Raw genomic sequence first — 113521 nt, forward strand, 5'->3', positions numbered from 1 at the left:
CAAGAACGACCAACACGTTAATTTTAAAGGAGCAGTGCATGTCTGCCATGGATTTATCCAATCTACTTTTCGCTCATGACGCACCTGATTGCCCACTTCTGGTATATCAGCGAGTCACCAATATTAACTCCAGACGCTGATTTTTCACATTACCTACGGCTCTACTTAAAACCCACACTAAACTTCATGTTTACATAAAATCGTATTAACAGATACAATACCCCCCTATAGTATCAGGAGGGCGTATGCCGCATTCACCCGAAGATAAAAAACGTATTCTGACCCGCGTCCGCCGCATTCGGGGCCAGGTTGATGCCCTTGAACGCGCCCTGGAATCGGGCGATCCCTGTCTCGCCATTTTGCAGCAAATTGCCGCCGTGCGCGGCGCTGCCAATGGCCTGATGGGTGAAATGGTCGAAATTCACCTCAAAGATGAGCTGGTGACGGGGGAGACCACCCCGGATCAGCGGGCAGTGCGGATGGCGGAAGTCGGCCATTTACTGCGCTCTTATCTAAAATAAACCCACACACCTCACAACAAGGGAAAGACATCATGAAATCTCGCGCAGCTGTCGCGTTCGGCCCAGGCCAGCCGCTGAAAATCGTTGAAATTGATGTTGCTCCGCCGAAGAAAGGCGAAGTGCTGATCAAAATTACCCACACCGGCGTTTGCCATACCGATGCGTTTACCCTGTCTGGTGACGATCCGGAAGGCGTATTCCCGGCGGTGCTCGGCCACGAAGGGGGCGGTGTGGTGGTGGAAGTGGGTGAAGGCGTCACCAGCCTGAAGCCCGGCGACCATGTGATCCCGCTCTACACCGCAGAGTGCGGCGAGTGTAAGTTCTGCAAATCCGGCAAAACTAACCTCTGCCAGGCCGTGCGCGCCACGCAGGGCAAAGGACTTATGCCGGACGGCACCACCCGTTTCTCCTATAACGGCGAGCCCATTTATCACTACATGGGTACCAGCACCTTCAGCGAATACACGGTGTGCGCCGAGATCTCACTGGCGAAAGTGAATCCGCAGGCCCCGCTGGATAAAGTCTGTCTGCTCGGCTGCGGTGTCACCACCGGTATCGGCGCGGTGCATAACACGGCGAAAGTGAAAGAGGGGGACACCGTGGCGGTGTTCGGCCTGGGCGGGATCGGTCTGGCGGTTATCCAGGGCGCGGTACAGGCGAAAGCTGGGCGTATCATTGCTGTGGATACCAACCCGGAGAAATTTAAGCTCGCAGGTGAGATGGGGGCGACCGACTTTATCAACCCGAAAGACTACGACAAACCGGTTCAGGACGTGATCGTTGAGCTGACCGACGGCGGCGTGGACTTTAGCTTCGAATGTATCGGCAACGTCAACGTAATGCGCTCAGCGCTGGAGTGCTGCCACAAAGGCTGGGGCGAGAGCATCATTATCGGTGTGGCCGGCGCGGGTCAGGAGATCAAAACCCGTCCCTTCCAGCTGGTGACAGGGCGCGTATGGCGCGGGTCAGCATTTGGCGGCGTGAAAGGCCGTACTCAGCTGCCGGGCATGGTTGAAGATGCGATGGTCGGTAAAATTCAGCTTGATCCGTTCATTACGCACCGCCTGCCGCTGGAGCAGATCAACGAAGCCTTCGATCTGATGCACGAAGGAAAATCCATTCGCACTGTTATCCATTTCGGCGACAACTGATTATTCTGCCAGCGGTTTTTTCCGCTGGCATTTCTTCCCTGATCTTCTCTAAAGTGTGACCTGTCCGGCGCTTTTAGACGTAATTTAATTCCCTGGCGTGCCGATGACTCTTTTACAGGCGTGTTATTACGCATCTTACCTATAAGAGAGTCGACGGTCATGGACAACACAACATCGATGCAGGCGCAGCCTAAGCTGAGTTTCTTGCATCACATCCGGCTGGTTCCGCTGTTTTCCTCCATTCTCGGTGGCATTATTCTCCTGTTTGCATTGAGCTCAGGTCTGGCAGGCTATTTCCTGCTCCAGGCCGATAACGATCAGCAGGATGTCACGGCAGAAATCCAGGTGCGCACCGGTCTGTCAAACAGTTCCAACCATTTACGCACCGCCCGTATCAACATGATCCACGCGGGTGCGGCCAGCCGTATCGCGGAGATGGAGGCGATGAAACAAAACATCGCTGAGGCTGAGATCCGCATCAGGCAGTCGCAGGATGGATTTGCCGCCTATATGAAGCGCACCGTTCGTACCCCGGCTGATGAAGCGCTGGATGGCGATCTGAAAGCCCGCTATGACGCCTACATCGCCGGTATGCAGCCGATGCTGAAATATGCCAAAAATGGCATGTTTGAAGCCATTATTAACCACGAAAATGAGACCGCGCGTCCGCTGGACGATGCCTATAACGCGGTGCTGCTGAAGGCGATAAAAATCCGCACCGAACGCGCCAACGCGCTGACGGCACAGGCTCACACCCGCACCCGGCTGGGGCTGATGTTTATGTTCGGCGCGTTTGGCCTGGCGCTGGCGCTGGCGGTGATCACCTTTGTGGTGCTGCGCCGTACGGTGATAAACCCGCTCCAGCGAGCCGCTACGCGTATCGAAAATATCGCAAAAGGCGATTTGACCATGCCGGACGAACCGACCGGACGCAGCGAAATTGGCCGCCTGACGCGCGATCTGCAAACGATGCAGCACGCGCTGGTGACAACCGTGGGCACCGTGCGGCAAGGGGCGGAGGAGATCTACCGTGGAACCAGCGAGATCTCCGCGGGTAACACCGATCTCTCTTCCCGTACCGAGCAGCAGGCGGCGGCGATTGAACAGACGGCGGCCAGCATGGAGCAGCTCACCGCGACGGTGAAACAGAACGCCGATAACGCGCATCATGCGAGTAAACTGGCAGAAGATGCCTCCGGTAAGGCCAGCCGCGGGGGGCAGATGGTCTCCGGCGTGGTTAAAACCATGGGTAATATTTCCACCAGCTCGAAGAAGATCTCTGAAATTACCGCCGTGATTAACAGTATCGCGTTCCAGACCAATATTCTGGCGCTCAACGCGGCGGTCGAGGCGGCGCGTGCGGGTGAACAGGGACGCGGCTTTGCGGTCGTGGCGAGTGAAGTCCGCACCCTGGCAAGCCGCAGCGCGAATGCGGCGAAAGAGATTGAAAGCCTGATTAATGAATCTGTGTCGCTTATCGATCAGGGTTCCGGGGAAGTGGTTGCGGCGGGCAATACCATGAATGAGATCGTCGAGGCGGTTAAACGCGTCACCGATATTATGCTGGAGATTGCAGCGGCGTCCGATGAGCAGAGCCGCGGCATTGTTCAGGTGAGCCAGGCGATTTCCGAGATGGACAAGGTGACGCAGCAGAATGCCTCGCTGGTGGAAGAAGCTTCTGCGGCGGCGGCCTCGCTGGAAGAGCAGGGCGCACGTCTGACGGAGGCCGTTGGCGCGTTTCGTCTCAACGGGGCGCGCGCAGGACGGACTACAGCCGCTGCAACCGCAGCGAAACCCGCGCCTTTAACCCCGGCGGCGGCCGTCTCAGGTGATAACTGGGAAACGTTCTGAGTAAGACAGACCCGCCCTCGCGGCGGGTTCTGCGTTTAGGATTAGAGAGGCATTGATTTACGAATGGCGCTTAACAGCGTTTGGGCGCCTTCAGAGAGCGGGGCATCTACCCGCGTCAGGATCCCAATCGGTTCTCCCGCGCCGGGCGATGTTACCGGCAGCGCCGTAAGCACGCCGCGTCGCAGATCGTCCTTCACCGCGCCGGACGGCACAAACCACACGTAGTCGTAATCCACCGTAAGCTGGCGCGACAGCGACGCCGAGAGCGTTTCAATACACCCGGAAGGCAGCGTGCAGCCCTGCATTTGCAGCAACGCTTCCGCATTCTGACGCGGAACGGTTCCTTTTGGTGAGACCACCACCGGCCACTCCATCACGCGGCTCAGGGTCACGGTGTCCTGCAACAGGGGATGATTCGGACGCACGACCAGCTTCAGCGATTCCAGGAACAGCAGCTCGTAATTCAGGCCGCTCATCAGTTCCGGATCGGACATCCGCCCAATGCCCAGATCCAGCTCGCCTGACTTCAGGCCCGCCAGCAGCATGGTGTTATTCATGGTCGCGACCTGAAGCGTGGCGTGCTTTTGCTGACGGTGGAACTGGCCGATCGCCGCAGGCAGTATACCCAGCGCCGCCGTTGGCAGCGCGCCCACGCGCACGATGTCGCTGGCCGACTCCTCTTTGCGGTTGAGCGCCTGACCGGCGGTATTGAGGGCATCGAGAACTTTAACGGCATGCGTCAGGAACTGTTCACCCACGAGAGTAAGCTGAGCGCCCAGACGGCCGCGATCGAACAGGCGGGTTCCGGTAAGCTGTTCCAGTTCGTTCAGCGTTTTGGATAGTGCAGGCTGACTGAGGTTAAGGGTTTCAGCCGCTCGCCCCAGCGTTCCCTGTTGAGCGACGGCCACAAAAGTATGCAAATGGCGCAAGCGTATGCGCTGACTGAACAGACCATTTTTTTCCATAGGCGATGTTAAAAACAGAGCGACGCGGGTGACAAGTTAAGATGTTTGAATTTGATAACCTGATAGCAAAATATTTTTAACATTTGATCTGTTTGAGTTACAACCGTTTTTCGAAAATGCCCACGCTTTGACCACTGGTCTGCCTGGATCACAATTCGTAAATTCTTCCCAACGAAAGGAACGGGCTTCTCTACACTCCAGGTAGTATTCACTGGAGGCATGACATCATGGCGAACACCATCACGGCTGATGATATTCGGGAACACTTTTCGCAGGCTATGTCGGCGATGTACCAGCAGGAAGTTCCGCAGTACGGCACCTTGCTGGAACTGGTGGCGGACGTTAACCTGGCGGTTCTGGAAAATAATCCACTTTTACATGAACAACTGGCAAACGCAGACGAACTGGCGCGCCTGAATGTTGAACGTCACGGTGCGATCCGCGTTGGCACCGCGCAGGAGCTTTCCACCCTGCGCCGGATCTTCGCCATTATGGGCATGTACCCGGTCAGCTATTACGATCTCTCCCAGGCGGGCGTGCCCGTCCACTCGACGGCGTTTCGTCCGACAGACGATGCGGCGCTCTGCCGTAATCCGTTTCGCATTTTTACCTCGCTGCTGCGCCTGGAGCTGATTGAAAACGTTGCGCTGCGCGAAAGGGCGGCGGAGATCCTCTCCCGGCGCAACATCTTTACGCCGCGCTGCCTGGAACTGATCGACCTGCATGATGCGCAGGGACACTTTACTGAGGCACAGGCGCGCGAATTTGTGCAGGAAGCCCTGGAAACCTTCCGCTGGCATCGCCATGCGACGGTCGATCAGGAAACCTATCTGGCGCTGAGCAACGAACATCGCCTGATTGCCGACGTGGTCTGTTTCCCGGGGTGCCATATAAACCATCTCACGCCGCGCACGCTGGATATCGACCGGGTGCAGGAGCTAATGCCGAAGTACGGCATTGAGCCGAAAATTCTGATTGAAGGCCCGCCGCGCCGCGAGGTGCCGATCCTCCTGCGCCAGACCAGCTTTAAGGCGCTGGAGGAGCCGGTGCTTTTCGCGGGAGAACACAAGGGCACCCATACCGCGCGTTTCGGTGAGATTGAGCAGCGCGGCGTGGCCCTTACGCCGAAAGGGCGCGAGCTGTACGACAGTCTGTTAAATCAGGCCGGGACCGGCAAAGACAACCTGACCCACCAGCTTCACCTGCGCGAGATCTTCAGCGCCTTCCCGGACAGCGAAATGTTCCTGCGCCGTCAGCGGCTGGCTTATTTCCGCTACCGTCTGACCCCGACAGGTGAGGCGCATCGCCACGCATTTCGTCCCGGCGACGATCCGCAGCCGCTGATCGAACGGGGCTGGGTTGTGGCACAGCCCATCACCTACGAGGATTTTCTGCCCGTCAGTGCGGCGGGGATCTTCCAGTCGAATCTTGGCAATGAAACGCAGGCGCGCAGCCACGGCAATGCCAGCCGCAATGCCTTCGAAGCCGCGCTCGGCTGTGCGGTGTACGACGAGTTTTCGCTTTACGAGGAGGCGGACGCGCGCAGCAAACAGCGTTGCGGTTTGCTCTGAAACCGTTACTCTGCAAGGGTGTGATGGAAAAAGAAGGTTGGTATGGAAAATCCCTCCGCCCCTGTGGTTGAAACGCGCCAGGGCGCATTGATTGGTTTTACTGAAGGCGATACTCATGTGTGGTGCGGCATTCCCTATGCGGCACCGCCCGTAGGCCAGTGGCGGTGGCGCTCCCCGCGTCCTCCCGCGCGCTGGGATGGCGTACGTCCGGCGACGGCGTTCTCCGCCTCCAGCTGGCAGAGCAGCGAAAGCTGTCAGGAGCTGGGTGGCGGCGATCCCGGCCAGTTCTCTGAAGACTGCCTGTACCTTAACGTCTGGTCGCCAGTCGCACGCGCCGATCCGCTTCCGGTGATGGTCTGGCTGCACGGCGGAGGATTTACCCTCGGCGCTGGCGGGCTGCCTCCGTATAACGGCAGGGCGCTGGCGAAGCGCGGCACGGTGGTGGTGACGATCAATTACCGTCTCGGACACCTCGGCTTTTTTGCCCATCCGGCGCTGGAGGGGGAAGAAGAGCGCGTGGTGCATAACTTTGCGCTGCTCGATCAGATCCAGGCCCTGGAATGGGTGCGCGATAACATCGCCGCGTTCGGCGGCGATCCTGAGAACATCACCGTATTTGGCGAGTCGGCCGGCGCGCGCAGCGTGCTGTCGCTGATGGCCTCTCCGCTAGCGCGAGGACTGTTCCATAAAGCCATTGTGCAAAGCGGGTACACGCTGCCCGACACCCCACGCGGGCAGGCCATGCATAAAGGCGAAGCGATTGCCGCCCATTTCGGCCTGCACAATGCCACCGCGGAACAGCTTCGCGCGATCCCGCCTGAGGCGTTCTGGCCGCTGACCTCGCCGCTGAATATCGCCCCTGCGCCCATCGTGGGGGATTGCGTTTTGCCTGAGGCCATGCTCGACATTTTCTTCTCGGCCCGCCAGCATCCTGTACCGGTGATGATTGGGTCGAACAGCGACGAAGCCAGCGTGATGTCGGTATTCGGGGTCGATCTGGCCGGGCAGATCCAGAAGCTTCGCCGCGAGCGGCGCTTTGGCCTGGGGCTGATTAAGCTGCTTTATCCTGGCGTGAAGGGCGATGAGGAACTTGGCAGGCAGGTATGCCGCGACATGGCCTTCACCACTATGGGATACGTGGTGATGCAGGCGCAGCAGCGGGCGGGCGGCCTGTGCTGGCGATACTGGTTTGATTATGTGGCCGAAGCGGAGCACGCGACGTACATCAACGGTGCCTGGCACGGCAACGAAGTGCCCTACGTGTTCGATACCCTTGGACAGGTGGAACCCTCGCGGCAGTATGTAAATGAACGCGATCTGGCCTTCGCCGCTCAGGTGGCGGACTACTGGGTGAGCTTCGCCCGGGATGCGGGGGCACGCGATAGCCTGACAGGGCCCACGCGCTGGCCCGCCTGCCGGAAAGGGCGGGACGTGCTGTTACGTATCGGTGTGAATAAACATGCAGGTTTTCGGCTTGAAAACCGCTTCATGCGTGCCCGTATGAGCCTCTTCAAACGGGTGATGAAACACCACGTCAGCCTCGACTGAGCAGACAGGCGCGAAACGCATCCAGTCCGTTTTCCGGGCCGGGTGCGTCGCGTAATACCAGCCGGTAGCTCGCCCCCGTCTTTATGCTTGTGTCAAAAGGCCGCATCAGCCGTCCGGCGCGCACGTCCTCCTCCACCAGCGTTTCATCCGCGATGGCGATGCCCAGCCCCTGAATGGCGGCGGTAATGGCCAGATCCATGGTTTCGAAGTGTTGATTTTTGAGCATAGCTGGCGGCGGACCCGGCTGTTTCGCCAGCCACAGCGTCCAGTCCGTTTTGTCCCGCGTGGGGTGAAGGAAGGTGAGAGTTTCCAGCGCAGAACCGGCCCGTACCGGGCTCATCACCGGGGTTAAGGCCTCTTCGAACAGCAGATCGCCGGCGCTCATGTGTGTCCCAAACACAATCGCCGCGTCACAGGATTCGGTTTTGAAATTGACGTTATGATCGGTGGTGGTGGTCAGCGCAATCTGGAGTTCCGGCTGTTCGCGCTCCACCTGTAGCAGCCGCGGCACCAGCCAGCGCATCGCGCAGGTAGGCGCTTTCAGACGAATAACGGTCTGGTGCGTTCGTGCCTGTTCAGCAACGTTCAGCAGGTGCTCAAACGCAGATTGCAGCTCCGGCAGCAGGGCGCTTCCCTGAGATGAGAGACGCAGGCCGCGCGCATGGCGCTCGAACAGCGGGAAGCCGAACCAGCTTTCCAGCGAAGCGATTTTGCGGCTTACCGCCCCCTGCGTCAGACAAAGCTCCTTCGCGGCATGGGTTAGATTCAGGTGACGCGCGGTCACGATAAATGTCTCTACGGCATTGAGCGGAAATGATCGACGCGACATATCTCACCTTAGCTATGCGTTTTTGTCATGGCTATTATGACAACAATTCGATTGTCCCGGCAATGAAGTTGTTGTTTGAATAGTTATGCATTCACCACGAGAAGGGACAGAGGATGACTTTGAAAACGCCGGTGCAGACACGATCCAAATTGCCCGATGTGGGAACCACCATTTTTACCGTTATCGGCCAGCTTTCAGCCCGGCATAACGCCATCAACCTTTCTCAGGGTGCGCCGAATTTTTCCTGCGACCCAAAACTTATCACCGGCGTGACCCGCGCCATGGAGGCAGGGCATAACCAGTACGCCTCCATGACCGGGCTGCAACCGCTCAGGGAGCGCATTGCGGACAAAATTGCCACGCTCTATGGCACACGCTATGACCCGGCGAGTGAGGTGCTGGTGACCGCCAGCGCCAGCGAAGGGCTTTACTCAGCCATCAGCGGGCTGGTTCATCCTGGGGATGAGGTGATCTATTTCGAGCCCTCCTTTGACAGCTATGCGCCGATTGTGCGTCTGCAAGGGGCGACGCCGATTGCCATTAAGCTGACGGTACCGGATTTTGCCGTGAACTGGGATGAAGTACGGGCGGCTATTACCCCGCGCACGCGGATGATCATCGTCAATACGCCGCACAACCCGAGCGGACAGGTGTTTTCAGCCGCCGATCTGCACCAGCTGGCAGCGCTGACGCGCCACACCGACATCATCATTTTGTCTGACGAAGTGTACGAGCACGTCGTTTTTGATGGCGAACCGCACCACGGAATGGCGACGCACCCGCAGCTGGCGGAGCGCAGCGTGATTATTTCTTCTTTCGGAAAAACCTATCACGTCACCGGCTGGCGCGTGGGTTATTGTGTGGCACCCGCGGAGCTGATGGATGAGATATGTAAAGTCCATCAATTTTTAATGTTCTCGGCCGATACGCCGATGCAGTACGCGTTTGCCGAACACATGACCGATCCGCAAACCTGGCTGTCGCTTGCGGCGTTTTATCAGCGCAAGCGCGATCTGCTGCAAAGTTTGCTCGCCGACTCACCGTTCAGGCTGCTACCAAGTGCCGGTTCGTTCTTCCTGCTGGCGGATTACAGCGGCTTTAGCGACGAGCGCGACAGCGAGATGGTGAAAAGGCTGATTGTCGAGTACGGGGTTGCCACCATTCCGCTGTCGGCGTTTTATGCCGATGGTACGGACAATAAGTTAATCCGTCTCTCTTTTGCGAAAGATGAGGCGACGTTACGGGCAGGTGCCCAGGCCCTTTGTCGGGTTACACCACGTTAAGGAATTTGAGATGAAATTACGCGCGTTAGTTGTCGGCATGGGACTGTTGTGTTCATTCTCGTCGTTTGCCGCTACCGAGTTGCGATACGGGCTGGAGGCGGAATATCCGCCGTTTGAAAGCCGCAATGCGTCAGGGGAGCTGGAAGGGTTTGACGTAGAGCTGGGAAATGCCATCTGTAAAGCCGCCGCGCTGAAGTGCAGCTGGGTTGAAACCTCGTTTGATGCGTTGATCCCCGGTCTGGTGGCGAAAAAGTTCGACGCCATAAACTCGGCGATGAACATCACCGAACAGCGTCGCAAAAGCATTGATTTCACCCAGCCCATCTATCGCATTCCCTCCCAGCTGGTGGGCAAAGCCGGTTCTGCGGTAGAGGCTACCCCCGAAGGGCTGAAGGGCAAAACCATCGGCGTTCTTCAGGGTTCAATTCAGGAAACTTACGCCAAAGAGCACTGGGAAAAGCACGGTGTCACCGTGGTGTCTTATAAAGATCAGAATATGGCCTGGGGAGATCTGCTGAATGGCCGCATCGATGCCTCGCTGGTCATGTCAGCGGCCGGGCAGGCAGGTTTCCTCAGTAAGCCGCAGGGTAAAGGGTTTGGCTTTATCGGCAAACCGGTGTCGGACGACACCATCCTCGGCAGTGGGATCGGCTTTGGGCTGCGTAAGGGGGATGAGGCCACCAAAAAGCAGCTTGATGCCGCAATTGATAAAGTACGTGCCGACGGCACGATCGCTAAACTGGCTGATAAGTACTTCCCGGGTATCGATGTCAGCGTAAAATAACCGCCTCGTTGGTCCCGGCTGTCGATGTCCAGCCGGGACACTTTTATACATAACTTTACCCCTTTTTCAGGCCGTTCTGGTCGACAGAAAATATTTCTCGGTTTGTTCAGATAATCACCCGCCAACAATTGGATTCTTAACCGTTTTTGTTTAGGCTGTGCGTTCTTTCTTGCCGTCATTTCGCTGCGCGCGAAACTCATTCACACGACCATAAGGACGTTTTCTCAGGCATGAATCGCAGACGTTTTCTCAAAGGTTCCCTGGCAATGGCTGCCCTGAGCGGCACTTCTGGCCTTGCTTCTCTGTTTTCCCAGGCGGCGTATGCTGCTGACTCCGACATTGCCGACGGTCAGAGCCGTCGCTTTGACTTCTCTGTTCTGCAATCCATGGCGCACGATCTGGCGAAAACCGCGTGGGGCGGTGCGCCGCGTCCGCTGCCGGAAACGCTGGCCACCATGACGCCGCAGGCGTACAACGCCATCCGTTACGATGAGAAACAGTCGTTGTGGAACAACATTGAAGGCCGTCAGCTGGACGCCCAGTTCTTCCATATGGGGATGGGGTTCCGCCGCCGCGTGCGCATGTTCTCGCTGGATCAAACCACCTCTCAGGCGCGTGAGATCCACTTCCGGCCTGAGCTGTTCAGCTACGGCGATACGGGCGTGGATACCCGCCAGCTTGAAGGGCAGAGCGACCTCGGCTTCGCCGGATTCCGCGTCTTTAAAGCGCCGGAGCTGGCGCGACGCGATATCGTTTCGTTCCTGGGCGCGAGCTACTTCCGCGCGGTGGATGATACCTACCAGTACGGCCTCTCTGCGCGTGGTCTGGCGGTGGATACCTTTACCGACACCCCGGAAGAGTTCCCGGATTTCACCTCCTTCTGGTTTGAAACCGTGAAGCCGGGTGATACCACCTTTACCGTCTATGCGCTGCTGGACAGCCCGAGCATTACCGGTGCCTATAAGTTTGTGATCCACTGTGAGAAGAGCCAGGTGATCATGGACGTCGAAAACCATCTCTATGCGCGCAAAGACATCAAGCAGCTCGGCATCTCGCCAATGACCAGCATGTTTAGCTGCGGCAACAACGAACGCCGCATGTGCGACACCATTCATCCGCAGATCCACGATTCAGACCGCCTGGCGATGTGGCGCGGTAACGGGGAGTGGATCTGCCGGCCGCTGAACAACCCGCAAAAGCTGCAATTTAACGCCTACCTGGATAAAAACCCGAAGGGCTTTGGTTTGTTGCAGCTTGACCGTGACTTCTCTCATTACCAGGACGTCATGGGCTGGTATAACAAGCGACCAAGCCTGTGGGTCGAGCCGCGCAACAACTGGGGGAAAGGTTCCATTGCCCTGATGGAGATCCCGACAACCGGCGAGACGCTCGATAACGTGGTCTGCTTCTGGCAGCCAGAGAAACCGGTGCAGGCGGGTGATGAGCTGGACTTCAAATACCGTCTCTACTGGAGCGCGCAGCCGCCGGTGCGTTCCCCGCTGGCAAACGTCTACGCCACCCGTACCGGTATGGGAGGCTTCCCGGAGGGCTGGGCGCCGGGTGAAAATTACCCGAAAGTGTGGGCCCGTCGCTTTGCCATTGATTTCGTCGGGGGCGATCTGAAGGCCGCCGCACCGAAGGGCATTGAGCCGGTGATCACCCTGTCCAGCGGTGAAGCGAAGCAGGTGGAGATCCTCTACGTCGAGCCGTTCGACGGATATCGCATTCTGTTTGACTGGTATCCAACCTCTGACTCCACCGAGCCGGTGGATATGCGCCTGTTCCTGCGCTGTCAGGGCGATGCCATCAGCGAGACCTGGCTGTACCAGTACTTCCCGCCCGCGCCGGACAAACGTAACTACGTTGACGACCGGATCATGCGCTAGTCCTAATGGGTTTGTGCCGGGTGGCGACCCGGCCTGCTCTGGACGCATTTGTAGGCCGGGTAAGCGTTAGCGCCACCCGGCAATTAAGAGGCACCATGTCTTCAGAAATCATCCCCGTTAACCAGGAAATCGAGCTTCGCGCCGTCGAAGAGCGCTATACCACCGATCTGCATAACCTCGTAATCAAAAACAAAACCTGGCTGCAAACCGCCTTTGACTGGGCGCAGCATGTCGGCAGCGAAGAGGACACGCGCCGCAACGTGCAGAGCAACCAGATGTTGCACCAGCGCGGTTACGCCAAAATGTTCCTGATTTTTATGAATGACGAATTGGTGGGCGTGCTCTCCTTCAACGCGATCGAGCCTGCGAATAAGGCCGGGTATATCGGCTACTGGCTTGACGAGGCGCATCAGGGGCAGGGTATTCTTTCTCAGGCGCTCCAGGCGTTTATGCGCTATTACGTTGAGCGCGGCGAGATCCGCCGTTTTGTGATCAAGTGTCGCGTGGATAACCAGAGCAGTAACCGGGTGGCGCAGCGCAACGGTTTCACGCTGGAAGGTTGTTTGCGGGAAGCGGAAATGCTCAACGGTCGTTACGATGACGTGAACCTGTACGCCAGAATCTTCCCGCTATAGCGCCCCCAGCAGCGGCGTCCGGGTGATCCGCGTGTCGCCGTTGATCACTTTGGCTCCCCGGACGTGAATGCTTTCACCCTCCAGCGCCTCGATAACCGCATCGTCCGTTATTTCCACCTGATGCTCAATCAGGACATCGCCGCTGATACGCGCCCGCCCCTGAATGACCACTTTGTCATCAATCAGGATCGGCCCGCCGCGTAACCACGCCTCGCCGCCTATTAATACGTGGTGTTTAATGACGCAGTTGCCTTCGACGAGGGCGTTTTCCGCGACCTGTGAACTGTACCGCACGGTCGGGATGGCATCATCCTCCAGACCGGCCAGCAGACGGGCGTTGCCGTACACTTTGGCGCAGTCGCACACCCAGACGTTATTCAGCGCGTTGCCCTCAATAATGGCGCGATCGAACACCTCGGCGCGGTGCTCAACAAAGGCCCAGGTCACCATGGCATCGCCGTAGATTTGCGCCTGATGCACAATACGCGACTGGCTGACCGTGGCTCTGTCATAGATTTGCAGGATCTGCTCACGGTCGGGTGTCAGCCCTTTGGCTGCAATCACCAGGCTGTTATGCAGCACCCGCGCGTCACCCGCGATACGGCATTCCCCGCGTACGGTGGAGTGCTGAATGGTGACGTTGTCACTTATTACCGCCCCGTGACTCACCTCTGCCGCGTCAAGCCAGCCGTTGCCGCCAACGTGTGCGCGGTGGCTTACGATGCAGGGTTGGGTGAGGCGGGCGTTACCGGATATCCTGGCCCCGGCAAACACCACGCTGTTTTCATCGTAAACCCAGCAATCCCCGTCCTGGGCGAGCGCGTGTTCATCCTCAACCCAACCGCCTTTAGTCCCGCTGGTCACATCGTTAAAATCCTTCACGGCAATAATTTGTCTGAGAGGCGTTGTGCACGGCGTTGATCCGTCCTGCCAGCGCCAGAGACGCGTTTCATTGCTAAGCCGATATTTTGTCATCGTGTTATCCCTGAAAAGCCTTTCAATAAACGTAGCAAAGTTTAGGTTTTTCGAAGTGCTGGCGTCCGCTCAGGAAACCCCTTAAAATGGCATTTAAAATACATTTTAAACTTTAAAAAAAATGCATAACCAAAACCAACGTGTTCTTAACTTGCCCGCCGGGTATTTCGGTATGGTCCTCGGGACCATAGGCATGGGGTTCGCCTGGCGTTACGCCGGCACCATCTGGCCGGTGACGCGCTGGCCGGGCGAGATCCTGGTGGCGCTGGCGGTGGCGATCTGGTTCCTTCTGAGCGTGGCGTTTCTTACCCGTGCGGTACGGTTTCCACATAGCGTGCTGGCCGAGATGCGGCATCCGGTAATGAGCAGTTTTGTCAGCCTGTTTCCTGCCACAACGCTGCTGGTGGCCATCGGCTTTGTGCCGTGGTATCGCCCGCTGGCGCTGGGGTTGTTTAGCGTGGGCGTGGTGATCCAGCTTGCGTATGCCGCCTGGCAAAGCGCCGGGCTGTGGCGCGGCAAGCATCCGGAAGAAGCCACGACGCCGGGACTGTATCTGCCGACGGTAGCGAACAATTTTATCAGCGCGATGGCCTGCGGTGCGCTAGGCTTCCACGACGCGGGGCTGGTGTTCCTTGGTGCCGGGGTCTTTTCCTGGCTGAGCCTGGAGCCGGTCATTTTGCAACGCCTGCGCAGCGCGGGCGAACTGCCCGCTGCCCTTCGTACCTCGCTCGGGATCCAGCTTGCGCCTGCCCTGGTGGCCTGTAGCGCCTGGTTTAGCGTCAACGGCGGCGAAGCGGACACCTTCGCCAAAATGCTTTTCGGCTATGGCCTGTTGCAACTCCTGTTTATGCTGCGTCTGATACCGTGGTATCTGTCGCAGCCGTTCAACGCGTCGTTCTGGAGCTTCTCGTTCGGGGTGTCGGCGCTGGCGACCACCGGTTTACATCTGGGGCAGAGCAGTCCGTCAGGGTTCTTTCATGCCCTCGCGGTTCCCCTGTTTATTTTCACCAACGTCATCATCGCGATGCTGCTGGTCCGTACTTTTATCTTGCTGATGCAGGGCAAACTTCTGGTGCGCGCTGATAAGGCACTGCTTATGCAATCTGAGGAAAAATAATGACTGTCGATGAAAACTACTTTACTGAGAAATATGGGCTGACCCGCACGCACTCAGAGGTGCTGCTCAGCGCGGACATTGTTAAGCCGGGTAAAACGCTCGATCTGGGTTGCGGAAATGGCCGCAACAGCCTCTACCTCGCGGCCAACGGCTATGACGTGACGGCGTGGGATAAAAACCCGATGAGCATCGATAACATCGAGCGCATTAAGGCGGCGGAAGGGATCGCGAATCTGGAAACGGCGATTAAGGATCTGAACAACCTGACCTTTGACGGCGAATACGACTTTATTCTTTCCACCGTCGTGTTGATGTTCCTCGAAGCGAATACCATCCCTGGTCTTATCGCCAATATGCAGCGTTGCACCAGACCAGGCGGCTATAACCTGATCGTTGCTGCCATGGATACGGAGGATTATCCGTGCACAGTCGGCTTCCCGTTTGCCTTCAAAACCGGTGAACTGAGCAACTACTACGAAGGCTGGGAGCTGATCAAGTACAACGAAGAGGTAGGGGAACTCCACCGTACCGATGCCAACGGGAACCGTATCAAGCTGCGCTTCGCTACCATGCTCGCACGCAAGCCCGCTTAACGCGCGGCCAGCAGACAGAGTTGCAGGGCCGTGCGACAGGAGGCCTCGAACGACGACAGCGGTAAAAACTCAAACTTCGAGTGGAAGTTATGGGCGCCGGTGAAGAAGTTCGGGGTGAGCAGGCCTTTGGCTGACAGGGCCGCTCCATCCGTGCCACCGCGCATGGGGATCGGTTTTGGGGTGATGCCGAGCGACTCCATCGCCTCGAACATCAGGTCGATCGCGCGGCGGTCTTCGCCAATCGCATTGCTGATATTGCTGTAGGTATCCTCAATGCGGTATTCCACGTTTGCCGTGGGATGCTGCGCGGCTATTTGCGCCGCCACATCGGCAATGTGCTGCTTGCGGGCGGCGAAACCATCTTTGTCAAAATCACGAATATTGGCTTTCAGTATCGCTTCGTTCTGCCCGGCCTGGATGCCGTTAAACCAGATATAACCTTCGCGCCCCTCGGTGCATTCCGGGGTTTGCCGGCGATCGAAATGGCTGATGAAATCCGTTGCCATCAGCAGCGGATTGACCAGCACCCCTTTGGCGGACATCGGGTGAGCCGTGACGCCGGTAAAGCGAATTTCAGCCGCCGCCGCGTTAAAGTTCTCGTAAACAATCTCCCCCAGCTCGCAGCAGTCGATGGTCCAGGCAAAATCGACGTCGAAGCGCTTCAAATCCAGCGCTTTCGCGCCACACAGGCCAATCTCTTCATCGGGCACAAACGCCACCACAATATCGCCATGCTTATGTTCAGCGGTGAGGTTTTCCAGCACCGTCATGACCACGGTGACGGCCGCTTTATTATCTGCGCCTAATACGCTGGTTCCGTCGCTGAAAATAATCTCCTCATCAGGATAAGCCAGAATTTCCGGGTGCTCATTTACGCGCAGCCAAATATCTTTCTCTTTATTCAGGCAGAGATCATCCCCCGTAAACGTTAATATTTGTGGATGAATATCCGGGGATAAACCGACGTCGACGGTGTCGATATGGGTAATAAAACCAATCCGCGGCGCGCCGGGAACATTGCCTTTTTTCACGGCGGTAACGGTGGCGAACTCATCAATCACAATATCGTCTAACCCCAGCATTTCCAGCTCCTTCGCCAGCTCCCGCGCCATGTCGTGCTGACCCGGGGTGGAGGGCAGGGTTTTGACTTTCGGGTCGCTCTGGCTGGTGATGGCGAGATAGCGGAAAAAGCGTTGGGTTAATTGTCTGGAGAGTTCTGAGCCCATAGTGTTTCCTTCTGTATTTATTTTTCATGTGTTTGCGCCATCACTTTAATGTTATTTATGAAATGGCAAAAGAAGTAATTAGCCGTCGAATTAAAAAGACAGGAATAAATGATGAAAAGCACATTCACAATGATAACGCTGGCGCTTGCTGCGCTGACGGTCAGTTCCACCGTCGCGGCAAAAACGCTGGTGTATTGCTCCGAAGGATCGCCGGAAAATTTCAATCCTCAGCTCTATACGTCGGGGACCAGCGTGGACGCCAGCGCCGTACCGGTTTATAACCGTCTGGTCGATTTCAAACCGGGCACTACCGAACTGGTGCCGAGCCTGGCGGAAAGCTGGGAGGTAAGCGAGGATGGCAAGATCTACACCTTCCACCTGCGCAAAGGGGTGAAATTCCACAGTAATAAGCTGTTCACGCCGACGCGCGACTTCAACGCGGACGACGTGATTTTTTCGTTTATGCGCCAGAAGGATGTGAATCATCCCTACCATAACGTCTCCAACGGCAGTTATTCCAACTTTGAAAGTCTGGAGTTCGGCAGTCTGATTACCGCCATTGATAAAGTTGACGATCGCACCGTGCGCTTCACCCTGGCGCATCCGGAAGCGCCGTTTGTCGCTGACCTGGCGTGGTACTTTGCCTCCATTCTGTCGGCGGAGTATGCCGATGCCATGCTGAAAGCGGGCACGCCAGAAAAGGTCGATATGCAGCCGATTGGCACCGGGCCGTTTAAGCTGGCGCAATATCAGAAGGATTCCCGCATTCTCTTCACCGCTTTCCCTGACTACTGGCAGGGAAAATCGAAGCTGGATCGTCTGGTGTTCACCATCACGCCGGACGCCTCGGTGCGTTTTGCCAAAGTCGAGAAGAATGAGTGCCAGGTGATGCCGTTCCCGAACCCGGCGGACCTGCCGCGTATGAAGGCTAACAAAGACATCAACCTGATGAGCAAGGCCGGTCTGAATACCGGTTTCCTGGCGTTTAACACGCAAAAGCCACCGCTGGATAACGTAAAAGTGCGTCAGGCGCTGGCGATGGCGATTAACAAACCCGCCATCATTGAGGCGGTGTTCCACGGCACCGGCACGGCGGCGAAAAACCTGCTGCCGCCTGGCGTCTGGAGTGCCGACAGCGAGCTGAAAGACTATGATTACGATCCAGAAAAAGCGAAAGCGCTGTTAAAGGAGGCGGGATTTGCCAACGGCGTAAGCATCGATCTGTGGGCTATGCCCGTGCAGCGGCCGTATAACCCGAACGCGAAGCGTATGGCGGAGATGATCCAGGCGGACTGGGCGAAAGTGGGCGTGCAGACCAAAATCGTGACCTACGAATGGGGCGAATACCTGAAGCGCGTGAAGGGCGGGGAGCATCAGGCCGCACTGATGGGCTGGACAACGGCGACGGGCGATCCGGATAACTTCTTCGGCCCGCTGTTTACCTGTACGTCCGCCAACGGCGGGTCGAACTCGGCCAAATGGTGCTATAAGCCGTTTGATAACCTGATTGCCGAAGCTAAATCGATAACCGATCGCGAAAAACGCGTGGCGCTGTACAAGCAGGCGCAGCAGATGATGCACGATCAAATGCCGGCGGTAATGATTGCCCACTCGACGATTTTTGAGCCAGTCCGTAAAGAGGTCACGGGCTATGAAATCGATCCCTTCGGCAAGCACCTGTTCTGGCAAGTGGACCTTAAGGAGTAATTTTTCACTGCCCGGTTTCGTTCGGGCAGTTTTTTCGCTATTTGTGCTGTCTTCGTCATTTTTTGCCACAACACATCGCCCGGTTTTTTGTTATAACTTCAAGTGCATACTTGCAGATAACATGGAATACCATCATGCGTACTCACACTTTTTTTAAAGTTGCAGTGCTTTCTGGTCTGTTGGCCCTTTCCGGCTGTGCGTCAAAAGTCGCAGCCCCCGATCAATATTCAGGCTTTTTAAAAGATTACTCCGGCTTGCAGGAGATGAAATCTGCAACCGGGAAGCCAACCCTGCGTTGGGTTGACCCGTCCTATAATGAGGCGAATTACGACAGCATTATCTGGACGCCGATAACCTATTATCCGACGCCAAAACCGACCACTCAGCTTGGGCAAAAAACGCTTGATGAGTTGTTGAATTATACCAATACCAAACTGAAAACCGCGATTGGCCAGCGTAAGCCGATTGTGACGACGCCGGGCAAACATAGCCTGATCTTCCGCGGCGCCATCACGGGTGTGAGCTCAGACAAAGAAGGTTTGCAGTTCTATGAAGTGGTGCCTGTGGCGCTGCTGGTTGCGGGTACGCAGATGGCAACGGGCCATCGTACCATGGATACGCATCTGTTCTTCGAAGGTGAGTTAATCGATGCGGCCACGAACAAACCAGTGATTAAGGTTGTTCGTAAGGGTGAAGGGAAAGAGCTGGCGAACGAGAATACGCCAATGGGCTTCGGCACCCTGAAGCAGGTTGTGGATGACATGGCGACAGATGCCACCATGTTTGATGTTCATCAGACAGCAAATTAATAAAAAATGGCCTGCATTTTCGCAGGCCGTTTTTTTATGCCGTCCGCAGGCGGCGGAACCAGGTTTCCGGCTTCGTAAACATCACCATATTCCCCCCCAGTATCAACAGCAGGCCGACGATCCCGTTGAGATGCCACACGTAACCCTCGTACACCGTTGAAATCGACAGCGCCACCAGCGGGAACAGCAGGGTGCTGTACGCGGCTTTACCGGGACCAATGCGGCCTACCAGCGTAAAGTAGGCGCCGAAGGCAATCACCGAGCCAAACAGCGCAAGATAGAGCAGCGCCCCCATATAGCTCACCGTCCATTCCGGCATAAAGCTATCGCCCCTGAAGAGCGCGATAAGGCCCATCACGACGGTGCCGTACAGCATCGCCCAGGCGTTGGTGGTCATAGTTTCCAGCCCGTTTCGCTGATGACGCATGCTGATCATATTCCCCAGCGAGAAGCCGTAGGTGCCGAGGGCGGAAAGCCCGATGCCCGTAAGCAACGACGCGCTCCAGCCGCTGGCGAGCAGATCGTTCCAGAAAAGGGTAATGATCCCGATAAGCCCTAGCGCTGCCGCCGTCCAGAAGCGTGCGGGTGGGCGCTGGCCGAAGAAGATAAAGCTGTTGATGGCGTTATACAGCACGGCCATCGAGAAAATCACCGACTCAAGGCCGGTATTGATATGGGCGGCGGCGGTGTAAAAGCACCAGAAGTTGAAACAGAAAACGCAGCAGCCCTGAAGCATGCAGTAGAGATGATCCCGCAGCGCCAGCCTGCGCAGACGGCGAAGGGCGACCAGGACGATCATCATCGTGGCGCTGGCCACGGCGAAGCGCCAGAAAATGGAGACCGGCGCTGCAACCGGCCCCTGTTGTAAAAAAATGGCGATCCAGGTCGTGCCCCAGATCACAACGACCAGCCCATAGAGTAATGCGTTCATGGTGTCTCTCTTCTCATACCGCGAAAAACAACAGTGTGGCGAAAGAAGGGGGGGCCGGCTTTCATCGTCTTGCGCCGGACTTGCAAATTCTTGCGCTTTTTTCTCGCACAATGGCTGGTAACAGGCTGCAACACTTCTTAGACTGACAGTCTGATTAATCACCTGTTTACGGCCATGTCTCTCGTTTACGACACCTTTGAAACGTTACGCCAACAAAATGCAGTGCTGCGGGAAACCGTCGCGCTCAATACTGGCATTCAACTGGCGGCGTGGTACAACAAGCACGACACGATCACGGTGAAAAGCAACCATCACACCCTTAGCCTGTACGTGGCGGATGGCTATGAAAGCTATCAAAAAACGCCGGGTGGCTGGAAAAATGGCGGCGGGCCGGACCGTTTTTGTCTGATGCCGGAAGAGAGCGAATCCACATGGGATATTCGTGACGACCTGTCGTTCGTGCACCTTTACTGCACCGATGAACACCTGCGGGATGTGGGGGAGAAAATCTGGGATAAACGACCGCTATCGCTGACGCTGGAGGAAAAAATCTTCGGCAGCGATCCGAAAATCACTGCTCTTTATCGCCATTTTTTGCTCGGCTGCGACTGGCAGCAAAACGCCAATCAGCTCACCCTGAGCACCGCGTCGACCTTATTGCTGACGCATTTGGTCCAGCACTATTCCAGCGTACAGTGGAAGCTGCCGGTGGTGACCGGCGGGTTATCGCCGTTTGTACTGCGCAACGTGCTGGCCTTTATCGAGGAAAACCTGGCGCAACCCTTAACGCTGGCGGAACTGGCGGGCCAGGCCGCACTCAGTGAGTATCACTTTGCGCGGATGTTCCGCCAGTCGATGGGGCTGGCGCCGCATCAGTACGTTATGCAGCGCCGCATGGAGAAGGCCAAAGCGCTGGTGCAGCACACGACCACGCCGCTCACCGACATCGCGCTGGCCTGCGGATTTAACTCCGCCAGCCATTTCAGTAACCGTTTTCGCAGCATGACCGGCATTACGCCGTCACAGTTACGCGCGGCGAAGGCGTGAGAAGACGGCGTAACAGATCCCTCCCAGCACCAGCCCCCAGAAGGCGGAGCCAATTCCCAGGAGCGTGACGCCGCTGGCGGTCATCAGGAAGGTAACGATCGCCGCGTCGCGTTCTGCTTCATGGTTCAGTGCCTGATACAAACTCCCGCTGATAGTGCCGAGCAGGGCCAGCCCGGCCAGCGTCTGGATGCCGCTCAGCGGCAGGGCGGCCATCAGCCCGGAAATCGACCCGCCGAACACCCCCGCCAGCAGATAAAACCCGCCTGCCGCCGCCGCGGCCAGCCAGCGTTTACTGGCATCCGGATGGGCGTCCGGGCTCTGGCAGATGGCGGCAGTGATGGCGGCGATGCATATAGAATAAACGCCGAAGGGGGACAACAGCAGTGCCAGCCCGCCGGTGGCAACGATCAGCGGTGAGACCGCCAGCGGATAGCCCGATGCCTGCATGGTGGCGAAGCCGGGCGCATTCTGCGACGCCATGGTCACCAGGAAGAAGGGTAAGCCGATACTGATCAGGCTGGTGAAGGTGAACGCAGGGGCAATGAATTCCGGCATGATGACTGATAACGTCATCCTGTTCGTGACAACGTCACCTCCGGCCCATGCCACGAACACGCCCACCAGCAGCGTGGCGACAATGGCGTACCGGGGCGCTACGGCTTTGGTCACCAGCCAGGCGGCCAGCATACTGCCGCAAAGAAAAATGTGTCCCTCAAGATTGCTGAATGCCTTCAGGCCAAACTGTAACAGCACGCCCGCCAGCATAGCGGCGGCAAGCGAGTGCGGGATTAGTTTCATCAACCGGGCAAACAGGCCGGTGACGCCGCACAGCAGAATCAGCGCATTCGCGAATATAAATACCCCGACGGTTTCCGCCAGCGTCACGCCTTGCAGGCTGGTGGCGAGCAGCGCCGCGCCGGGAGTCGACCAGGCGGTCAGCACGGGGGCTTTATACCACCACGACAATGCCAGCGTGCTGATCCCCATCCCGAGCCCCAGCGCGGTCATCCATCCGGCAATTTGCTGTGTACTGGCGCCAGCCGCAGCAGCCGCCTGCCAGATAATGGCGGCAGAGCTGGCATAGCCCACCAGAACGGCAACAAAACCGGCCAGCACGGCAGGAAAGAGAGAGGCAGTCGATCGCATGGATACTCCGTTGTGCGTTATAACGTCCGGGATAAGGTATCACTGTGCGCTATAGCGTACAAGTGGTATGCTTTGCCGCAACGGGAGGAACTATGGATATCACTCAACACCTGGCAACCACACTGAAAGCGCTGCGTCAGGCGCGGGGCTGGAGCCTGTCGAAACTGGCGAAAGAGACGGGCGTGTCGAAAGCGATGCTTGGGCAAATCGAACGCAATGAGTCCAGCCCGACGGTCTCTACTTTGTGGAAAATCGCCACCGGGCTGAACGTACCTTTTTCGGCGTTTATCACTCCAGAAAGCGAACCGCAGGCGGTGTTCGATCCGCAGCAGCAGGCGATGGTGGTGAAACCGCTTTTCCCCTGGGATGAACAGCTTAAGTTCGACCATTTCTCCATCACCCTGTCGCCCGGCGCGCTGAGTGAGTCCACGCCGCACGAAGCCGGGGTGATCGAGCACGTGGTGGTGATAAGCGGTGAGCTGGACATGCAGATTGACGGTGTCTGGCGCACGCTATACGCTGATTCCGGCGTGCGTTTTGCCGGCGATAAACCGCACGCGTACCGCAACAGCAGCGCCCGGACGGTGCATTTTCACTCTCTGATCCATTATCCCCGCTAAAGCGTCGCAAAACGGTTTCACTGGCACAGACTTCTGACTACAATAGCCGCCATTTTGACCATAACGGATAACGACGAAGTATGCGCCTGCACTCCCATCATCTTGAACTGCTAAGCCCGGCCCGCGACGCCGCCATTGCCCGTGAAGCCATTCTTCACGGAGCAGATGCCGTCTACATTGGCGGCCCTGGCTTCGGTGCCCGTCATAACGCCAGCAACAGCCTGCGCGACATTGCCGAGCTGGTCCCGTTCGCCCACCGTTTCGGGGCGAAGGTGTTCGTGACCCTGAACACCATTCTTCATGATGATGAACTGGAGCCCGCGCAGCGTCTTATTACCGATCTCTACCAGACCGGCGTTGACGCCCTGATCGTTCAGGATATGGGCGTTCTGGAACTGGATATCCCGCCGATTGAGCTGCATGCCAGCACCCAGTGCGATATCCGCACCGTTGAGAAGGCGAAGTTTCTTTCGGACGTCGGGTTTACGCAGATTGTTCTGGCGCGCGAGCTGAACCTGAACCAGATCCGCGATATCCACCAGGCGACCGACGCGACCATTGAATTCTTTATCCACGGTGCGCTGTGTGTGGCGTATTCCGGGCAGTGTAATATCTCTCACGCCCAGACGGGGCGCAGCGCTAACCGGGGCGACTGCTCTCAGGCCTGCCGTCTGCCTTATACCCTGAAAGACGATCAGGGCCGCGTGGTGGCATTCGAAAAACACCTGCTGTCGATGAAAGATAACGATCAGACGGCCAACCTCGGCGCGCTGATCGATGCCGGTGTACGCTCCTTCAAAATTGAAGGGCGCTACAAGGACATGAGCTACGTGAAAAATATCACCGCCCATTATCGTCAGATGCTGGATGCCATCATCGACGATCGCGGTGACCTGGCGCGCGCGTCCGCCGGTCGTACAGAGCATTTCTTTATTCCGTCGACGGACAAGACCTTCCACCGCGGCAGCACGGACTATTTCGTGAATGCCCGTAAAGGGGATATTGGCGCGTTCGATTCACCGAAGTTTATCGGCCTGCCGGTGGGTGAAGTGCTGAAAGTGGCGAAAGATCATCTTGACGTTCAGGTTACAGAGCCGCTGGCGAACGGCGATGGTCTCAACGTGATGATCAAACGTGAAGTAGTGGGTTTCCGCGCCAATACGGTGGAGAAAACCGGCGAAAATCGCTATCGCGTCTGGCCGAACGAAATGCCTGCCGATCTCTACAAAGCCCGTCCTAATGCAGCGCTTAACCGTAACCTGGATCACAACTGGCAGCAGGCCTTGCTCAAGACCTCCAGCGAGCGCCGCATTGCGGTGGATATCGCGCTGGGGGGCTGGGAAGAGCAGCTGATCCTGACCATGACCTGCGAAGACGGTATCAGCGTGACGCATACGCTCGACGGCCTGTTCGAGGTGGCGAACAATGCGGAGAAAGCGCTTAGCAACCTCAAGGATGGCGTGGCGAAGCTGGGGCAGACCATTTATTACGCGCGCAATATTGAGGTGAATCTGCCGGACGCGCTGTTCGTGCCGAACAGCCTGCTGAACCAGTTCCGCCGTGAAACGGCAGAGATGCTGGATGAAGCACGGCTGGCAAACTATCCGCGCGGCAGCCGTAAGGCCGAAACGGTGCCTGCGCCGGTCTACCCGGACACGCATCTCTCGTTCCTCGCGAACGTTTACAACCACAAAGCGCGTGCGTTTTACCATCGTCACGGCGTGCAGCTGATTGACGCCGCGTATGAAGCGCATGAAGAGAAGGGCGATGTGCCGGTGATGATCACCAAACACTGCCTGCGGTTTGCCTTTAACCTTTGTCCGAAACAGGCGAAAGGCAATATTAAAAGCTGGAAAGCGACGCCGATGCAGCTGGTGAATGGCGATGAAGTGCTGACGCTGAAGTTTGACTGCCGTCCGTGTGAAATGCACGTTATCGGCAAGATGAAGAATCACATCTTCAAAATGCCGCCTCCGGGAAGCATTGTGGCCTCCGTCAGCCCTGACGATTTGATGAAGACCCTGCCGAAGCGTAAAGGCAGCTAACCCGCAGAGTGGGTATCCGGTTTGCGCGATTTCTGCCAGGCATGGTGCTCGCGCAACCCCTCCGCAGACTCCTCAGCCGCGCTGCGTAACTCGTCGCTGTCAGCTTCATGACGAAGCTGATGGTCGGCGTTTTTCACATACACAAATTCATGCCCTTTGTGCTCCGCCATAATCTGCCCTGAGAACAGGGCGCTAATCACCAGCAGTAGCGAAAATTCTTTTCTGAACATCCTTTATCCCCTGAAAATACGCTACGGTCATCGTAGGGATAATTTCATAGAGTAATTATTCGACTGTTTAAATTTGAGAAAATAGACTGTCAAAAATTGTGGTCGCAATAAAACTCACTTAAGACTATTCTTAAAAGCAATATCGCCGTTGTAAACTCCCATTTCTGGTATGCAAAGAGAAGCTAGATTTATTGGGAAATCATTTACAATAAGATTTTTCTGGCTAAGGATTGGATCGAATAAATGAAAAAAATAATCGTGCTATCACTTCTGGGCGTAGTGGTTGCGGTGGGTGCTGCGGCCAGCATCTATTCAAATGAAGAACCAGAATATATTCAGTCAGCAAAAAGCCGTGTCGGATCGTATTTAACCAGCGATTACGGACGTGTCGAATGTAATAGCACCCAGGTAAGTGAAGATCGCTGGGAGCTGGGCTGTACCAATAAGGCGAGGGGCAAAACCTTCCAGTTCGCCGTTTACCCATCCGAGCAGGCGCCGTATGGGGTCTCTCGTGCGTTTTATCTCGAAGCGATTAATGATGATGCCCGCCAGAGTGCAGAGCAGGGGCTGATGCGTTATCTGCAAATTAATACCAAAGCGGGTTAATCGATTCGTTTATGCTTCGTTGAGGCTCACAGTGGTAGATTGCAGATGATCCACATCCCGGTATGGAATACCGGAGCGTAGATACCAAAATACAAATCTATCCATGCAAGCATTTACCGCCAGATTATGGCGGTTTTTTTTTGCCCGTTTATCGTACCGGCTGTGAAAATTGTTTGCGATATTGCGCGGGCGAAAGCGCAAATTGCTGCCGGAAATGGTGGCGCAGCGTGCCGCTTTGTCCAAAACCGGTTTGTTCCGCAATATTGTCGATGCTGAGCCGACTGTTTTCGAGGTAATCTTTTGCCCGCTGCAATCGTGCAGTTAATAACCAGCGCGCGGGCGTTGTTCCGGTCGCGTCCTGGAAACGGCGCAGAAAGGTGCGCTGACTCATACCCACCCGCAGGGCCAGCGATTCGACGGTATGGGAAACGGCCAGATGCTGGTGAAGATAATCAAACAGCTGGCCCAGGCGCTGGCTCTCCCGCAACTGAGCCACCGGTCGGCTAAGCTGCTGGGTTTGCGAGCCGTCCCGATGGGGCGGGATCACCAGCCGACGCGCCACGCGGTTTGCCGCTTCAATACCGTAATTCCGGCGCACCACGTGCAGGCACAGATCAATCCCCGCGGCGCTGCCTGCGGAAGTGAGAATATCGCCTTCGTCCTGGTACAGCACATCCTCAACCACGGTGATAGCGGGATAGCGTGCTTTCAGAGCTTGCGTGTAGCGCCAGTGGGTGGTTGCCTTCCGCCCGTCAAGCAGGCCTGAGGCTGCCAGAACGAAAACGCCAGAACAGATTGAGAGTAGCTGGCAGCCGCGGGCATGCGCCGCGCGGAGCGCCTGGCAGAGCGCGTCGGGTACGGGTTCGTCCAGCCCTCGCCAGCCGGGTACGACAACCAGATCCGCCGTCTCCAGCAGACGCAGATCGCCATCGGCCAGAATACGGATCCCGCCCGTTGCCCGGAGCTCGCCGTCATCCACGCTCGCCACGGCGAACTGATACCAGTCCTCGCCCATCTCCGGGCGCGGCAAGCCAAAGATCTCTACCGCCACGCCAAACTCAAAGGTACATAAACCGTCATATGCCAGCACGACCGCGCGCGGCGAGGAATGTCTTAAGTTTGTCATCTTTTTGCTGTTTTCTGGCATAGGCGGACGCATTCATGGGCTGAATTAAGGGATAGAGTAGTGTTAACACAAACACCACAAATGAGGAAGATTCATGAGCTATGTTACTGAATTTCCGGCTGCTGAGCCGCAGGAAGCCGTGGGGCATTTTCGGCGTCGTCTGAGCGTCGAGACGGACTGCGCCGATGTCCATCACGCGGTATCCAGCGGTGAGCAGGACTTTGTTCTGCTGCACGTTGTCGGAAAACCTGAACATTTTGCCCGGCGGCATCTGCCCGGCGCGCTGCATTTACCCTGGAGCCAGATCACCGCCGAGCGGATGAAAGCGTGGCCAGAGGGCACGCTGTTTGTCGTCTATTGTGCAGGCCCGCACTGCAACGGGGCGGACAGGGCGGCGCTGAAGCTGGCGCGTCTGGGTCTGCCGGTCAAGATTATGCTCGGGGGCATCACCGGCTGGGAAGATGAGCGGTTCGCGTTTGCAGGATCTTCATCACCCGCCCTGTGAACATGAATTTATTTCAACACAGATGAAATTTTCTCGTTTGTCGGCGGCGAGCCGGTATGACATCTTTTCAGGACGTTTAGACATCCAGAAGTCTAAAGATTCAAGAGATGAATTATCACTGTGGGCAATTAACGCCGACAGACAGAGGAGATTTCCATGCAGCGACACCACGCCCCGTACCGCGCCGATGTAGTCGGCAGTTTTTTACGCCCGGATTCTGTTAAACAGGCCCGTCTGCAATTTGCCAGCGGTGAGATCGATGCCGGTCAGCTTCGCGCGGTTGAGGACGAGGCCATTCGCCATGTTGTCGAGCAGCAGTGCGCCTGCGGTCTGCATGTGGTAACGGACGGTGAATTCCGCCGCGCCTGGTGGCACTTTGACTTCTTTGACGGGCTACAGGGCGTAGAGCGTTATGATTCGCAGCAGGGCATTCAGTTCAACGGGGTGCAGACCAAAGCCCATGGCGTGCGCGTAACGGGCAAACTGGGCTTCGGCGATCATCCTATGCTGGAAGATTTCCGCTACCTCAAAAGCATCAGCGGTAACGCACAGCCGAAGATGACTATTCCGAGCCCGAGCGTGCTGCACTTCCGCGGTGGCCGCAAGGATATTGATGCCACGGTCTACCCGGATCTGAAAGATTACTTTGACGATCTGGCGACCACCTGGCGCGATGCCATTCGGGCCTTTTACGATGCAGGCTGCCGCTATCTGCAACTGGATGACACCGTCTGGGCCTACCTTTGTTCAGAAGACCAGCGCCGGCAGATCCGCGAGCGCGGTGATGATGCAGACGAACTTGCCCGAACCTATGCCCGGGTGCTGAATAAGGCGCTGGAGGGCAAACCGGACGATCTGACCATTGGGCTACACGTTTGCCGCGGCAACTTCCGCTCAACCTGGATTTCCGAAGGCGGCTATGAGCCGGTGGCGGAGGTGCTGTTCGGTACGGTGAACGTCGACGCGTTCTTCCTGGAGTACGACAACGACCGTAGCGGCGACTTTGCGCCACTGCGTTTTGTGCGCCCGGGTAAACAGCAGGTGGTTCTGGGGCTAATCACCACCAAGCACGGTGAACTGGAGAACCCGGAAGGGGTGAAAGCGCGTCTGGAAGAGGCCGCGCGCTACGTGGCGAAAGAGCAGATTTGCCTCAGCCCACAGTGCGGATTTGCCTCCACGGAAGAGGGTAACAGCCTGAGCGAAGCCCAGCAGTGGGATAAAGTTCGCCTGGTGACGCAAATCGCCAGCGACGTCTGGTAACATCGTTCACAGCGCTGCATTATTACAGTGCAGCGCTGTACCATTCTGAGTCGTTTCCCGTAGATCCTCTCTTCGAACCCGTTTAAATCCTGCCTCTGCAACCTGGCACCCTTTTTGCTCTCCTGAAACTGACGTTACTTTTTCTGCGTCCGGGCGGTAACGGACGTCTTCGCACAGCTTTCTTTTTCAGGAGTGAAAATATGCACCGTCGTACCTTTATAAAAGCGTTCGCCTTGTCCGCCTCCGTGGTCGCCATGGGGGTCAGTTTTGGCGTCCAGGCCGCAGAGACCATTAAAGTCGGGATCATGCACTCACTCTCCGGCACGATGGCCATTTCAGAAACGCCCCTGAAAGATGTCGCCCTGATGACCATCGACGAAATCAACGCCAAAGGCGGCGTGCTCGGGAAAAAGCTGGAGCCGGTGGTGGTTGACCCGGCATCCAACTGGCCGCTGTTTGCCGAAAAGGCCCGCCAGCTTCTGAGCCAGGATAAGGTCGCCGTGGTGTTTGGCTGCTGGACCTCCGTATCGCGTAAATCAGTTCTGCCGGTTTTTGAAGAGCTGAACGGTTTGCTGTTCTATCCGGTGCAGTACGAAGGCGAAGAGATGTCACCTAACGTCTTCTATACCGGCGCGGCGCCTAACCAGCAGGCGATCCCGGCGGTGGAGTACCTGATGAGCGAGGACGGCGGCAGCGCGAAACGCTTCTTCCTGCTGGGTACGGACTACGTTTACCCGCGCACCACGAACAAGATCCTGCGCGCCTTCCTGCACTCGAAAGGCGTGGAAGATAAAGATATTGAAGAGGTCTACACCCCGTTTGGTCATAGCGATTACCAGACCATTGTCGCCAGTATCAAGAAATTCTCCGCGGGCCGTAAAACGGCGGTGGTCTCAACCATCAACGGTGATTCCAACGTGCCTTTCTATAAAGAGCTGGCGAACCAGGGGCTGAAAGCCACGGACGTGCCGGTGGTGGCGTTCTCGGTGGGCGAGGAAGAACTGCGCGGCATTGATACCAAACCGCTGGTGGGTAACCTGGCGGCGTGGAACTACTTTGAATCCGTCGATAACCCGACCAACCAGACTTTTGTCGCGGCCTACAAAGCCTACGCGAAAGCCCATAAGCTGCCGAATGCCGATACCGTCGTCACCAACGATCCGATGGAAGCGACCTATGTCGGCCTGCATATGTGGGCGCAGGCGGTTGAAAAAGCGGGGACAACCGACGTGGACAAAGTGCGCGCGGCAATGGCGAGCCAGTCGTTCAACGCGCCGTCCGGCTTTACGCTGACCATGGATGCCACCAACCACCACCTGCATAAGCCCGTCATGATTGGTGAAATCGAAGGCAACGGCCAGTTCAATGTCGTCTGGCAAACCGAACAGCCGGTACGCGCTCAGCCGTGGAGCCCGTTTATCGCCGGGAATGACAAAAAACCTGACCAGCCGATGAAAACCGCCAGCAACTAAGCCACCACCAGGGAGAGACGTCATGAACGCCATGCGCATAATTATTGCGATTGTGTGGCTTACCGGACTGCTGCCAGGGATGGTGCAGGCATCGGATGCAGATGATTTCGTTGCCGCTAGCCGCAGCCAGCAGACCGCCATGCTGACCCGCTGGGCAGCCACGCCGGAACCTGCACGTTTGCCGCTGCTTAAAGCGCTGCAACAGGAGAACCTCTACACCGACAGCCAGAAGAAGGCTTTTACCCGCATCGACGGCGAAACGGTTGCCCTGGGCGCGGCAAAGAGCGCCGAAGGAACGACCAAAGCCGTGCGGCTGACCAACCGGCTGCGCGTGTTAACCGTCACGGCGCTGGCGACGCATCAGCTTGTCAGTGACAGTGTCACCGAAAGGCGTCATGCCGCGCGGCAACTTCAGCGTGACGCCCAGCCGGATATGCTCGGGTTTCTGCAACAGCGGGCTAATCGCGAAACGGACGACGTCACCCGACAGTCGCTGAGGCTGGCGCTGGCAAATCTTCAGCTGGCGAGTCCGCAGGCGGAAACGCGCCTCAACGCGGTTGAACTGTTGGGACAGTCTGACGATCCGGACGTTCAGGCCACGCTGACGCCGTTCACCCGGGCGCAAACCGAGCCGGACGCACGGGTACGTGCCGCCGCCGCTGAGAGCCTGGACCGTATTCAGCACCGGCTGATGTGGGGCGAACTGCTGGGGCAGGCCTTCATGGGCTTGTCGTTGGGATCGGTACTCTTGCTGGCCGCGCTCGGGCTGGCTATCACCTATGGTCTGCTGGGGGTGATTAACATGGCCCACGGCGAAATGCTGATGCTCGGGGCGTATGCCACCTGGATGGTGCAGCAGGTTATGGCGCAGTGGATGCCTCAGTGGCTGGCGCTTTATCCGGTGGTGGCGCTGCCGGTGGCGTTTTGCCTGACGGCAGGTATCGGGATGGTGCTGGAGCGCACGGTGATCCGCCATCTGTATGGCCGCCCGCTGGAAACCCTGCTCGCCACCTGGGGGATCAGCCTGATGCTTATCCAGCTGGTGCGCATGACCTTTGGCGCTCAGAACCTTGAGGTCGCAAACCCGGCCTGGCTGTCCGGCGGGGTGCAGGTTTTCGCCAACCTGACGCTGCCGTGGAACCGCATTGTGGTGCTCGGGTTTGTGCTGATGGTGCTGTTCTTCACCTGGCTCATTCTGAATAAAACGCGTCTGGGGCTGAACGTGCGGGCGGTGACGCAAAACCGCAGCATGGCGGCCTGCTGCGGCGTCCCCACCGGACGGGTAGATATGCTGGCGTTTGGCCTCGGGTCCGGCATTGCCGGGCTGGGCGGCGTGGCATTGTCCCAACTGGGGAACGTGGGACCGGAGCTGGGCCAGGGATACATCATTGATTCGTTCCTGGTGGTGGTGCTCGGCGGCGTCGGCCAGCTGGCCGGTAGCGTCGCGGCGGCCTTTAGTCTGGGGATCTTCAATAAAATTCTTGAACCGCAGATGGGCGCCGTGCTGGGCAAAATCCTGATTCTGGTGGCGATCATTCTGTTTATTCAGAAACGTCCGCAGGGGTTATTCGCACTTAAAGGGAGGGTGACAGACTGATGAGCCAGCCATTGACCTTAACACTGGCGCGCAGGGCACCGCGCTCCACGCAAATCTTCGGCAGTCTGCTGGTTGCGGCGCTGCTGGTGCTGCCTTTTCTCGCGCTGTTGCCCGCAACGCATCCGCTGGCCGTTTCTACATGGATGTTGACGCTCATCGGCAAGATCCTCTGCTACGCAGTTGTCGCCGTGGCCCTCGATCTGGTCTGGGGCTATGCCGGTATGCTCTCACTGGGGCACGGCATATTCTTCGCCCTGGGCGGCTATGCGATGGGCATGTACCTGATGCGCCAGGCGGCCGGGGACGGGCTGCCCGCGTTTATGTCGTTTCTCTCGTGGAGCGAGCTGCCCTGGTTCTGGTGGGGAACGCAGCATTTTGCCTGGGCTCTGGTGTTAATTGTGACGATCCCCGGTCTGCTGGCGCTGGTCTTCGGCTGGTTTGCTTTTCGCTCGAAGATCAAAGGGGTCTATTTCTCCATCATGACCCAGGCGCTGACCTACGCGGGCATGCTGCTGTTCTTTCGCAACGAAACCGGCTTTGGCGGCAATAACGGCTTTACCGGCTTTACCACGCTGCTCGGGTTTTCCGTCACGGCGACCACCACGCGGATCGCGCTGTTTCTCGCAACGGTCGTGCTGCTGCTTCTGGCCCTGGGCACAGGCTACGCGCTGGCGAAGAGTAAATTTGGCCGCATTTTAACGGCGGTGCGCGATGCGGAAAACCGTCTCACGTTCTGCGGCTACGATCCGCGCGGTTTCAAGCTGCTGGTCTGGACGCTTTCCGCCGTGCTGTGTGGCCTGGCGGGAGCGCTGTACGTTCCGCAGGTGGGCATTATCAACCCGGGTGAAATGTCGCCGACCAACTCGATTGAAGCGGCCATCTGGGTAGCGCTGGGTGGACGCGGCACTCTGGTGGGCCCGGTGATTGGCGCGGCGCTGGTCAACGGTGCGAAGAGCTTTTTCACCGTGGCGATGCCGGAGTACTGGCAGCTGTTTCTGGGGCTGATTTTCATCGCCGTGACGCTGTTTTTACCGCGCGGCGTGTTCGGTCTGTTTCGTAAGGGAGAGAATTAATGCAGCCCTCTGAAGGACTCTTTACCCGCCAGCTACCGGGCGACCGTTACCGCGAGCAGACCGATCCGGTGTTGCAGCTCGAGGCCATTAACGTCAGTTTCGACGGTTTTCAGGCGTTGACCGATCTCTCGCTGAACATCGGCGTCGGAGAATTGCGCTGCATCATTGGCCCTAATGGCGCCGGTAAAACCACGCTGATGGACGTGATTACCGGCAAAACCCGGCCAAAAAGCGGAAAAGCTATTTACGATCAGTCCATCGATCTGACTGCCCTGGAACCGGCGGCCATCGCCCGTCAGGGCATTGGCCGTAAGTTCCAGAAGCCGACCGTGTTTGAAGCGCTGACCGTAGGGGAAAACCTCGAAATCGCCATGAAAGCCGACAGGTCCGTCTGGGCGAGCCTGCGGGCCACGCTCAGCGGCGAGCAGCGCGACCGCATTGATGAGATGCTGGTTTTGCTGCGGCTTGGCAGCGAGCGCGATCGCCGTGCCGGGCTGCTTTCCCACGGACAGAAGCAGTTTCTGGAGATCGGCATGCTGCTGGTGCAGGACCCGCATCTGTTACTGCTGGACGAACCCGCTGCCGGTATGACCGACGCAGAGACGGAATACACTGCCGAGCTATTCCGAACCCTGGCAGGCAAGCATTCGCTGATGGTGGTTGAGCACGATATGGGTTTCGTCGAGACCATCGCCGACCACGTCACGGTGCTGCATCAGGGGCGGGTACTGGCGGAAGGTTCGCTTCGCGAGGTACAGGCCAATGAACAGGTAATTGACGTCTATCTGGGACGTTAAGGAGAGGTGATGTTACAGGTTAGCGAACTGAATCAGTACTACGGCGGAAGTCATATTCTGCGCGGGGTGAGCTTTGAGGCGGTCGTCGGGGAAGTTACCTGCCTGCTGGGGCGCAACGGGGTGGGCAAAACCACGCTGCTGAGGTGCCTGATGGGGCTGATCCCGGTGAAAGGCGGGGAGGTGGTCTGGCAGGGAAAGAGCATCACTCACAGTAAACCGCACCAGCGGGTGCAGTCCGGCGTGGCCTATGTTCCGCAGGGGCGGGAGATTTTTCCGCGTCTGACCGTAGAAGAAAACCTGCTGATGGGGCTGTCACGCTTCTCCGCGGGAAACGCAAGGAGCGTACCGGAGGAGATTTGGCAGCTTTTCCCGGTGCTGAAGGAGATGAAGCACCGACGCGGAGGCGATCTTTCCGGTGGTCAGCAGCAGCAGCTGGCGATAGGTCGCGCGCTGGCGAGCCGTCCACGGTTACTGATTCTGGATGAACCCACGGAAGGTATTCAGCCGTCGGTGATTAAAGAGATTGGGCAGGTGATCCGCAGCCTGGCGAACCGGGGGGATATGGCCATCCTGCTGGTGGAGCAGTTTTATGATTTTGCGGCAGAGCTGGCCGACAGCTATCTGGTGATGTCGCGCGGCAGCATCGTCCAGCAGGGGCGCGGGGAGAACATGGAGCAGGAGGGCGTTCGCGGGCTGGTTGCGATCTGAAATGTTATAATATAACATCCTCATTCTTATAAAACGGAATGAGGATTTTGCTGTGGCTGCACAACTTGCAAAAATTGCGCTGACTCTGGGAACGCTGCTGGTAAGCGGCTCGCTTTTTGCCCATTCGCACGGTCATCAGATGACAGAGGCGGAACAGAAGGCGGCAAACGGCGTCTTTGAGGATAAAGACGTCAGGGACAGGAAGCTGTCTGACTGGGACGGGACCTGGCAGTCCGTTTATCCGTTCCTGCTTGATGGTTCGCTGGATCCGGTTTTCGAAAAGAAAGCGCAGAAGGGAGAAAAATCCGCTGCCGAGGTGAAGGCCTACTACCGCAAGGGGTACGCGACGGACGTGGACGCCATCGGCATTGAAAACAACGTGATGGAATTCCACCGAGGCAAAACGGTGAGCAGCTGCCGCTACGACTACAGCGGCTACGAAATTCTGACCTATGCATCGGGGAAAAAAGGCGTGCGCTACCTGTTTGAGTGCAAGGATAACGCGAGCCAGGCGCCTAAGTTTGTGCAGTTCAGCGACCATATCATCGGGCCGAAAGCCTCTTCACACTTCCATATCTTTATGGGCAACACCTCCCACGAGGCGCTGCTGAAAGAGATGGATAACTGGCCGACCTACTACCCGAATGAGATGTACAAAGAGCAGGTGGTGGAGGAGATGTTGCACCACTAGGGGGTTGGTTTTGCCGGGTGACGGCTTCGCCTTACCCGGCTTACGATTAGGGTTTTGTCGGTCGGGTAAGCGCAGCGCCACCCGACACGCTATCTTCACTTTTCACGCGCATCCCGCGCAATATCATCAGCCAGGCCGCAATGATGGCGGCCATCATAATGATAAATAATGACCAGTGCGGCAGATGGGTCAGGATGAGCCCGGTGATCATCGGGTTCGCCGCCGCGCCGAGCCAGCCCAGCGCCTGGGCGGAGAAATAGCTCGCCTTCATGCCCGGCGGGGCGATATTGTCGATCAGCATGTATTCACCCGGTGCATAAATAATTTCACCCAGGGTGAAAATCGCCGCCGCGATCCCCCAGTAAATCAGGTTCTCGCCGGAAAGCATAAACCCGCCCAGCCCGAGGATGAAAAAAAGCGTCGCGGCGGTCATTAGCGGACGGATATTGCTGGCGGTGATCTTACGTCCAAGCGCGTATTGCAGGGTGACGACCACCGCCGCGTTGACGGGCAGCACAACGGCCACCACCTTTTCTGCGAAATCACTGTCCGCATGTGCGGCGAGGACATACTGGGAAATGCAGGTGGCGAACGATCCCCCCACATACGACGCCAGCAGGCCGGAGAGCGTGTACCAGAACAGCGCCCGGTCTTTCAGCAGCACCGAGGGCTGCCACGGCATTTTCTCCTCAGGGCTGTCTGAGGCTATGCTTTTCTGCACAAAGAAATGGATAAACCCGAGCGGCAGTGCGGCGCAGAAGGCGGCCAGCCAGAACGGCAGTTGCAGGCTGTACATCACCAGCAGGGTGCCGATCGGCGGCCCGATCGTCCAGCCAATGTTCAGGAAACTGTAGTTGAGTGAGAAAACGCGCGCCTTTTCGCTGGAGGTCAGCACGTCGGCAAACCATGCTTTCAGCACCGTTGAGAAGACGGAATAGGCGCAGTTAATCAGGGCAAAGAACAGCACCACCAGCATCACGTTATTCACCAGCGGAATCGCCACAAACCCGGCGATAAAGGCCACGATGGCGATCAGCATATAGCGTTTTTTGTCGAACTTATCCGCCAGGATGCCAAACCCCAGGCTAAACACCACGCCGATGGTCAACGCCACGGTAAGGGCATAGCCAATATTCTCCACGCTCATATCGTACACGCGTGTGAGATATATGGTCATAAAGGGCAGCGTTGCCCCGCGGCCAATTGTTAATAACAATGACGATGCCAGCAGCGCTGCGGTTGAGCGCCTGATTGATGGTTTCATTTTCCTGCCCGACAAATGCTTATGCTTTTTTTGTTGTGTTATTACAGGATTATCATGGGATCGGCAGCTTGTATAGCACCCAATTTATCCGCAGGTGCTTCTCTCCAGTACCAGAATTAATGATCTTCTCGTGGGGCTATTTTTTCTGTTACCTTGAAGTGTTTACAAAATTTTAATAATTCAGGGGCGGAAAATGACGCGGAAAGACGGGCTGTTAGCGTTGCTGGTTGTCGTGGTGTGGGGACTCAATTTTGTGGTCATCAAAATGGGGTTGCACAACATGCCTCCACTGATGCTGGCGGGGCTGCGCTTCCTGCTGGTGGCCTTCCCGGCGCTGCTGTTCGTTGCCCGCCCGATAATTCCCCTCAAGCTGCTGCTGGGCTACGGCCTTACCATCAGCTTTGGTCAGTTTGCGTTTCTTTTTTGCGCCATCAAATTCGGTATGCCTGCGGGCCTGGCTTCGCTGGTGCTTCAGGTGCAGGCGTTCTTTACCATCATTCTCGGCGCATTTGTCTTCGGCGAACGCTTGCAGGGCAAGCAGCTGGCGGGCATTAGCCTTGCGGTCTTTGGCGTGCTGGTGCTGATTGAAGGCAGCCTCAACGGTCAGCATGTCGCGCTGCTGGGCTTTATGCTCACCCTGGCGGCGGGGCTGAGCTGGGCGTGCGGCAATATCTTTAACAAACTGATAATGCAGCACGAGACGCGTCCGCCGGTCTTATCGCTGGTGGTCTGGAGCGCATTGATCCCAATCGTGCCGTTTATGGCCGCGTCGTTTATTCTGGATGGTCCGCAGGCGATGTTGAAAAGCCTGGTGGAGATCGACCTGACGACCATTTTGTCGCTGATCTACCTGGCGTTAGTCGCCTCAATCATTGGCTATGGTATCTGGGGATCGCTGCTCGGACGCTATGAAACCTGGCGTGTGGCGCCGTTATCGCTGCTGGTACCGGTGGTCGGGCTTGCCAGCGCCGCACTGTTGCTGGAAGAAACGCTCAGCGCGCTGCAACTGTGTGGCGCAGGGCTGATTATGGCCGGGCTGTATATCAACGTCTTTGGCTTGCGGGTGCGTCGGGCAACGCGGGTGCGGGGTTAAGGCAGAAAAAAGCCCCGCATTAGCGGGGCAAAAACGAATTACAGGTCGTGGTTGTAATACGGCACGCCTAATTCGTCGGATTTGTCGCTGCCAGCGCCCATGTGATTGAAGTCCCAGGGCGACTGGTTTTGCGTGGACGGCATAATCATGGTGTCACGATTATTTTGCTGCCCCGCATTGGGGGGTTGCTCCGCGAAGCTCTGGCCGGAAACCAGCACCAGCAAGGTGAGGGCGGCGGAGGCGATAAATTTCATGATTTCCTCGGTTACGTCTTAACAGGCGATGATTAACTGCAATGTTTTAGCGGATACAGATAACGGGATTCACCCGGCATACTGGTAATACGGTACTTATGAGGCGGCACGTCAAAGTAGTTCTTGAACGTACGCGTCAGGGTCTGTTGCGATTCAAATCCGTAGCGTTCCGCCAGATAGAGGATCGGCTCATTGCTTTCTTTCAGTTTTTGGGCAATCTCCGTCAGCTTGCGGCTGCGAATATATTGTCCTAATGAATGGCCGGTCTCTTTTTTAAACATCCGTTGCAGGTGCCATTTTGAGTAACCTGAACGCTCAGACACTTTCTCAAGAGAGAGTGGAGATTCCAGGTTATCTTCGATCCAGTCCAAAATGCTATGAATGGTGATAGCGTCAGTATTGCGTCTGGACATCGTCATACCTCTTTTTCTGTTTACGGCAGGATTTTCTTGAGTAAGAGCTCAAGCGTTGCCACTTCATCTGCCGATAAGTTTTTTGTCAGTTCCTGGTGCAGTGTTTGTCCTACTAATTGATGACATTGCTCACACATGGCCGCGCCATCGCTGGTCAGTTTCACCAGTACGCCACGTTTGTCATTCGGGTTAGGGCTTCGTTCTATCCATCCTTTACAGACGAGACGATCCAGCATGCGGGTTAACGCACCCAGATCGACAGAGAGCACCTTTTTCAGCTCAACCGGCGTGATACACACTTCGCAGCGAATGGAACACAGCACTTTGAACTGTGTTGCGGTGATATCCAGCGGTGACAGATAGTCATTGAGCAGGCGATCTTTTTTCTGGTTAACCATATGAATAAGACGACCCAGTGGGATTATGTCGTTAAAGAGGTCACTGGTGCTTTTCACAATGGTTGCCCTGGCAAGTAGTTTAGTCACGGCAGATATTATTGCTCAGGCAAGTATAAGTCAACTGAATGAATCGGCCGATGCCACGAAATGCTAAAACGCTTCAGGAACTTATTCTGTACGCTTTTAAATCATACAGATAATCTGGGGTTATGAATTACGCGAGACAATTATGGTTACGCTGTCGGATGGCTCCGGACGAGGATTTGCCCCTATAATTGCGATGTTGAATAAGGATAAGGACTGCGGTGCATTATGTTGGATTTGATTAAAGCAGTGGGGCTTGGACTGGTGGTGTTGCTGCCGCTGGCGAACCCGTTAACTACGGTGGCGCTTTTTCTGGGGCTGGCGGGGAACATGAACAGCGCAGAGCGCAATCAGCAGTCGATGATGGCCTCTGTCTATGTCTTTGCCATAATGATGGTGGCTTATTACGCCGGGCAACTGGTGATGAATACCTTTGGTATTTCGATTCCCGGTCTGCGTATTGCTGGCGGGCTGATTGTGGCCTTTATTGGTTTCCGGATGCTGTTCCCGGCGCACAAAGCGCACGAATCCCCGGAAGCCAAAAGCAAATCGGAGGAGCTTGAAAGCGAACCGAGCGCCAACATCGCGTTTGTGCCGTTAGCCATGCCGAGCACGGCGGGGCCGGGGACGATTGCGATGATCATCAGTTCCGCCTCAACGGTGCGTGATGGGTCGACATTTCCGCACTGGGTTATCACCGTTGCGCCGCCGATCATTTTTGCGCTTATCGCCATTATCGTCTGGGGATCATTGCGCAGCTCCGGGGCGATTATGCGCTGGGTGGGCAAGGGGGGGATTGAAGCTATCTCCCGTCTGATGGGTTTCCTGCTGGTCTGTATGGGCGTGCAGTTTATTATTAACGGCGTGCTGGAGATTGTTAAGACGTATCATTGAGAACGTTGCCGGGTGGCGGCTTCGCCTTACCCGGCCTACTCGCAATGGATATAATTCTTATGAATATAAAGCGATGCGTCTTCTGCAACCACTCCTCTGGCAACGAGAATCGGTATCTATGATTGTCAGACCAAAATGACAGATGAAAGATTCCGTTATCTTGGCGGTGATGAAGAACACGGATATTAATGCTTCGTAGGCCGGGTAAGGCGAAGCCGCCACCCGGCATAACAAACGTCAACCGTGGCTGGACTGTTCTTCCATCGCGACCGGCCATTTACGGAAGATAAGCACCGACCAGATCAGCGCGATCAGCGCCGGAATCGCCCCGAGATAACCAATGGCCGACATCGATACATGCAGGCTGATCTGATTTCCCACCAGCGCACCGGCGCCAATCCCCAGATTAAAAATCCCGGAGAAGAGCGACATCGCTACGTCCGTGGCGTCCGGGGCCAGCGCCAGCACTTTGACCTGCATTCCCAGACCAATAATCATGATTGCCACGCCCCAGAACAGACTGAGGATCGCCAGATGACTCTCGCTGCCTGCCGCAGGCATCAGTAACAGCAGGCATGCCAGCAGCAGACCAATCGCACTGCTTACCAGCGCAGACGCGTGCTTATTGCCCAGCTTCCCGAACAGGATGCTGCCGATAATCCCCGCGCCGCCCAGGATCAGCAGCAGAACGGTGGCAAAGTTAGCGCTAAAGCCCGCCACAACCTGAACAAACGGCTCAATATAGCTGTAGGCCGTGTAATGGGCGGTCACCACAATCACGGTCAGCAGATAGATGCTCATCAGCGCCGGTCGACGCATCAGCAGCGGCAGACTTTTCAGCGAGCCGGAGTGTTCGCTGGGCAGTTTTGGCAGCAGTTTGATCAGACACACCAGGGTGATCAGCGCCCCCATGCCGATGGCAAAGAAGGTGGTGCGCCAGCCGAAGTATTGTCCCACAATGCGCCCGATCGGCAGGCCTAACACCATCGCCAGCGCCGTACCGGTGGCAATCAGGCTCAGCGCCTGGGCGCGTTTTCCCGCCGGAGCCAGACGAATGGCGAGCGACGCGGTGATCGACCAGAAAACGGCATGGGCAAACGCGATGCCGACGCGGCTGATGACCAGCACGGTAAAGTTCCATGCCATAAATGACAGCACATGGCTGGCAATGAACACCACAAACAGCCCAATCAGCAGCTTACGACGTTCCATCTGGCTGGTCAGCAGCATAAACGGCAGCGACATCAGCGCCACCACCCATGCATAGATGGTCAACATAATGCCAACCTGTGCCGTTTCCATATGGAAGCTGGCGGCGATATCGGAGAGCAGCCCTACCGGAACAAATTCCGTGGTGTTGAAAATAAACGCTGCGATGGCGAGCGTGACCACGCGTAGCCACGCGACCCTGCGGGAAACCGTGTGTGTTGTCATAGGGATATCTGGGATTCGTTGCCTGAAAGATGAGGAGACGATCTTAAAGCCTTAAACGGCGAAAACTCAACCGTTATGTGATATGAATCACAAAATTTACCTTCATGCAGCGGTAGCGAACGGGGTTGTTTTCATTGAAGATAAAGAACAACACAACAAAAACAGGCGGTAACACGATGCAGGAGATTGATTTATATCTGGTAGATGCGTTCAGCGCGTCCTCCTTTGGCGGCAACCCGGCGGCGGTGTGCCCGCTCGACGCGTGGCTACCGGATGAGACGTTACTGCGGATGGCACAACAGCATAACCAGTCGGAAACCGCGTTTTTTGTGTGTACCAAAGGGGGGATTGAGCTGCGCTGGTTCACCACGCTCACAGAGGTGAATTTATGTGGTCACGCGACGCTTGCCGCGGCGTATGTTCTGTTTAACGAACTGGATTATCCGGACTCACGCCTTCATTTCGACACCGCCTCTGGTCGCCTGACCGTCAGCCGTGACGGTGACTGGATGACGCTGGACTTCCCGGCCTGCCCGACGCAGGCACAGACGCCGCCACCGGAGATGCTCACCGCACTCGGTATCAGCCACTACGTCGAGGCGCGAAAAGGCCGCGCCTGGGTGCTGGTACTGGAGAGCCGCGAGCAGGTTGAAGCCCTTAATCCGGATTTCTCCGCCATGACGCCGGGCGAGCATAAAGTGTCCGTCACTGCCCGGGACGAGGGGGAATACGACTTTGTCAGCCGTTTCTTCTCGCCAGGCGTGGCCGTGCCGGAAGATCCTGTCACCGGCTCCGCGCACACCATGCTGATCCCGTACTGGAGTGAACGGCTTGGCAAAACACAGATGTTTGCCCGCCAGGTTTCCGCCCGTGGAGGAGACGTACGCTGCGAACTCAAGGGCGACCGCGTGCGGATGGGCGGGCAGGCGGCGCTGTATCTGAAGGGCACAGTATTTCTGCGCTGAATAAATCTAAGAGGATCCAACGATGCAGGAAATTGATTTTTATCTGGTAGATGCCTTCAGCGACAGGGCGTTCGGCGGCAATGCGGCGGCGGTGTGTCCGCTGGAAGCGTGGCTGCCGGATGAGACGCTGCTGAAGATGGCGAAGCAGCATAATCAGTCAGAGACGGCGTTCTTTGTCCGAACGGATAACGGGTTTGAACTGCGCTGGTTTACCACGCAGGATGAAATTAACCTCTGCGGCCACGCAACCCTCGCGGCTTCTCACGTTATTTTCGAATACCTGGATTATCCGCATACGGAAATCACCTTCACCACGCGCTTTGTCGGCGATCTGACGGTACAACGCAGCGGCGACTGGCTGACGCTTAATTTCCCGGCGTGGTCAACCGAGGTTGTCGATACTCCACCCGCGCTGCTGTTCAGCGCGCTGGGCATTAACGCGGCAAACGAGGTGCGTGTGGGGCGTGACTACATGGTGGTGCTCGACAGCCAGCGGCAGGTGGAGGCGCTGACGCCGGATATCGCGGCTATGCTCCCGCTGGGGAAAATGGTCTGCGTTACGGCGCCGGGGGATGAGTATGATTTCGTCAGCCGCTTCTTCTGCCCGGGGGAAGGGGTGCCGGAAGATCCGGTGACGGGATCAGCTCACAGCATGCTGATCCCGTACTGGAGTGAAAAGCTTGGTAAAACGCAGATGTCGGCCCGGCAGGTCTCCTTGCGCGGCGGGGATCTGCGCTGCGAGCTGAAAGGCGACCGCGTGCTGATTGGCGGGCAGGCCACGCTGTATATGAAGGGGAAAATTTTCCTTCGACTCCAGGACTACGTTCAACATTAACAACTGGGCGCTGGTGTCTGACGCTCGTTCATCAGCGCGATAAACGCCTCAAGCTGGCGGGTCATCGCCCCGCGTCGCCACACCAGCCAGGTGGTGAGCCAGCGCCAGTTTTCCGCCAGCGGCCACGCCGCCACCTGATGATGGCCCGGCATGCTCTCCAGCATGGAGCGGGGCATCAGCGCAATGCCTGCCCCGGCAATCACGCAGGCGAGCATCCCGTGATAGGACTCCATCTCATGGATCCTTCCCGGCGTGACGCGGTCGGCATGGAACCAGCTCTCCAGATGACGCCGGTAAGAACAGTTGGCGCGAAAGGCATACACGTCGCTGCCGCTCACCTGCGTGGCTTTTGATACTTCCGCGTGACCCGCAGGGGTGACCAGCATCATCTCTTCCCGGTAAACCGGCATCCCTTCCAGTTCCGGATGCGAGAGCGGCCCGTCGACAAAGGCGGCGCTGAGCGTCCCCTCAAGCACGCCGTCAATCATCGTACCGGAAGGTCCGGTGGACAACGCAAACTGAATGCGCGGATAGCGCTGGTTAAACCGCGCCAGACTTTCCGGAATGCGTACGGCGGCGGTACTTTCCAGCGCGCCGAGCGAGAATAATCCCTGCGGTTCATCCCCGGCGACGACCATTCGCGCTTCGTCGACCAGCGCCAGGATCTGCTTGCTGTAGCGCAAAAAATTGTGCCCGGCGGGGGAAAGCCGCAGGCGCTGATTCTCGCGAATAAACAGTTCCACGCCGAGATCCGCTTCTAGCTGTCGGATGCGGGTGGTGAGGTTTGACGGCACCCGGTGTACCTTCTGCGCCGCCTGGGTAATGCTGCCGGTCAGTGCGACGGCGTTAAACATCTCAAGCTGTGTTAAGTCCATTCCGTTCTCGATTCGTGAATAAGGTGGTGAGTATTATTCATTTTTAAGAAATAGCAGAGTAGGCCACAATCAATCAACTGTTATTACGTGGAGAACATCATGACCTATTCATCTGCTACCCATGCCCACTCTGTCAACCCGGCTACCGGCGAAACGCTGGCTGCTTACCCGTGGGCAACGTCCGGTGACGTTGAGCGTGCCATTGCGCAGGCGGATACCGGTTTTCGTCAGTGGCGACGCGAAAGCGTGGCGCACCGGGCACAAAAACTTCGCGATCTGGGTGCGGCGCTGCGTAGTCGTGCGGAAGAGATGGCGCAGACTATCTCCCGGGAGATGGGCAAGCCCATTATGCAGGCGCGTGCGGAGGTGGCTAAGTCCGCCAGCCTTTGCGACTGGTACGCTGAACACGGCCCGGCGATGCTGCACCCGGAATCTACCCAGGTCGAAAATGCGGTGATTGAGTACCGTCCGCTTGGGCCCGTTCTGGCGGTGATGCCGTGGAACTTCCCGCTCTGGCAGGTGCTGCGCGGTGCGGTGCCGATCCTGCTGGCAGGGAACAGCTATCTGCTTAAACATGCGCCTAATGTGCTCGGCTCGGCGGAGCTGATCGGGAAGGTATTCGCGGATGCCGGTTTCCCGGAGGGGGTCTTTGGCTGGGTGAACGCGACGAATGACGGCGTCAGCCAGGCGATTAACGATCGTCGTATCGCGGCGGTGACCGTAACCGGCAGCGCTCGGGCTGGTGCGGCAATTGGCGCGCAGGCGGGCGCGGCGCTGAAGAAATGCGTGCTGGAGCTGGGCGGTTCCGATCCGTTTATCGTTCTGAACGATGCCGATCTGGATCTGGCCGTCAACGCGGCGGTGGCCGGACGTTATCAGAATACCGGGCAGGTTTGTGCGGCGGCAAAACGCTTTATTGTGGAAGCGGGCGTGGCGGACGCCTTTACCCAACGCTTTGTTGACGCGGTCAAGGCGCTGAAGATGGGCGCACCGGATGAGGAAGATAACTATATTGGCCCGATGGCGCGATTTGATCTTCGCGATGAACTGCATCAGCAGGTGCAGGCTACGCTGACGGAAGGGGCGACCCTGCTGCTGGGCGGAGAGAAGATGTCCGGGACCGGTAACTATTATGCCCCAACCGTACTCGGCGGCGTCACCCCACAGATGACGGCCTTTCGTCAGGAGCTGTTTGGTCCGGTGGCGGCAATTACCATCGCGAACGATGCGGCGCACGCATTGCAGCTGGCTAACGACAGCGATTTTGGCTTATCGGCGACGGTCTTTACCGAGAACGATGCGCTGGCTGAAACCTTTGCGCGCGAGCTGGAGTGCGGCGGGATCTTTATCAACGGCTACAGCGCCAGCGATGCGCGCGTCGCGTTTGGCGGGGTGAAGAAGAGCGGCTTCGGGCGAGAGCTTTCTCATTTCGGTCTGCATGAGTTCTGTAATGTGCAGACGGTGTGGAAGGATCGCGTCTAGTCTTGTTGCCGGGTAAGGCCAGGCCGCTACCCGGCAATTCACGTTTCCTGTCATTTTTGCGTAATGGTTCTGTCATTTTCGTTTCGTAGACTCGCTCGCGTCTAACGTATTGTTACAGAAGAAAATTATGAACCTAACGCAAATTTTTAGTCGTCTTGCGCCGCGCTTTATCCCTCGTCAGTTTGGCCTGCTGACCGGCATCTTTTGTATTATTGGCCTTTTCTCCGCCCTGCAACTCTCTTCCTCCTTCCTGCTGACCGCCTCCCTGAATGAAGCCCAGCGTAATGAACAGCGCAATCAGCTGGCCTGGCAGCAGCAGAGCAGACTGGATCAGGCCCGTATTTCTCTGCTGGCGGCCAGCGATCTGCTCAACCGCTCCGGCGTGTACTTTATGCAGGACAAGGAGACCGGCTCGGAAGGGAGCTGGCATAGCCTGATGGACGAGGCGCAAAAATCCCTGGCGGCGTCACAGCAGGCATGGCAGGCCTGGCTCGCGCTTAATCCGCCGAAAGACGACGGGCTGGTTAATAGCTATCAGCTGTTTTTCGATGCCATCCGGGAGCAGGCGGAGGGGCTGGTGAAAACCAACAGCATCGACCTCTTTTTCGCCGTACCCGCCCAGGCGTTTCAGACCGATTTTAATGACAATTTCGCACGCTATCAGCAACGGAGTGAGAAGCAGACGATACAGGGGCGTCAGTCGCTCATGGAACAACTCTCAGGTCTGCAACGGCTGTTCCTGTTTGCGCCGCTGGTGCTACTGGCCATTGCCATAGCCGTCTGGTTCGGAATGGCGAAGTGGGTGATATCCCCGCTACGCCGTCTGATTATCCATATTAACCAGCTTGCGGCAGGGGATTTGTCAGGCACGCCGCCTGACGTTGTGCGCTTTAACCGTGAAATCAGCCAGCTCAGCGGCAGTATTACCGCCATGCAGCGCGGGCTCCAGCAACTGGTGACCCAGGTCAGCGAGGCCACTACCTCCATGGTTGAAAATATCGGATCGCTTGCGCAGGGGAATCAGAAGCTTTATCAGCAGTCTACGCGACAGGCCAAAGAGCTGGAGGAGGTGACCGCACACATCGCCGATCTCGAAACCCACGTTGAGGGGAACACGGGTTATGCAAAACTCGCCCGCTCGCGCGCGGATGAAGCCCGACAGGCTGCCGCTGGTGGGGAGCAAATGATGTCAGCGGTGAATGGCTCGATGCAGACGATCGTCGACCGATCCTCAGAGATGCGCGGGATCGTCGCGATGATCGACAGCGTGGCGTTTCAGACCAACATTCTGGCCCTCAATGCTGCCATTGAAGCCGCCCATGCAGGAGAGCAGGGGCGCGGATTTGCTGTGGTTGCCCGGGAAGTGGGGCTGTTGGCCAGAAAAAGCAGTCACTCTACGCAAACCATCCAGGCGCTAATTAACCACTCGCTACAGGGCATTGAAGAAGGTTCTCAGGTGGTAAACCGTCTGGAAGAGAATTTGCAACAGGTCACCGGGCTGGTGGCGAATCTGAGCAGCCTGCTGAATGATATTTCGCTGGCTACCCTGAATCAGGGGGACAGCATTCATCAGATGACCCGTCAGCTTCAGGCGCTGAATCAGGTATCGCGTCGGACAGATATGCTGGTTAGCGAAGCGTCAAATGCCTCTAAGCGCCTGCATCAGCAGTCCGATCTTTTGTTGCAGGCCGTCTCGCGTTTTCGTCTCCCTGCCTGACGTGACGTATCAGCCTCTGTTATACTCGCAGCCCGTTTTAGCCTGAGGGCAAGGAGCAAAGTGTGGCTGCGGTCATCCATAATGAGATGCTGGACGAGATTCTGGCGCAGGTTCGTCCGTTACTGGGGCAGGGTAAGGTTGCCGATTACATTCCCGCGCTGGCTTCGATCAGCGGTAATAAGCTCGGTATCGCCATTTGTACTGTCGACGGCCAGCGTTTTCAGGCGGGAGACGCGCTTGAGCGCTTTTCGATTCAGTCGATCTCAAAAGTGCTTAGCCTCGTTGCCGCCATGCGCCAGTATGACGAGCAGGAGATCTGGCAGCGGGTGGGCAAAGATCCGTCCGGTCAGCCGTTCAACTCCCTTCTCCAGCTGGAAATCGAACAGGGTAAGCCGCGTAACCCGTTTATTAACGCCGGGGCGCTGGTGGTGTGCGATATGCTGCAAAGCCGGCTGAGCGCGCCGCGCCAGCGGATGCTCCAGATTGTGCGGCAGCTTTCCGGCGTGCAGGACATCGCCTACGATCCGGTGGTAGCGCGCTCTGAGTTTGAACACTCTGCACGTAACGCCGCCATCGCCTGGCTGATGAAGTCCTTCGGCAACTTTCATAATGACGTCGCCACGGTGCTGCAAAACTATTTTCATTACTGCGCGCTGAAGATGAACTGCGTCGAACTGGCGCAGACTTTTCTGTTTCTGGCGCATCAGGGCCATGCCCCGCATCTGGGCGAGGACGTTGTCTCCCCTATGCAGGCCCGGCAGATCAACGCCTTAATGGCAACCAGCGGGATGTATCAGAATGCCGGGGAGTTTGCCTGGCGCGTGGGGCTGCCGGCTAAATCCGGCGTTGGCGGTGGGGTCGTGGCGATTGTCCCTCACGAGATGGCGATTGCCGTCTGGAGCCCGGAACTGGACGAGACCGGAAATTCACTGGCGGGCGTGGCGGCGCTGGAACAGCTGACCAAACGCCTTGGACGGTCCGTATACTGATGTCCACGTTAGATCCTCTGTTCGCGCGCCTGGCTCGCTCCACGTTCCGTTCACGATTTCATTTAGGGACGAAAGAGCGGCAATACTGCTGGGATAAGGGCGCGGAGACTATCGATAAGCATGCTGCTGATTTTGTCGCCGCGCGGCTGGCGCCTGCACACCCGGTTAATGACGGTAAGCAGACGCCAATGCGCGGCCATCCGGTTTTTATCGCCCAGCATGCCACGGCAACCTGCTGTCGGGGCTGTCTGGCTAAGTGGCACGCTATCCCGCAGGGCGTGCCGCTGAGTGCGCAGCAACAACAGTATATCGTCAACGTAATCCATCATTGGCTGGTCATAGAGGTAAATCGTGCCTCCTGAACTGACAATGTCTCTGTTTAAGCTACGCTTTTACTAATGCTCAGCGTCAGGAGACGTTATGAAGGCACCTCAAATTCCCGTGAATGAAGCGGAGCGCATGAATGCTCTGCGCGAGTCCGGTCTGCTTGAGATCGACAATTACCCCGCGTTTGATCGTCTTACGCGGCTGGCAACACGCTTTTTCAGGGTGCCGCTGGCGATGATTACGCTGGTGGATGACCACGCCGCGATCGTGAAGTCTGCCGACGGCCAGGTACCTGCCACCCAGCCTCGCGATCTCTCGTTTTGTGGTCATACGATCCTGGGTGACGCGCCGCTGGTGGTGAGTGACACGCTGCTGGACGAACGCTTTGCGGATAATCCGCAGGTGGTGGGAGATCCGGGCGTGCGCTTTTACGCCGGTTTCCCGCTGCGTTTACGTGACGGGGCGTGCGTGGGATCGTTGTGTCTTATTGATTACGCGCCTCGTGAGTTTACCGCGGCGGATGCCGCCGTACTGGCCGATCTCAGCGCGCTGGCAGAGGATGAATTTGCGGCCGTTAGCGCGGCCACAACCGATGAACTCACGGGGCTGTTTAACCGTCGCGGGTTTAACCAGTTTGCGCAGTTTGCACTGTCGGTTTCGCAGCGTCGGGCAGAACCCTTAACCCTTGGCTGGCTGGATCTGGACCATTTCAAAACCATTAACGATCGCTTCGGACATCAGGAGGGGGACAAAGCTCTGAAAGCTATGGCCGCCCTGATGCGTTCCTCGTTCCGCGAGGCCGATCTGCTGGTACGTTTCGGGGGAGATGAGTTCGCGGTGCTGTTTGCGGATACCGATGAGCCTGGCGCCTGGATCGCCATGCAGTATCTCGTGGAACAAACGGAAAAGTATAACGCGCGTCAGCTGCATCCCTGGTCGTTACAGTTCTCCTGGGGGCTGAGCGAGTTCGATCATCACCGCAACGATATGCAGGCATGGCTAAAACACGCGGATGCGCAAATGTACGCCATGAAGCGGCAACACCACGGCGAGAAATGACATAACGAAATCCTATGTCATCACTTATTGCGTTACAAAAATGTTAATAGCAAAGTGGAGAGATTCAACCTAAGGACGCGCAATGAACTCTCCCATGCTGATTAAACCTCTCTCCCGGCAGGACATCCTCACCCACATCGATGCCCTGAACGATATTCTCGTCAACTGTGTCAACGGCGGCGCCTCCGTCAGCTTTATGCTGCCTTTTTCTGCCGGGAAAGCCCAAACCTTCTGGGTCGGCGTCGCAGACAGCGTCGGGCGCGACGAGCGTACCGTCCTGGGCTGTTTTGATGCGGAGCAGGGGCTGGTTGGCACGGTCCAGCTGATCACCGATCAGCCTGAAAACCAGCCGCACCGTGCAGATGTCGCGAAACTGCTGGTTCATGAGAACGCGCGCCGTAAAGGGGCGGCAATGGCGCTGATGGAAGCCCTGGAGGCGGTTGCACGTGAAAAAGCGCTTACGGTACTGGTGCTTGATACCTCAACCGGCAGCGGCGCGGAGACGTTTTACCAACGTGCGGGCTGGCAAAAGGCGGGGGAGATCCCACGCTACGCCCTGATGCCGAACGGGGACATGACGGCGACCTCGGTGTTCTATAAGTTTCTGTGATTATTTTTCACCATCGCGTCCTGAGTTGATCCAGACAGGGGTTATGGTCCTGAAGTTTTGATAAGTTATCACACCAATCTTATCAGGCTGTATGACTAATCATAAAGGACCTCCATTGTGAACACACTCAACCGTCGTGATTTCCCCGGTGCGCGCTATCCTGAACGTATCATCCAGTTTGGCGAAGGTAACTTCCTGCGCGCGTTCGTTGACTGGCAAATCGACCTCTTAAACGAGCATACCAATCTCAATGCCGGTGTGGTGATTGTGCGGCCGATCCAGAGCGATTTTCCCCCGTCGCTGAGCACCCAGGATGGCCTGTATACCACGATTATTCGCGGTCTGAATGAGCAGGGGGAAGCGGTAAGCGATGCGCGTCTTATTCGTTCCGTGAATCGTGAAATCAGCGTCTACAGCCAGTACGATGAATTTCTGAAGCTCGCCCATAACCCGGACATGCGGTTTGTCTTCTCCAATACCACGGAGGCGGGGATCAGCTATCACGCGGGGGATAAGTTTGACGATGCGCCAGCTGTCAGCTATCCGGCCAAACTGACGCGTCTGCTGTTCGAGCGCTTTACCCACTTTAACGGGGCAGCGGATAAAGGCTGGATTATCATTCCTTGCGAACTCATCGACTACAACGGCGATGCCCTGCGTGAACTGGTGCTGCGCTATGCACAGGAGTGGGCGCTGCCGGCGGCATTCATTGCGTGGCTGAATGATGCTAACACTTTCTGTTCGACGCTGGTTGACCGCATTGTAACTGGCTATCCGCGTGATGAGGTGGCAGAGCTGGAAGCCGGGCTGGGCTATCACGACAGCTTCCTCGACACGGCGGAACATTTCTATCTGTTTGTTATTCAGGGGCCGAAATCACTTGCAGCTGAACTGCGCATGGATAAATACCCACTCAACGTCCTGATTGTTGACGATATCAAACCGTATAAAGAGCGTAAGGTGGCGATCCTCAACGGCGCGCACACGGCGCTGGTTCCGGTCGCTTTTCAGGCCGGCCTGGATACGGTAGGGGAAGCCATGAACGACGCGGAAATTTGCGCGTTCGTAGAGAAGGCTATTTATGAGGAGATTATTCCGGTCCTGGATCTGCCGCGCGACGAGCTGCACTCCTTCGCCAGTGCCGTAACGGGGCGTTTCCGAAATCCGTACATTAAGCATCAGCTGCTGTCGATTGCCCTGAACGGGATGACCAAGTACCGCACCCGCATTCTGCCGCAACTGCTGGCAGGGCTGAAGGCGACCGGCAAATTGCCAGCACGTCTGACCTTTGCTCTGGCGGCGCTGATTGCATTTTACCGTGCCGAGCGCAACGGTGAGCGCTATCCGGTGCAGGACGATGCGCACTGGCTTGAACGTTACCAGCAGTTGTGGACGCAACATCACGACAAACAGGTCACTACCCGTGAACTGGTATCGTCAGTGTTGAGCGTGAGCGAGCACTGGGAACAGGATCTCACTCTGGTGAACGGACTGGTAGACCAGGTTGCGCTGGATCTGGATGCAATTTTAAGCAAAGGCATGCGCGATGCGGTAAAACCGCTCTGCTAATCATAATGCCCGGCGTTGGCCGGGTTTTTTAAAGACCCTATTTAGTTACAACATACTATACGTTCTTTTTTTAAAAAACACATGCAGCACCGTGCGGTTGAGGCTTAACAGGTCAGAAAATGCAATGAACTATTAACATGCTTGCAACCGTGAGGGGGATCACGTTTAATAGCCGCGCTCTTTACTTTTCTGAAGCTGATTATGATTGTTCGTCCTCAACAGCACTGGCTGCAACTGATTTTTGTCTGGCATGGTTCGGTACTTCCCAAAATTTATACCCGACTGCTGCTTAACTTCCTGCTTTCCATCGCCGTGATTGTCATGCTGCCGTGGTACACCTCGCTGGGTATCCGGTTTACCGTCGCGCCGTTCAGCATTCTGGGCGTGGCTATCGCCATCTTCCTGGGATTTCGCAATAACGCCTGTTATTCGCGCTACGTTGAGGCGCGTCTGCTTTGGGGGCAGTTGATGATAGCGGCGCGCTCGCTGTTTCGCGAGGTAAAAAACACCTTGCCGGATGATAAACATCTTGGAGAGTTTGTCCGCCTGCAAATCGCGTTTGCTAACTGTCTGCGTATGACCCTGCGCAGAGAAACCAATGCCGATCAGCTGTCCCGCTATCTGGCTCCAGACGATTTACGCAAAGTTATGGACGCCAACTCGCCGGCGAACCGTATCCTGCTGATCATGGGGGAGTGGCTGGCCGTACGGCGGCGTAGCGGGCACCTTTCAGACATTCTGTTTCACAGCCTCAACAACCGCCTGAATGATATGTCCATCGTGCTGGCTGGCTGTGAGCGTATCGCCAATACGCCAGTCCCGTTTGCCTATACGCTGATCCTGCACCGGACGGTGTATCTGTTCTGCATCATGCTGCCGTTTGCGCTGGTTGTGGATCTGCATTACATGACGCCCTTTGTCTCTGCGCTGATTTCGTACACCTTTATCTCGCTGGACACGCTGGCGGAAGAGCTGGAAGATCCGTTTGGGACAGAAGATAACGATTTGCCGCTGGACGCCATCTGCAACATGATGGAGCGCGATCTGTTGCAGATGAACGATGAAGAGAACATCCCTGAAAGACTGATGCCGGATAAGCATTATCAGCTGACCTGACGGGCATTCCACTCATCGCGGGTGATTTCCCACAGCTCCGAATCCAGCAGGCCGCTGACATAGGCTTTCTTCTCCGTCCTGATGAGCCGCATGCCGCTGCTGTCTGAAATACGTTGGGAGCGGCTGTTGGCCGCCGCTTTCGGCGCGCGTAACACCGGTTTATTGAGCGTATTGAACCAGTAATCCGTGGCCGCAATACTCGCCTCGCGCATATATCCCTGGCCCTGAAATTCCGGTGCGAGCCAGAAGCCCCGGTTGTTGTCCTCCACGTCATACAGGCAAATCAACCCCATCAGTTCGTCAGGCGCTTCGCGACGGCGAATCGTCCAGAACCACGCAATCCCTTTGGCCATATCGGGTAGTGCAACGTTGTTAACATAATTTTCTGCACCGTTTTCCGGGTAGGGCCAGGGGACTGAAGCCACCATATAGCGGACAATTTCCCAGCGCGGATAGCGTTGCTGGATCTGGACGGCATCGGCGGCAACAAGGGGTTTAAGTAATAAGCGTTCTGTCGTAAGCGTGGGTATCGTCATCCGGTGATCTCCATATTTGAGCGTTATCATTTGTTTGGGTTCTGATATTTCATCAATATCACATTCCAGTTGGTCGTGCTTTTGTTATTCAGATTTATCCATAAAGGAGTATGTAATGCCAAGAAAAGCCAGGCCCGAAGAAGCCGAAACACTCTGGCACGTCCGTAACGAAGCGATGCGCCATGGCTGTAAAATCTGTTACGACGCAGAAGTGATTGCGCGCTGGACGTCAGAAAAGATGCCTGAACATTACCGTACCTCCAGGTCGATTTCGTGTTATAGGCCTGCCCATGCAGGAGCTGAACTGCTCCCAAATGGAGCTACGGTTTACGAAGTTCAATAGCTTATTTACATTTGCTTACATAAATACACTTTCTTTACATTAAGTAATGTAAGATATTTTTTTAGCACAAAATGCAAAACTAAATTAAATGGAGATGATTTATGTCGAATATAAGAGCATTAAGCCTTAATGAGATAGCATTAGTAAGTGGCGGCAATGGAAGCGGTAATTATGAAGGTGCCGGTAGTCGTAACACCAGCTCTAAACCTGGTAATTCAAAAGGAAACAATGGCTCTATTTACAAGGGCGTTGACTCATGCGGCGCAGGAATCATCGGTGGTCTAATCGCCGGCTCTCCTGGGGGGCCAGTGGGTATGATCGCTGGGGTAATTGGTGGAGCTATAGATGGCCAGTGCACAAAAGATAGTTTTTCAGATCGTGGTAGTAAAGATAAAAGTAATAATTACAACGGCCCCGGACAATGCCGTTGGTAAGTAATTTGAGTTGTGTGTGATAATAATTTAAAAGCTCATTATAACTGAATGTTATTCTAGGTGTTTCGATATTTAATGATTATTCCAAGTAGTCATGATGAGCTATTATTTTTGATAAAGTTAATGTAATCACAAGTATCGGGTTAAGCATGAAACAATTTTTAAATTTCCTAATTTACTTATTTTTTTTCATTATCGCATTTACCCTTTTGAAATACGCTGAAGTTCTTGAGTTTGACGAAGTATCACGGCCAGGGATTATATCAAGGTTTCTTATTGCGTTGATTGTATTAATAGCAGTAACTCGATGGGGCGTTAACTTGATGAATAGGTTTAAAAGTAAATAAAGTACACTCCGATAAAAATTGTTGTGTTGCAGAATGGAATCATTACAAATGTTCACTGAAGTTAAAGTGCATGATATCAAAAAATGATTACGATATCATAGCCATATTTGTTGATTCTTATATAAAATATGAATTAATAATAGGTTGAACATGATAATCTTTAGGCATGTCTATCCATTCATTTATAGTAAGAAAAACGTAATTGTTCTTTTTATTGCGTCTGTTATCTCAATAATAATTACGTTATCGCCATCCATAACCCTCCGCTATCTTACTCTCGATGTGTCATTTTTCTTATTGTTTATTGCGGAATTTTTAATTGCATTTTTCTTGTATTTTTTTTACTTAAGGAAGTTGGATGGTTTTAAATTACGCCCAAGTAGAGATTTAACTTCAATAAAATTTTCTATTGTTGTGTTGTTTGTCATTTTGCTGGTTCAGTATAATGTTTATCTTTACAGGAATAATTTATATCATTATGGACCTTCCCATATTAGTTTTATAGCATTTATAATAGCCACCTTCGTAGTCCCATATTATGAGGAGATTATATACAGGGGCTGTATCTTCGGTGTTTTCCACTCAATTTTTAATAAAAAGTATATTATCCCATGTATATTGACTTCATTGTCTTTTTGTCTGATGCATGGACAGTATTATAACATTTTAGATCAATCCATTCTTTTTTTGGTGTCAATATTGCTATTAATAGTTAGAATAAGAAGCAGAGGGCTTTTTTATCCTATTATAATTCATTCGTGCATGAATGCTTTTGTTTTGTCGTTAAATTTTTGAAGGGTATTTGGGATATGAATATCTTCAGGGAAGAGGCTTTAAATCATCAAACAGATTCTGATTATGGTGAGATTGTCTTACCTGCGTCATTCGGTTTATCAGTAAGCGCACTCACAACGTTATTCATATTTCTGTGCCTGATACTCTTTATTCTTTATGGTAGCTATACACGTAAGGCTCACCTTTCCGGAATCGTTATGCCCTCATCCGGGCTGGTAAAAATCACTCCTCAATATGCTGGCTACGTAACCAAATTGACCGCCTCAGAAGGTCAACACATTATTGCCGGTGAGACTCTTTATCATATCAGCGGTGAACATTTCAACGAACAGGGGGCAGGTACACTCGCTGCTATAAGACTTTCCCTACAAACTCAGTTTACAATGCTGACTTCTCAACAGACCCTGGAATTGCGTGACAACAGTCAGCAGCAGCATGCCATACAACAGCGAATAGTTTCCCTGAAACCTCAGGTTAAAAGTGCAGAAAAGCGTCTGTCACTTGCCGTGCATCAGGCTGCGCTGGCCGTGTCTGTTATGGAGCGCTATAAGAAACTTGCTGATACGCATTACGTATCAGATATCGAATACCAGCAGAAGCAGATTGACGTTTCAACGTCACAGCAAAACGTTGAGGATCAGCGTCAGGGGCTTCTGCAACTGCACACCGCGATGGAGGCTGCTAAAGACGACCTTGACCATCTCATCGTTCAGGGTGAAAGCCGGAAGGCTGAAATGGACAGGCAGTTGCAGGTGATCAGGCAACAGCAGGACGAACTGGCAGGTAAGGAAAATTTCACGCTGACTTCACCGGGCGAGTATTACACTGTCCGTCAATTTTAACATGCAGTGGACAGCACGGGTTTTCCATCATCAGGTCCATCTTCCTCTGGCCTGGTTTGATGCACGCAGTAAGGGGAGTATTAATGCTCGTTTTGAGGCGGTAGATACCATCCAGCAGGCGCTGACTACGCAAGTGCTGGAAGGTATTCTGGATGTGTTGCTCGTGGTGACTGCGCTTTGCATGATGCTGCTGTACAGTCCTGAAATGACATTGATCGCCGTACTTGCAGCCATTTTCTATGGTGTGTTGAGGGCACTGTGGTATCCGTCCCTTCGACAGTCGGCAGAAGATGCCTGGGATGCAGGTGCCAAGGAGTCCGGGCATTTTCTTGAAACACTCAACGGGATCCTCAGCCTGAGAATTAACGGTGTGACGGCACATCGTGAGGCCGCCTGGCTGAATCTCAACGTTGCCCGCAGAAATACGCAGTTGCGTCAGAGCCGTCTGCTGATGTGCTATGACATTGCTCACACTCTTACCGGCAGCGTGGTATCAGCAATCATTTTGTGGAAAGGCGCCGGGGAGGTATTGAATGGAACCTTCACCGTCGGCATGCTGGTTGCTTATTTATCCTATCAGACGCGTTTTTCTTCCAGTATCAGTAGCCTGACTGATAAGTTTTTTTCCTGGCGTATGCTCGATGTTTACAACGAACGACTGGCTGATATTGTACTGACCCCGACAGAAGGCCTTCAGCAACAGCCTTTTCGTGAGCATAACAACGCTTCGCACATTCCTTCTGTATCCCGCAGGGAGATGGATGAATATGCTCATGCTCCTCTAGTACTTGAGCACATCATCTTCAGCCACAAGGGAGGGGAAAATCCGATAATCGGCGGGGTGTCGCTGACACTCAATCCCGGAGAAGTCGTTGCCATTACAGGTAAATCCGGATGCGGGAAAACGACACTGGTGAAGCTTATCCTTGGGATCCACATCCCTGATGAGGGCAGGATCAGGGCATTTGGCATATTGCATACGCATCCGGATTATTTTCAGGTTCGTCAGCGTATCGGTACCGTACTGCAGGATGACCATCTTTTCAAAGGTTCTGTAGCAGATAACATTATTTTTTTCAGTGATGACCGAAATTATGAACGAATGATCCAGTGCGCAAGACTGGCACTTATCGACAGCGATGTTATGGCAATGCCGATGGGGTATCAGACGCTGATTGGTGAAACCGGCGGAGGGCTTTCCGGAGGACAAAAACAACGCATTCTGCTGGCAAGGGCGTTGTACAAGAAACCGGGATTCCTGTTACTGGATGAAGCGACCAGCCACCTTGATGTTGAGAGTGAAATCCGGATAAGCCAGACCTTACGTCAACTGGGGCTTCCTGTTCTGCTGATAGCCCATCGCCCGGAAACCATAGCCTCTGCAGACCGGGTTTTGTATCTGGCAGACGGCTACTTAACGGAGCTGAATCTCCAGCATACAGTCAATAATGGCGAGTCTGTTTGTGAATATACTAATGACGTGATGGCAAAAAATTAACCTTAACGTACATAATTTTCGATATCCAAACTTACCCCTATCTGGAAGATCTATTTGTTGACGCTGCCGAACGTGGCGCAGGGGCGGGTAAAGCGCTTATCGACGCCCTGATCGATGAGGGTAAGCGGGAAGGGTGGTCAAAACTATACTGGGTAACCCGCATGCACAATCCGGCGCGTAAGCTGTATGACCACTATGGTGAAGCCGACGATTACGTCCGGTACCGAATCACCCCTTAACCGGGTTTGTATCACACTGTATCTGCGTCTGTGATACATACACAGGTATGCAATAAAGCCGCATCCGCACACATCCTTTATACAAACGCATGGTGTTATATCTCCGTCAACTGAACTCACACGGAGATAACATCATGTTTAACAAACTCGCATACTCAGCCGTCGCCCTGACCGTTTCGCTTGGCACCGTGATGTCCTGTCAGGCGGAAGCGATGGGCAAGGATTACGCGTCGGCCTTCAACCAGGCAAAACAGATTAACGCTGGCGATCTTAACGTCGGTTATGTCGATATCGGGCCGAAAGAGGGGCAACCGGTGATCCTGCTGCATGGCTGGCCGTACGACATTCACAGCTACGCTGAAGTGGCCCCCGCGCTGGCCGCGAAAGGGTATCGTGTCATTGTGCCGTCCCTGCGCGGGTACGGCACCACACGCTTTATTTCTGATAAAACACCGCGAAACGGCCAGCCTTCGGCAATGGCGAAAGATATCGTTAATCTGATGGACGCCCTGAACATCAAACAGGCGGTGTTTGCCGGTTATGACTGGGGAGCGCGTACCGCGGATATCGTTGCGGCGCTCTGGCCGGAACGGGCGAAATCGCTGGTCTCGGTGAGTGGCTATCTGATCAGTAGTCAGGCGATTGGGAAACAACCATTACCGCCGAAGGCAGAGGTTCAGTGGTGGTATCAGTTCTATTTCGCCACGCCGCGCGGTGCGGAAGGCTATGCTAAAAATACGCACGATTTTGCCCGGCTGATCTGGTCCCAGGCTTCGCCGGACTGGAAATTCAGCGATGCCACCTTCAATGCCAGCGCCAAATCCCTCGATAACCCGGACCACGTTGCCGTCACGCTCAGTAATTACCGCTGGCGTCTGGGTCTGGAAAAAGGGGAGCCTAAATATGACGCCTATGAACAAAAACTGGCGACGCTGCCGAACATTACGGTGCCGACCATCACCATCGAAGGCGGTAATAACGGGGCGCCACACCCTGCACCTGCGGCCTATGCCGGGAAATTTACCGGAAAATATGAGCACCGTACTTTCGGCGCAACGGTGGGCCACAACCCGCCGCAGGAAGATCCGCAGGACTTTGTTAAAGCAGTTGTCGACGCGGATAAGCTCTGATATGTGCTATTTTCAATCCGTTACCTCTTAATCAGGGAGCCTGCGGTGGAGCATATTGATCACATCCTTGTCGTCGATGACGACAGGGATATTCGTGAGCTGATTGTCGATTATCTCGTGAAATCCGGCTACCACGCCTCTGGCGCGGCGAACGGGAAAGAGATGCGCGTAGTGCTCGACAAACAGCATATCGACCTGGTGGTGCTGGACGTGATGATGCCCGGCGATGATGGCCTGACGCTGTGTCGACAGCTGCGCAGCAGCAGGCATAAGGATCTGCCGATCCTGATGCTCACCGCGCGCAACGAGGACACGGACCGCATCCTGGGGCTGGAGATGGGCGCCGACGATTACGTGGTGAAACCGTTTGTGGCCCGCGAACTGCTGGCGCGAATCAAAGCCATCCTGCGTCGTTTTCGTACTATGCCGCCTAATCTTCAGGTGACCGAGGCAGGGCGCCTGGTGGTGTTCGGTGAATGGCAGCTGGATACCGTGGCGCGTCATCTGATTGATAACGAGGGTATGGTTGTGGCGCTCAGCGGGGCGGAATATCGCCTTTTGCGCGTATTCCTCGATCATCCTCAACGGGTGCTGACCCGCGACCAGCTGCTGAACCTGACGCAGGGACGTGATGCCGAGCTGTTCGAGCGTTCGATTGATCTCCTGGTGAGCCGCGTGCGACAGCGTCTGAATGAAGATGCCCGCACGCCCGCCTACATTAAAACCGTTCGCAGCGAAGGCTACGTTTTTACCATGCCGGTGACCATCGTCGAGGCCAATGAATGACCCTGTGGCCCCGCACCTTACTGTCCCGGCTGCTGATCATTGTGCTGCTCGGGCTCTTGCTGGCTAACGCGCTCAGCCTGACGCTGGTCATGGTTGAGCGAATGCGCAGCGCGCGTACGGTTATGCTGGGCAATCTTGAGAACGACGTGGCGACCAGCGTGGCCATTCTCGACCGGCTTCCGGCTAAAGAGCGGCCAGAGTGGCTGGAACGGCTCAGTCGCGGTAATTATCGTTATATCCTTGGCCCCGGCGAGGCAGGCGCCGCGCCAACGGACAAGCGCTCGCGGGATGCGATTCGCACCCTGAAAGAGACGCTTTCAGCACAATATCCGCTCCACTTTACGGCGGTGCCGGGGCCGATTTCCCATATTCAGGCCCATCTGACGCTCCGCGACGGCGCACCGCTCACCATCGATCTGATCCCGCGCATGCCGCCTGTCGCCAGCTGGTTGCCCGTGGTGCTGGTTCTTCAGCTGTTACTTGTCGCGCTCTGCTCCTGGGTTGCCGTGCGCCAGGTTGTCCGGCCCTTCCTGCAATTCACGCGCGCGGTTGATTCCCTCGATCCTGCGGCCCATTCTCCGATGACTGAAAAAGGTCCGGTTGAGGTGCGCCAGGCAGCGCACGCTTTTAATGAGATGCAGTCGCGGATACAGACGTATCTGCGTGAACGCGCGCAGATTCTGGCGTCCATTTCTCACGATCTTCAGACGCCCATCACGCGCATGAAGCTGCGGATCGAAATGGCGGATCAGCCCGAACTCCGCGATAAGCTGCTGAGCGACCTGGATAATATGTCGCGCCTGGTACGGGAGGGGATTGCCTATGCCCGGTCATCAGAATCCCTGGAAGAGACCACGCTGAAGCTGGAGCTGAATGCGTGGGTTAACAGCATCGCCAGTGATTATCAGGACATTGGTAAAAACGTGCAGTTTCATGCACGCAATGCGCGTCTGCCGATCGTCACTCGTCCCCAGGCATTGCGCAGGGTAATGACCAATCTGCTGGATAATGCGCTGAAGTTTGGCGATAGCGCGGTAATAGAGATTGATGAAGATGAAAGGCAGGTCGCGATCCGCATTATGGATAACGGCCCTGGCATCCCGGAGGCAGAACTGGAGGCGGTGTTACAACCGTTCTACCGGGTTGAAACATCGCGCAACCGGGAAACGGGCGGCACCGGGTTAGGCCTCGCCATTGCCGCGCAGCTCACCGCCCAGCTTGACGGGAAATTGCAGCTTGCAAACCGGGCGGAGGGCGGGCTGGCCGTAAGCGTAACCCTTCTGCGCGGTTAATTGTACGCCTGTGTATCTGCACGCCGCGCCGATACGCAGGCAGACAAAATTCAGCTTTTCGCACACGGCCTGAACACATTCGTACGGTGAAATGACCTCACTGCACCTTCGCAGCAACCGTATCGTGAGGTCGTTATGTTTCTGATAATCGCTTTTTTAGGCGGCATGATTAGCCTGCTCAGTCCGTGCACGCTTCCCGTCATTCCTCTGCTGTTCGCTGGCTTTCAGGGGCAGCGCAAACACATTCTGGCGCTTCTGGCGGGAATGATTGTGATGTTCACGTTGGTGGCGATGGTAGTAACGGTTGCCAGCGAGTGGATCGCTGACGCCACCATTATCGGTCGCTGGATTGCGCTGTTGGTACTGAGCATTGCCGCCCTGGCCCTGATCTTTCCGCAGTTCGCTCAGCGCATTGCCCGCCCGGCGGTCAGCGCGGGAAACGTTCTCAACACCCACAGCATGCAGCGACGCGGCCTGGTTTCGGCTTTTCTGGCAGGGCTGGCCGTCGGGCTGCTGTGGTCCCCCTGTGCCGGACCGATTCTCGGGGCGATCTTCAGCATTAATATTGCGGGCCACTCGGCTATCGCAACCGGAGCGCTGTTAGCCGCTTACGGCAGCGGGTGCGCGTTGATGCTGGGGCTGCTTGTCGCGGGGGGCCGTAAGTTGATAACCCCTCTGAGAGCCAAATCCGCATTGATGGCGCGTTTGCGTCAGGGAGCGGGAGTGATGATGTTAGCCGCCGTTGCGTTCAACGCCAGCGGGATGACCTCAGCCCTGAAAGGTGCCAACGGTATTGCCGACCAGCTGGAAAATGCCCTGTTGAGCCTTGCGCAACCCACCTCCACGCAGGTGAAACTGCAACCGGTCGCTGACGCGATGCCGAGCAGCCAGCTACCGTCATTAAGCGGCGGTACGGGTTGGGTAAACGGTGACCCTGTCACGTCTGAGGCCTTGCGGGGGAAAGTTGTGCTTATCGATTTCTGGACCTGGGACTGTATCAACTGCCAGCATACGCTTCCGCATGTGCGTGACTGGGCGAAGAAATATCAGTCTGAAGGTCTGGTAGTGATTGGTGTCCACACCCCGGAATACCCCTGGGAAAAGCCGTTATCATCGGTGAAAAACGCGGTCAACAAATGGCAGCTGCCGTACCGCGTAGTGACGGATAATAACTACAAAATCTGGAGCGCGTTCGGAAATCAGTACTGGCCAGCACATTACTATTTCGATGCGAAAGGGCAACTGCGTTACACCGCGTTTGGCGAGGGGAACTACGACAAGCAGGAGGCCGTAATTCAGCAGTTGCTCAAGGAAGCGCGTTCCTGATCCGGCTTACGGAACCCGCTGAGCCACCATAAACAGGCGCGGAAAAGCCAGCAGTATCTGCCCGTTCTCCTGAAGCGGATACTGCTCTTTCAGCAACTCAAGATAGCGTTTCAGATAGTTTTTCTGCTCGCTTTCGTTGAGTTCCTGTAACCACGGCCGTAACCCCGTCGCGCTGACCCAGTCAATAATCGCCTGATGAGAGCTCATCTGATGGAAGTAAGTGGTGCGCCAGATATCCACGTCGCATCCCGCTTCCGTCAGAATATCGTAGTAGGCATGGATACCCGGCAATGGCTCGCGGCCACGATCGGGGTAGCCCTGTTCCCAGGCAACTTCACGCATCATGGCGTGCGTCGGCTCAAGCCAGTTGTCAGGCATTTGCACCGCCAGCACGCCGTTTAACTGGAGCAGTGAAACCAGGTGTGGCAGAAGGTGGTAATGGTCCGGGATCCATTGCAGTGAGGCGTTGGCGTAGATCAGGCTGAGCGGCTGGTCAGGTTTGTAGTGCCGGATATCCGCCTCAACAAAGTGGCAGTCTGGCAGGGCCTGTCGGGCTTCCTCCAGCATGGCCGGGGAGTTATCCACGCCGGCGATCTGCGCAGAAGGCCAGCGCTGTTTCAGCAGCGCGGTGCTGTTGCCTGGCCCGCAGCCCAAATCCACGCCAGAGGTTATGTCAGCAAGCGGCACCCGGGCGAGTAACTCAGCGGCGGGACGTGTGCGTTCTGCGCTGTACTGTAGATAAAGAGAGGGATCCCAGTCGGCCATTTTCGCATCTCCATGTTGAGGTGTTCAGCAAGAATAGCACAGGCAAATACCTGCGCCGGGGCAGGTATCTGGCTAATGGTGAGATTATAAAATGCCTTTGAGGGCCAGGTGATAGAGCAGCATGATGGTTTTTCCGTCGACAATCTGCCCATTTTCAATGCCCCGAAGCGCGTCGTCCAGCGTCATTTCCAGTACGTCGATATCTTCTCCCTCTGCTTTAACGCCGCCGCCCGCGCTGGTCCGATCCTGCGGATGATATTCCGCCAGATAGAAGTAGAGTTTCTCGGTAACCGAGCCCGGACTCATATAGGCCTCAAAAATTTTCTCTACGCGCGTCACCTTATACCCGGTTTCTTCTTCCGCTTCGACCTTAATCCGGCTTTCCGGGTCAAGGTTATCGAGCAACCCGGCGGCCGCCTCAATGAGATCCTCTTCGTGACCATTTATAAACACCGGGAAACGGAACTGACGCGTCAGAATGACGGTTTTGCTGTCGCGATTATAGAGCAGGATCGTCGCGCCATTCCCCCGGTCATACACTTCACGCTCTTGTCGCTGCCAGTCGCCATCGCTGCGCTGGAGGTCAAAAGTATATTTTTTCAGGTTATACCAGTTGTCGGACAACGTTTCGCTGTTGATAATGCGTATATCTGCACGTTTTGATTGCACGTTTGGCTCTCCTCTCGTAGAGCAAGCATCATAAACAGCACTATCGTGCAAATACAAGGCATATCGTGCAACAACAGGAATAATTCATGCTCACAAGCCAGCGTAAACAGTTGATTCTGGAAAAACTGGAGGCGGAAGGTCAGGTCCAGTCTACTGCGCTCAGCCTCTTTTTCTCGGTGTCTGAGGACACTATCCGCCGGGATTTACGTGAACTGGCGGCAGAAGGGCGATTGCAGCGTGTTCACGGCGGCGCACTGCCAGCATCGTCAGCGATTGCGCCTTTTGCCGAGCGTCAGTCCGTTAAAATGGATGCAAAAAAACGCGTGGCGCGGCGAGGCGCGCAGCTCATTTCACCGGGGCAGGTGGTGATCATTGATGGCGGGACGACCACCTCCGAACTTATTACGTTCTTACCACCCGATTTACGGATAACCGTGGTGACGCACAGCCCGGGTATCGCTTTGGGGCTGGTCGACCATCCATGCATAGAGGTGATCCTGATTGGTGGTCGTTTGTATAAACACTCCATCGTCACGGTCGGCGCGGCCACTATTGAAGGCATCAATAATATTCATGCGGATCTGTTCTTCATGGGGGTCACCGGCGTTCATCCTGAGGCCGGGCTGACCACCGGAGATTACGAAGAAGCGTGCATCAAACGTGCATTTTCCGGCAGAGCGGCGGAAACGGTGGTATTGGCCTCACCGGAAAAGATCAACACGGCCTCGGCGTTTGTGATTGGCGACCTGTCGCTGGTGAATACGCTGGTTGTTGAAAACACAACGGATGAACGCTGGGTGAGCGCTATGAAAGAAAAGGGCGTTGCGGTGATCGCAAGCCAGTAAATATCTGCTTTTTTGCCAGCCTGACCGCGTGGCTGTCAAACAGACAAAGGTTATCCTTCACGCGGATTTCTAGACTAAGGCTTTCATCTGTTTAAGGACAAGCCATGAAAGCGGTCTCCATTCTGACGTGCGGCGCGGACCCAACCGCGCAACGCCTGTCAACGTCTGCCATTCAGCAGGCCATAAATAGCGCTCAACAGAACGATGTCATTGTTATTCCGCAAGGCCGTTTTCTGACCGGAGCACTGTTCCTGAAAAGCGGTGTTTCGCTTCGCCTGGACGCTGGCGCACAGCTCGTTGGAAGCCAGGATCTGGCTGATTATCCCCTGATAAACACCCGGGTGGCGGGCATTGATATGCGCTGGCCGGCAGGCATTATTAATATCATCGATTGTGAAAAATTTCTCGCGGGCTTTTTTCATTGAGGGGTATCCGGAGCGTCCTGTGACCGGGTTAACGCTGGACGGAATTTTGATTGACGCGTCAGAGTTCGGGAAAATTTCCGGTGTGGATGGGTTGCGCTTCAAGGATGTGCAGGTGACTGCCGTGGAGAACACGCATGACTGTAACGACAGTTATGAACGTTAAGGGCATAGAATCGATGGACATAATTCGCTGAATGAGCAGAACAAGGATGGGCCCGAAACGGCTGGATTTGTTCTTAATTAATCTTAGTGCGCATAATGTATATTATGTTAAATAACCTCCATAGGTCTGTTGTGATAATGAGTTTGTGATTTGATCGCTGAGTTAACGCTGCTATTATCTAAGTCTTAAGGTTGGAATCATAAGTTTTTCAATAAATTATCCTGCTAATTCACAGTCCTCACGGGATGAAGGAGCTCTCTGATGAATCTACCCGGTCAGCAGTCGCCTGACAGCACCCTTCCCTCTTATGATGTCTCTCGAAGCCTTGGCCTACAGGCCGGTACTGATATCGACTTTAAAAAGCTAGCCGCGCAGCTCGACTGTACACGTAACTTTTACAATGTCGGCATCATTTTCGATGATGGCAAGCAACGCTGGCTGGTTCGTCCGTCACGACGCATTGCTGATGTAAATCAGAGCACCGTCAGCCATGTGGTCATCAGTAAAATTCCGGATGCTAAGGAAACCAGTGCGGAAAAAGCCGTGGTGGCGACGTTAACCACGCCGTCACTTGCGACTGAAATCACTTCAACCGGTTTCGCCTGTGGCGCGATGATTGTTACGCTTGTCATGGCGTTTGGTGCTGGTGCGGCTGTGCCTTTTACCGCTGGCGGATCCGGCGTGATTGCGGCGATTAGCCTGTCCGGCTCGTTGGCTACGGGAGCACAATGCATGATTGGCGCGGGCCGTCTGCTGGCTATCCATAACGACCATGGTTCCGATGTTGCCTGGCTCGACAGCCAGGACTGGTACGTTGCCACCACAACGGTTCTGGATGTCATTTCGCTGACTGCGGCAGGAACCGCGCTACGAGGTACTTTAGAAACGTACAAGCTGATGAAAGCGGCATCTTCAGGTAAAGTTACCGCCTGGTTCCAGAGCATGAGCCGTGCCGAGCGTAAGCGCATCACGGAAGAGATTATTAAAGCGCAGAATCCAGGCATCTCCAGTGCTGGCGTAAAGGCCGCGATCCGTGCAGGTGTTTATCCGAAACGTTTCCCCAGCGAATCGTTACAAAAATCACTGCAGCGCGAGTTAATGAGTGCGGTCAACAACGCATCGGCCTTTGTGGGGAGTTCACTCACAGGGACTATCCGCAACCCACAAAATACCGTCCAGTCAGGGCGTTATGTAGTTGGTGTGCTGCAGTCATTTTTACCTAACTAAACGCTGAGTATATAAATGTTTAAAGTTTTAACCCGTCGCCTGCAATATTGTAACGAGGTGTCCGCCAGCATAAAAAATGCCGCCCCGACACAGTTGCAGCAGCTTAAGACGCAGTTGGCTGAAGATATGGTTAAACCTGTGGGACTACATACCATGGGTATTCCGGCGGCGGTCAGTACGCTCGGGGTGATTGTCAGTTTCGCCATTCCGCAACTGTGGCTGGGGTATGGCGTACTCGCCGCACTCGGCCAGCCAGCAGAGCGCGTATTCGTGTGGGTCGTGCTGATCGCCCTGCTCTTCGCTGGCATCAACGGAGTGACGATGTTTATGATTGGCAAAGGTAGCATGCGTGCCGTGCGGTTACATCTTACGCTGGCGGTGCTAAGCCTGGTATTAACGGCAGCCTATCTGCTGGCCGCGCTGAGCGGTAATTCTTCTCCGGGCGTCAGTCTGACCGCGGCGCTGGTAAGTATTGTCATGCTTGGGCTTAGCGGTATCTGTATCCTCTCTACCGCTTTCTATAAGATGCTGCTATTTACTTTGCATAACAGAGTCTGGCGCAAGCTTATCAGCCAGACGCGCTAAACATTCATTCCATTAAAATCCCGCCGCTACGTGCGGCGATCCGACTATCGCTACTGAGGAAGCCTGAGAAACAGTGTCCGTTCCTGAGTCTGAGATGCTTTAAAACCATGGTGGATATAAAACGCTTTGGCTTCCTCAGTGAGTGCATGAACCATGATCGCCCGCACCCCGATATTCTCAGCTACCCGATAACAGCGTAAAACCGCATCGTGGAGTAAATCGGCTCCCAACCCGTTTCCGCGTAACGAGACATCGACAGCCAGACGGGCAAGAATAATCACGGGAATGGGATCCGGCATGTTACGCCGCAGATTCCCCGTCGCTTGCGTATGGTTAACGCTCCCGGTAGCCAGAGAGTAAAATCCCGCGACCTGCTTCGTGCCCGTTTTACAAACGACAAACGTTCGGGCTGCGCCGAGCGCCTGGTTTTTCAGACCTCTTTGTTTTAGCCATTCGTCAAGCACGGCCTCTCCACTGACGAACTCCGCCAGTTGATGGACGCTGGATAAGGGCTCTGGTGCTGTTACACGTCCCACTGAGGTTTCCTTGCCAGCAGTTTTTCTATGGCAGGATCGTCCGCGACCGGGGCATCGAGCATGTCAATGAACTCTGCGTACTGTTCATCGTTAAAATTGAATACACGTCGATCGAGGATCACATTCTCGGCTGCCTGACAGGCCATCTCCAGAATGAAGTCCGTGCGTGATTTATGGAGGATCTCTGCGGCGGCATCGATAAGCGCCCGCTGGGATTCTTTGGCTCTGAGATTGAGTTGAACATCTGATTTCATAGGTATACCTCTTGTATAGCAATTGCTTTACAAGCATAGCATAAGCGCTGTGTATAGCAATCGCTATACAGCGCCCTTAATCATGTCTGACCTCTCCACCCCGCATATCGCAAGAATTTGCTCTCTCAGCCAGCGGTGACCAGGGTCGCGTTCCATTCTTGGGTGCCACATCTGTGATACCGTAATTCGACGGCTTTTGAACGGCAGCTCGAAAGTGTGTACCTGGTCCGTTACCTGCTGATTGAGTAAATAGAGCGCGGGTATCATGGCGATAAGATCTGATGCCAGCGCCACGGACAGTGCCGTCGGAAATCCCGGTACGACGCTGGCGATTTTACGTTTTGTCCCCAGTTCGGCCAGCGCATCGTCAACGGAACCGTGCAACGCGCCCTCGGGTGACGCTACCACATGGCCCCAGGCGACATAATCCTTCACGCTTATTTTTGCCTGCTTAGCCAGCGGGTGTCCCTTACGCACGACGCCCACAAACCGATCCTCAAACAGTCGTTGCAGCCGTATTTCAGGCCCCATATTGCTCTGGACGCCAATCTCCAGATCAACCAGCCCTTCCCGAAGATAGCGCGACGTTTTTTCCGGCTTAGGCGCAAAGCGTATACAGACGTCCGGCGCGGCGTCGGCCACAGCCGCTATGAGCGCAGGCCCAAACGCCACCACAAAACCATCGTTTGCCCTGATGGTAAAAAGACGCGCCAGACTCTGCGCGCTGAACGTTTCAGTTGAGGGCTGCAATACCGCCCTCGCCTCGTGCACTGCACGCCTGGCGCGATCCCGGGTCGCTTCGGCCCACGGGGTCAGTACCATGCTACGCCCGGCGCGCACCAGGATCGGGTCGCCTGTAACGTCGCGTAACCTGCTTAATGTCCGGCTCATGGCCGAGGTGCTGAGATCCAGCCGACGGGCGGCACCTGCGACACTCGCTTCGCTCAGCAATATGTCGAGTGCAATCAGTAAATTAAAATCAGGATCGGTCATAGCGCTCATTCCTGTACATTCAGATAAGGCGTTTCGTGCAACGATAAAGTGCAAATGGTGCGCCTTCCGCCCTGTAAAAGCCATCTTTATAGTTTTGTCATCCATACACTCTTCTCAGAGGACAACATAATGACGCTCTTTTCCAGTCAACCCGGCGACGAAGGACTTCCCGGCCCGGCGCGCGCACGGGTGATGGCCGCAATTATGACCACCACCTTAATGGGCGTGTTTGATGGCACCATGATCAACATTGCCCTGCCCTCCATGGCTCAGGAGATGCAGGTACCTGCCAGTATTGCCGTCTGGTTCGCCAACGGGTATCTGCTGGCGGCTGCGATGACGCTGGCGATATTCGCGGCGCATGCGGCCCGCCTGGGTTATCGCCCCGTATTTCTGGCAGGTCTGACGACCTTTACCCTGACATCACTGGGTTGCGCGCTGGCGAATACACCCGAAGTGCTTATCGGTATGCGCGTGCTTCAGGGGATCGGCGGCGCGGCGACGCTGAGTATTGCCCCCGCAATCCTGCGGTCCGTATTTCCCGGGCGATTGCTTGGCCGCATTCTGGGGTTGCACGCCCTGCTCATCGCCTCCAGCTCCGCTATCGGCCCGGTATTGGGCGGGACGATCCTTCACACCCTGAGCTGGCAATGGCTGTTTGCGATAAACGTTGTTCCCGGCACCCTCGCCTTACTGCTGGCGGTCAAAGCGCTGCCGCGGGATGCGGTTCGAAAGCAAGCGCCTTTCGACACCCCGGGCGCCATATTGTCGGCGCTGCTGTTGGGGTCGACGATCATGGCGGCGAACAGCCTCCATGACGCGACTTATCACCTTGGCAGTCTTTGCTGGACAATGCTCGCTGCGCTGAGCGGCATGGCGTTTATCTGGCAGATCCGCCGCGCGGATAACCCCTTACTGCCGCCGATGATGTTTAAAAATGAACGTTTTACCCTCGCGGCCTTCACGTCGATGATTGCTTTTGTCAGCCAGGGGATCACCTTTATTGCGCTGCCCTTCCTGTTTCAGAGCGAATACGGCTACAGCCCGGTGTTGTCTGCCCTGCTGTTTACGCCGTGGCCGCTAGGGATCGTACTGATTGCGCCGCATGCAGGCCGGTGGGCAGACACGATTTCAGCCCCGGCGATATCCACCCTGGGGCTGATGATTTTTGTCGTCGGTTTGATCCTGCTGGCAACATTACCCGACCGCCCTTCAGTGTGGGATATCTGCCTGCGGAGTCTGGTGTGCGGAGTGGGGTTTGGCTGCTTTCAGAGTCCCAATAACCGGGAAATGCTCTCCAACGTTATTCGTGAGCATGCGAGCTATGCATCCGGTGTTTTATCCATTATGCGCACGTTCGGGCAGTGTCTTGGCGCCGCCGCCGTGGCCGTTCTGCTGGCCGCAGATGAAAGGTCAATTCATGTTGCGCTGTGGGTCGCCGCCGCAGCTTCTGCGGTAGCGGTCGTCGTCAGCGCGAGCCGGTTGCGTAAAATCACTCATCCTGCGGAAACAGGATGAGCACGAAAATATAACTAAGCGCTACTCCAGCGCCAGCAGCGCAAAACTCGCCAGCCAGTGGCCGCCGCTGTAGTGGCTGCCGACAACATGCTCCACGCTTGCCGAGAGATGGCGCGCAACGGCATCCTGTAACGCCTGTTGCGCCGGGTGGTTTTCCGGCAAAGCGCGGGCAATGTGCTTCATACACCACGCGCGGCTGAGGTTAAGCCCGTCCAGATGTGCGATTTTCGGGTCGGTGCGGTCGCTTACCTCAGCCGGGTTCATCAGCGCTGAAACGGCACCCACTTCAGGCAGAAACGCATCGAACCAGGCCGGGAAATTCTCTACCACCTTACTCATCAGTAACGCCTCGGTCAGCGCCCCGGAGATATACTCGTCGCCGCCCGGCTCATAATGCGCCGGATATTGCGTGTCCGTATGATAAAAGCGCGTCGCCGCGTCCAGGATCGCCTGTTCAAGCCCGTCATCCGTCACCGCCCGGGCATAATCCAGCCCCAGCGCGAGCGCAAACGCCGTGTTGTAATGTGTTCCGACGCGGATGGGATAGGTGAGCTTGCTGAGGTAATCCACCAGCCGCTGGCGAATATCCCGCGTTAACGGTTGCAGCGTCTGGTACCAGCGCTCCGCCTGTGGCAGTGACGACTGTTTCAGCTCCTGCGCCAGCGCCAGCAGCCAGCCGTAGCCATAAGGCCGCTCAAACGACGCGCGGAACGGCGCGGTAAAATAGGCCAGCTCCTTCGCCACCTTCTCGTCGGTCAGGTGTTCTTCGAACAGAGTGATGATCTCTTCCCGGCACGGCAGTTCGGGCCAGAGACGCAGGCAGCGCAGCAGCAGCCAGTAGCCGTGCACCGCAGAGTGCCAGTCAAAACAGCCGTAAAAGATCGGGTGCAGCTCGCGAGGCGGCAGAACGTCGCCGTCATCGTTGAGCAGATGCATAATGTGGTTCGGGTATTCCTGACGTAAATAGGTCAACGGCATTCTGGCGAAGGCGTCAGCCTGATGTTGCGTTAATTCCATTGCAGCTCCTTAGCGAAACACGAGGAAATACATTAAGAACACGTTCACCACCAGCAGGGTTAACGCGGTCGGGATCTGGATCTTGATAACCTGATATTTGTCTTTTAGCTCCAGCAGCGCGGCGGGCACAATGTTGAAGTTGGCGGCCATCGGCGTCATCAGCGTGCCGCAATAGCCTGCGTACATACCGATAGCCAGCAGCGGCGCCGGGTTACCGTGATGGACGTTAATCAGGAATGGCAGAGCGATACCGGCGCTTAACACCGGGAAGGCTGCGAAGGCATTACCCATGATCATGGTAAACAGCGCCATCCCCACGCAGTAAATGACCACCAGCATGAAGCGGCTGTCCGGGTTCACAAACAGGCTGACCACCTTTTGTACCGATTCGCCGGTATTCGCCACCACAAACACCCCGCCGAGCATGGCGAGCATCTGCGGCAGGATCACCGCCCAGCCAATGGTATCGACCAGCCGACGCGACTGACGCACCGCATGCAGCGGCGTACCTTTTGTCAGCCACCAGCCGGTAAGGATAGCCGCCACGCAGGCCACGCACAGCGCCGCCAGCGTAAGCTGTTTCTGGTCGAGCAGATAAACGCCGCCAATCGACACGCCTTTCAGAAACAGCGTCCCGATGACCGTTACCACGGGGATCATCAGTGCCGGTAAAAACAGCCAGTTTTTCAGCCGGTTCGACGAGGCAACACGCTCCTCCTCGGTGGACATTTTATAATGCCCCTTCCCGACCAGCCCGAAACCGGCCAGCAGCGCAATCACGATAACGGCGCCGCCAATAATGCGATACGCCAGCGACTTACCCAGCTCCTGCACCATCAGATCGCCAAACAGGAAGATCCCGCCGAACAGAAACCAGAACAGCGCCGTGGTATAGCGTTTCGGGTTAGCGCGGTCGCGAAGGGTCATCACAACCAGCAGCATCACGACGAAGCCGATCAGGTAATACACGCGGTTAATGGTGATGAGGGTCATCATGGTGCGATCTCCTGCGTACCCTGCTCTGCTTTCCAGGCCATCACGTCGCGACGAATGCTGGCGTCGAGGCGCAGCAGACGCGTCATATGGATGATCAGTGCCGCAATAGCGGTCGGAATGGCCCACAGGCCGATATGCAGCGGTTCGATCCCCTCGATCCCGTTCTCTTTCAGGAACGCATCAATCAGCAGTACCGCGCCAAAGGCGATAAAGATATCTTCCCCAAAGAAAACCGCGATATTGTCACACGCGGCGGCATGGGCTTTGATTTTGTCGCGGATAGTCTGCGGCAGTTCGCCGTATTCATTCAGGGCCGCCCCTTCCGCCATCGGCGCCAGCAGCGGACGCACCGTTTGTGCGTGGCCGCCAAGGGACATCAGGCCCAGCGCAGCCGTCCCTTCGCGGGCGACAAAGTAGAGCATCAGGATACGCGCCGAGGTGGCGCTGGCGATCTTCGCGACCCAGGCCTGGGCGCGCTCTTTCAGCCCGTAATACTCCAGCAGGCCAATCACTGGCAGGATCAGAATGAAGGTGGCAAGCGATCGGCTATTCACGAACTTTTCGCCAAAGGTTTCCAGCAGCATACCGAAATCCATGCCAACCAGCAGGCCCGTCGCCAGCCCCGCCACCACGACAACCAGCAGCGGGTTGAAACGCAGTGCAAAACCAATAACCACCACCGGAATCCCGATAAGTGGCAACAGTGTAGAACTGTCCATAAACGTTACCCTATCCAAAGTGAGCGTTGCGCGCCGACGGCTATTTTTTATACTTCGCAGCAGAGCGAAGCCGGTGCATTACGGCGCGCGATGTTGTGTTTTGCGTCAGGCTCCACAGAACCTGCACTAAAAAGCTATATCTGAACGTCAAAAACATGTAAACAATTTATCAATAAAATGTTCTTATTTTATCGACGGGTTTACATTTCGGGGGAAGGATCGTTATGACAGTAAAGAAAAAGACGACAGCATTGAACCACGACGATATTGCGGACGGGCGAATCGTCTCCTCCCGTCATCTCGTCTCAGAGCGGTGTGCTGAATTATCAGAGCTGGAATATGCGCTGATCATGACCAGCAATGCGTTTAACAAATGGATGGTGCGCTGCATGACCGCAGCGGGTGAACCGGATATGGGGGCCTTTGACGTTTCGCTTCTGCACCACGTGAATCACCGCAACCGCAAGAAAAAGCTGGCCGACATCTGCTTTGTGCTGAACGTGGAAGATACCCACGTGGTGACGTATGCGCTGAAAAAGCTGGTTAAGGCGGGATATGTCACCAGCGAGAAAGCCGGAAAAGAGCTTTTTTTCTCTACTACGGCGGAGGGAAAAGCGCTGTGCATGAAGTACCGGGAGGTGCGGGAGGCCTGCCTGATCAACATTCACGCTGAAAGCGGCATTCCGGGCGCGTCGATTGGCGAGACCGCGCAGTTACTCCGCGCGATCTCTTCCCTGTATGATACCGCCGCACGCGCGGCGGCCTCGCTTTAAGGACGGCGGAAAAGCGTCATACTCCGCCCGGCCAGTTCATAATCGACGGATTCCGTGATGATTTCCCCTGTGGGGGCCTCATCCGCCGTCGAAAGCTCCAGAACCCAACCCCCTTCACCAAACTGCGGGATCTGGAATGGCACCGTACCTTCAAACGGGTTAAACAGCATCAGCACGTCGTGCCAGACGCCCTCTTCCTGCTTAAGATCCGGGCGGCTGATGGCAAGACCAAGGGTGGAACCCTCGTCCCATTGTTCCGACTGCTGCGGTCCGCCGCCGGCGTTAAACCAGCGGATCTCCAGCCCGTCGCGCCAGTTCTCACGTCGCAGCAGCGGCTGCGTCGCGCGCAGGGCAATCAACCGACGGGTAAAGTCGCGCAGCTTCTCGTCGTTTTCAGAGAGCCCTTTCCAGTTTACCCAGGAGATCTCGCTGTCCTGACAGTAGCCGTTATTATTGCCCTTTTGCGTCCGGCCAAACTCATCCCCTGCCAGCAGCATCGGCGTACCGTGCGAGAAGAAGAGCGTGGTGAGGAAGTTGCGCTTTTGCCGCTCGCGGGTGGCGATGATATCCGGGTTCTCCGTCGGCCCTTCTTCGCCGTAGTTATACGATCGGTTATCGTTATGTCCGTCGTTATTATCTTCCCCGTTATCGGCGTTATGTTTCTCGTTGTACGACACTAGGTCGTTCAGCGTGAAGCCGTCATGCGCGGTAATAAAATTGACGCTGGCCCACGGACGACGCCCGCGCAGATCGTACAAATCACCGGACCCTAACAGACGGGCGGCAAAATCGTTAGAGACGTTATCCCCCTTCCAGTATTCACGTACCGTATCGCGGTATTTGTCGTTCCACTCACCCCAGCCTGGCGGGAAGCCTCCCACCTGATACCCGCCCGGGCCGATATCCCACGGCTCACCGATGAGCTTCAGCTTCGACAGCACCGGATCCTGGGTCACGGCATCGAAGAAGCCGCCGCGCGGATCGAACCCCTCCGGCTCACGTCCGAGAATGGTCCCGAGGTCAAAGCGGAAACCGTCAATCTGCATCGATTCTGCCCAGTAACGCAGGGAGTCCATGACCATCTGCAATACGCGCGGGTGTGAAGTATTAACGGTGTTTCCGGTGCCGGTGTCGTTGATGTAATACCGGTGCTGATCCGGCATGGTGCGGTAATAACAGAAGTTATCAATTCCCTTAAACGACAGGGTTGGCCCCAGCTCGTTGCCCTCCGCCGTGTGGTTATAGACCACGTCGAGGATCACCTCGATGCCCGCGTCATGATAGGCACGCACCATGTCGCGGAAACCCTGGATCCCCGCCGGGCCGTAATAGCGTGACGCTGGCGCAAAGAAACCGAGCGAGTTATAGCCCCAGAAGTTTTTCAGACCGCGATCGAGCAGGTGCTGATCGTCAGGGAACCAGTGAACCGGCAGCAGCTCGACCGAGGTAATCCCGAGGCTTTTGATGTACTCCACCGACGCTTTATGCCCCATCCCCTCAAACGTACCGCGCAGTTCAGGCGGAATAGCCGGGTTAAGCTGGGTAAAGCCTTTTACGTGGCTCTCATAAACCACGGTATGCGGCCACGGGATATCGGGTCGGCGGGAGTCTTGCCAGTCGACGGCATTGGGGTCGATGACTTTGCATTTGGGCGTAAACGGCGCGCTGTCTCGCGTATCAAAGCTGAGATCCAGCTCGTCGTGTCCCAGCTCATAGCCGAAGTGGGCATCGTTCCACTCAATGTCACCCACCAGTTCACGGGCATAGGGGTCAATAAGCAGCTTATTGGGGTTGAACCGGTGACCGTTCTCCGGATCGTAAGGGCCATATACACGGTAGCCATACAGCGCCCCCGGTTTCAGATCCGGCACATAGCCGTGCCAGACCTCATGGGTATATTCCGGCAGTTCCAGGCGGGTGATTTCTGTTTTTCCCGATGGGTCAAACAAACACAGCTCCACCCGCTCCGCATGGGCGGAAAACAGGGCGAAATTCACTCCTTTCCCGTCATAATTTGCGCCCAACTGTTGGCCATGACCGGCCCGAATTTCAAACGTTGTATCCTTTGGCATTTTTGTTCTCCTCGATTATTCGCAGGTAAGCAGAACCAACAAACATCCCTTTTCAGACGTTAAATCCAGCGTCTCTGGCAGAAGGCGACGCTCACCGGTAAACAGATCCCGGTAGTGCTTCCCGGCCAGCTCCTGGGGTATGGCCACCGTAGTATTGGCCCACAGCATCGCATTGTCGGTGACGTCAAACACCAGACGCGGCACGGCGACGATCAGCGCCTCGTCATCTTTTATGCGGGCATAAACGATCAGATTCTCTTCCCGCTCGCCGGTCACCTTCAGCGGCAGCCAGTCGCCGTAGCGGAAAAGCGCGGGGTAATGCGGCCGCAGCCGTAACAGCGTGGCGGTGACGTACTGCTTCACGCTGCCGTCTCGCCAGCGTTGCGCATCGTTAAAAATGGTTCCATCCGCTACGCTGAGGTTTTCCGCCAGCGCGGTGAAATCCGGTTCGCGGCGGTTATCCGGGTCGACCAGGCTGAAGTTAAGCCCTTCGCTGCCCTGGTAGATGTCCGGTACGCCTGGCGCAGTCAGCTTGATCACCGTCTGGCTCAGGCTGTTCATTAACCCAGCCCGAATAAACGGCTGGAGTGCGGCACTGAAATCACGCAGGAACAGGGTGTTATCCGGGGAGAGCAGATGGCGCACGTAGTCCAGCACCACGCTCTCGTACCCTTCGTTGCTGTCGATCCAGTCGGTACGCTGCTTGGCCTCGCGCAGGGCTTTCTCAATAAAGCCGAGGAAACGCTCTTCCAGTGTCTTAAGACCATCATGATCGTCTGGCGACAGCGTGGCTGGCCAGACGCCCGCCAGCGCCTGGAAGATCATCCAGGTGTCGGCGGCGTTCGGCGCGGTGCCGTCGTTGAGGAATCGGACCTGCGTCTGGTTCATCTGCCGCCAGCGCGCCAGGTTTTCCCCCCACAGATCTGGCGCTTCCGTCAGCGTGTATAGTCGCGCTCGCGCATCCTCGCCGCGTTTGGTGTCGTGGGTGGAGGTTCCCAGCAGCGCATCGGGCTGGCGGGCAAGACGAATACGCATCTCCTGATGAAAACGGGAAAGTGAAAACGCGCGCGGCGTCGGGTCGGCGCCGACTTCGTTCAGGGCCAGCTCCAGGTTATGGCGGAAGAACAGCGTATCCTCTACCGATTTCGCCATCAGCGGCCCGGTCAGTTGCTGAAAACGGGTGCGGAAAAGCGAGGCCAGCGCGTGGTCATCCTCCGGCAGATCGCCGGTAAGAATACGCACGATCAGGCTGAGCGCGGGTTCAGAGGTGTCGACGCTGGCGACCACGCGACTGAGCAGCGCCACATCCGGTGGCGTCAGCCCCTCTCCGGTGCCGTAGGTGCGATACACCGGAAACGCGATAAGCAGCTCGCGCAGGGCATGGCGGATATCCTCATGCTCCACTTGGGCGCCGTTATGCCCGGCCAGCTCGCTGGCGATTTTGAGCAGCGTGGTAAATTCACCTTCAAAATTACGATCGGTCATCAGCCCTTTGGCTTTGCGAAGTTCCGCCTGCCTGTCCACGGTCGTACCCAGCGTCTCGTCGTAGAGCGTCTCCAGTCGCGAGAGGTTGGTATCATCCACCAGCACTTCCGCCAGCGAGGCAATAAACTCATAGCCCGTAGTACCCGAGACCGGCCACTCCGGAGGAAGCTGTTCCCCTTTGGCGAGGATCTTCTCAACCGTGATGTAGCAATCCGGTCCGGTCGCCGCACGCAGGCGCTGCAAATAGCCCAGCGGATCGGCAAGCCCGTCCACATGGTCAATGCGCAGGCCGTCGACAACCCCGGCGTGAACAAGCTCAAGGATCAGGCGGTGCGTGTCTGCGAAGACCGCCTCATCCTCTACCCGCACGCCGACCAGCCCGGTGATTTCAAAAAAGCGCCGCCATGAAAGCTGTTTCGGCGCTTCCCGCCAGGACATCAGCCGCCAGCTTTGCGCCTCGTGGATCTCAGCGATGCTCTTGCCTTCGGCATACGTGCCGGGATTAAGCGGATAGGCGGTATCATAGTAAACCAGCGCTGCGCTGTTGGTGACACTGTCACGTTTTAAGGTGATAGCCCCCCGCTCCAGCTCGGCTTCAAAGGTGTCGCCAAGAAACGGCAACGTCAGCGGTCGGGACCAGTCGATATCAAAATACGCCGCATAGCGGCTCTGCCTGCCTTGTTCTATAACATCGTGCCACCAGCGGTTTTCCAGCGAGGTCGACATATGGTTAGGAACGATATCCAGAATCAGCCCCATCCCCGCCTGTTTCAGCGCTGCCGCCATGCGGTCAAACCCTTCCCGCCCGCCAATCGCCGGGTCGATTTCGTTGGGGTCGGTCACGTCATAGCCGTGGGTGGAATCCGTGGTTGCGGTGAAAACAGGCGACGCGTAAAGATGGCTAATTCCAAGGTCTTTCATATACGGAATCAGGTCCACCACGCGATCGAAGGTCATGCCGTTGCGAAACTGAATTCGGTAAGTAGAGGAAGGGATCATAGCGCTGCTTCTCCATCAGCTAAGCGAACAACAATGCTGTTTGGCGGCAGGTTATCGACTGCCTCCGGCCAGCTAAAGATCGTTTTTCCGGGCAGGTTCGGTAAGGCGAGTGGCTTTTTGCCAATATTCAGCGCCAGCGACAGCGTACCGGACGGGAAACGCCAGCTCACGGCCACCATGCCGAGCGCCGTTTGCAGGACGTTACCCTCCACGGCGCCCCGCTGTTTCAGTAGCGGGACGATAAAGCGCTCACGCAGCGCAATCAGTTCGCGCGTAGCGTGCAGCCACGCCCTGCCTTCCTCCGTGTCTGCCTTGTTCCAGTCAAGCTTCGACCGCATAAAGGTATTTACGTCATTGGGGTCCGGTACGGTTTCATCGTGCCCGGCATGGCCGGTAAACTCTTTCGCGCGCCCTTCCCGCACGGCTTTCGCCAGGTCGCCGTGGAAGTCGGTGAAAAAGAGGAACGGATGCGTTTCGCCATACTCCTCGCCCATAAACAGCAGCGGAATATGGGGCGACATGAGCAGCGCCGCAAACAGCACACGCGTTTTATCCGCGCCTGCCAGAGAGATAAGCCTCTCCCCCTGGGCACGGTTGCCGACCTGGTCGTGATTCTGAATAAAATCGACAAAAAACTGCGGAGGTTGCTCGCGACACTCTACCCCGCGCGACTTTCCGGTCTGAAGCGAGATTTCCCCCTGGTAGACAAAGCCCTCTGCCAGCGCCCGCGCCAGTTTTTTCTCCGGCTCAAAGGCAAAATCCTGATAATAGGCGTGTGATTCCCCGGTCGCGAAGACATGCGCGGCGTTGTGAAAATCATCATTCCATTCGGCGGTGAAAAGCGGCGTCTGACCATGCTCATCGCGCGGATGCAGGAATATCACGTTGCGACTGTCTTCGGTGGTCAGATGGATATGCCGATCCGGAAATGCGTCGCGGATCCGTTGCGCTATCTCGGGAAGAATATGGGTCTCAGCGTCGTCATGGATCTGGTCGATGGCGTCGAAGCGCAGACCGTCAAGATGATACTCCGAGAGCCAGAATAACGGCGCCTCGGCGATGTATTGCCGGACGGCCTCAACCTCATAGGCAATACCGTTGCCCCACGGGGTCATACGATCCCGATGGAAAAACGCTGGCGAGAGCAACGGCAGGTAATTACCTTCCGGGCCAAAGTGGTTGAGTACGATATCCAGCACCACGGAAAGCCCGAGCGCGTGGGCGGCATCAATGAAGGCATGAAAATCATCCGGTGTGCCATAAGCCGAGTGCGGGGCATACAGCAGTACGCCGTCATACCCCCATCCGCGCGCGCCCCCGAACTGGGACACGGGCATCACTTCCAGTTGAGTAATACCCAGCCCGGCCAGATAAGGCAGTTTGTCGATGGCCGCCCTGAAGGTTCCTTCCCCGGTGAAGGTGCCGATATGCAGCTCGTAGATCACCGTCTCTTCCCACGGTCGTCCTTGCCATTCCCGCTGAGTGGGCAGGCTGCGACGCGGGTCGATCACCACCGACGGGCCGTTGACGTCAGCCTGCTGCGCGCGTGAGGCCGGATCCGGCACCGCCATTCCATCCTGTAAAACAAACTGATACGTCGTACCGTGCCTGACGCCGGGCACGTCAATCTGAAACCAGCCGTCGCCCACCGCCGCCATGGGAATGTCGGTATCGGTTAAACGCAACGTGAGATCTTTTTGCCCTTCTGCCCAGACGCGAAAACGTACAACGTCATCGGAAATAAACTCAGCACCCCAGTGCCTGCGACATGTTCTGAATTCCATTCATTGTCCTCGAATGACCACCTTTTACGCGGAACGAAATACAAGCTTAGACCAGGATCTACAGAGTGTTATGCCAGCAGGGGATGCCGCTTCGTCTATTATCTATTTATAACTCCCACTTAAGGAATACTATGCATATTCGAAAAGGATTAAGTACAGACCTCGCCCGCCTTGAATGTTGTGATTTTTCTTTCAAGGTTGATGAGATTGCCAGAGAGCCATTTCTCAATGGTGATTTGCATATCGAGGCGCTGACCGAACCTTATCTTAAAACCTATGAGCTTGATCTCCAGACGCTGGAAAATCATTGCGTTAATCCGGATTCAATATTTCTTATCGCCGAAACGGATGACGGTGAAATCGCCGGTTTTATTACCGCGTCATGCAACTGGAATAAATTTATTTCGGTGGATTACATTGCCGTGGAGCGTTCAAAACGCCGTACGGGCGCGGCGCACAAGCTGATGTCCGCCACCCACGTCTGGGCGCGAAGCCTCAATGCGCCCGGCTTACGGCTGGAGACGCAGAACGTTAATGTTTCTGCCTGTCAGTTCTATCGTCACTATGGGTTTATTCTCGGCGGTTACGATCGCTACCTTTACAACGCCCTGCCGGAAAAAGATGAGGTCGCCCTTTTCTGGTATTACATGCTGGCTTGAGAAAATATTTTATATCCGCTACCAGAAGATAGATTTGTCTGAATTTGTCAATTTTGCCCGCTTACGTTTAATTAACGACTAATCTTGGAATTCACTATTAAGGAGGCCGGTATGTCTACAGGAAATAATCACACGCTGCATTACCCTCGTCCACCGTTTGCTGAACAACCGCAAAGGGCCCCCGGGCTGGCATCGGAAATGAAGCCAATACCGGATCATGGTGAAACAAGTTATATCGGGTCAGGAAAACTGGCAGGAAAAAAAGCGCTGATTACCGGCGGTGATTCCGGAATTGGTCGCGCGGTAGCGATCGCCTATGCCCGTGAAGGTGCAGATGTGGCTATTGGCTATCTCCCGGAAGAGGAGTCCGATGCGGCATCGGTCATTGCGCTGATTCGGGCCGAAGGCCGTAAAGCGGTCGCCATTCCCGGCGACATTCGCGTGGAGTCGTTCTGCGATACGCTGGTGGAAAAAGCCGTCGCGGAACTGGGTGGCCTGGATATCCTGGTGAACAACGCTGGACGCCAGCAGTACTGCGAATCGATCGACGATCTCACCACGGCAGATTTCGACGCGACGTTTAAAACCAACGTCTATGCCCCCTTCTGGATCACTAAAGCTGCGCTGCGCCATTTGCAGGAAGGCGCCGTGATCATTAACACCACTTCCGTTCAGGCGTTTAAACCGAGCGCGATCCTGGTGGACTATGCGCAGACCAAAGCCTGTAACGTGGCCTTTACCAAGTCTCTGGCTCAGCAGCTGGGGCCGCGTGGCATTCGGGTGAATGCCGTCGCGCCAGGTCCATACTGGACGCCTCTTCAGTCCAGCGGCGGTCAGCCGCAGTCCAAAGTTCAAAAGTTCGGGGAAGATACGCCCCTGGGCCGACCGGGCCAGCCGGTTGAAATCGCACCGCTGTATGTGCTTTTTGCCTCAGATACCTGCTCATACGCCTCCGGACAAGTATGGTGCTCTGACGGCGGTACCGGCGTGCTGTAAAGCATTCTCTCAGACCTATCCATTTCATGGATAGGTCACATCCACTTCCCTGCTGTTCTCAAAAATCTCAGTTGAACTATGATGAACTTACTATTGAGGAGCCCATCATGTTTACTGTGAAAAAACTTGCGTTATCAACCCTGTTGACCGGTTCGGTTTTATTCTTTCCCGCGATCCACGCGGTGGCCAGCGTTCCACAGCATGTGGTGAAACAGCAGGCTGGCGGCTACAGCGTTCAGGTTGGCGATACGATTGTCACCGCCTTTACGGACGGCAGCGTGCCGCAGGATCTGCACGCCTTACTGCGTCGGACGACGGCAGAAAATACCGATGCGTTACTGGCTAAAAACTTCCAGGCCAATCCGGTGGAAGCGTCGATTAACGCGTTCTATATCGCCATCCCCGGCCACAAAATTCTGGTGGATACCGGTTCCGGTCAGCTCTTTGGCCCCGGCAAAGGCGGGCGGCTGATTGAGAGCCTGGCGACGCAGGGCATTAAACCGCAGGATATTACCGATATCCTGATCACCCATGCGCACTCCGATCATGCTGGCGGCCTGGTTAAAGACGGTCAGCGCGTATTTACCCGCGCACAGGTGTATGTCGGCAAACCGGATATCGATTTCTTCTTTAACGACGAGAACCAGAAAAAATCTGGCTATGACCAGAACTACTTCGACGTCGCGTACAAGACCTTAAAGCCCTATCTGGATGCCGGAAAAGTGAAGACTTTCTCCGGGACGGAACAGCTTCTGCCGGGCATCAGTGGTACGGTTCATCCGGGCCACACCCCAGGGTCCGCGTTCTACACGCTGGAGAGCAAAGGTGAAAAAATTACCTTTGTCGGCGACATCATTCACGTTGCCGCGGTTCAGTTCCCACAGCCCAACGTGACGATTGCTTACGATGAGGATCAGGACGGAGCCGCCCGGGTACGCAACGCAGCGTTCGCTGAGTTTGTGAAAAACAAAGATCTGATTGCGGCGCCACATCTGCCTTTCCCCGGGATCGGGTATGTGAAGAAAGGTGAGCGGGAAGGCTACGCGTGGGTTCCGGTGACCTATACCAACCGGGACGCGCAATAAGAGAGTCTCTGCGTCCCAGGCTAAATATTTCAACCTGGGACCGCTATCTCACGCCCAGGGCCCCGCGGCCGGGTATTACAGCCGGCGAAATCTGTTCGGCCCTGCGCTCAACCTGTCAGACAGCCAGCCATTTTTTTGCGTTCGCTTTCATATTCGCTTCTAGTTCACTGTCACGCGTGGCAAATACGCGGCCGAGGGGAAAACCGCTTTGTTCCAGCAGATAAGCTAGCGCGGCATATTCCCGCGGATAGTTGGCAGCAATTTTTGAATCAATCTCAACCGGGCCCAGCGGAAAGGTGAAAATACCCATGTCGTAGATGCTCTGGCGATGGAACAGCTTCCATACGCCCTCTCTCTTTTCTGCAAGATCGTAGAAACGATTGTGGCATTCGCATCCAATATTAAGTTTTATATTTTCAGCGATGATCATCGCATTGGTTTCAAGAATCGCTTTGTCGCCGCGGTCGTTAAAAGTGACGACGGGCGAGCCAATCATATGTTTTGTGCGCAAATCTGAAGCGCCCATACGCATGGAACCCTCGACAAAATCGCTCGCGAGCCCTTCGAACCACGTAATTTCGATTGTGCCGTCCGGATGAAAAAGATTACGCAGCTGCTCCCATTCGCCCAGGTCGCGGTGCATCCAGCCATTCATGAGGTCGTTAAGATCCTGACGGTCTTGCAGTTGGTGAGTTTGCATTGTTTGGTTCCTGTTTGAGTTGATGCGTTCAGTTTGGCCGTGAAGCGGTTTATACTCAAATATATATATTTTACTAAACAATCATTTTTAATGATGAGTCAGGGTGGCAATGGAACTCCGGCACTTACGCTATTTTTTGGTTGTTGCTGAAGAAGAGCATTTTGGACGCGCGGCTGAGCGACTCCATATTGTTCAGCCTGCGCTCAGCATGCAGATTAAAGCCCTTGAAACTGAGTTAGGCGGTCCGCTGTTTATCCGCACCAGCCGTCGTGTGGAACTTACTGAGGCCGGATCGCTTCTTCTCAGCGAAGCCAGACTGATGCTGGAACAAATGGAACACACGCGTCTGGCAGTCCAGCGTGCGATACGGGGAGAGACAGGGCGTGTACGGGTCGGTTTTGCCGGTAACGCCATTTTTAGTGGCAAAATGATTACCGATGTACGTCGCTTCCGTAAAACCCATCCGGATGCAGAAGTCACCATTCAGGAAATCGCTCCCCAGAAACAGGTAGCTGCGATCCTCGCAGGGCATATTGATGTCGGTTATACACCGGATAACAGTACGACAGCCGATCCGCAGATCAGGGTGCAGAAAACCGGAAACTGGGAGATGATAATCGCAATGTGTGACGATCATCCCTTAGCCATCCATCCGCACCTCTCCGTTGAAATGCTCGCCGGTCATCCCCTGGTCCTGTACGACGCGCATGACGCCAATGAAAATCTGACTGTGCTGCTGGCGCAGCAGCTCGGGGATGGTTTTTGCGTGGCACATCGTTCAAACAGTACGCTAAGCGTTCTGGCATTTGCCGCAGCCGGGCTCGGTCTGGCGCTGGTTCCCGCCCCCCTGCAACAGGTGCAAATACCCGGACTGATTTACCGCAACCTGAATGCTCAGGCGCTGACCGCAAATCTGGTCATGATCAGCCGCATGCAGGAGCCAGGTAATGCAGTGACTGCTTTTCTGGCAATGGCTAACCTTCCCTGTTGAACAACGGCAGCAAGCTATGACGCACAATAAGATGCCCTCCTCCGATATGGATATGGACCTGATCCTGACGCTGGATGCGTTACTCAGGGATCAGAATATCACCCATGCGGCCGCGCGGCTGGGCATCAGCCAGCCGGCGATGTCTGCCCGCCTTGCGCGCCTGCGCGTCCTGTTCGATGAGCCGCTGTTTATCCCTTCCCCACACGGACGTGGGGTGTTACCGACGCCGCGCGCCGAGGCGTTAAGACCGCAGGTCGCGACGGTTTTGCAGGGGATATCGGCGATGCTTGAACCCACCACGTTCAACGCGCAGAACAGCAACCGCACCTTTGTGATTGCCCTGCACGAGAACCCGGCGCTGATGCTGGGGGCTGAATTGCAAAATCAGATTAGCAATGCGGCACCAGGCATCCGTCTGCGTTTTGCGCTTCCCGAAACCCCGCTGCTGCCAGCGCAGATGGAAAATGGCGATGTGGATATTTATGTCGGCATTAACGCGGTAGCGCACGATGCATGGGTCAGACGTAAGCTGTTTGACGATGAATATGCCACCGCCCAGCGTAAAGGCCATCCACGCGGTACGGGGCCGATGGATCTGGAAAGCTATTGTAGCCTTTCCCACCTGGTGGTTTCATCCGAGGGCGACCCGTTCGCGGGCTTTGTCGATCAGCATCTGGCGGGGCTTGGTCACCAGCGTAACGTGGTGATGTCGACGCAAAGCTATGCGATGGCGCCTGCGATTGTTGCCGGTACCGATTTGCTCTGCACCCTACCCAGACGCATGTTGCTACGTTTCACGCAAACGCTTGATATTTTTCCGCCGCCGCTGGATCTGCCGCCGATCGTCATCGGTATGTACTGGCACCCGAAAAACAGCCAGGATCCCGCTAACCGCTGGCTACGTGAACAGCTTCTTCAGGCCGCCGGACGTCAGGTGTGATCGAGGATACTCATCAATTTTTTCAGCACCTCAGAGCGAATAATCCGGTGGCAAACCAGCGTCAGCTCGCTCTCCCGGAGTCGGTCAAGAATATCCACAAAGACGACGTTTTGTACACATATCGCCTTCGCTGAAGCTGGCAGCATGGCGATGCCAAACCCTGCCGAAACGAGGCTTATCACCGTGGGAACATCGGTGGCATTTTGCACAACGTCAGGCTGTATGCCCGCGCTGTGGCAGGCATCATAGAAATATTGCTCCAGCCCCATCCCCTCCGGGTCGCGCAGGGCGATCCACTTCTCCTCTTTCACCGACGCAAGCGTCAGCGCGGCGGAGCCCGCCAGGCTGTGTTGACGAGGTAAGGCCAGCACGGCCTTTTCCGTTGTAAAAGGACGACTTTGCAGATCGTCAGGCAATAGCGGTAACGGGGCACGAATAATGGCCACATCCAGCTGGTTGCTTTGCACGCCGGTATAAAGGGTTTGCACGTTACCCGTCATCATGGAAAGGCTGATGGCGGGCCATTTCTCATGTAAAAGCCGCAGCGCGGCGGGTAGCTTACTGTCGAATATCGCACTTGAAACACATCCGAGATTCAGCACGCCCTGTTCCCCTCTGGCCGTCTGTCTGGCATCCAGAATCGCCTGATCGGTCATTAAAATCGCGACTCTGGCTTTACTGAGAAATGCCTCACCGGCTGGCGTCAGCGTCAGGCGACGATTCGCCCGGCTAAAGAGCAAGACCCCAAGACGATCTTCAAGCGTTTTTATCTGCTGGCTCAGCGCTGGCTGCGCCATGTTAAGGCGCTCCGCCGCCCGATGCATGTGAAGCTCTTCCGCCACCACGATGAAATTGCGCATCAGTCGAAACTGCATACCATGCCTTTATTATTGATAATAAAATTCATATTAAAATAGCATAAATGATGCAATTGATAGCCCTCTTCGTCCGGTTAAGAATGGAAGCCTTCATCCGAGGAGGGAAATATGAAAAACCACATCAACGATCTCAGAAGTGCTATCGAACTGCTCAAACGCCATGAAGGTCAATACCTTGAAACCAGCCATCCGGTCGATCCTGACGCGGAGCTGGCGGGTGTGTACCGGCATATTGGTGCTGGCGGCACGGTAAAACGTCCGACGCGCATTGGCCCGGCGATGATGTTTAACGCTATTAAGGGATATCCCGACTCGCGTATTCTGGTCGGAATGCACGCCAGCCGCGAGCGGGCGGCGCTCCTGTTGGGCTGCGAGCCCTCTGAACTGGCAAAACATGTCGGCCAGGCCGTGAAAAACCCGATTGCTCCCGTTGTGGTTCCGGCGGCACAGGCGCCGTGTCAGGAACAGGTGTTTTATGCCGACGATCCGGACTTCGATCTGCGTAAATTGCTTCCGGCACCGACCAACACGCCGATAGATGCCGGTCCGTTCTTCTGTCTGGGGCTGGTGCTGGCAAGCGATCCGGAAGATGCCTCACTGACCGATGTCACTATTCACCGTCTCTGCGTGCAGGAGCGCGATGAGCTCTCCATGTTCCTTGCCGCAGGCCGCCATATTGAAGTGTTCCGTAAGAAAGCCGAGGAGGCGGGCAAACCGTTGCCGGTCACGATCAATATGGGTCTCGATCCCGCTATCTATATTGGCGCCTGTTTCGAAGCCCCTACCACGCCCTTCGGCTACAACGAGCTGGGTGTCGCCGGCGCGTTACGTCAGACCCCCGTCGAGCTGGTGCAGGGTGTGGCCGTAAATGAAAAAGCGATAGCGCGTGCGGAAATTATCATCGAAGGCGAACTGCTGCCGGGCGTGCGTGTAGAAGAAGATCAGCATACCCACACCGGGCACGCGATGCCGGAATTTCCCGGCTACTGCGGGGAGGCTAACCCCTCCTTACCGGTAATCAAAGTGAAGGCCGTCACGATGCGTCATCAGGCGATCCTGCAAACCCTGGTAGGACCGGGCGAGGAGCACACCACGCTGGCCGGTTTGCCAACGGAGGCCAGTATCCGTAATGCGGTCGAAGAAGCCATCCCCGGTTTTCTGCAAAACGTCTATGCGCATACCGCTGGCGGCGGCAAGTTTCTTGGCGTATTGCAGGTGAAAAAACGCCAGCCCTCTGACGAAGGGCGTCAGGGTCAGGCGGCACTCATTGCGTTAGCCACCTATTCCGAGCTTAAAAACATTATTCTCGTCGACGAAGATGTGGATATTTTCGACAGCGACGACATCCTGTGGGCGATGACCACCCGTATGCAGGGCGATGTCAGCATCACCCATCTGCCGGGGATCCGCGGACACCAGCTCGATCCGTCTCAGGCCCCGGACTACAGCCCCTCCATTCGTGGCAACGGGATCACCTGCAAAACGATTTTCGACTGTACGGTGCCCTGGGCGCTTAAGCCCCGCTTTGAGCGTGCGCCCTTTATGGAGGTAGACCCGACGCCATGGGCGCCTGAACTGTTTAAAAAATAGCGTTAACCGGAAAATCTTCTTCACCCTTCACGGGCTGAGGGTTTCCCACAAAATAATGCCTGCACAGACGGCCCCCTCTCCCTTGAGGGAGAGGGCTGGGGTGAGGGGGAACATACGGCGCTGGTGGTCATTCCGTTCACTTAGGGCATCGCTGAAAGCCCTCAGTTTTTCTGAGGCAACGTTATAGCTTTTTCTTTCAAATTACTGGGTAACCCTCTCCTTCACGGGTGAAGAACCTCACGCTGAAATTGCCGCGTCCCCTGCTTTCTTGTAACCTTTGAGCGTTTATCACATCCCCATAAAAAATGAGACTACCGGACGCCTATGACAGCACATGTTTCCAACGATCCTTTGCATGGCGTAACGCTCGAAATGCAGGTTAACGCGCTGGTTGCGCGATATGGCTGGAATGAACTGGGCAACCGAATCAAAATCAACTGTTTTCGCAAAGACCCGAGCGTTAAATCGAGTCTGAAGTTCCTGCGCCGCACCCCATGGGCGCGGGCGGAAGTTGAAGCCCTCTACCTCGACTCTCTTCACGATGACGGTAACGGGGAACAGGACGAACCGGCGTTTAATCCCTGGACGGATAGCCGGACACCCAGGAGCTAACACGCAAATGATGCGACACGTAAAACGGACTGGCGCGCTGCTTGGCTGCGCGCTTTTACTGGTAAGTTGCACTTCCAAACCACCCAAATCACTCGTTACCCCGCTGCCGCAGGCGAAACCTCTACAGCAGACTAACGAACCCATGCGCGGGATCTGGCTGGCGACCGTCTCCCGTCTCGACTGGCCTCCTGTGTCATCGGTGAATGGCCGTAGCGCGGACCAGCGTATCGCCCAGCAACAGCGGGCGCTGACGGACAAGCTCGATAAGCTGAAAAAACTTGGGATCAACACCGTCTTCTTTCAGGTAAAACCGGACAGTACGGCGCTGTGGGCCTCTAAAATACTGCCCTGGTCAGATACCCTGACGGGGACTATCGGGGAAGATCCCGGTTACGATCCGCTTCAGTTTATGCTGGATGAAGCGCACAAGCGCGGGATGAAGGTTCATGCCTGGTTTAACCCGTACCGCGTTTCCACCAACACGAAGCCGTCGACCATCGCCGCGCTTAATCGCACCTCGTCGCTTCATCCTTCCAGCGTGTACGTCCAGCATCCGGAGTGGATCCGCACCTCGGGGGATCGTTTTGTTCTCGACCCGGGCATTCCCGACGTGCGGGACTGGATAACCCAGGTGGTGATGGAAGTGGTAAATCACTACCCTGTCGACGGCGTTCAGTTCGATGACTATTTTTACACCGAGACGCCGGGGTCCACCCTGAATGATGCCTGGACCTTCAGGCGCTATGGCGAAGGATTTGCGTCAAAAGCGGACTGGCGTCGACACAATACGCAGCAGTTGATTGTGCAGGTTTCAAGGGCGATCAAGCAGGCTAAACCTGAGATCGAATTTGGCGTTAGCCCGGCGGGGGTCTGGCGCAATCGCTCCTTCGACCCGGCAGGCTCGGACACGCGCGGTGCCGCAGCCTATGATGAATCCTACGCTGACACGCGCAAATGGGTACAGCAGGGTTTACTGGATTACATTGCGCCGCAGATCTACTGGCCCTTCGCCCGCGACGCGGCACGTTACGATGTGCTGACAAAATGGTGGGCTGACGTGGTGAAACCGACCCATACCCGCCTGTATATCGGGATCGCGTTCTACAAAGTGGGCGCGCCTTCCAGAAACGAACCGGACTGGACGGTGAACGGCGGCGTACCGGAGCTGAAAAAACAGCTCGACCTCAACGATTCACTGCCAGACGTTAAGGGCACCATCCTGTTCCGTGAAGACTATCTTAACCAGCCGCAGACGCAGGAGGCGGTAAATTACCTCCGGGGACGCTGGGGTAATTGACTGAAAAAAGGCAGAAACGTTCTGTTTCTGCCTTTCTTTTACGGCTTCGGCCCGAACATCGCCTCAAGCTGTTTTGCGTCTGGCATACCCACGACCTGTTGCAGTTCGTTTTGCTCATTCAGGTAATAAATAGCCGGTGTGGCATTCGCGCCGAGACTGTCCATTAGCGTCTGGTGATTTTGCAGGATCTCAACGGTTTCCCGGGAAGCCGCAGCTTCAGGTTTCGGCAGCTTTTTCCCGCCGGACAGCTCGTACGCTTTCCAGGCCGACACCGGATCTTTCGCATTCAGGATCGCGGAGGCGTTACGCCCGCTGTTCGGGTTAAGAAATGCAACCAGCAGCGTATTGAGCTGAACCTTGCCAGCCTTCACCCACGGCTGCGCTTCAGCCCAGAACTGCTTGCAGTACGGGCAGAACGGGTCGGCAAAGACGAAGACTTTGCGCGGGGCACTCTCCGCGCCCTCTTTCAGGGGATGCGCCGCATTGAGCTTTTTCCACATCTCGCGGCCCATCGGGGCGTAGATCTCTTTCTGGAAAAAGGCCTCGCTGAGGTTGGTTCCCTTCTCATCATACAGATAGCCAGACACGACGTGCTTTCCGTCAGGGGTCAGAAAGAGCGTCACGCCCATGTCCTGATATTTCCCCAGCCACGCTGGCGCGCCGCCGGGGGCGTCAATTTTCTTGATGATTTTGATGTCCTGCTGTTCACTGAAGTGCTTCACCACATCCGGAAGCGACTCCTCTGCCCTGACCAGCCCTGAAACCATCAGAGCAGAGAGTAACAGCACCTTTTTCTTTGCTAACCGTTGAAGCATAACGACCCCTCTAAGATATTGTTTTTCAGAGTGGTCGAAGTTTATTGCCCTGTCAACGCTTCATAAATATCCTTGAGGCGACTACGCAAAAATCGCACGGCTTTGTGTTTGCGGGATAATAACGCCTGCACACTGTCGCCTGTTTCCTCTGCCAGCACCTTCATGCTGTAGCCCTCAAATTCCGTTTTTTCAAACACCTCGCGCTGAGGTGGCGGCAGTTCCGACAGGGCTTGCCCCAACTCTTCCCATAGCAGCATGTTGAGATACTCCTCCTCCGGCGTTTGCGGTACGCCGAATAACGTTTCTGCAATCTCCTGCTCCGGAAAGTCCTCGTCATCTGCTGTCAGGTACCCCGGTAGTGAAACCTCGTGCTTTTTTCGCGCCCGGTCGATCATCTCATTTCGTGCGGCGCGAAACAGCCAGGCGGCGACGTTCTCGACCGGTTGTTCCACTTTCATCAACTGCCAGGTCACTTCCTGAAGAATATCATCGACATCATCACGAACCGCAGTCCGTCCGCGAATGAAGGCTTTTAGCCGCGCGCGGCAGGCATTGAGTGCCGAGATCAGTAATGATTCCCCCGCCTCACCGGCTTTCATATCGCTCACTCGGCTTCCGGCGCTTTCGCACCGTTATCATCTCGCTTTTCATCCCGGCCATCGTGCCACCGGCAATGACCGTGGCGCCCAAATCCCGCCCGACGCTGCTGAATGAAGGCCTCACGTTGTTCGGGGCTCATATTCATCCATTGTTCGTGCATACGGCGGTGCGCACCGAACATGCCCGGACGGAAACCCAGCCCACCGAAAAGAATGCGGCTCAGCAGCAGGATCCCCAGCGCCTGCCAGAAGCCAATGGCTTTAACCCCCAGGATGGCCGGGAGCAACGCGTTCCACAGGGACATGACCAGCAGGCCAAGCACCACGAACAGGACTGCGCCAATCACGATGCCCTTACCCATACGATGGCGGCCCAAACCACGCCCGTGACCTTTTCCGTGCATATCAAAATTTCTCATGTGTACCTCGTTTATGTTGAATGATTATGGTCTCTGATGAGGTAGACGGATGAGGAACAGAAATATTGCCGGGGAAAGATAAAATTTATGTCATAGCGGCTTTGTACGGATAACAGTAATGGCTGAAGGAGATTGTGCAGCGGCTACATGCAGACATTAAAAAGGCTCCCTCAGGAGCCTCTCTGAACATCACGCCGTAGCAGGCAGACTAAAGCTCGAGATACTCTGGGACAGCTGCTGCGCCTGCTCCTCCAGCGAGGCGGCGGCGGCGGCGGATTGCTGCACCAGCGCCGCGTTCTGCTGGGTCACACCGTCCATCTCCGTTACGGCCTGCCCAACCTGACCAATCCCGCGGCTCTGCTCTTCTGAGGCAACCGAAATCTGTTCCATCAGCGTATGCACTTTATTCACAGAGCTGATAATAGAATCAATCACCTCTCCCGAACGATTCACCAGTTGTGCACCGTTTTTCACGCTGGAAACAGACTGGGCGATAAGGCTTTCGATATCTTTCGCCGCCACCGCGCTTTTTTGTGCCAGGGTGCGCACTTCACTTGCTACCACGGCAAATCCTCGCCCCTGCGCGCCAGCACGCGCCGCTTCAACGGCCGCGTTTAGCGCCAGAATATTAGTCTGGAAAGCAATGCTGTTGATGACGCTGGTGATGTCTTCAATACGCTTCGAATTGGACGCGATAGTATTCATCGTTTCGATGACTTCACGGGTTACCGCTTCACCGGTATGGGCATTTTTCACGGCATCCTGCACCAGCTTACCGGCCTGGAAAACGTTGTCGGTGTTATTCGCCACCGTCGCGCTCAGCTCTTCCATGCTGGCGGCCGTCTGGGTCAGGGCCGAAGCCTGTTGCTCTGTACGGGAGGCCAGGTCGATATTGCCGGAGGCAATTTCCTGCGCCGCATGCGTCACGGTGTGGCTGGCGTCGCGCACCTGAGAAATGGTGGAGAGCAGCGCCTGGCGCATCTGCTCCATCGAGGACATCAGGTGATTGATTTCATTCCCGGAATCACGCTTGATCGGTACCGGTACGTCCAGCTTCCCGGCCGCAATCTGGCGACAGTGCTCGCGCGCCAGGTTCACCGGCGCAAAGACCACGCGTTTCATCAGCAGGCTGACGGCGAAGATCACCACCACGAACAGCACCGCAATGCAGGCGATAATAACCAGACCCGACACGAAATTATGGCTCGCATCCTCGTTCAGCGTTTTGGCGTACTTCTGGTGAACGGAGAGAACCTGATCGAGCACAATTTCATATTGGCGATCGAGTTGAGACACCACGGGAATAAGAGCGTTGAACCGCGACACATCGTGAGCGGCGGCAGCGGCGATGAGAGGCGCCAGTCCCTGGTTACGGTAGTTTTGCCACGCCTCCTGGTAGGCAGTGACCAGCGGGGCTTCGTCCGGCAAACGCGGCGAGGCCATAAACGCCGAAAATGCACTATCGGCTTTGGTCAGCGCCTCTTTAACCGAGGCCAGTTTCGCAGACAGATCGGTAGCGTCCCCCGCTTCCACCATTTTCACATACTCCATAACCCTGACCCGCAGGGTTCGGCTGTGGTTAATGGGATCAATAATGGACAGAACCACCTGAATTTCTTTGTTCACATTATCCAGCGAAGTATTACTTTTAATGATGAGCCCAACGCTGGTGATAGTGCTGGCCACAAAGAAGAAAAGCAGGGAAAACAGGATAATCAGGGATGATTTTTTCAATGACATAACACACCTCAGGGATATAATTTCCCTTTGGTTATCGGCTGAATCCAATCTTTAATTAATTAAAGTTATTGATGTCACCCTCAGACGTTACCCTGTCACTCTACGGCCTTGTATCGCCGTTGCAGGGTGGCATCCAGCTTACGCTGGATCGGCTCCGGCGTTTCCCCTTCAATCAGTTTGCCAATCAGATCAAAGCAGTGCCAGGCGAGCTGGCGGTTATCCTGACGAACGGTATCGACAGGAATGGTCAGAGAATCATAGAGATAGTGATCGTCAAAGCTGGCCAGACGCATATCGCTTTGCAGCAGATTATGTTGCCCCATATAGCGCAACACCCCTTCCAGCAGACCGCAGGCGGCGGTAAAAAGGGCTTTTGGCGGGCGGCCCAGGCGTGCGCAAAGCTCGGCAAACATTTCGTAGCCGGAGCTCGGATGGTAATTACCATGAATGATCCACTCCGGACGTAACTCGACGCCAGCGTCACGCAGCCCCTGCTTAAACCCTTCAAGACGGTCACGCGTCGGGGAAAGCCGCGGCTGACCGCCGAGGAAGTAGAACTCATCCGGATGCTGGCGCGCGATGTCGGCCACCAGTGTGGCGGTTGGGGTAATTGAATCGGTGAGAACCAGCGGCAAAGAACTGTCGTTCATATGACGGTCAAAAAGCACAACGGGCAGCTGTTCGCTCAGCTTTTGATAGTCCGCGTCGTTGAGCATGCTGGAGGCGACAATCAGCCCGTCCACCTGGCGGGCCACCATGTTATTGACCACCACCGTCTCCTGGCCGGGATTTTCATCGCTACAGGAGATCAGCAGCTGAACACCCGCCTCGCGGCAGAGGGTCTCCAGCTCATGAGAAAAAACGGCAAACCCGTAGTTGGTGATTTCCGGCACCACCAGACCAATAGTGTGGCTGCGGTTGTCCCGCAGCGAACGGGCGTGAATGCTGGGCTGATAATGATGTTCTTTGGCAATCGCCAGCACACGCTCGCGTGTCTCCTCCGCCACCCGAAGCTCTTTGCTGCGGCCGTTCAGAACCAGGCTGGCGGTGGCTTTTGATACCCCCGCGAGCTCCGCGATATCTTTAATGGTGACGCGTTTTGTTTTTCTCACAACGACTTAGATCCGGCTGCCAAAACCTCTATTCTATCATGCAGCTGCGCAGCGACCAGTAGCGTAATGTGATATCGGACGCACCTTCGAAGCGTACCTGGGCCGGATGGTCAGGAAAATAGCGGCTGCTCATGACGCCTTCACCGTGATTGATGAAAATTTCGACGCTGGAACAGTCGCACAGCACGCGTAAATGATGAACATTGCCCTGCCAGTAGCGGGTCAGCGTGTCTGTGGTTTTCAGACTGGCGCGTTCCAGACGGCTCCCCTCATCATCCACAATCAGCCGCAACGCGCCTGCAAAATCCACGTTCACGCTCGATGCGCTCAGTTCGAACTCAAGACGCGCTCCCGCCAGCACCGGGGCATCGCTGGCGCGTCCCTGCCAGAGATGTTCATCCTCGCGCAGCGTTTCCAGCTCACGGACCGGGGTTTGCCAGAGCTTACCGTCGCGGTAGCGCAGCTCGCGAGGACAGGTCATCTGGTGGATCCAGCCGCGCGCCCGCGTAGGCTGGAGCATCTCTTCGCCGTCCGGCACGCCCATCCAGCCGATGAGGATGCGGCGGCCATCTTCTGCCACCGTGGTTTGCGGCGCGTAAAATTCGAAACCGGCGTCAAGCTCATGCAGCTCGCCGTGCGCAAATGCAGGCGTTTGATAATCAAATGCCCCACTCATCCAGACGGCCGGATAGGTGTTGAGATAGCGATGCGGTTCGCGCGCCAGCCCCTGCGGGCAGCAGATCAAGACGTGTGTGCCATCAAGCTCAAACAGATCCGGGCACTCCCACATATAGCCCGCGTCCGTGAGTCCGTTGACGCCGTGACCGGCGATTTCGCCGCATGACGCCCAGGTGTGTAAATCGGCTGACGTAAACAGCAGCACCTTGCCGCGCTGCTGTCGATCCTGCGCGCCGAGCACCATGTACCACAGCCCGTCATGCCACCATACTTTCGGATCGCGGACGTGCCCGGTGTACCCGTCCGGCAGGGGCAACACCGGTCCCAGTTTGGCAAACGTGCCATCGTCATTTTGCACCGCCAGACACTGCCAGGCGGTGCGGCCGCCATCGTCAAACTTAACGTTGCCGGTATAGCACAGGGTCAGCACGCCGTTGTTATCCACGGCGCTGCCGGAGTAACAGCCATTGCGGTCATACTCTTCGTCAGGCATCAGCGCCATTGGCTCGTGCTGCCAGTGCACCAGATCTGCTGAGCTCCAGTGCCCCCAACACTTGTAGCGATGATCGCAGCCCAGCGGGTTCCACTGATAAAACAGATGGTAGCGCCCGGCAAACCAGATAAACCCGTTCGGATCGTTCATCAGCCCTGTCACCGGTGCGGGATGCCACTGCGGATAGTGGCTGTCCGCCAGCGCACGCGGCTGGCCTTGCATAACGGCGTGCAACACGGCAGGCCAGCGGGAAGATAAGGTCATTATTCAGAGTCCGTTTTATATTTCAGCAGCAGAGAGACGGTGAACGCCACGCCAAAGGCAATCACCATGCCGATAATATAGTTGAGCAGCGAGCTGGCCTGGACAATCGCCATGCCGGGAAGCGCCGTCAGGCCAACGGCGGTCATGTAGACATGCACCGACACCACCCAGGCACCGCCCGCCGCACCACCGATCAGCGCCGCGATAAACGGCTTCACAAAACGCAGGTTGATGCCAAAAATTGCCGCTTCGGTGATGCCCAGCATCGCGGAAAACGCCGACGGTAAGGTAATGGCTTTGATTTTGGCATCGCGGGTTTTGAACCACACCGCCAGACACGCCCCGCCCTGCGCCACGTTCGCCATCGCCCAGATCGGCAGCAGGAAGTTAACGCCAATCGACGGATTACCCAGCAGCCCGGCCTCAATGGCGTGGAAGCTGTGGTGAATGCCGGTAATGACAATCACCGAATAGAGCCCACCAAACAGCAGCCCGGCCAGCCAGCCCGCGTGGGCAATCAGAGTGCTAAGAATGAAGGAGATTCCGTCGCCCAGCGCGCGTCCCGCCGGGCCAATAATCAACAGCGCAATGAAGCCGGAGATAATGACGGTCAGGAACGGCGTCAGGATCAGATCTAACGCATCCGGGATGGCCCGGCGCAGCTGTTTTTCCACAATGCTCATAAACCACACCGCCAGCAGCACCGGGAAGACGGTTCCCTGATAGCCAATCATGGCGATTTCAAGACCGAAGAAGTTCATGGTGTGGAAGCCGGACGCTACGCCCCAGGCGTTGGTCAGCGCCGGATGAGTCAGGATGCCGCCGAGCGTTGCCCCCAGATACGGGTTGCCGCCAAACTCCCGCGCGGCGGTGAAGCCAATCAGGATCGGCAGAATAATAAACGCCGCCGAGCTGCACATATCCAGCATGATATAGAGCGCGTTATCCGGATTAACCCAGCCGTAGGTTTTAACCATCCCCAGCAGGCCCATCAGCAGACCCGAGGCCACGATCGCCGGGATAATCGGCACGAAGATGTTGGAGAGCAGACGCGCGATACGCTGGAACGGGTTCAGCTTGCGGGCCGCAATATCCGCCGCTTCCGATTTACTGGACTCGCTAATCTCTGCCGCCTGAATAAACGCGGCGTAAACCTTATTCACCACCCCGGTGCCGAAGATTACCTGCATCTGCCCGGCGTTTCGAAAACAGCCTTTCACGCCTTCAACCTTGCCGATAGCCTGCTGGTCGGCAAGCGCATCATCGACCAGCACCAGACGAAGGCGCGTGGCGCAATGTGCCGCGCTGGCAATGTTCTCTTTGCCACCGAGCAGCGGAATAAGCTCGCGCGCAATATGATTAAAATCCATAGATACCTCTTCCTGACCTCTTTTTATGGTGTTCGAAACGCCCCCGCGATGCGGGAGCGTGAAGGGTTAAAACCAGGTTTCCATCTGCACCCCAAAGTTCCATTCCCCGCCCGCGTTGAAGCCGCTGCTGCCAAAGGCGTCATCGCTGGCGTAGTTATCCAGCTTGCTGCTCCAGTCCATCCATGTGGCGAACAGGCGCAGCTCCGGACGGCTGAAGAAATCGCCAATTTTGCCCGCCTTTAACGTCGGGGCGAAGGTCAGCTTGTAGAAGCTACCGTTAACCGCATTGCGATTCTTGTAGCCTTCCGGGCTTAAATCCATGTACTGATAGCTGCCTTCGAACGCGAGGGCGAAATTCTGGGTCACCTCTTTGATCAGACGCGTATTGAGCGTGACCCACTCATAGCTGTCGCCCTTCACGTAGCGGTCCTTACTGCTTTGCGCCAGCACGGCGGGCGCAATGTGCCAGCCACCGCCCAGCGGCGTGACACCGTAACTTGCAAAACGCCAGGTATCGGCTTCTGACAGCAGCGCGCCGTCTGAACCAATGCTTTTCACCTCGGCGCCCAGACCGTGGCCGTAAAGCAGCGCCGTTTTGGCGGAACCTTCCCGCAGGCCGTAGAAGCTCTCGTTATGCAGACCAACCAGCGCATGTACCCCGTTATTGGCCGCGTCGGTTTTAATCGGATCGCCGTTGCTGTCCTTACGGTCGTCATTATCTTTTGCCCGTAAGCCGCTGACCATCATCTGCACCGGCCCGGCGAAGTGATTCATGCTGAGGATGTAGTTCTGAACGTTGTTGTCGATCTCCTCTTCGCTGCCGAAGTTACGGCCATAAAGGGAGAAGTTACTGCGCAGCGTATCGTTCCACTTCACGTCGTAGACGCCGCCGCCGGTCCCGGCGAGAAACACCACGTCGGAATCCAGCCAGTGAATGTCGAAGTTGTCGCGGTCAAAACGCTTACCCGCCCAGAAGGTACTGCCCTTCAGCGCACCGGTAAAGTCAGGCAAATTGCCCAGCTCGGCAAAGGCCTGACGAATGTTCAGGTCGCTGCTGTCTGCCGACCAGTCGTTATAGGTTTTCTGACCGTCGGCCAGCATCGCCTTAAAGCGCGTCGTCGCACCATTCTCCAGCGTCTGTTTGTGCTCAACATTCAGCTCAACGTAGGTATCCGCTTCGTTCCCCAGACGCCCGATGGCCCCGCCCGTTTCCCCGGCGGGCGTCAGATAAGGGCCGCTTTTGCTGCTGGAGGCCGCGTCGTTCATCAGCAGGCCGGAACGGGCGTAACCGTGAAATTCAAAACCGCCTGTCCGGTCGGCTTTTTCTTCCAGCACCGTAGTACGTTGCGCCACCGCCTGTGTGGAGGTCTGCGCTTCCTGCTGCGCAGCCACCAGCTGCTGTGTTTTCTGTTCCGCTGCCGTGGCGCGCTTTTCAGCAACCTGCGCGCGGGTTTCCGCCTCCTGCAAACGCTGCTCCAGCGCCGCCAGGCGCGCTTCGATACGTGTCATATCCGTCTGGGCAAAAACAGAGGTACTCCCGGCCAGCATGCCTATCATCACGGCAAGTCTGCGTTTTTTATACATTTTGTCGCATCCCTAATAACTATCGGTGAAAGTGCTAAATTGCTAAACCGGTTTAGGCTAATGATACTAAACCGTTGAATTTTGGATCGGCAACGTTTTTTGCTAAACCGTTTTAGTAAGTGTGATCGAGGCGACAATTCAGGCCGCCGACCGGAGGCCTGGAGAGGTGAATTACAGTTCGTGATGATAAGGCAGCGCGGTCATTGCCCCTTTTGCGGTTGTCGCCAGCGCCCCACAGCGCTGCGCCAGCGTGATGACCTCTGAAAGACGGGCCTGGCCATCACGAGCCAGACCGAACAGCAGCCCGGCGACGAAAGCATCCCCCGCGCCGGTGGTATCAATGCATTCCACGGGTGATGCAGGATAGTGCGTCAACGCGCCTTTCTGCCAGGCGGTTACGCCCTCTTTTCCCTGCGTCACCAGCACCAGCCTGGCCGGACAGGTGCGCATCAGCGCCGCCAGCCCCTCATGGACCTGCGCATTTCCGGTTAAGAACGCCAGCTCTTCCACCGAGATTTTCACCACATCTGCACAGGCTAATGCCCGTTCAAGACACTGACGCAGCTCGACTTCATCGTGCCAGAGATCGGCGCGGATATTGGGGTCAAAGCTGACAAATCCCCCCGCCATTCTGATAGCGGACATCGCCTGAAACGTCGCGGAACGGCTGGGTTCGGCGCTGAGCGCGATAGAGCAGACGTGCAGCCACTCCCCGGCGCGGAATGGCGGGAGATCGGCAGAGTCGAGGAATAAATCAGCGCTCGGGCGAACCATAAAGGTAAAGGAACGTTCACCGTCGTTATCGAGATCCACCACCACCGTGGAGGTGCGATGCTGCGGGTCCAGGCGCAGCCATTCTGTATTAACCTGCTCATCCGCAAGCGTTTTTTGCATAAAACGCCCGAAGGGGTCGTCGCCCACCCGGCCTATAAAGGCGCTTCTGCCGCCCAGACGAGCAACCCCTACCGCGACATTGGCCGGTGCGCCGCCAGGACATTGCAGCAGTTTGCCCTCTCCGTCGGGCAACAGATCCACCACGGCATCGCCAAGTACCCAGATCGTCTCCATATCACCTTCTTAGCTAAAACATATTAAACCGGTTTAGCTATTTAAGCACAGGCAGGGTGTCGGGGAAATATGGCGAGGGAAAATTTGCTTAACCCACCCGATGGGGCCAGTGGATATCACCTACGCCATTGAGCTGCGGGCGGGCGAACAAAAAGCCCTGGAAGCGGCGAATACCGGCGGATTCAAGCCAGCACCACTCTTCTATCTTCTCAATGCCTTCTGCGACCAGCGTAATCTCCAGATCGGTGCAGCAGCTGATTATCGACTTCACAATCGCCTGCTTGGGCCCGCTCAGGTGGATATCGCTGACGATCTCTCTGTCGATTTTGAGCTTATCCGGTTGAAACCGGGTGAGCAGTGAAAGACCAGCATAGCCGGAACCAAAATCATCTATCGCCAGCCCAACCCCTTCCGCGCGCAGCTGTTTAATGGCGCTGTTAAACTGGTTGAAGCCAGAGATCATCTCGCTCTCAGTGACTTCAATGACCACCTGCTCAGGCTGTAGATTGTGCTTTTTGATCTGCGTTACCAGGAACTCTACCGCGCCCGGCACGTTAACCAGCGACATTGGCAGCAGGTTCACCGCCAGTTTGTGGCTGCCGATGCCGAGCTTTTGCGCCAGCGCAAAGGTCCAGGCTTTGGTTTGCAGGTCGACTTCGTAAATCTGTTCACGATCGAGACTATGGAAGAAATGCTCCGGGCTGCCGCCGTCGTTTCCGCGTATAAGCGCTTCGAGAGAACTGATTTTGCCTTCGGACGGCTCGACAATGGGTTGCAGCGCAAACTGGCAGGGCTGTCCCGCCAGCAGACCTAACCCTTTACCAAACGGCGCGCGCTCTCGCGAAAGCGTCCATTTATCAGGCTCATAGTCCGAAGCGGGTGGGATAGCGGTTTTGCCGGTGATAAAGGTCTGAATAAATTTGAAGACCCGATCCTCAGAAGTCAGATAGCTTTCCAGCTTGCTGTAATGCAGAACCGACGCCAGAACCACTTTTGGGGTCTGAACGTCCAGGTCAAACAGCAGCATTCCCACGTCTTCGAAACGTCTGCGCGGGCCGTAATCGCGCATCAGCTCCACCACGCCGGTATGCCGGTCATCCGCACGGATGGTGTTAAAAAGCGCGACGACGCGCTGTTCCGTGCCTTCGAGAATTTGCAGAACGTCACGTCCACGGGAGAGAAGAATGCCTGAGATGCCCTGCTCCGTATTACGGATCCTGGCCTGTTCAACCAGCGCGCTTAACGCTGCGGAGGTGCAGGTTAAGCTCAGCTGGCTTCGATAAATAAGAGTTGTCAGCACAGAAACGGGGTCCGGTATGGGGTATACGCCTGAACGGTACTGTTTAACACAGTTCCCCGGTGTGACCTAATCTATTCCACGTCGGGCTTAATTCTCCCCGATACGGCTGTCGATCCGCGTCTGCATATAATCGTAGAACGGATTCGACGTCACGCGCATCAGCGCATCTTTGCCGACGCTCAGAACCGATGTTTCTCCCCACAGGGCTATCGTCCCCAGGCTGATACCGTAGTGGTTTTTCACCTCAGGATGGCGGCCATACAGATCGTCATCAGGCGGGAACGGAATAGCAACATGCGACAGGGAATAAACCTCCTGCGGATACGCGACAGACAGCGGCATCACCGTTTCCCGGGTGCTACCCGCTGGCGTTGTCTTTGCCACCATATCAAACCTGTCGGGGCTGGCATTGGTCACAATTGTGACACTGTAACGCCTTTTTGCCCCGGGCAGCAGGTCAGCCACCGCCGTCCAGGACGATGGCCTGAACAGTGGACGGAAACTCCCGGCCTGGTTGATATCAAAAACTACCAGTTCGCTGCCGTTTGCCGGAAGCTGGTCAAACAGCCCGCTGACCACGGCGCGGGTACTGACCGTTGAATCCATGACCGACTGAAACGCCAGCACCGGCGGAAGCTGCGCCAGTTTGTGATCATGAACATCGCGGTTTATCTGCTCATGCAGCGCCTGGGTAAGCAGCCAGGACTGACGTGCTGCATTCACCGGGAACGAATTGTATTTATAAGGATTATATTCCGGCGAAATATTGAGCCACGCGGCTTTGGCAAACGCCGGTAACATGGCCGGTAGCCCGGCGAATCCGGCAAAGCGCGCAAACGCCGTGACGCCAATCATCGGTGAGAGCAAAACGATCTGCTGAGGTTTACGCAGTTCAGGCGCATCAAGAGCGTCGAGGGCGTATTTCATCGCCAGCGCCCCGCCGTTGGAGTAGCCCACCAGATGCAGGGGGAGATCGTTCCCCGTCAGGCGTGTCGCTTCACGAACCGCAAGGCGCGATGCGGCCAGCCAAGCCTCCCAGTCAACGTCTGTCAGCGCGCCCGGCGCCGTGCCGTGTCCGGGCAAACGAGGCACTACGGCCACAAAGCCGTGCTGTTGATAATTCTCTGCCAGATGCCTGACGCTGTAGGGCGAGTCCGTCAGACCGTGCAGCAATACCACCGCCCCGCGCGGCTTTCCGGCAGGCATCAGCACGAACGACCGGTTTGCATCCGGGGAAAAGTGTCCTGGCCACACCAGGCTCTGGCGGTAATAACGGTTCAGCGGCGTGCGCTCTGCGGGTGCGACATTCGCCGTCACCTCAGCGTCGAGAGCGGTGAAGATGGCGTTTTCCCGCGCGACATACGCTGCGAAGGTCGCGTTATCCATCTCCTGCACGGACATTTCGTCAGCCCGCCAGGTGTGCCAGTGATGCAGGGCCGGCCCCTGCTGCGAAAGATAAACCCGCACCGCCAGCAGCACGAGCACAATGATCCCGATGACTATCGCTATTTTTTTTGCGAGAGCCATCAGGCGCACGCTGACCCGCCAGGGCAAATTCGCCATGTGAGGCTCCCTCCCTTATCCACAGAGCGTTCATCTTACCAAAAAATGTGAAGAGGCTGACGTATTCACCAAATAGATACCGCTCAGGCCGGACACTGCACCAAAAGTGAACTACGCTGCACAAATGTTGAGCATCTGTTAAACAAATATTGCATTAACTTTGCTGCACAGCGCGTTTTCGCCGCAATGTGAACATGGCACGCGTCCTGCATTGTTAATCCGGTAACAGAATCCCGGCCTTTGACAGCCAGTTAACAGCGAGGCGGTATGACGACCAAACCTGAGGTGTTGAGCCGTATCGAAGCGACCTTTAGCCAGCTCACCCCGAGCGAAAAGCGGGTGGCAAGCTGGATGCTGGCGCACGTCGGGCAGATCCCCTTTGAAACGGCAGAGAGCGTGGCGCTGGCCACGGCCACCAGCGGGATCACCGTCGGACGCTTTCTGCGCAAGCTGGGCTATCGCAACCTGGACGACGCCAAAAAAAGCCTGCGCGATCCCCGCCAGCCCTGGGGCATTAACGAGCGTCTCGACTCCTGGAAGCAGCAACAGCCGCTGTCGGATCGCCTTCAGCACTCCCTGTCGCTGGAGGTGGACGCCATTGCCCATGTTTATCAGCTGGCGCAAAGCGAAACGTTCAGGCAGGTGGTCCAGCAACTTACCCATGCCGACGCCGTCTTCGTGCTGGGGATCCAGTCCACGCGCGGGATCGCCAATGCGTTCTTCAGCCATCTGGAGTACCTGCGCCCGCGGGTGAGCTATTCCGAAGGGCTCTCCGGTAGCTGGGTGGAGTCGCTTAACTCCGGCTTTGCGAACCCGTATATCGTGCTGACGGATACCCGCGCCTACTCCGCCATTGCCCGCCAGTACTGCCGCGTGGCGAGCGAAAAAGGGCTGGCGATGGCGCTGATCACCGATATCTGGTGCCCGTGGGCGCGGGATTACCCGATTGATTTACTCCAGGTGAAAACCGATACCGGCCATTTCTGGGATTCGCTGGCGCCGGTGAGCTGTCTGTTCAACCTGCTGCTGTCGGGCGTTGTGGAGGCGCTGGGCGATGCGCTGCCGGAACGTCTGGCAATCAACCGACAACTACAACAAGAGTTTGGACAATTTGAACGCTAAAGGAGCGGAGCTATGCCTGAAGAGAGTCAACTGATTGATGTGGCGAAAACCTTTCCCACGCTGCATATCGATCTGAAATACGCGACCGCCGATAACATCACCGGCCGCCCGATCTACCAGCACGCCGCGTGCCTGCTGCATACGGATGCCGCCACCGCGCTGGCGAAAGCGATCAGCATCGCCGCGCTGGCCGGTCTGAAGCTGGTGGTTTACGACGCCTACCGCCCCCAGCAGGCGCAGGCGCAACTCTGGGATGCCTGCCCCAATCCGGAATACGTGGTGGATGTCGCAATTGGCTCTAACCACAGCCGGGGCACCGCCATTGACGTCACGCTGATGGATGAACACGACAACGTGCTGGATATGGGCGCCGGGTTTGACGAAATGGACGACCGTTCTCATGCCTGGCACCCTTCCGTTCCGCCCGAGGCGCAGCGAAATCGTCTGCTCCTGAACGCCGTGATGTACGGCGGCGGTTTTGTGGGCATCAGCAGCGAGTGGTGGCATTTCGAACTGCCGAACGCCGCCAGCTACCCGCTGTTAGATGACCAGTTCGCCTGTTATCCGACCACATACTCACTCTAATTCTGGAGCCCGGCCATGAAAACTACGCTGCTTACAACCCTGATTGCCGCTACGCTCGCCCTGAGCGCCCCTCTCGCGCTGGCGGCGGTGCCAAAAGATATGCTGGTGATTGGGAAAGCTGCCGATCCGCAAACGCTGGATCCGGCGGTCACTATCGATAACAACGACTGGACGGTGACCTACCCCTCGTACCAGCGTCTGATGAAATACAAGCCTGGCACCACGGAGGTGGAAGGCGATCTGTCGACGGGCTGGAAGGCGTCTGACGACCAGAAAGAGTGGACGTTCACCCTGGCAGATAATGCAAAATTTTCGGACGGCACGCCGGTGACCGCCGAAGCGGTCAAGCTGTCGTTTGAACGTCTGCTGAAAATTAATCAGGGACCTTCCGAAGCGTTCCCGAAAGATTTGAAAGTGGACGCGGTGGATGAGCATACGGTGAAATTCACCCTCAGCCAGCCGTTCGCCCCGTTCCTCTACACGCTGGCCAATGACGGCGCGTCGATCGTCAACCCGGCGGTGCTGAAAGCCAATGCCGCCGACGACGCGCGCGGTTTCCTGGCGCAAAACACCGCGGGTTCCGGACCGTTTATGCTGAAAAGCTGGCGGAAAGGTCAGCAGCTGGTGATGGTGCCCAACCCACACTGGCCGGGTGAAAAGCCGCACTTCAAGCGCGTCTCGGTGAAGATTATCGGTGAAAGCGCCTCGCGTCGCCTGCAACTTTCCCGTGGCGATCTGGATATCGCCGACGCCCTGCCGGTGGATCAGCTTGCCGCTCTGAAGCAGGAAGGCAAAGTGGCCGTGGCGGAATACCCGTCCCTGCGGGTGACCTACCTCTATCTGAACAACAGTAAGCCTCCGATGAATCAGGTGGATTTGCGCCGCGCGGTCTCCTGGGCCACCGATTATCAGGGGATGGTGAAAGGCATTCTCAGCGGGAACGGCAAGCAGATGCGCGGCCCGATCCCGGAGGGCATGTGGGGCTTCGATGCGAACGCCATGCAGTACAGCTTTGACGAGGCTAAGGCCAAAGCGGCGCTGGAGAAAGTCAACGATAAACCGGCCAGCCTGACGTTCCTCTACTCCGATAACGACCCGAACTGGGAGCCTATCGCCCTCTCCACGCAGGCGAGCCTGGGCAAGCTGGGGATTAACGTCAAGCTCGAGAAACTGGCGAACGCCACCATGCGCGACCGCGTCGGCAAAGGTGATTATGACATTGCGATTGGTAACTGGAGCCCGGACTTCGCTGACCCGTACATGTTCATGAACTACTGGTTCGAATCGGACAAAAAAGGGCTGCCGGGTAACCGCTCATTCTATGAGAACAAAGAGGTCGATGCATTGTTGCAGGCGGCACTGAAAACCACCGATCAGGCGGAACGCACCAAAGATTACCAGCAGGCGCAGAAAGTGGTGATTGACGAGGCGGCTTACGTTTATCTGTTCCAGAAGAACTACCAGCTGGCGATGAACAAAGAGGTCAAAGGCTTCACCTTTAATCCGATGCTTGAGCAGGTCTTTAACATCGCCACCATGAGTAAGTAACGGCCCACGCCGGGGGGAAGTGTATGACGTTCTGGAGCATCGTGCGCCAGCGCTGCTGGGGGTTAATCCTGGTGGTGGCCGGTGTCTGTATTATTACTTTTATTATTTCACACCTGATCCCCGGCGATCCGGCCCGCCTGCTGGCCGGTGACCGCGCCAGCGATGAAATCGTGCAGGGCATCCGCCAGCAGCTGGGGCTGGATCAACCGCTCTATATTCAGTTTGGCCGCTATGTAGAGGCGCTGGCGCACGGCGATCTGGGCACCTCCATTCGCACCGGTCGCCCCGTTGCGGAAGATTTGAAAGCCTTTTTCCCCGCCACGCTGGAGCTGGCCTTCTGCTCATTGCTGCTGGCGCTGGTGATTGGCGTACCGCTGGGCATTTTATCGGCGGTGTACCGTAACCGCTGGCTGGATCACCTGGTGCGACTGATGGCGATGACGGGCATCTCGACGCCTGCCTTCTGGCTGGGACTGGGGGTAATCGTTCTGTTCTACGGGCAACTGCAAATTCTGCCCGGCGGCGGCAGGCTGGACGATTGGCTCGATCCGCCTGCCCACGTTACCGGCTTTTATCTGCTGGACGCCCTGCTGGAAGGCAACGGTGAGGTGTTTTTCAACGCCCTACAGCACCTGATTCTACCCTCCCTGACCCTGGCCTTTGTGCATCTGGGTATTGTGGCGCGTCAGGTGCGTTCCGCGATGCTGGAGCAGCTGAGCGAGGATTATATTCGTACCGCCCGCGCGAGCGGGTTGCCGGGCTGGTACATCGTGCTGCGCTACGCCTTACCCAACGCCATGATCCCCTCCATTACCGTGCTCGGGCTGGCGCTGGGCGATCTGCTGTATGGGGCAGTCCTTACCGAAACCGTGTTTGCCTGGCCGGGAATGGGAGCCTGGGTGGTGACCTCCATTCAGGCGCTGGACTTCCCTGCCGTCATGGGCTTCGCGGTCGTGGTATCGCTGGCCTATGTGTTCGTCAATCTGGTGGTGGATCTGCTGTATCTGTGGATCGACCCGCGAATCGGGCGCGGAGGTGCCGAATGATGTTAACTCAGGAAACGCCCGTCCCCGTCAGCACCGCCAAACAGCGCATCAACTGGGCAAAGCTGTTCTGGATGCTACGCAAAAGCCCGCTCACGCTGATCGGCGGGGTCATTATGATCGTGATGCTGCTGATGATCGTGGTCTCGCCGTGGATAGTCCCGCACGATCCGAACGCGCTGGATCTGACCGCGCGATTGCAGGCGCCTTCAGCCCAGCACTGGTTTGGCACCGATGAGGTGGGCCGGGATCTGTTCAGCCGCGTGCTGGTGGGCAGCCAGCAGTCCATCACGGCGGGGCTGGCGGTGGTGGTGATTGCGGGCGGCATCGGTTCGCTGCTCGGCTGTTTGTCCGGCGTACTCGGCGGGCGCGGCGACGCCATCATTATGCGCGTCATGGACATTATGCTCTCCATCCCCTCGCTGGTGCTGACGATGGCGCTGGCTGCCGCGCTCGGCCCAAGCCTGTTTAACGCGATGCTGGCGATTGCGATTGTACGCATTCCGTTTTACGTGCGGCTGGCACGCGGGCAAACGCTGGTGGTGCGCCAGTTCACCTACGTGCAGGCCGCCCGCACCTTTGGCGCATCGCGCTGGCACCTGATCAGCTGGCATATCCTGCGTAACGCCCTGCCGCCGCTGATCGTACAGGCGTCGCTGGATATCGGCAGCGCCATTCTGATGGCCGCCACGCTGGGCTTTATTGGATTAGGCGCGCAGCAACCCACCGCCGAATGGGGCGCGATGGTGGCCGTGGGGCGTAACTACGTGCTTGACCAGTGGTGGTACTGCGCGTTTCCGGGGGCGGCAATTCTGATCACGGCAGTTGGGTTTAATCTGTTTGGCGATGGTCTTCGCGACCTGCTGGATCCCAAATCAGGAGGGAAGCAGTCATGAGTGATTCCGTATTATCAATTGAAGATTTGCACCTGAGCTTCCCCATTTTTCGCGGTGACGTCCACGCGCTCAACCACGTCTCGCTGGAGATTGGCCGGGGTGAAATTGTCGGCGTGGTGGGCGAATCCGGCTCGGGAAAATCGGTTACCGCGATGCTGGCGATGCGCCTGCTGCCGGAAGGCAGTTACCATATTCACCATGGACGGGTCACGCTCCTCGGGGAAGATGTCCTGAACGCGTCGGAAAAACAGCTTCGTCAGTGGCGCGGCGCCAGGGTGGCGATGATTTTTCAGGAGCCGATGACGGCGCTCAACCCCACGCGCCGGATTGGCAGGCAAATGGTGGAGGTGATCCGCCAGCATCAGTCGCTTTCCCGCCGCGACGCGCAGCAGAAGGCGATCGCCCTGCTGGGCGAGATGCAAATCCCGGATGCGGCACAGGTGATGGATCGCTATCCGTTTGAGCTTTCCGGCGGCATGCGCCAGCGGGTGATGATCGCCCTTGCCTTCTCCTGCGAGCCGGAGCTGATCATTGCCGATGAGCCGACCACCGCGCTGGACGTGACCGTTCAGCGTCAGGTGCTGCGTCTGCTGAAACACAAAGCGCGTGCCAGCGGGACGTCGGTGCTGTTTATCAGTCACGATATGGCGGTGGTGTCGCAGCTTTGTGACCGGATGTACGTTATGTACGCGGGCAGCGTGATCGAAAGCGGCAGCACGCAGACCTTGATCCACCATCCTGTGCATCCCTATTCGATTGGCCTGCTGCGGTGTGCCCCGGAAAATGGTGAACCGCGCGAGATCCTCCCGGCCATTCCCGGCACGGTGCCTAACCTCAGCCACCTCCCGTGCGGATGTGCCTTTCGCGAACGCTGTTTTGCTGCCGGGGCGAAATGCAGCGAAACGCCGCGCTTAATTTCCACGGGCGCAGAAGGCCAGCAGGCTGCCTGCTGGTACCCACAACAGGAGACACGCCATGTCTGAGGTACTGCTGGAACTGGATAGCGTGCATGTGAATTTTCCTGCGCGCAAAAACTGGCTGGGGCGCGTGACGGAGCAGGTACACGCCCTCAACGGCATGGATCTCCGGATCCATCGCGGCGAAACGCTGGGCGTTGTGGGGGAATCTGGTTGCGGAAAGAGCACGCTGGCGCAGCTGCTGATGGGCATGCTCAAACCGAGTACCGGTGCCTGTCAGCGCGCGAATGCGGCAGGCGGTATGCAGATGGTATTTCAGGACCCGCTCTCGTCCCTCGACCCGCGTTTACCCGTCTGGCGCATCATTACCGAGCCGGTGTGGATACAGCAACGCCGCAGCGAACGGGAGCGTCGTCAGCTGGCTGAGACGCTGGCGCAGCAGGTGGGCATTCGGGCGGAATATCTTGACCGCCTGCCGCATGCGTTTTCGGGTGGACAGCGCCAGCGCATCGCTATTGCCCGGGCGCTCTCTTCGGATCCGGACATCATCGTGCTGGATGAACCCACCAGCGCGCTGGATATTTCCGTCCAGGCGCAGATCCTCAATTTGCTGGTTGCCCTGCAACAGCAGCGAAATCTGACCTACGTGCTGATCTCGCACAACGTCTCGGTGGTCCGGCACATGAGCGACCGGGTGGCGGTAATGTATCTGGGGCAGATCGTGGAGCTGGGTCCGGCGGACCAGGTGTTGGGCAAGCCACGGCATCCGTATACGCAGCTGCTGCTTGACTCCGTTCCCCGTACCGGAGAACCGCTGGACGAAGATCTGGCATTACGCAAAACCGATCTCCCCGGTAATCGCCGCCTGCCCGATGGCTGCTACTTCCGCGACCGCTGCCCGCTGGCAGCTGAAGGATGCGAACGGCCGCAGCCGCTTCAGCCCGCAGCCGAAGGCCGAAGCGTACGCTGCTGGCGTAACTGTTAAAAGGAGCCGGGCATTTGCCCGGCCAGATATCAGTTCAGTTTGTAATCCAGCGTGATTTCGGCTTTCAACAGCTGCGACACCGGACAACCCGCCTTCGCTTTCTGAATAATGCCGTCGAACTGCTGCGGATCGATACCCGGTACCGTCACCTTGCTTTGCAGCGCCACTTTGCTGATGGCAAAACCACTGTCGGTTTTATCCAGCGAGACATCCGCCGTGGTATCGATGGAGTCGGCGGTATAACCCGCTTCGCCCAACATTAGCGACAGGGCCATAGAGAAACAGGCCGCGTGCGCTGCGCCAATCAGCTCTTCCGGGTTGGTCCCTTTTTCGCCCTCGAAGCGGGTGTTAAAGCCGTAAGGTTGCTGGTTAAGGACGCCACTTTCTGTTGAGACCGTCCCTTTGCCGCGTTTGATGTCGCCAGACCAGTGTGCTGAACCGTGCTTATGAATCGTCATTCTTGCTCTCCTTTTGGCTTACAAAGGGATAAGTATAGGACGCATAATCCATTTTGCAGGGAAGACAGATTAGTCCGAGCGCGTGGCAAGGTGGTTTGCCAGCGCGTCGAGGAACACACGCTGCGCCGCAGGCTGATAGTCTCGCGACTGATAAATACCAAAAATACCGATTGGTTTTGGCGTAAAGGCGCTGAGCACCGGCACCAGGCTGCCCTGCCGTAGCGCCGCGTCGGCCTCGCGCTCGGGCAGCATGGCAATACCACAGTGGTTTATCGCCGCCTCCATCAGCAGTGACGAGATGCTGGCGCTGAGATTGCCGCTGACCGCCGTCGTGATCGGCTCCCCTTCGGGCGTCAAAAAACGCCACGACTGACCGGCAAAAAAGCTGTAATGCAGGCAGTTGTGCCGTGCTAAGTCCTCCAGCTGCTCTGGAACGCCCCGGCTGGCAAGATAGTGCGGCGAAGCGCAAAGTACGGACCGACACTCTCCCAGTCGGCGGGCGATCATGCCCGGTTCGGGGTTATCGGTGATGCGGATCGCCACGTCAATTCGCTCGCCCACCAGGCTTACCGGATGGTTGTTAACATCCAGCTCAATGCGCAGCTGAGGGTAACGCTGCAACAGATCGGGCAGCACCGGAGCGATAATCTGCATCGCGGTGAAATGCGCGCAGGCGACGCGAAGCGTACCTGAGGGTAAATCCTTCACTGACTGATCTTCAATTTCCTGAGAAATTTGCGAGAGCGTACGCGTCTTTTGCAGGACCTTCTCTCCCGCCGCCGTCAGCGTCAGCTTGCGGGTGGAGCGGTTCACCAGCCGCGCCCCGGCCCACTTCTCCATCTGCTCCAGATAACGGCTCACCATCGGACGGGAGATCCCCAGCGCCCGCGCCGCCGCGCTTAAACTCCCCAGCTCACAGATGCGGTTGTATACCTGGGCGGCAATAACGCGATCCATTTTGACCTCCATTTGCTCGATTTATGAAACTAAGCATCTCCTGTTTCAGGAATTCTGGCAAATGAAGAGATCCGTACAATAGAGACTTTCCTGAAGAACAGAGAGATGACCATGACCATCGCCCGCCTTGCTTTGCTGACAACCCTTTTCACTCCGGCCGTCTTTGCCGCGCCGTTGACCGTTGATACGTACAACCCGCAGGAAAAAGGCATTTTTGCCGTTTCTTCCACCCTGGTGTCTGGCCCGAAAGAGGCGGTACTGTTTGACGCCCAGTTCAGCGTGAAAGATGGCGAAGCGCTGGTAGAAAAAATTCGCCACAGCGGTAAAACGCTGAACAAAATCGTGATCACTTCCGGCGATCCGGATTTCTATTTCGGCCTGCAACCGCTGGTGAAAGCCTTCCCTAATGCCAAAGTTGTCGCCACGCAACAGGTGGTGGACCATATCAAGGCCACAAAAGACGCGAAGCTCGCCTTCTGGGGGCCACAGATGAAAGACGGCGCGCCGACGCAGCTCTACGTGCCGCAAGTGCTTGCCTCAACCACCTTTATGATTGACGGTGAGAGAGTGAATATTGAAGAGCCTGAGAGCTATGCGGCGTATGTCTGGATCCCATCCGCAAAAACCATCCTCGGCGGCACGGGCGTCTCATGGGGCATTCACGTCTGGACGGCAGATACCCAAACGCCGGAAAGCCGCAAACAGTGGCAGCAGACGCTGGATAGCATGGCAGCCCTTAAGCCCGAACACGTTATTCCGGGCCACTACCTGGGGACACCGCCAGCAGGTACCGGCGCTATCGACTTTACCCGTCGCTATCTACAGCAGTTTGAACAGGCCCTCACGGCAGATAAAGCGTCAACCGGCGTCATCAACACAATGAAAAAACAGTGGCCGAATCTGGCGGAAGCCAGTTCGCTGGAACTGAGTGCCAAAGTGAATACCGGCGAAATGAAGTGGTAATAGCCTGATTATCTCCTGCTATATTTAAATTTTTTATAGCAGGAGTTAACTATGCCATCTTCAGTAAGGGGCATCGACCATATCGGTATTACGGTGCCCGACATTGAAAAAGCCACCCTATTTTTTGAACGCGCTTTCGACGCCCAGGTTTTATATCATTCTGTCGATGCGCAAACCGATAATATTGATCAGCCCGCCCAGCAGCACACCTTAAAATTATTTCCCGGCACAAAAATTCACGCCATTCGCATGCTCGTCATGCCCCACGGACCCGGCATAGAACTTTTCGAAATGCATGGCCCTGAACAGGGAATGCCCGCCCGCGCCAGCGACTTTGGCCTCCAGCATTTTGCTGTTTATGTTGATGATTTTGATAAGGCGATAGCCGCTTTCACCGCTGCTGGCGGGGAGATGTTTACCGCGCCAAAGCCGCTCACGTTTCCGGATGAGCAAGGTGAAGGTAATGCTTTCTGCTATGGGCAAACCCCCTGGGGCAGCATTGTGGAATTGATCTCCTGGCCAACGCCCATGCCTTATGAAAAAACGACAAATTTACGCCGCTGGAAACCCTGAATTTTATTTCTGTGCTACGGGAGATGATATTTTTATTTCCAGGACGAATCTGAACCACAACGGCGAAAATATTTGCCAATCTGAATGCGAATTACGATTTTGCACGCCGTAACATTAAACAGACAACGACACGGAGGCAGCATGTTTACTTATTACCCGGCACATACCACAGCAGCACAACCCGAACTCGTTAACGCGATTGCGCAGGGTCTTCAGGCGGAGCACGGTGTTGTTACCGAAGATGACATTTTGATGGAACTGACCAGGTGGGTGGAAGCCACAGACAATGACATCCTCAGTGACATCTACCAGCAAACCATCAACTATGTCGTTAGCGGGCAAAATGCACCTTTGTAAAAACCTGCTAAGCTGGATCTGCAACCTAAGGGGTTACATTTCGTTTGCGTGAGCAAACTTGTCCTTAAAACTATCAACGGGATTGAGGAGTTAATATGAAATCGAACCGTCAGGCACGCCACATTCTGGGACTGAACTACAAGCTCTCAAACCAGCGCAAAGTGGTTATTGAAGAGGAGAGCGAAACGCAAGTGACCCACGCCACCGGCAGGAAACGTCAGGCAGGCAAGTAAGTTCCAGTACGAAATCCACAACACCATCGGTTACCCCGGTGGTGTTTTTGTTTAT

111 protein-coding genes and 2 pseudogenes are annotated in these 113521 nt (G+C 56.3%); 72 read left to right on the plus strand and 41 right to left on the minus strand.

Going from position 1 to position 113521, the window contains the following annotated elements:
* Window positions 1-245 precede the first annotated feature (245 nt).
* From ACOTY5_RS06360 to ACOTY5_RS06370, 3 genes are all read left to right on the plus strand, one after another.
* Window positions 246-521: a metal/formaldehyde-sensitive transcriptional repressor gene (locus ACOTY5_RS06360; protein ID WP_003857256.1), complete on the plus strand. Its 276-nt coding sequence runs from the start codon at window positions 246-248 to the stop codon at window positions 519-521.
* A 32-nt stretch (window positions 522-553) separates the two neighbouring features.
* The gene (locus ACOTY5_RS06365) at window positions 554-1672 is read left to right on the plus strand and encodes an S-(hydroxymethyl)glutathione dehydrogenase/class III alcohol dehydrogenase (protein WP_017693450.1); all 1119 of its coding nucleotides are present in this window, start codon (window positions 554-556) and stop codon (window positions 1670-1672) included.
* Window positions 1673-1831: 159 nt separating this feature from the next.
* Window positions 1832-3523 (plus strand): methyl-accepting chemotaxis protein, encoded by a 1692-nt coding sequence (locus ACOTY5_RS06370; protein WP_040117625.1) that lies wholly within the window; start codon window positions 1832-1834, stop codon window positions 3521-3523.
* A gap of 41 nt (window positions 3524-3564) precedes the next feature.
* Here ACOTY5_RS06370 and ACOTY5_RS06375 read toward each other — a convergent pair whose 3' ends face one another.
* Window positions 3565-4488: a LysR substrate-binding domain-containing protein gene (locus ACOTY5_RS06375; protein ID WP_015570563.1), complete on the minus strand. Its 924-nt coding sequence runs from the start codon at window positions 4486-4488 to the stop codon at window positions 3565-3567.
* A 227-nt stretch (window positions 4489-4715) separates the two neighbouring features.
* Between ACOTY5_RS06375 and hglS the strand changes: the two genes are divergently transcribed.
* Both hglS and ACOTY5_RS06385 read left to right on the plus strand, forming a co-directional pair.
* Window positions 4716-6059: a 2-oxoadipate dioxygenase/decarboxylase HglS gene (hglS, locus tag ACOTY5_RS06380; RefSeq protein WP_421631864.1), complete on the plus strand. Its 1344-nt coding sequence runs from the start codon at window positions 4716-4718 to the stop codon at window positions 6057-6059.
* Window positions 6060-6101: 42 nt separating this feature from the next.
* The gene (locus ACOTY5_RS06385) at window positions 6102-7607 is read left to right on the plus strand and encodes a carboxylesterase/lipase family protein (protein WP_045141520.1); all 1506 of its coding nucleotides are present in this window, start codon (window positions 6102-6104) and stop codon (window positions 7605-7607) included.
* Here ACOTY5_RS06385 and ACOTY5_RS06390 read toward each other — a convergent pair.
* The gene (locus ACOTY5_RS06390) at window positions 7594-8436 is read right to left on the minus strand and encodes a LysR family transcriptional regulator (RefSeq protein ID WP_045141519.1); all 843 of its coding nucleotides are present in this window, start codon (window positions 8434-8436) and stop codon (window positions 7594-7596) included. The genes ACOTY5_RS06385 and ACOTY5_RS06390 overlap by 14 nt on opposite strands.
* 113 nt (window positions 8437-8549) lie before the next feature.
* Here ACOTY5_RS06390 and ACOTY5_RS06395 point away from each other — a divergent pair, with 113 nt between their 5' ends.
* The 4 genes from ACOTY5_RS06395 to rimL all read left to right on the plus strand — a co-directional run bounded on the left by ACOTY5_RS06395 (window position 8550) and on the right by rimL (window position 13024).
* A complete protein-coding gene (locus tag ACOTY5_RS06395; protein ID WP_017384002.1) occupies window positions 8550-9719 on the plus strand; it encodes a pyridoxal phosphate-dependent aminotransferase in 1170 nt (389 codons plus the stop codon).
* A gap of 10 nt (window positions 9720-9729) precedes the next feature.
* Window positions 9730-10503 carry an ABC transporter substrate-binding protein gene (locus tag ACOTY5_RS06400; protein WP_003857237.1) on the plus strand — a complete coding sequence of 258 codons (774 nt, stop codon included), beginning with the start codon at window positions 9730-9732 and terminating at the stop codon, window positions 10501-10503.
* Between the two features lie 230 nt (window positions 10504-10733).
* Entirely contained in the window at window positions 10734-12389 is a 1656-nt protein-coding gene (locus tag ACOTY5_RS06405; RefSeq protein ID WP_017384001.1) for a glucan biosynthesis protein D, read from the plus strand.
* A gap of 95 nt (window positions 12390-12484) precedes the next feature.
* Entirely contained in the window at window positions 12485-13024 is a 540-nt protein-coding gene (gene rimL / locus ACOTY5_RS06410; RefSeq protein WP_032653529.1) for a 50S ribosomal protein L7/L12-serine acetyltransferase, read from the plus strand.
* On the opposite strand, the gene ydcK is transcribed toward rimL, so the two are convergent.
* A complete protein-coding gene (gene ydcK, locus ACOTY5_RS06415; protein WP_032619694.1) occupies window positions 13019-13999 on the minus strand; it encodes a YdcK family protein in 981 nt (326 codons plus the stop codon). The genes rimL and ydcK overlap by 6 nt on opposite strands.
* Window positions 14000-14120: 121 nt before the next feature.
* Here ydcK and tehA point away from each other — a divergent pair, with 121 nt between their 5' ends.
* The gene (tehA, locus tag ACOTY5_RS06420; RefSeq protein ID WP_421631865.1) at window positions 14121-15116 is read left to right on the plus strand and encodes a dicarboxylate transporter/tellurite-resistance protein TehA; all 996 of its coding nucleotides are present in this window, start codon (window positions 14121-14123) and stop codon (window positions 15114-15116) included.
* On the plus strand, window positions 15116-15709 hold the full coding sequence (gene tehB, locus ACOTY5_RS06425) for a tellurite resistance methyltransferase TehB (protein WP_015570555.1): 594 nt from the start codon (window positions 15116-15118) through the stop codon (window positions 15707-15709). The genes tehA and tehB overlap by 1 nt, the downstream gene beginning before the upstream one ends.
* Here tehB and pepT read toward each other — a convergent pair.
* Window positions 15706-16935 (minus strand): peptidase T, encoded by a 1230-nt coding sequence (pepT, locus tag ACOTY5_RS06430; RefSeq protein WP_023296597.1) that lies wholly within the window; start codon window positions 16933-16935, stop codon window positions 15706-15708. The genes tehB and pepT overlap by 4 nt on opposite strands.
* 111 nt (window positions 16936-17046) lie before the next feature.
* Between pepT and ACOTY5_RS06435 the strand changes: the two genes are divergently transcribed.
* Together ACOTY5_RS06435 and ACOTY5_RS06440 are read left to right on the plus strand one after the other, a co-directional pair.
* Window positions 17047-18642: an ABC transporter substrate-binding protein gene (locus tag ACOTY5_RS06435; RefSeq protein ID WP_017693443.1), complete on the plus strand. Its 1596-nt coding sequence runs from the start codon at window positions 17047-17049 to the stop codon at window positions 18640-18642.
* A gap of 134 nt (window positions 18643-18776) precedes the next feature.
* Window positions 18777-19451, plus strand: coding sequence for a DUF3313 domain-containing protein (locus ACOTY5_RS06440; protein ID WP_003857221.1), 675 nt, complete (start codon window positions 18777-18779; stop codon window positions 19449-19451).
* A gap of 34 nt (window positions 19452-19485) precedes the next feature.
* Here ACOTY5_RS06440 and ACOTY5_RS06445 read toward each other — a convergent pair whose 3' ends face one another.
* Entirely contained in the window at window positions 19486-20382 is an 897-nt protein-coding gene (locus ACOTY5_RS06445) for a DMT family transporter (protein WP_023303719.1), read from the minus strand.
* A gap of 174 nt (window positions 20383-20556) precedes the next feature.
* Between ACOTY5_RS06445 and ACOTY5_RS06450 the strand changes: the two genes are divergently transcribed.
* The gene (locus tag ACOTY5_RS06450; protein ID WP_045141518.1) at window positions 20557-21429 is read left to right on the plus strand and encodes a helix-turn-helix domain-containing protein; all 873 of its coding nucleotides are present in this window, start codon (window positions 20557-20559) and stop codon (window positions 21427-21429) included.
* Here the strand turns inward: ACOTY5_RS06450 and ACOTY5_RS06455 are convergent.
* Window positions 21409-22575 carry a benzoate/H(+) symporter BenE family transporter gene (locus ACOTY5_RS06455; RefSeq protein ID WP_045141517.1) on the minus strand — a complete coding sequence of 389 codons (1167 nt, stop codon included), beginning with the start codon at window positions 22573-22575 and terminating at the stop codon, window positions 21409-21411. The genes ACOTY5_RS06450 and ACOTY5_RS06455 overlap by 21 nt on opposite strands.
* Before the next feature lie 92 nt (window positions 22576-22667).
* On the opposite strand from ACOTY5_RS06455, the gene ACOTY5_RS06460 reads away from it, so the two are divergent.
* Both ACOTY5_RS06460 and ACOTY5_RS06465 read left to right on the plus strand, forming a co-directional pair.
* Window positions 22668-23195, plus strand: coding sequence for a helix-turn-helix domain-containing protein (locus ACOTY5_RS06460; RefSeq protein ID WP_045141516.1), 528 nt, complete (start codon window positions 22668-22670; stop codon window positions 23193-23195).
* An 80-nt stretch (window positions 23196-23275) separates the two neighbouring features.
* Window positions 23276-25240 (plus strand): peptidase U32 family protein, encoded by a 1965-nt coding sequence (locus ACOTY5_RS06465; protein WP_015570549.1) that lies wholly within the window; start codon window positions 23276-23278, stop codon window positions 25238-25240.
* Here ACOTY5_RS06465 and ACOTY5_RS06470 read toward each other — a convergent pair.
* Complete coding sequence (locus ACOTY5_RS06470) at window positions 25237-25470, minus strand: DUF2554 family protein (protein ID WP_015570548.1); 234 nt, start codon at window positions 25468-25470, stop codon at window positions 25237-25239. The two genes, ACOTY5_RS06465 and ACOTY5_RS06470, sit on opposite strands and share 4 nt — an antisense overlap.
* Before the next feature lie 243 nt (window positions 25471-25713).
* On the opposite strand from ACOTY5_RS06470, the gene ACOTY5_RS06475 reads away from it, so the two are divergent.
* On the plus strand, window positions 25714-26076 hold the full coding sequence (locus ACOTY5_RS06475) for a hypothetical protein (RefSeq protein WP_015570547.1): 363 nt from the start codon (window positions 25714-25716) through the stop codon (window positions 26074-26076).
* A gap of 148 nt (window positions 26077-26224) precedes the next feature.
* Here the strand turns inward: ACOTY5_RS06475 and ftrA are convergent, their stop codons facing one another.
* Window positions 26225-27223: a transcriptional regulator FtrA gene (gene ftrA, locus ACOTY5_RS06480; protein ID WP_017693441.1), complete on the minus strand. Its 999-nt coding sequence runs from the start codon at window positions 27221-27223 to the stop codon at window positions 26225-26227.
* Between the two features lie 73 nt (window positions 27224-27296).
* Here ftrA and ACOTY5_RS06485 point away from each other — a divergent pair, with 73 nt between their 5' ends.
* From ACOTY5_RS06485 to zinT, 8 genes are all read left to right on the plus strand, one after another.
* On the plus strand, window positions 27297-27707 hold the full coding sequence (locus ACOTY5_RS06485) for a rhodanese-like domain-containing protein (protein WP_017693440.1): 411 nt from the start codon (window positions 27297-27299) through the stop codon (window positions 27705-27707).
* A 156-nt stretch (window positions 27708-27863) separates the two neighbouring features.
* Window positions 27864-28967, plus strand: a complete 1104-nt coding sequence (locus tag ACOTY5_RS06490) for a cobalamin-independent methionine synthase II family protein (protein ID WP_015570545.1) — start codon at window positions 27864-27866, stop codon at window positions 28965-28967.
* A gap of 200 nt (window positions 28968-29167) precedes the next feature.
* Window positions 29168-30439: an urea ABC transporter substrate-binding protein gene (gene urtA / locus ACOTY5_RS06495; RefSeq protein WP_421631867.1), complete on the plus strand. Its 1272-nt coding sequence runs from the start codon at window positions 29168-29170 to the stop codon at window positions 30437-30439.
* A gap of 22 nt (window positions 30440-30461) precedes the next feature.
* The gene (gene urtB / locus ACOTY5_RS06500; RefSeq protein ID WP_045141513.1) at window positions 30462-32036 is read left to right on the plus strand and encodes an urea ABC transporter permease subunit UrtB; all 1575 of its coding nucleotides are present in this window, start codon (window positions 30462-30464) and stop codon (window positions 32034-32036) included.
* A complete protein-coding gene (gene urtC / locus ACOTY5_RS06505) occupies window positions 32036-33109 on the plus strand; it encodes an urea ABC transporter permease subunit UrtC (RefSeq protein WP_015570542.1) in 1074 nt (357 codons plus the stop codon). The genes urtB and urtC overlap by 1 nt, the downstream gene beginning before the upstream one ends.
* The gene (gene urtD / locus ACOTY5_RS06510) at window positions 33109-33906 is read left to right on the plus strand and encodes an urea ABC transporter ATP-binding protein UrtD (RefSeq protein WP_015570541.1); all 798 of its coding nucleotides are present in this window, start codon (window positions 33109-33111) and stop codon (window positions 33904-33906) included. Before urtC ends, urtD begins: the two co-directional genes overlap by 1 nt.
* Window positions 33907-33915: 9 nt before the next feature.
* Complete coding sequence (gene urtE / locus ACOTY5_RS06515) at window positions 33916-34614, plus strand: urea ABC transporter ATP-binding subunit UrtE (protein ID WP_032103021.1); 699 nt, start codon at window positions 33916-33918, stop codon at window positions 34612-34614.
* A gap of 52 nt (window positions 34615-34666) precedes the next feature.
* Window positions 34667-35305, plus strand: coding sequence for a metal-binding protein ZinT (zinT, locus tag ACOTY5_RS06520; protein WP_045141512.1), 639 nt, complete (start codon window positions 34667-34669; stop codon window positions 35303-35305).
* A gap of 46 nt (window positions 35306-35351) precedes the next feature.
* Here zinT and ydeE read toward each other — a convergent pair whose 3' ends face one another.
* Window positions 35352-36569: an efflux MFS transporter YdeE gene (ydeE, locus tag ACOTY5_RS06525; RefSeq protein WP_045141511.1), complete on the minus strand. Its 1218-nt coding sequence runs from the start codon at window positions 36567-36569 to the stop codon at window positions 35352-35354.
* A 193-nt stretch (window positions 36570-36762) separates the two neighbouring features.
* Here ydeE and eamA point away from each other — a divergent pair, with 193 nt between their 5' ends.
* The gene (gene eamA / locus ACOTY5_RS06530; RefSeq protein ID WP_421631868.1) at window positions 36763-37662 is read left to right on the plus strand and encodes an O-acetylserine/cysteine exporter; all 900 of its coding nucleotides are present in this window, start codon (window positions 36763-36765) and stop codon (window positions 37660-37662) included.
* A gap of 38 nt (window positions 37663-37700) precedes the next feature.
* Here eamA and marB read toward each other — a convergent pair whose 3' ends face one another.
* The 3 genes from marB to marR are packed head-to-tail and all read right to left on the minus strand — an operon-like array spanning window position 37701 to window position 38784.
* A complete protein-coding gene (gene marB, locus ACOTY5_RS06535; protein WP_040117638.1) occupies window positions 37701-37916 on the minus strand; it encodes a multiple antibiotic resistance protein MarB in 216 nt (71 codons plus the stop codon).
* Between the two features lie 32 nt (window positions 37917-37948).
* Complete coding sequence (marA, locus tag ACOTY5_RS06540) at window positions 37949-38329, minus strand: MDR efflux pump AcrAB transcriptional activator MarA (RefSeq protein WP_001303241.1); 381 nt, start codon at window positions 38327-38329, stop codon at window positions 37949-37951.
* 20 nt (window positions 38330-38349) lie between these two features.
* Window positions 38350-38784 carry a multiple antibiotic resistance transcriptional regulator MarR gene (gene marR, locus ACOTY5_RS06545; RefSeq protein ID WP_017383983.1) on the minus strand — a complete coding sequence of 145 codons (435 nt, stop codon included), beginning with the start codon at window positions 38782-38784 and terminating at the stop codon, window positions 38350-38352.
* 255 nt (window positions 38785-39039) lie between these two features.
* Between marR and ACOTY5_RS06550 the strand changes: the two genes are divergently transcribed.
* The gene (locus ACOTY5_RS06550) at window positions 39040-39705 is read left to right on the plus strand and encodes a MarC family NAAT transporter (RefSeq protein ID WP_003857180.1); all 666 of its coding nucleotides are present in this window, start codon (window positions 39040-39042) and stop codon (window positions 39703-39705) included.
* Window positions 39706-39942: 237 nt separating this feature from the next.
* Here the strand turns inward: ACOTY5_RS06550 and ACOTY5_RS06555 are convergent, their stop codons facing one another.
* On the minus strand, window positions 39943-41139 hold the full coding sequence (locus ACOTY5_RS06555; RefSeq protein WP_023296611.1) for a sugar transporter: 1197 nt from the start codon (window positions 41137-41139) through the stop codon (window positions 39943-39945).
* Between the two features lie 176 nt (window positions 41140-41315).
* Here ACOTY5_RS06555 and ACOTY5_RS06560 point away from each other — a divergent pair, with 176 nt between their 5' ends.
* Both ACOTY5_RS06560 and ACOTY5_RS06565 read left to right on the plus strand, forming a co-directional pair.
* The gene (locus tag ACOTY5_RS06560; protein WP_045142125.1) at window positions 41316-42104 is read left to right on the plus strand and encodes a PhzF family phenazine biosynthesis protein; all 789 of its coding nucleotides are present in this window, start codon (window positions 41316-41318) and stop codon (window positions 42102-42104) included.
* Between the two features lie 22 nt (window positions 42105-42126).
* Window positions 42127-42939: a PhzF family phenazine biosynthesis protein gene (locus ACOTY5_RS06565; protein WP_045142126.1), complete on the plus strand. Its 813-nt coding sequence runs from the start codon at window positions 42127-42129 to the stop codon at window positions 42937-42939.
* On the opposite strand, the gene ptrR is transcribed toward ACOTY5_RS06565, so the two are convergent.
* The gene (gene ptrR, locus ACOTY5_RS06570) at window positions 42936-43814 is read right to left on the minus strand and encodes a putrescine utilization regulator PtrR (protein WP_062933945.1); all 879 of its coding nucleotides are present in this window, start codon (window positions 43812-43814) and stop codon (window positions 42936-42938) included. The two genes, ACOTY5_RS06565 and ptrR, sit on opposite strands and share 4 nt — an antisense overlap.
* A 99-nt stretch (window positions 43815-43913) precedes the next feature.
* On the opposite strand from ptrR, the gene sad reads away from it, so the two are divergent.
* From sad to ACOTY5_RS06610, 8 genes are all read left to right on the plus strand, one after another.
* Entirely contained in the window at window positions 43914-45296 is a 1383-nt protein-coding gene (gene sad, locus ACOTY5_RS06575; RefSeq protein ID WP_421631869.1) for a succinate-semialdehyde dehydrogenase, read from the plus strand.
* A 127-nt stretch (window positions 45297-45423) separates the two neighbouring features.
* A complete protein-coding gene (locus ACOTY5_RS06580; protein WP_045142129.1) occupies window positions 45424-47013 on the plus strand; it encodes a methyl-accepting chemotaxis protein in 1590 nt (529 codons plus the stop codon).
* 62 nt (window positions 47014-47075) lie between these two features.
* Window positions 47076-48002, plus strand: coding sequence for a glutaminase B (gene glsB, locus ACOTY5_RS06585; RefSeq protein ID WP_003857165.1), 927 nt, complete (start codon window positions 47076-47078; stop codon window positions 48000-48002).
* The gene (locus ACOTY5_RS06590; protein WP_003857163.1) at window positions 48002-48364 is read left to right on the plus strand and encodes a DUF4186 domain-containing protein; all 363 of its coding nucleotides are present in this window, start codon (window positions 48002-48004) and stop codon (window positions 48362-48364) included. The genes glsB and ACOTY5_RS06590 overlap by 1 nt, the downstream gene beginning before the upstream one ends.
* A gap of 58 nt (window positions 48365-48422) precedes the next feature.
* Window positions 48423-49388, plus strand: coding sequence for a sensor domain-containing diguanylate cyclase (locus ACOTY5_RS06595; RefSeq protein ID WP_023296617.1), 966 nt, complete (start codon window positions 48423-48425; stop codon window positions 49386-49388).
* An 82-nt stretch (window positions 49389-49470) separates the two neighbouring features.
* Window positions 49471-49998, plus strand: a complete 528-nt coding sequence (locus tag ACOTY5_RS06600; RefSeq protein ID WP_023296618.1) for a GNAT family N-acetyltransferase — start codon at window positions 49471-49473, stop codon at window positions 49996-49998.
* A gap of 117 nt (window positions 49999-50115) precedes the next feature.
* A complete protein-coding gene (locus ACOTY5_RS06605; RefSeq protein ID WP_045142130.1) occupies window positions 50116-51567 on the plus strand; it encodes a tagaturonate reductase in 1452 nt (483 codons plus the stop codon).
* A 201-nt stretch (window positions 51568-51768) separates the two neighbouring features.
* Entirely contained in the window at window positions 51769-52683 is a 915-nt protein-coding gene (locus ACOTY5_RS06610) for a bestrophin family protein (protein WP_003857155.1), read from the plus strand.
* Here ACOTY5_RS06610 and ACOTY5_RS06615 read toward each other — a convergent pair.
* On the minus strand, window positions 52671-53219 hold the full coding sequence (locus ACOTY5_RS06615) for a GNAT family N-acetyltransferase (RefSeq protein ID WP_421631870.1): 549 nt from the start codon (window positions 53217-53219) through the stop codon (window positions 52671-52673). The genes ACOTY5_RS06610 and ACOTY5_RS06615 overlap by 13 nt on opposite strands.
* A gap of 444 nt (window positions 53220-53663) precedes the next feature.
* On the opposite strand from ACOTY5_RS06615, the gene ACOTY5_RS06620 reads away from it, so the two are divergent.
* The 9 genes and pseudogenes from ACOTY5_RS06620 to ACOTY5_RS06660 all read left to right on the plus strand — a co-directional run bounded on the left by ACOTY5_RS06620 (window position 53664) and on the right by ACOTY5_RS06660 (window position 62251).
* Window positions 53664-53996: a hypothetical protein gene (locus tag ACOTY5_RS06620; protein ID WP_072044154.1), complete on the plus strand. Its 333-nt coding sequence runs from the start codon at window positions 53664-53666 to the stop codon at window positions 53994-53996.
* Window positions 53997-54493: 497 nt separating this feature from the next.
* A complete protein-coding gene (locus ACOTY5_RS06625) occupies window positions 54494-55138 on the plus strand; it encodes a CPBP family intramembrane glutamic endopeptidase (protein WP_072044155.1) in 645 nt (214 codons plus the stop codon).
* Window positions 55139-55152: 14 nt separating this feature from the next.
* Window positions 55153-55950, plus strand: a pseudogene (locus ACOTY5_RS06630) (secretion protein HlyD); the annotation flags it as partial.
* Between the two features lies 1 nt (window position 55951).
* Window positions 55952-57478 (plus strand): annotated as a pseudogene (locus ACOTY5_RS06635) (peptidase domain-containing ABC transporter); the annotation flags it as partial.
* An 11-nt stretch (window positions 57479-57489) separates the two neighbouring features.
* The gene (locus ACOTY5_RS06640) at window positions 57490-57717 is read left to right on the plus strand and encodes a GNAT family N-acetyltransferase (RefSeq protein WP_254909581.1); all 228 of its coding nucleotides are present in this window, start codon (window positions 57490-57492) and stop codon (window positions 57715-57717) included.
* A 134-nt stretch (window positions 57718-57851) separates the two neighbouring features.
* Window positions 57852-58847: an alpha/beta fold hydrolase gene (locus tag ACOTY5_RS06645; protein WP_421631871.1), complete on the plus strand. Its 996-nt coding sequence runs from the start codon at window positions 57852-57854 to the stop codon at window positions 58845-58847.
* A gap of 45 nt (window positions 58848-58892) precedes the next feature.
* Window positions 58893-59633: a response regulator gene (locus tag ACOTY5_RS06650; RefSeq protein ID WP_022651194.1), complete on the plus strand. Its 741-nt coding sequence runs from the start codon at window positions 58893-58895 to the stop codon at window positions 59631-59633.
* A complete protein-coding gene (locus ACOTY5_RS06655) occupies window positions 59630-60925 on the plus strand; it encodes an ATP-binding protein (protein ID WP_045142132.1) in 1296 nt (431 codons plus the stop codon). The genes ACOTY5_RS06650 and ACOTY5_RS06655 overlap by 4 nt, the downstream gene beginning before the upstream one ends.
* A 135-nt stretch (window positions 60926-61060) precedes the next feature.
* On the plus strand, window positions 61061-62251 hold the full coding sequence (locus tag ACOTY5_RS06660; protein ID WP_045142133.1) for a cytochrome c biogenesis protein/redoxin: 1191 nt from the start codon (window positions 61061-61063) through the stop codon (window positions 62249-62251).
* 6 nt (window positions 62252-62257) lie between these two features.
* On the opposite strand, the gene tam is transcribed toward ACOTY5_RS06660, so the two are convergent.
* Window positions 62258-63016 (minus strand): trans-aconitate 2-methyltransferase, encoded by a 759-nt coding sequence (gene tam, locus ACOTY5_RS06665; protein WP_421631873.1) that lies wholly within the window; start codon window positions 63014-63016, stop codon window positions 62258-62260.
* Window positions 63017-63100: 84 nt separating this feature from the next.
* Window positions 63101-63685, minus strand: coding sequence for a GDP-mannose pyrophosphatase (locus ACOTY5_RS06670; protein ID WP_045142135.1), 585 nt, complete (start codon window positions 63683-63685; stop codon window positions 63101-63103).
* 86 nt (window positions 63686-63771) lie between these two features.
* On the opposite strand from ACOTY5_RS06670, the gene ACOTY5_RS06675 reads away from it, so the two are divergent.
* The 5 genes from ACOTY5_RS06675 to ACOTY5_RS06695 all read left to right on the plus strand — a co-directional run bounded on the left by ACOTY5_RS06675 (window position 63772) and on the right by ACOTY5_RS06695 (window position 66930).
* Window positions 63772-64530 carry a DeoR/GlpR family DNA-binding transcription regulator gene (locus ACOTY5_RS06675; protein WP_045142136.1) on the plus strand — a complete coding sequence of 253 codons (759 nt, stop codon included), beginning with the start codon at window positions 63772-63774 and terminating at the stop codon, window positions 64528-64530.
* A 104-nt stretch (window positions 64531-64634) separates the two neighbouring features.
* Window positions 64635-64955 carry a hypothetical protein gene (locus tag ACOTY5_RS06680; protein WP_045142137.1) on the plus strand — a complete coding sequence of 107 codons (321 nt, stop codon included), beginning with the start codon at window positions 64635-64637 and terminating at the stop codon, window positions 64953-64955.
* Window positions 64956-64974: 19 nt separating this feature from the next.
* Window positions 64975-65118 carry a hypothetical protein gene (locus ACOTY5_RS06685; protein WP_227789192.1) on the plus strand — a complete coding sequence of 48 codons (144 nt, stop codon included), beginning with the start codon at window positions 64975-64977 and terminating at the stop codon, window positions 65116-65118.
* 261 nt (window positions 65119-65379) lie between these two features.
* Window positions 65380-66345, plus strand: a complete 966-nt coding sequence (locus ACOTY5_RS06690) for a hypothetical protein (protein WP_032648329.1) — start codon at window positions 65380-65382, stop codon at window positions 66343-66345.
* A gap of 15 nt (window positions 66346-66360) precedes the next feature.
* On the plus strand, window positions 66361-66930 hold the full coding sequence (locus ACOTY5_RS06695) for a hypothetical protein (RefSeq protein ID WP_032648331.1): 570 nt from the start codon (window positions 66361-66363) through the stop codon (window positions 66928-66930).
* Window positions 66931-66980: 50 nt separating this feature from the next.
* Here the strand turns inward: ACOTY5_RS06695 and ACOTY5_RS06700 are convergent, their stop codons facing one another.
* From ACOTY5_RS06700 to ACOTY5_RS06710, 3 genes are all read right to left on the minus strand, one after another.
* Window positions 66981-67466, minus strand: a complete 486-nt coding sequence (locus ACOTY5_RS06700) for a GNAT family N-acetyltransferase (protein WP_003857133.1) — start codon at window positions 67464-67466, stop codon at window positions 66981-66983.
* Window positions 67454-67720: a DUF1778 domain-containing protein gene (locus ACOTY5_RS06705; RefSeq protein WP_003857131.1), complete on the minus strand. Its 267-nt coding sequence runs from the start codon at window positions 67718-67720 to the stop codon at window positions 67454-67456. The genes ACOTY5_RS06700 and ACOTY5_RS06705 overlap by 13 nt, the downstream gene beginning before the upstream one ends.
* Before the next feature lie 63 nt (window positions 67721-67783).
* Window positions 67784-68713 (minus strand): LysR family transcriptional regulator, encoded by a 930-nt coding sequence (locus ACOTY5_RS06710; protein WP_045142163.1) that lies wholly within the window; start codon window positions 68711-68713, stop codon window positions 67784-67786.
* Window positions 68714-68842: 129 nt separating this feature from the next.
* On the opposite strand from ACOTY5_RS06710, the gene ACOTY5_RS06715 reads away from it, so the two are divergent.
* Window positions 68843-70231 carry an MFS transporter gene (locus tag ACOTY5_RS06715; protein WP_045142139.1) on the plus strand — a complete coding sequence of 463 codons (1389 nt, stop codon included), beginning with the start codon at window positions 68843-68845 and terminating at the stop codon, window positions 70229-70231.
* A 21-nt stretch (window positions 70232-70252) separates the two neighbouring features.
* On the opposite strand, the gene ACOTY5_RS06720 is transcribed toward ACOTY5_RS06715, so the two are convergent.
* From ACOTY5_RS06720 to ACOTY5_RS06730, 3 genes are read right to left on the minus strand one after another with little or no spacing between them, the layout of a single operon-like run.
* The gene (locus ACOTY5_RS06720) at window positions 70253-71248 is read right to left on the minus strand and encodes a DUF2891 domain-containing protein (protein ID WP_015570513.1); all 996 of its coding nucleotides are present in this window, start codon (window positions 71246-71248) and stop codon (window positions 70253-70255) included.
* Between the two features lie 9 nt (window positions 71249-71257).
* On the minus strand, window positions 71258-72244 hold the full coding sequence (locus tag ACOTY5_RS06725; protein WP_017382341.1) for a DUF979 domain-containing protein: 987 nt from the start codon (window positions 72242-72244) through the stop codon (window positions 71258-71260).
* Window positions 72241-72963, minus strand: a complete 723-nt coding sequence (locus ACOTY5_RS06730; protein WP_003857121.1) for a DUF969 domain-containing protein — start codon at window positions 72961-72963, stop codon at window positions 72241-72243. The genes ACOTY5_RS06725 and ACOTY5_RS06730 overlap by 4 nt, the downstream gene beginning before the upstream one ends.
* 224 nt (window positions 72964-73187) lie before the next feature.
* Here ACOTY5_RS06730 and ACOTY5_RS06735 point away from each other — a divergent pair, with 224 nt between their 5' ends.
* The gene (locus tag ACOTY5_RS06735; RefSeq protein WP_045142140.1) at window positions 73188-73736 is read left to right on the plus strand and encodes a winged helix DNA-binding protein; all 549 of its coding nucleotides are present in this window, start codon (window positions 73188-73190) and stop codon (window positions 73734-73736) included.
* On the opposite strand, the gene glgX is transcribed toward ACOTY5_RS06735, so the two are convergent.
* From glgX to treZ, 3 genes are read right to left on the minus strand one after another with little or no spacing between them, the layout of a single operon-like run.
* Complete coding sequence (glgX, locus tag ACOTY5_RS06740; protein WP_032653608.1) at window positions 73733-75808, minus strand: glycogen debranching protein GlgX; 2076 nt, start codon at window positions 75806-75808, stop codon at window positions 73733-73735. The genes ACOTY5_RS06735 and glgX overlap by 4 nt on opposite strands.
* Window positions 75809-75823: 15 nt before the next feature.
* A complete protein-coding gene (gene treY / locus ACOTY5_RS06745; protein WP_062933947.1) occupies window positions 75824-78292 on the minus strand; it encodes a malto-oligosyltrehalose synthase in 2469 nt (822 codons plus the stop codon).
* Window positions 78289-80076, minus strand: a complete 1788-nt coding sequence (gene treZ, locus ACOTY5_RS06750) for a malto-oligosyltrehalose trehalohydrolase (RefSeq protein ID WP_045142142.1) — start codon at window positions 80074-80076, stop codon at window positions 78289-78291. The genes treY and treZ overlap by 4 nt, the downstream gene beginning before the upstream one ends.
* Before the next feature lie 131 nt (window positions 80077-80207).
* Between treZ and ACOTY5_RS06755 the strand changes: the two genes are divergently transcribed.
* From ACOTY5_RS06755 to ACOTY5_RS06765, 3 genes are all read left to right on the plus strand, one after another.
* Window positions 80208-80735: a GNAT family N-acetyltransferase gene (locus ACOTY5_RS06755; protein ID WP_032653615.1), complete on the plus strand. Its 528-nt coding sequence runs from the start codon at window positions 80208-80210 to the stop codon at window positions 80733-80735.
* Between the two features lie 111 nt (window positions 80736-80846).
* Complete coding sequence (locus ACOTY5_RS06760) at window positions 80847-81731, plus strand: SDR family oxidoreductase (protein ID WP_017382335.1); 885 nt, start codon at window positions 80847-80849, stop codon at window positions 81729-81731.
* Between the two features lie 107 nt (window positions 81732-81838).
* Window positions 81839-82816, plus strand: a complete 978-nt coding sequence (locus ACOTY5_RS06765) for an MBL fold metallo-hydrolase (protein ID WP_045142143.1) — start codon at window positions 81839-81841, stop codon at window positions 82814-82816.
* A 115-nt stretch (window positions 82817-82931) separates the two neighbouring features.
* On the opposite strand, the gene ACOTY5_RS06770 is transcribed toward ACOTY5_RS06765, so the two are convergent.
* Window positions 82932-83516 (minus strand): nuclear transport factor 2 family protein, encoded by a 585-nt coding sequence (locus ACOTY5_RS06770; protein WP_015570507.1) that lies wholly within the window; start codon window positions 83514-83516, stop codon window positions 82932-82934.
* Window positions 83517-83625: 109 nt separating this feature from the next.
* Between ACOTY5_RS06770 and ACOTY5_RS06775 the strand changes: the two genes are divergently transcribed.
* Both ACOTY5_RS06775 and ACOTY5_RS06780 read left to right on the plus strand, forming a co-directional pair.
* Window positions 83626-84507, plus strand: a complete 882-nt coding sequence (locus tag ACOTY5_RS06775) for a LysR substrate-binding domain-containing protein (protein ID WP_045142144.1) — start codon at window positions 83626-83628, stop codon at window positions 84505-84507.
* A 16-nt stretch (window positions 84508-84523) separates the two neighbouring features.
* The gene (locus ACOTY5_RS06780) at window positions 84524-85447 is read left to right on the plus strand and encodes a LysR family transcriptional regulator (protein ID WP_045142145.1); all 924 of its coding nucleotides are present in this window, start codon (window positions 84524-84526) and stop codon (window positions 85445-85447) included.
* On the opposite strand, the gene ACOTY5_RS06785 is transcribed toward ACOTY5_RS06780, so the two are convergent.
* Complete coding sequence (locus ACOTY5_RS06785) at window positions 85438-86322, minus strand: LysR substrate-binding domain-containing protein (protein WP_017382331.1); 885 nt, start codon at window positions 86320-86322, stop codon at window positions 85438-85440. The two genes, ACOTY5_RS06780 and ACOTY5_RS06785, sit on opposite strands and share 10 nt — an antisense overlap.
* Before the next feature lie 111 nt (window positions 86323-86433).
* Between ACOTY5_RS06785 and ACOTY5_RS06790 the strand changes: the two genes are divergently transcribed.
* From ACOTY5_RS06790 to ACOTY5_RS06800, 3 genes are all read left to right on the plus strand, one after another.
* Window positions 86434-87915: a UbiD family decarboxylase gene (locus tag ACOTY5_RS06790; RefSeq protein WP_045142146.1), complete on the plus strand. Its 1482-nt coding sequence runs from the start codon at window positions 86434-86436 to the stop codon at window positions 87913-87915.
* A 324-nt stretch (window positions 87916-88239) separates the two neighbouring features.
* The gene (locus tag ACOTY5_RS06795; RefSeq protein ID WP_003857097.1) at window positions 88240-88527 is read left to right on the plus strand and encodes a VF530 family DNA-binding protein; all 288 of its coding nucleotides are present in this window, start codon (window positions 88240-88242) and stop codon (window positions 88525-88527) included.
* Window positions 88528-88534: 7 nt separating this feature from the next.
* On the plus strand, window positions 88535-89824 hold the full coding sequence (locus tag ACOTY5_RS06800) for a glycoside hydrolase family 10 protein (RefSeq protein ID WP_045142147.1): 1290 nt from the start codon (window positions 88535-88537) through the stop codon (window positions 89822-89824).
* 38 nt (window positions 89825-89862) lie between these two features.
* On the opposite strand, the gene dsbG is transcribed toward ACOTY5_RS06800, so the two are convergent.
* The 11 genes from dsbG to ACOTY5_RS06855 form a co-directional block, all read right to left on the minus strand.
* Entirely contained in the window at window positions 89863-90639 is a 777-nt protein-coding gene (dsbG, locus tag ACOTY5_RS06805; RefSeq protein WP_045142148.1) for a thiol:disulfide interchange protein DsbG, read from the minus strand.
* A 41-nt stretch (window positions 90640-90680) separates the two neighbouring features.
* Window positions 90681-91238, minus strand: coding sequence for an RNA polymerase sigma factor (locus tag ACOTY5_RS06810; protein ID WP_172821117.1), 558 nt, complete (start codon window positions 91236-91238; stop codon window positions 90681-90683).
* Between the two features lie 5 nt (window positions 91239-91243).
* Window positions 91244-91657, minus strand: a complete 414-nt coding sequence (locus ACOTY5_RS06815; RefSeq protein WP_015570500.1) for a hypothetical protein — start codon at window positions 91655-91657, stop codon at window positions 91244-91246.
* Window positions 91658-91846: 189 nt separating this feature from the next.
* Window positions 91847-93397 (minus strand): methyl-accepting chemotaxis protein, encoded by a 1551-nt coding sequence (locus tag ACOTY5_RS06820; RefSeq protein WP_039270730.1) that lies wholly within the window; start codon window positions 93395-93397, stop codon window positions 91847-91849.
* A 95-nt stretch (window positions 93398-93492) separates the two neighbouring features.
* Window positions 93493-94509, minus strand: coding sequence for a LacI family DNA-binding transcriptional regulator (locus tag ACOTY5_RS06825; RefSeq protein WP_017693400.1), 1017 nt, complete (start codon window positions 94507-94509; stop codon window positions 93493-93495).
* A gap of 28 nt (window positions 94510-94537) precedes the next feature.
* On the minus strand, window positions 94538-95944 hold the full coding sequence (locus ACOTY5_RS06830; protein WP_045142150.1) for a sucrose-6-phosphate hydrolase: 1407 nt from the start codon (window positions 95942-95944) through the stop codon (window positions 94538-94540).
* Window positions 95944-97314, minus strand: a complete 1371-nt coding sequence (locus ACOTY5_RS06835) for a sucrose-specific PTS transporter subunit IIBC (RefSeq protein WP_017382323.1) — start codon at window positions 97312-97314, stop codon at window positions 95944-95946. Before ACOTY5_RS06835 ends, ACOTY5_RS06830 begins: the two co-directional genes overlap by 1 nt.
* 66 nt (window positions 97315-97380) lie before the next feature.
* The gene (locus ACOTY5_RS06840; protein ID WP_045142151.1) at window positions 97381-98898 is read right to left on the minus strand and encodes a carbohydrate porin; all 1518 of its coding nucleotides are present in this window, start codon (window positions 98896-98898) and stop codon (window positions 97381-97383) included.
* A 171-nt stretch (window positions 98899-99069) separates the two neighbouring features.
* On the minus strand, window positions 99070-99966 hold the full coding sequence (locus tag ACOTY5_RS06845) for an aminoimidazole riboside kinase (RefSeq protein WP_032671161.1): 897 nt from the start codon (window positions 99964-99966) through the stop codon (window positions 99070-99072).
* Window positions 99967-100054: 88 nt separating this feature from the next.
* Complete coding sequence (locus ACOTY5_RS06850; RefSeq protein WP_062933948.1) at window positions 100055-101266, minus strand: diguanylate phosphodiesterase; 1212 nt, start codon at window positions 101264-101266, stop codon at window positions 100055-100057.
* An 87-nt stretch (window positions 101267-101353) separates the two neighbouring features.
* On the minus strand, window positions 101354-102829 hold the full coding sequence (locus tag ACOTY5_RS06855) for an alpha/beta hydrolase (RefSeq protein ID WP_045142153.1): 1476 nt from the start codon (window positions 102827-102829) through the stop codon (window positions 101354-101356).
* Window positions 102830-103096: 267 nt separating this feature from the next.
* On the opposite strand from ACOTY5_RS06855, the gene ACOTY5_RS06860 reads away from it, so the two are divergent.
* From ACOTY5_RS06860 to ACOTY5_RS06890, 7 genes are read left to right on the plus strand one after another with little or no spacing between them, the layout of a single operon-like run.
* Window positions 103097-103951, plus strand: a complete 855-nt coding sequence (locus ACOTY5_RS06860; RefSeq protein ID WP_045142154.1) for a MurR/RpiR family transcriptional regulator — start codon at window positions 103097-103099, stop codon at window positions 103949-103951.
* Window positions 103952-103963: 12 nt separating this feature from the next.
* Window positions 103964-104536, plus strand: a complete 573-nt coding sequence (gene ddpX / locus ACOTY5_RS06865; RefSeq protein ID WP_045142155.1) for a D-alanyl-D-alanine dipeptidase — start codon at window positions 103964-103966, stop codon at window positions 104534-104536.
* A gap of 15 nt (window positions 104537-104551) precedes the next feature.
* Complete coding sequence (locus ACOTY5_RS06870; RefSeq protein WP_421631878.1) at window positions 104552-106084, plus strand: ABC transporter substrate-binding protein; 1533 nt, start codon at window positions 104552-104554, stop codon at window positions 106082-106084.
* Between the two features lie 23 nt (window positions 106085-106107).
* Complete coding sequence (locus ACOTY5_RS06875; protein WP_003857077.1) at window positions 106108-107130, plus strand: ABC transporter permease; 1023 nt, start codon at window positions 106108-106110, stop codon at window positions 107128-107130.
* Window positions 107127-108023 carry a D,D-dipeptide ABC transporter permease gene (gene ddpC, locus ACOTY5_RS06880; RefSeq protein WP_045142156.1) on the plus strand — a complete coding sequence of 299 codons (897 nt, stop codon included), beginning with the start codon at window positions 107127-107129 and terminating at the stop codon, window positions 108021-108023. Before ACOTY5_RS06875 ends, ddpC begins: the two co-directional genes overlap by 4 nt.
* Window positions 108020-109006: an ABC transporter ATP-binding protein gene (locus tag ACOTY5_RS06885; protein WP_017382317.1), complete on the plus strand. Its 987-nt coding sequence runs from the start codon at window positions 108020-108022 to the stop codon at window positions 109004-109006. Before ddpC ends, ACOTY5_RS06885 begins: the two co-directional genes overlap by 4 nt.
* On the plus strand, window positions 108999-109925 hold the full coding sequence (locus ACOTY5_RS06890) for an oligopeptide/dipeptide ABC transporter ATP-binding protein (protein ID WP_045142157.1): 927 nt from the start codon (window positions 108999-109001) through the stop codon (window positions 109923-109925). The genes ACOTY5_RS06885 and ACOTY5_RS06890 overlap by 8 nt, the downstream gene beginning before the upstream one ends.
* Before the next feature lie 29 nt (window positions 109926-109954).
* Here the strand turns inward: ACOTY5_RS06890 and ACOTY5_RS06895 are convergent, their stop codons facing one another.
* Entirely contained in the window at window positions 109955-110383 is a 429-nt protein-coding gene (locus ACOTY5_RS06895) for an OsmC family protein (RefSeq protein WP_003857069.1), read from the minus strand.
* A 69-nt stretch (window positions 110384-110452) separates the two neighbouring features.
* Entirely contained in the window at window positions 110453-111340 is an 888-nt protein-coding gene (locus tag ACOTY5_RS06900) for a LysR family transcriptional regulator (protein ID WP_023303768.1), read from the minus strand.
* Window positions 111341-111451: 111 nt separating this feature from the next.
* On the opposite strand from ACOTY5_RS06900, the gene ACOTY5_RS06905 reads away from it, so the two are divergent.
* From ACOTY5_RS06905 to sra, 4 genes are all read left to right on the plus strand, one after another.
* Complete coding sequence (locus ACOTY5_RS06905; protein WP_023296660.1) at window positions 111452-112303, plus strand: Vmh family MBL fold metallo-hydrolase; 852 nt, start codon at window positions 111452-111454, stop codon at window positions 112301-112303.
* A 51-nt stretch (window positions 112304-112354) separates the two neighbouring features.
* Window positions 112355-112876, plus strand: coding sequence for a VOC family protein (locus ACOTY5_RS06910; RefSeq protein ID WP_017693390.1), 522 nt, complete (start codon window positions 112355-112357; stop codon window positions 112874-112876).
* A gap of 141 nt (window positions 112877-113017) precedes the next feature.
* The gene (gene bdm, locus ACOTY5_RS06915; RefSeq protein WP_015570485.1) at window positions 113018-113233 is read left to right on the plus strand and encodes a biofilm-dependent modulation protein; all 216 of its coding nucleotides are present in this window, start codon (window positions 113018-113020) and stop codon (window positions 113231-113233) included.
* Window positions 113234-113328: 95 nt separating this feature from the next.
* A complete protein-coding gene (gene sra / locus ACOTY5_RS06920; RefSeq protein WP_421631879.1) occupies window positions 113329-113466 on the plus strand; it encodes a stationary-phase-induced ribosome-associated protein in 138 nt (45 codons plus the stop codon).
* Window positions 113467-113521 lie beyond the last annotated feature (55 nt).

The sequence above is a fragment of the Enterobacter cloacae complex sp. SHL018 genome (genome assembly GCF_049237905.1).
In the GTDB taxonomy this organism is placed as follows: domain Bacteria; phylum Pseudomonadota; class Gammaproteobacteria; order Enterobacterales; family Enterobacteriaceae; genus Enterobacter; species Enterobacter hormaechei_C.

Coding starts and splice junctions, on each gene's coding strand:
- ACOTY5_RS06360 (WP_003857256.1), top strand. CDS start 246: ATGCCGCATTCACCCGAAGATAAAAAACGTATTCTGACCCGCGTCCGC.
- ACOTY5_RS06365 (WP_017693450.1), top strand. CDS start 554: ATGAAATCTCGCGCAGCTGTCGCGTTCGGCCCAGGCCAGCCGCTGAAA.
- ACOTY5_RS06370 (WP_040117625.1), top strand. CDS start 1,832: ATGGACAACACAACATCGATGCAGGCGCAGCCTAAGCTGAGTTTCTTG.
- ACOTY5_RS06375 (WP_015570563.1), bottom strand. CDS start 4,488: ATGGAAAAAAATGGTCTGTTCAGTCAGCGCATACGCTTGCGCCATTTG.
- hglS (WP_421631864.1), top strand. CDS start 4,716: ATGGCGAACACCATCACGGCTGATGATATTCGGGAACACTTTTCGCAG.
- ACOTY5_RS06385 (WP_045141520.1), top strand. CDS start 6,102: ATGGAAAATCCCTCCGCCCCTGTGGTTGAAACGCGCCAGGGCGCATTG.
- ACOTY5_RS06390 (WP_045141519.1), bottom strand. CDS start 8,436: ATGTCGCGTCGATCATTTCCGCTCAATGCCGTAGAGACATTTATCGTG.
- ACOTY5_RS06395 (WP_017384002.1), top strand. CDS start 8,550: ATGACTTTGAAAACGCCGGTGCAGACACGATCCAAATTGCCCGATGTG.
- ACOTY5_RS06400 (WP_003857237.1), top strand. CDS start 9,730: ATGAAATTACGCGCGTTAGTTGTCGGCATGGGACTGTTGTGTTCATTC.
- ACOTY5_RS06405 (WP_017384001.1), top strand. CDS start 10,734: ATGAATCGCAGACGTTTTCTCAAAGGTTCCCTGGCAATGGCTGCCCTG.
- rimL (WP_032653529.1), top strand. CDS start 12,485: ATGTCTTCAGAAATCATCCCCGTTAACCAGGAAATCGAGCTTCGCGCC.
- ydcK (WP_032619694.1), bottom strand. CDS start 13,999: ATGACAAAATATCGGCTTAGCAATGAAACGCGTCTCTGGCGCTGGCAG.
- tehA (WP_421631865.1), top strand. CDS start 14,121: ATGCATAACCAAAACCAACGTGTTCTTAACTTGCCCGCCGGGTATTTC.
- tehB (WP_015570555.1), top strand. CDS start 15,116: ATGACTGTCGATGAAAACTACTTTACTGAGAAATATGGGCTGACCCGC.
- pepT (WP_023296597.1), bottom strand. CDS start 16,935: ATGGGCTCAGAACTCTCCAGACAATTAACCCAACGCTTTTTCCGCTAT.
- ACOTY5_RS06435 (WP_017693443.1), top strand. CDS start 17,047: ATGAAAAGCACATTCACAATGATAACGCTGGCGCTTGCTGCGCTGACG.
- ACOTY5_RS06440 (WP_003857221.1), top strand. CDS start 18,777: ATGCGTACTCACACTTTTTTTAAAGTTGCAGTGCTTTCTGGTCTGTTG.
- ACOTY5_RS06445 (WP_023303719.1), bottom strand. CDS start 20,382: ATGAACGCATTACTCTATGGGCTGGTCGTTGTGATCTGGGGCACGACC.
- ACOTY5_RS06450 (WP_045141518.1), top strand. CDS start 20,557: ATGTCTCTCGTTTACGACACCTTTGAAACGTTACGCCAACAAAATGCA.
- ACOTY5_RS06455 (WP_045141517.1), bottom strand. CDS start 22,575: ATGCGATCGACTGCCTCTCTCTTTCCTGCCGTGCTGGCCGGTTTTGTT.
- ACOTY5_RS06460 (WP_045141516.1), top strand. CDS start 22,668: ATGGATATCACTCAACACCTGGCAACCACACTGAAAGCGCTGCGTCAG.
- ACOTY5_RS06465 (WP_015570549.1), top strand. CDS start 23,276: ATGCGCCTGCACTCCCATCATCTTGAACTGCTAAGCCCGGCCCGCGAC.
- ACOTY5_RS06470 (WP_015570548.1), bottom strand. CDS start 25,470: ATGTTCAGAAAAGAATTTTCGCTACTGCTGGTGATTAGCGCCCTGTTC.
- ACOTY5_RS06475 (WP_015570547.1), top strand. CDS start 25,714: ATGAAAAAAATAATCGTGCTATCACTTCTGGGCGTAGTGGTTGCGGTG.
- ftrA (WP_017693441.1), bottom strand. CDS start 27,223: ATGCCAGAAAACAGCAAAAAGATGACAAACTTAAGACATTCCTCGCCG.
- ACOTY5_RS06485 (WP_017693440.1), top strand. CDS start 27,297: ATGAGCTATGTTACTGAATTTCCGGCTGCTGAGCCGCAGGAAGCCGTG.
- ACOTY5_RS06490 (WP_015570545.1), top strand. CDS start 27,864: ATGCAGCGACACCACGCCCCGTACCGCGCCGATGTAGTCGGCAGTTTT.
- urtA (WP_421631867.1), top strand. CDS start 29,168: ATGCACCGTCGTACCTTTATAAAAGCGTTCGCCTTGTCCGCCTCCGTG.
- urtB (WP_045141513.1), top strand. CDS start 30,462: ATGAACGCCATGCGCATAATTATTGCGATTGTGTGGCTTACCGGACTG.
- urtC (WP_015570542.1), top strand. CDS start 32,036: ATGAGCCAGCCATTGACCTTAACACTGGCGCGCAGGGCACCGCGCTCC.
- urtD (WP_015570541.1), top strand. CDS start 33,109: ATGCAGCCCTCTGAAGGACTCTTTACCCGCCAGCTACCGGGCGACCGT.
- urtE (WP_032103021.1), top strand. CDS start 33,916: ATGTTACAGGTTAGCGAACTGAATCAGTACTACGGCGGAAGTCATATT.
- ydeE (WP_045141511.1), bottom strand. CDS start 36,569: ATGAAACCATCAATCAGGCGCTCAACCGCAGCGCTGCTGGCATCGTCA.
- eamA (WP_421631868.1), top strand. CDS start 36,763: ATGACGCGGAAAGACGGGCTGTTAGCGTTGCTGGTTGTCGTGGTGTGG.
- marB (WP_040117638.1), bottom strand. CDS start 37,916: ATGAAATTTATCGCCTCCGCCGCCCTCACCTTGCTGGTGCTGGTTTCC.
- marA (WP_001303241.1), bottom strand. CDS start 38,329: ATGTCCAGACGCAATACTGACGCTATCACCATTCATAGCATTTTGGAC.
- ACOTY5_RS06550 (WP_003857180.1), top strand. CDS start 39,040: ATGTTGGATTTGATTAAAGCAGTGGGGCTTGGACTGGTGGTGTTGCTG.
- ACOTY5_RS06555 (WP_023296611.1), bottom strand. CDS start 41,139: ATGACAACACACACGGTTTCCCGCAGGGTCGCGTGGCTACGCGTGGTC.
- ACOTY5_RS06560 (WP_045142125.1), top strand. CDS start 41,316: ATGCAGGAGATTGATTTATATCTGGTAGATGCGTTCAGCGCGTCCTCC.
- ACOTY5_RS06565 (WP_045142126.1), top strand. CDS start 42,127: ATGCAGGAAATTGATTTTTATCTGGTAGATGCCTTCAGCGACAGGGCG.
- ptrR (WP_062933945.1), bottom strand. CDS start 43,814: ATGGACTTAACACAGCTTGAGATGTTTAACGCCGTCGCACTGACCGGC.
- sad (WP_421631869.1), top strand. CDS start 43,914: ATGACCTATTCATCTGCTACCCATGCCCACTCTGTCAACCCGGCTACC.
- ACOTY5_RS06580 (WP_045142129.1), top strand. CDS start 45,424: ATGAACCTAACGCAAATTTTTAGTCGTCTTGCGCCGCGCTTTATCCCT.
- ACOTY5_RS06590 (WP_003857163.1), top strand. CDS start 48,002: ATGTCCACGTTAGATCCTCTGTTCGCGCGCCTGGCTCGCTCCACGTTC.
- ACOTY5_RS06595 (WP_023296617.1), top strand. CDS start 48,423: ATGAAGGCACCTCAAATTCCCGTGAATGAAGCGGAGCGCATGAATGCT.
- ACOTY5_RS06600 (WP_023296618.1), top strand. CDS start 49,471: ATGAACTCTCCCATGCTGATTAAACCTCTCTCCCGGCAGGACATCCTC.
- ACOTY5_RS06610 (WP_003857155.1), top strand. CDS start 51,769: ATGATTGTTCGTCCTCAACAGCACTGGCTGCAACTGATTTTTGTCTGG.
- ACOTY5_RS06615 (WP_421631870.1), bottom strand. CDS start 53,219: ATGACGATACCCACGCTTACGACAGAACGCTTATTACTTAAACCCCTT.
- ACOTY5_RS06620 (WP_072044154.1), top strand. CDS start 53,664: ATGTCGAATATAAGAGCATTAAGCCTTAATGAGATAGCATTAGTAAGT.
- ACOTY5_RS06625 (WP_072044155.1), top strand. CDS start 54,494: ATGATAATCTTTAGGCATGTCTATCCATTCATTTATAGTAAGAAAAAC.
- ACOTY5_RS06645 (WP_421631871.1), top strand. CDS start 57,852: ATGTTTAACAAACTCGCATACTCAGCCGTCGCCCTGACCGTTTCGCTT.
- ACOTY5_RS06655 (WP_045142132.1), top strand. CDS start 59,630: ATGACCCTGTGGCCCCGCACCTTACTGTCCCGGCTGCTGATCATTGTG.
- ACOTY5_RS06660 (WP_045142133.1), top strand. CDS start 61,061: ATGTTTCTGATAATCGCTTTTTTAGGCGGCATGATTAGCCTGCTCAGT.
- tam (WP_421631873.1), bottom strand. CDS start 63,016: ATGGCCGACTGGGATCCCTCTCTTTATCTACAGTACAGCGCAGAACGC.
- ACOTY5_RS06675 (WP_045142136.1), top strand. CDS start 63,772: ATGCTCACAAGCCAGCGTAAACAGTTGATTCTGGAAAAACTGGAGGCG.
- ACOTY5_RS06680 (WP_045142137.1), top strand. CDS start 64,635: ATGAAAGCGGTCTCCATTCTGACGTGCGGCGCGGACCCAACCGCGCAA.
- ACOTY5_RS06690 (WP_032648329.1), top strand. CDS start 65,380: ATGAATCTACCCGGTCAGCAGTCGCCTGACAGCACCCTTCCCTCTTAT.
- ACOTY5_RS06695 (WP_032648331.1), top strand. CDS start 66,361: ATGTTTAAAGTTTTAACCCGTCGCCTGCAATATTGTAACGAGGTGTCC.
- ACOTY5_RS06705 (WP_003857131.1), bottom strand. CDS start 67,720: ATGAAATCAGATGTTCAACTCAATCTCAGAGCCAAAGAATCCCAGCGG.
- ACOTY5_RS06710 (WP_045142163.1), bottom strand. CDS start 68,713: ATGACCGATCCTGATTTTAATTTACTGATTGCACTCGACATATTGCTG.
- ACOTY5_RS06715 (WP_045142139.1), top strand. CDS start 68,843: ATGACGCTCTTTTCCAGTCAACCCGGCGACGAAGGACTTCCCGGCCCG.
- ACOTY5_RS06720 (WP_015570513.1), bottom strand. CDS start 71,248: ATGGAATTAACGCAACATCAGGCTGACGCCTTCGCCAGAATGCCGTTG.
- ACOTY5_RS06725 (WP_017382341.1), bottom strand. CDS start 72,244: ATGATGACCCTCATCACCATTAACCGCGTGTATTACCTGATCGGCTTC.
- ACOTY5_RS06730 (WP_003857121.1), bottom strand. CDS start 72,963: ATGGACAGTTCTACACTGTTGCCACTTATCGGGATTCCGGTGGTGGTT.
- ACOTY5_RS06735 (WP_045142140.1), top strand. CDS start 73,188: ATGACAGTAAAGAAAAAGACGACAGCATTGAACCACGACGATATTGCG.
- glgX (WP_032653608.1), bottom strand. CDS start 75,808: ATGCCAAAGGATACAACGTTTGAAATTCGGGCCGGTCATGGCCAACAG.
- treY (WP_062933947.1), bottom strand. CDS start 78,292: ATGATCCCTTCCTCTACTTACCGAATTCAGTTTCGCAACGGCATGACC.
- treZ (WP_045142142.1), bottom strand. CDS start 80,076: ATGGAATTCAGAACATGTCGCAGGCACTGGGGTGCTGAGTTTATTTCC.
- ACOTY5_RS06755 (WP_032653615.1), top strand. CDS start 80,208: ATGCATATTCGAAAAGGATTAAGTACAGACCTCGCCCGCCTTGAATGT.
- ACOTY5_RS06760 (WP_017382335.1), top strand. CDS start 80,847: ATGTCTACAGGAAATAATCACACGCTGCATTACCCTCGTCCACCGTTT.
- ACOTY5_RS06765 (WP_045142143.1), top strand. CDS start 81,839: ATGTTTACTGTGAAAAAACTTGCGTTATCAACCCTGTTGACCGGTTCG.
- ACOTY5_RS06770 (WP_015570507.1), bottom strand. CDS start 83,516: ATGCAAACTCACCAACTGCAAGACCGTCAGGATCTTAACGACCTCATG.
- ACOTY5_RS06775 (WP_045142144.1), top strand. CDS start 83,626: ATGGAACTCCGGCACTTACGCTATTTTTTGGTTGTTGCTGAAGAAGAG.
- ACOTY5_RS06780 (WP_045142145.1), top strand. CDS start 84,524: ATGACGCACAATAAGATGCCCTCCTCCGATATGGATATGGACCTGATC.
- ACOTY5_RS06785 (WP_017382331.1), bottom strand. CDS start 86,322: ATGCAGTTTCGACTGATGCGCAATTTCATCGTGGTGGCGGAAGAGCTT.
- ACOTY5_RS06790 (WP_045142146.1), top strand. CDS start 86,434: ATGAAAAACCACATCAACGATCTCAGAAGTGCTATCGAACTGCTCAAA.
- ACOTY5_RS06795 (WP_003857097.1), top strand. CDS start 88,240: ATGACAGCACATGTTTCCAACGATCCTTTGCATGGCGTAACGCTCGAA.
- ACOTY5_RS06800 (WP_045142147.1), top strand. CDS start 88,535: ATGATGCGACACGTAAAACGGACTGGCGCGCTGCTTGGCTGCGCGCTT.
- dsbG (WP_045142148.1), bottom strand. CDS start 90,639: ATGCTTCAACGGTTAGCAAAGAAAAAGGTGCTGTTACTCTCTGCTCTG.
- ACOTY5_RS06810 (WP_172821117.1), bottom strand. CDS start 91,238: ATGAAAGCCGGTGAGGCGGGGGAATCATTACTGATCTCGGCACTCAAT.
- ACOTY5_RS06815 (WP_015570500.1), bottom strand. CDS start 91,657: ATGAGAAATTTTGATATGCACGGAAAAGGTCACGGGCGTGGTTTGGGC.
- ACOTY5_RS06820 (WP_039270730.1), bottom strand. CDS start 93,397: ATGTCATTGAAAAAATCATCCCTGATTATCCTGTTTTCCCTGCTTTTC.
- ACOTY5_RS06830 (WP_045142150.1), bottom strand. CDS start 95,944: ATGACCTTATCTTCCCGCTGGCCTGCCGTGTTGCACGCCGTTATGCAA.
- ACOTY5_RS06835 (WP_017382323.1), bottom strand. CDS start 97,314: ATGGATTTTAATCATATTGCGCGCGAGCTTATTCCGCTGCTCGGTGGC.
- ACOTY5_RS06840 (WP_045142151.1), bottom strand. CDS start 98,898: ATGTATAAAAAACGCAGACTTGCCGTGATGATAGGCATGCTGGCCGGG.
- ACOTY5_RS06845 (WP_032671161.1), bottom strand. CDS start 99,966: ATGGAGACGATCTGGGTACTTGGCGATGCCGTGGTGGATCTGTTGCCC.
- ACOTY5_RS06855 (WP_045142153.1), bottom strand. CDS start 102,829: ATGGCGAATTTGCCCTGGCGGGTCAGCGTGCGCCTGATGGCTCTCGCA.
- ACOTY5_RS06860 (WP_045142154.1), top strand. CDS start 103,097: ATGACGACCAAACCTGAGGTGTTGAGCCGTATCGAAGCGACCTTTAGC.
- ddpX (WP_045142155.1), top strand. CDS start 103,964: ATGCCTGAAGAGAGTCAACTGATTGATGTGGCGAAAACCTTTCCCACG.
- ACOTY5_RS06870 (WP_421631878.1), top strand. CDS start 104,552: ATGAAAACTACGCTGCTTACAACCCTGATTGCCGCTACGCTCGCCCTG.
- ACOTY5_RS06875 (WP_003857077.1), top strand. CDS start 106,108: ATGACGTTCTGGAGCATCGTGCGCCAGCGCTGCTGGGGGTTAATCCTG.
- ddpC (WP_045142156.1), top strand. CDS start 107,127: ATGATGTTAACTCAGGAAACGCCCGTCCCCGTCAGCACCGCCAAACAG.
- ACOTY5_RS06885 (WP_017382317.1), top strand. CDS start 108,020: ATGAGTGATTCCGTATTATCAATTGAAGATTTGCACCTGAGCTTCCCC.
- ACOTY5_RS06890 (WP_045142157.1), top strand. CDS start 108,999: ATGTCTGAGGTACTGCTGGAACTGGATAGCGTGCATGTGAATTTTCCT.
- ACOTY5_RS06895 (WP_003857069.1), bottom strand. CDS start 110,383: ATGACGATTCATAAGCACGGTTCAGCACACTGGTCTGGCGACATCAAA.
- ACOTY5_RS06900 (WP_023303768.1), bottom strand. CDS start 111,340: ATGGATCGCGTTATTGCCGCCCAGGTATACAACCGCATCTGTGAGCTG.
- ACOTY5_RS06905 (WP_023296660.1), top strand. CDS start 111,452: ATGACCATCGCCCGCCTTGCTTTGCTGACAACCCTTTTCACTCCGGCC.
- ACOTY5_RS06910 (WP_017693390.1), top strand. CDS start 112,355: ATGCCATCTTCAGTAAGGGGCATCGACCATATCGGTATTACGGTGCCC.
- bdm (WP_015570485.1), top strand. CDS start 113,018: ATGTTTACTTATTACCCGGCACATACCACAGCAGCACAACCCGAACTC.
- sra (WP_421631879.1), top strand. CDS start 113,329: ATGAAATCGAACCGTCAGGCACGCCACATTCTGGGACTGAACTACAAG.